Genomic DNA, 101,934 nt, shown 5'->3' on the forward strand with positions numbered 1-101,934 from the left:
GAGGATAGCGCCCTGTTGCCGCTCTCCTCGCGGCTGGCAAAACGCTTGCTGATGCACGCGCATAATTACGGACAGACCGATGACGAGGGCGGCAGGCCGTGCGTGCAGCTATCCCAGGAATCACTCGGCCTGATGCTCAATAGTTCGCGACAAAGCATCAATAAGCTGCTCAAGCGCCTGGAAAGCCTGGGGTGGCTGCAGATTCAGTACGGGCAGATATTGATCATCGATGAAGATCGCCTGACACAGCTGGCCAGCGGCGCTCCGCTGCCCGACATCAACTGATCACGCCTGTAGCGCGCCAACGAACTGCTGCAGCCAAGGCTCTGCATCGGTTTCCGGCGTGACCGTTTCGCTGGCATCCAGACGGAGCATCGGGATGGCTTCGCGGGCCTGCAATTCCAGCAGCAACTCACGAAACTCCTCGCCGGCCTGACAAAAGGTGTCGCCATAAGCCGCATCACCCAGCGCAATCACACCGAATGGCGTGGCGGTCAGCAACGGAAAGCGGTCACGCATTTCATGGAACAGCGGCACCAACGGTTCGGGCAGCTCGCCCATACCGGTCGTTGATGTGCATAACAGCAACGCCTCTGGCTGCAGCGCCAGCAAGGCATCCAAGTTGAACGTCCTGAGCCGACTGACCCTTAGCCCGGCTGATTCGCAGAAAGTCTGCGCCTCGTCCGCCACCAGGTCTGCAGTGCCAAATACGGTACCGCTGACAATCACCAGATGCATTACTCACCTCTTTTTACCGCCAAGATCGGCAGACCATTATGCCGCAAAGCCGCGCACTGGTCGCGGCGCAACTGGACAGCTCGATACACTCCTATAGAATGCCGAAAAACAACGAGGAGTCAGCGCACACCATGATCAATGCCAAACTACTGCAACTGGTGGTCAATGCTTCCAATGACGGTATCGTGGTTGCCGAACAGGAAGGCGATGACAATATCCTGATCTACGTGAACCCGGCATTCGAAGCGCTGACCGGTTACAGCGCGGACGAGATTCTCTACCAGGACTGCCGTTTTCTCCAAAAGGATGATGCCGACCAGGAAGGCTTGCAGATCATCCGCGACGGCATCAAAGCCGGCCGCCCTTGTCGTGCCACCATTCGCAACTACCGCAAGGATGGCAGCCTGTTCTGGAACGAGCTGTCTATCACGCCGGTTTTCAATGAAGCGGACAAGTTGACCTACTTCATTGGTATCCAAAAAGATGTCACCGCCGAGGTCGATGCGAAAGAGAAGGCCGCCGCACTGGAGAAAGAGCTGCGTGCGCTGCAATCACCGCCAAACGCGGGGCAGTAACGTCAGCGCTCGCTCCGATTGATATTGACTTGGATAAGAGCTTTCAGATCAATGCTATGGCTGGCCGTGCGCACGCGCAGATCGGAAAGGAAGTCCTCGCTTCTATTGGCCGCCAGATTCACCCCCCCGTTGCTGAATCGGCTGCTATTGCGCACCTCGAATGATCGCCACTTTGAGCAGCAGACCGTGCTGCAATAAAACCTTCAGCAGTGAGCTGTCTCGGCTTACTGAGAATGTCCTGATCACCCCGCCTCTTACCAACATCACGCAACATGCCGCGGAACGCTAGCAGCGCATTGTGCTTGCGCGCCAATCCCCCCACTGGAGGACTGGCGCCATGGCCAAGGCGCCGGCATTCAGCTACTCGGCGGTCTACTTGTCACGGTGCTTGATGCGCCTCAGCCGTCAAAGCGCCCGGCGAGCAATTGTCGGACACTGTCGGTCAGGCTGCGTTGCGCCAAGCCCAGGCAACTCACGTTAGCCCGATGCAACTCTTCGGCCTGCAGCTCACAACAGGCACCGACCACGGCAACGGGGCACTCAAGCTGGTGATTAAGCCGCGGAAGCTGGCGTGTCAGCAGTGTCGCCTCAATCGCTCTGTCGCTGAACAGCAGCAGAGCCTGGTGGTGGCCGCCCGCACACATCAGCAACAGATCTTCGGCGGCGGGCAGACAGGACAGATAAGCGATATTGACATCGGCTTCCACCAGAAACAGCGCAGCAAGCAATACTTCAACTTCATCTTCACGCGGTTGCAGGCTGACCAGCAGCACGCTGCTGCGGGCGGGTTGCAAAAAGGAGGTACGCTGGAGCAAACGAGCCCGCAGGAAACCATCCAGCAACGCCCAAGGAGCAAGCGAACCGCCCTGCTTGGCCTGCACCCGGTATTGCCGCCAGACCGGCAGCAGAATGTCGTTGCACAGGTGCGTCAGCGACCAGCGTGCAAATAGCTGACCGTAGACTCGCTCCAGCCCCAGCAGATCGGCACTATCGACTGCGCCCATCAGTTGCGCACGGGCGGCTTGCAGCGGGTCATCGGACTGAGTATCTGCCTGCTCTAGCGCCGCAACACTCGCCGCGGGTAGAGCCTGGCGATCGATAATGGAGGCAACCTTGCTGACCGGCACACCGCGCGCTATCCAGCTGACAATCGCTTTGACCCGCTCAATATCATGCATGGAGTAGAGCCGGTGACCACTTTCCGTACGCTGCGGTACGAGAAGACCATAGCGACGCTCCCAGGCACGCAGAGTGACAGAGTTCACGCCAGACAAGCGCGACACTTCACGTATGGGATACAGGGTTTCGGCGGCCAATGAAAGGCCAGGAGCGGGATTGGTCATGATAGGGTCATCGACAAGCCAAGGTATTGCCGCAGGTACGGGGTAGTTGTACGACCATTGTACATAATCTTCCCCCTCTTGCGGCGCCCGGCCTGGCCGACGGCCGCTCTGCGCGTGCTACCATAGGCAGCTGACACCTGCCTTGACTGATTTCGCCTGCTTTTTGCCACCCGCTCAATCAACTGCAGGCATAACCGTTATCGATTCAAGTGAGCCATGAGTAACCATCCAAGCATCCTTGTCACTGGCGGCGCTCAACGTATCGGCCTGCACTGCGCGCAGCGCCTGATCGAAGACGGCCATCATGTGATTATCAGCTGCCGCGCACTGGATGCCGAGCGCGCCGCAGCCATCCCCGCCGGAGCAGAGGTACTGCTCGCTGACTTCTCCACGACCGCCGGCATTCAGGGTTTGATAGACCAGTTGCATGAGCGCAACGTCAGCTTGCGCGCCATCATTCACAACGCTTCGGTATGGCTGGACGACCAGCAAGGCCCTGATGCGCTGCAACAGATGTTCATGGTGCACATGCAGGCGCCGTACATGATCAACAGCCAGTGTGCGGCGCTGTTTCGCGGCGAACAGGTGGGCGACATTATTCACCTGGGCGATGATGTTACTCGCAAGGGTAGCGCCAAACACATTGCCTACTGCGCGACCAAGGCCGGCCTTGAGGGCCTTTCGCGCTCCTTCGCCGCGCAACTGGCACCGCGAATCAAGGTCAACTGCATCAACCCTGCGCTGATCATGTTCAACGAAAGTGACGACGCGGCCTACCGCAGCAAGGCCCTGGCCAAGTCAGCCATGGGCCTGGAGCCAGGCCCCGAGGTGGTCTATCAGTCAATCCGCTTTCTGTTGGACAATCCTTACATTACCGGAAGCAGCCTGCCTCTGAACGGCGGCAGGCACCTCAAATGAGCCGACGAGACGACACCATGAGCCTGGAAAAACTGTCACAGAATTATCTCGAGATCCTGACCAACCTGGGTGAAAAACCCGAACGGGACGGGCTCAAGGGCACCCCGGAACGAGCCGCCAAAGCGATGCAGTTTCTCTGCCGCGGTTACGCCCAGTCACTGGAAGAGATCGTCAACGGCGCACTATTCGACTCCGACAACGATGAGATGGTGATCGTCAAGGACATCGAGCTGTACTCCCTGTGTGAGCATCACATGCTGCCGTTCATCGGCAAAGCACACGTGGCCTACATCCCCACCGGCAAGGTTATCGGCCTGTCCAAGGTGGCGCGGATCGTCGATATGTTTGCCCGTCGCCTGCAGATCCAGGAAAACCTCACCCGCCAGATTGCCGAAGCGTTGCAGCAAGTCACCAACGCCGCAGGCGTAGCGGTGGTGATTGAAGCCAAACACATGTGCATGATGATGCGCGGCGTGGAAAAGCAGAACTCATCAATGCATAGCTCGGTGATGCTGGGCGCCTTCCGCGACTCCTTCAACACGCGGCAGGAATTCCTGCAACTGATCGCCCGGAGCTGACATGAGTATGCTTTCACCCGGTCTGGCCCGTATCCGTATCAAGGACCTGCGTTTGCGCACCTACATCGGCATCAACGATGACGAGATTCGCAACCAGCAGGACATTCTCATCAACGCCACCATTCTCTACCCCGCCGCCGATGCCGTGGCGGTCAATGAGATAGACAAGGCGCTGAATTATCGCACCATCACCAAGGCGTTGATTGCGCACGTTGAAGGCAATCGCTTTGCACTGCTTGAGCGCCTGACCCAGGAGCTGCTCGACATCGTCATGCAGTATTCACAGGTGCACTACGCCGAGGTGGAAGTAGACAAGCCACACGCTCTGCGTTTTGCCGAATCGGTCTCCATCACACTCAGCGCAGAGCGACCACAGCGCCTTTGATTGACTTTGACTGATGGCGTTTTATGCTTGGCGAAAATGCCTTACCCGGCGCGCTACCAGCGCCCCAGGCAGCATCCAAAACCGCAGTAACGGGAGTTAGCAATGACCAAACAGGAACGCCTTGAACTGGAAGCCGCCGCCTTCCGCAATCTGGTCAGCCATCTGCGCAGCCGCAAGGATGTACAGAACATCGACCTGATGACCCTGGCCGGCTTCTGCCGCAACTGCCTGTCCAAGTGGTACAAGAGTGCTGCTGATGACATGGATATTGAACTGAGCATGGACGAGGCCCGCGAGGCCATTTATGGCATGCCCTACGCCGACTGGAAAGCCAAATACCAGACCGAGGCCAGCCCGGCCCAGCAAGCCGCCTTCGACAAGGGACAGAAACAGGACAAAGCATGACCCCAGAGCAATTCACCGCCCACTTGGGCAACCCGGAGCACACCTTCGCTGATACCCTGGCCTTTATCGAACAGCATTATCGTTACCAGCCCAGCGCCTTCAAAAACGGTGCAGTGCTTAATAGTGCCGAGCAGAACCAGGGCTCGTGCAAGGTACTGGCAATGGCGCAGGATCTGGACTTGAACACCCAGCAGACCCTGCACTGTTTCGCCGAGCATTACCAAGCGGTGCTGCAAAACCCCGATGGCAGCGACCATGCCAACATCCGCGCGCTGATGGAAAGCGGCCTCAGCGCAGTTTCCTTTGCCAGCCCACCCTTGACCCGACGCTGATCCCGCGCGCCAACCAGGAGTTCACATGGCAGTCAAACTGCTGAAACCAACCGGAGACTTTCCGGCTTGCGGCCTGATACGCAGATTGGCTGCTGCGGGCTACGACCTGTTGCTGTTGCTGGCCGTGCTGATGGTGGCGACCTTTGGCTATCTGGGTATCTATATTGGCCTCTACGGCGAAGCCGTAGCGCACCAGCAAGCCGAGGCTGGCAGCTTTGTCGGTGATCATGTGCTCAGCCTGATTGTGCTACTCGTCACCATCGCGTTCTATCTCACCTTTTGGACCATCAAGGGGCAAACGCTCGGCATGCAGGCCTGGCGCATACGCCTGCAGCAAGTCAGCGGCCAATCGATCACCCGCAAACAGGCGTTGATCCGGCTGCTGGTCAGCCAGGCATCCTGGCTCTGCGGTGGGCTGGGCTTCTTCTGGCAGCTGTGGGACAAGCAGTCACGCAGCTGGCATGACATCGCCTCGGGCACCCAAATCGTGGTATTGCCCAAAGGTGTCTTCAAGGACTGAGCACCGCCCGTCCGCCGTGGTACCCAATTCTGGGTAGTCATCGTTGCACTACCCAGAGAGGGGTACGCCCACCCTCAACAGCCAGTACGGCGCAGTCGAGATGCAAGCCAGCGGCGAAAGCCAGCAAATGGATATCGAGGTTTACACCACCGAGCTGACCTTTGACCAGGCTACCAAGGTGAGCTATTGCGAGAAGCATCGCCGCGAACTGGGCGTAAACCTCAGCAATTTGGACAGCAGCGTAGCGGTGCGGCACTTCGACAGCTGTACGGAAGGTGCCGATGACAACCCGCTGGTAAGCGAGCGTCTGATCATTCCGGGTTAAGACGCGCAGACATATGGCGGCTGTGACGCTGCTATGCTGGGCGTGATGGTCGGGGTCTGTAGCAACTGCGACCAGTAAGCTTACCGACAATATTCGAGGCGTGCCTGGCAGGCCGTCGATGCTAGTTGATCAGCCCCATGCGGATGGCTTCCTGCACCGCCTGCGCACGACTGCTGATGCCCAGCTTGGCGTAGATATTTTTGATGTGTTTGGCGGCGGTGTGATAGCTCACGCCCAGCATGTCGGCGGCTTCAGCGGTTTTGTAGCCATTGCCAATCACCAGCAGAAACTCCCGCTCGCGTTCGCTCAGGCCCGCATCATCCTCGTTGCACGCCGCCTCCGGCCGCCAGCGGTGCACGACAGAGCCGTCCTGCTGGAAATAGCTCAACATACGTTGCGCTATCTGTGGCGAGAGCGGCGGTACACCGCGAACCACTCCCTCAAGCGCCAATGCAATCTGGGTTTGACTATCGTCCTTAAGCAGATACCCCTTGGCACCCGCCTGCAATGCCGGAAACAGGTGCATATCGTCATCGTACATGGTGGCAACCACCAGAAAGGTATCGGGATAGCGTTGCGCGCACTCGCGGATAAAATCAATTCCAGAGCCATCCGGCAACTGCAGGTCCACCAGGCAGAGGTCTGGTGGACCAAGATCCAATGCCGTCAGCGCGTGCCCCACACGTTCGTAGAGGGTCAGTCGGGCCTGGGGCCACGCCATTAGCACAGCCTCCGACAGCCAGACTTGCGCGTCTTTCAGATCCTCCAGAATCAGGACGTTATTCATTACGTCAATTCGCCTTTACCGGTATTTCACAGCGCATTGCCAGGCCGCCATCCAGAGGAGTCCACCAACAGACCTCTCCACCCAGCTCCCGACAGCGCTCCTGGATGCCCAATACGCCAAGCCCTGCGGCTTGCCCTGCAGCAGACGCCAGCATCCCGGCGCCATTATCTTGATATCGCAGTACCAGCAGATTGTGCTCTACCTTGAACTCGACGGCAATCACATCGGCCCGCGCGTGTTTGAAGGTATTGGTCAAACATTCGCGCAAAATACGCGACAGGTTGCGCTCCTGGCGAGGACTCAGCCGTTCGTCGGCCAGCGCCTCTTCCAACCGCATATCAAGGCTCAGACCAAACAGGCGGCAGCGCTCACGCGCCTCTGACTGCCACCTCGAAAAGCTCTGCCGGACCAGTACCACGTCCTTCTGCAGGCCCTGGATAACCTCGCGCAACTCGCGCAGGCAATCACGCGCCAGGCCTTGCAGCTCTTCGTCGCTCCGCGCGCGGTAGACCACGGAGAGCAGCCGTGCGCCAACATCATCGTGCAAATCACGGGCTACCCGCTTGCGCTCACTGATTACGCCACTCTGATAAGACTGATGATACTCACGGGCATACAGAAACAGCGCCAGCGCTTGCCCGCAGAAATCGGCGTCCTGGCGATCAAACAGACGCGCGCCCCCACCGGCATAGCTCAACAAGAACCCCTGCCCTGGTTGCATCCCGGGCACCGCCAGGCGCAGACCGTTTTCGCGCAGCGTCGGGACATCCAGCGGCTCAGGTAACGGCGCGATGGTCAGCGGGTTGAACACCGCCTGCAAAGCGCGACTCCATTGATCATCCACTGAACGCTCATGCCGGAAAGCCTGCTGCAGAATGTCCGGCAGGCGCTTGTGCAGCACGCCACGACCGTCTTTGGGCATCAGCCAGGTGAGAAAGGCCTGCCGGATCGGCAGATAGGCCCACCCCACTACCGCCAGCGACACCAGTAAGCCCATGCTGGTTTCCAGGTTCAAGGTCATCACCAGCATCGCATCAATGACGATGAAGAGCACACCAAAGGCAAACCAGAACCACACCAGCAAAATCCAGCGATCCAGATCGAACAGGCGGTATCGGACGATGCCCAGCGCTATACCAAGGTAGGAGATAACAAAAAAACACCAGGCATATTTTTGCTGCGCTATTGCTCCCAGGCCCATTACCTGCGGCGTCACCACCATACCCAGGTAGCCAAAGGCACCGGCAAACCAGGCAAAGATCAGCCACTTCAGCCGTGCACGTTCCACCGGCTCACGCCGGGTACAACGCCACTGCTGAATGGCAAAGGCAATATCCACCGCAAACCACGCCAGCAAGGGATAACGCGCGGCCGCATCCAGGCTGGGGATCAGTTGCAACCAATTGACCGTCAGCGTCAGTGCAACAATCACCAGCATCACCCGCGCGAGCGGGAAACGCCCAAGTTGAGTGGGGTAATACCAGAACAATGCGGTACCAGTACCGGCAAACAGCATGGCGCCAAACTGATTGATCCGAGACAAGGTGAGAAACCACTCCGGCGGCAAGCTGAGTTCGCGGGTGGTATAGATAGCACTGGCGACGATGGCAATGGCGATGGCCAGACCGGCGAGCGCGTAGAGCCTGGGGCCGCGCTCGCTTTGCACAAAAGCCCAGGCGGAAACCCCCATCAACAGAATCGCCAGACCACAGCCAACCTGGTACCAGAACAGCCAGGGCAAATGGTTGATACCGCGCAGTGCCAGCGGCTGCAGCCGCATCCATGACGGGGCAGCGCCGCCTGCACTCAACACCTGCAGCTCCAGTTGCTCGCCACTCAGGATTGCCCATATCTGTCGATGGCGCTCAAAAAAACGGTTGTAGGTAACAAAGAGCGCCGCATCATCCGGTTCTGCTACCGCATCCCAGGGCTCCAGCTGCAGCGAGCCGACGCTACTGCGCAATGCCAACACCTCGTCCCCCGCGCGCAGCAACTGCGCCGCTGGGCCATCTGTCGCGACCTCCGAGACCCGCACACCCTGCTTACCCTGCTCAACGGAAAAACCCAGCCGTAAGGGGCTGGAGGCAATATACACGGAGGTAAAGAACAGCAGCATGGCGATCGCCAGGCCGGCCGAGAGCACACGTGAAGGTGGTATTTCCTTGAGCATCGTAGGCGGTTCTTTTTATCAAAATCGCTATTTTTATCGCCCGTCGCCGCAGGGCCGATCAGCGGCGAAAACACCTGTCGGATCTTGCCGCAGGTTGTGTAATCACACGCTTAGCCCGCACGGCGCAACAAAAACACTCCCACGACAAACAACAGGGCGATCGGCAACAGCACCGCGATCAGCGGCGAAAAGCCGAAAACCAGACTGGAAGGCCCCAACAGATCCTGCACTATCTGGAAACCAAAACCGACCAGAACACCGGTAAACAGCCGCTGCCCCATGGTCACCGACCTAAGCGGCCCGAAGATAAATGATATGGCGACAAACACCAGCGCCGCCGTCGCCAATGGCTGAAACAGCTTCTTCCAGAAAGCCAACCAGTAGGGCTTGTTGTTCAACCCCTGGTCAGACAGGTAAGCCTGATACTGCCAGATGCCCTTGAGTGGCAACACATCAGGATCCAGCAAGACCACGCGCAGCAACTCGGGTGACAGGTGAATATCCCAGAGATCCTGGAAGGTACTCAATACCTCGCTCTGACCGTCCTCGGCAAAGCGCGTGGTTCGCACATCCTCCATCAACCAGTCATTTTCCTGCACAGTCGCGCGCCGAGCAAAACTGGCTTCTAGCAGATGACGCTCGCCATCAAAGCGATAGCGCGTCACCCCGTGCAGCACACCATTGGGCTGCACCGCATTGATGTGAATAAAATCATCGCCTTCGCGGTGCCACAAACCCTTGGATTTGACCGCCTCGTTGCTGCCTTCAGCAATCGCCCGGCGACTTTCCGCCAGGTTCTCGGTGTAGGGCGCCAGGTATTCACCTATCAGCACACCCACCACCATGAGCACCAGCAACGGCTTCATCACGGCGCCAACGATACGTGCGATGGACACCCCCGCAGCGCGCATGATCGTCAACTCCGAGTTGCTGGCCAGTGTCCCGAGGCCAACCAGGCAGCCAACCAGCGCCGCCAGCGGAAGTAGGTCGTGCAGGCGCCGTGGCACCGTCAAGAAGACGTATCCCAGAGCCTGCAAGGGGCCATAGCCACCCTCCAGGTCGTCCAGTTCGTTGATGTAGGCAAACAGCAGATCCAGGCCGGCGATAATCGCCAACACCACCAGAATGCTCAGCAGCACCGAGCTGCCGATATGACGATCAAGCTTGCGCATGGGCACCTCCAGCGGCACGGCTGGGCGCCGTCAGCGCCTTGCGATTGAGTATCAGGCCGATCGCCAGGAACAGCCCATGAACCCACCATAGGCCCAGCGCAGCAGGTGTCTTGCCTGACTCCATCCAGCCGCGGGCGCTGATCAGCAGCGCCAGATAGGCCATATACAGCAGGATCGCCGGCAACAACTTGAGAAAACGCCCCTGACGCGGATTAACCCGTGCCAGCGGCACGGCAAAGAAGGCGACAATCGGTACCAATAGCGGGATTGCAATGCGCCACTGCAGCTCCGCCCGTTCGTCCAGTCCCTCCTCGCTCAGCAGCTGCGGCGTAGACATAGCCTCGCGGTCGGTCACCTCGGTCTGCACCTCCGGCTTGGGCAGCAACACCCCATAGGTGTCGTATTCGATGGTACGAAAATCCGCTTCACCGGGCTGACCCTCATAACGGAAGCCCTTGTTCAACACCAAGTAGCGGCTGCCATCGGCGTTCAGCTCCTGAGTGCCGGTAGCGGCCACCAGCACGCCCAGCTTGGCATCTTCGCCTTCACCGCGGCGCTCGGTAATGAAAATATCCTCAAGCTGCGTACGGTCGTCCGACAGGCCACCGGCGTAGGTGACCCGTTGACCGCTACCCAGCGCCTGAAAGCGGCCGGCGGCCAGGGTATCGAATTCAGTCAGGGCATCCTGCTGGTTGAACAGCTGCTGGGTTTTGAGCACACCGGCCGGAGCGATCCAGAAACTCAGCAACGCGACAGTCAGCATCACCAGCAGCGCCGGCCCCTGGGTATAGCCAATAATCTTGCGATCACTGATCCCGGTGGCCGACAACACCGTCATCTCGCTGTCGAGATAAAGCCGTCCGTACGCCAGCAAAATACCCAGAAACATGCCCAGCGGCAGAATCAGCACCATAAAACCCGGTAGTCGGTAGGCCATGATCAGAAACAACACACCGGAGTCGAGCTGGCCTGCCGCCGCTTGCGCCAGGTACTTGATAAAGCGCCCACTCATGATGATCAGCAGCAGCACACCGCTCACCGCCGCCAGCGTCTGCAACACCTCACGGCTCAGATAGCGAAAAACAATCACAGTAACTTCCTTGGCTCCGGGTCTTTAAGGGCTGGCGCTAATAGGCCAGAATGCAGAGCAGACACCTCTGACAGCGCTACGCTGAGCAGATACCCACGGGATCGAGCCCGTATTATCAGTCAATCAACACGATTTGTCTTGGGGAGCACCATGGAGTTCAACGTAAAGCACGGCGCACTGGAAACTATCAAATGCGGCTGTCTGGTTGTCGCTGTCAGTGAAGGCAAAACCCTGAGTGGGCCTGCGGCCGACCTCGACAACGTCTGCGGCGGGCAAATCAGCGCCGCCTTGAAGAGCGGCGACCTGAGTGGCAAGGCCGGCCAGACTCTGATGCTGTTCGCCCTGCCGGGTATCGCCGCCCAGCGCGTACTGCTGATTGGCAGCGGCAAGGATGAGCCCCTCAACGACCGCGCCTGGCGCCGCCTCGCGCAAAAAGCGCTGGCCACGCTCAAGCATGGCGCTGCCAGCGACGCGGTATTTGCCTTCACAGGTCTGCCGGTCAAGGATCGCGACCTTTACGCGCAAACGCGCCTGCTGGTCGAAACCTGCCATGACGGTCTTTACCAATTCGACCAGTTCAAGAGCAAAAAGGCTGACAAGCCAACGCTGAAGAAAATTGCCCTATGGACCGCCGACAAGGCCGACGGCCCGCTGCTGAAACGCGCTGTCAGCCAGGGCTCTGCCATTGGCGAAGGCATGCGCCTGACCCGTGACCTGGGCAACCTGCCGGGCAACGTCTGCACGCCGACCTACCTGGCCAAGGAAGCCAAGGCGCTGGCCAAGCTGCACAAAGAACTTGAGGTCGAAGTACTGGAAGAGAAAGACATGAAGGCGCTCGGCATGGGCGCCCTGCTTTCGGTCAGCGCCGGCAGCGTCGAGCCAGCCAAACTGATTCGCATCAGCTACAACGGCGGCAAGACCAAGGAACAGCCGCATGTACTGGTCGGCAAGGGCATCACCTTCGACACCGGCGGCATCAGCATCAAGCCCGCTGCCACCATGGACGAAATGAAGTACGACATGTGCGGCGCCGCGACCGTGTTCGGCGTGATCAAGGCCGTGGTGGCCATGCAGCTGCCGATCAACCTGGTGGGCCTGATTGCCTCGGCCGAGAACATGCCCAGTGGCACCGCCACCAAGCCGGGTGACATCGTCACCACCATGTCCGGCCAGACCGTCGAGATTCTCAACACCGACGCGGAGGGCCGCCTGGTGCTGTGCGACACCCTGACCTACGCCGAACGCTTCAAGCCGGCCAGCGTAGTCGACATCGCCACCCTCACCGGCGCCTGTATCGTCGCCCTCGGTGGCAACACCTCGGGCCTGATGGGCAACAACGACGAACTGGTGCAGCAACTGCTGACTGCCGGCACCCAGGCCAGCGACCGCGCGTGGCAATTGCCGCTGTTCGAGGAATATCAGGAACAGCTCGACAGCCCCTTTGCCGACATGGCCAATATTGGCGGCCCCAAGGCCGGCACCATCACGGCTGGCTGCTTCCTCTCGCGCTACGCCAAGGCCTATCGTTGGGCGCACCTGGATATCGCCGGTACCGCCTGGGTCAGTGGCGGCAAGGATAAAGGCGCCACCGGTCGCCCGGTGCCGCTATTGACCCAGTACCTGCTGGACCAGGTCAAGGCCTGAACCAGCAGCTGCAAGCTGCCGACAGGAAGCCGCAGGGCAATGCCACGGTTTCTTGCTGGCCGCTTGCCATTTGAAGCTTGAGGCTGCATTTATGACCCGTATTGATTTCTACCTGCTCAGCAGCGACCAGCCAGCTATCCGTTTGCAATACGCCTGCCGGTTGGCCCACAAGGCCTGGCAAAAGGGTCACCATGTATACCTGCACTGCCCGGATGAAGCCTCGGCAGAGCAGCTTGACGAGCTGCTCTGGTCGTTCCGCGAAGAAGCCTTTGTGCCCCATGCGCTGCAGGCCGATCACACCGAGGAGCCTGTGGTCTGCGGCTACGGCAACGACCCTGGCGCCGCACAGGATCTACTGATCAACCTGAGTGACAGCGCGCCCGAGTTTTTCAGCCGCTTCGCCCGACTGGCAGAAATCGTCGTCGAGCAGGATGCAGTCCGCGTGCCAGCACGCGAGCGCTTCCGTTTCTACCGGGAACGGGGCTATCCTCTACAGTCTCATCAGATACGGACAGCAGGATGACCCATGACGCAGCGCGACCCTTCGGAGCCCTCACGACTGCTGGAAGACCTGGAGTCGATTCGCACCCTGCTGGATGAGCAGAACGAGCCGCACCAGCCCTCCGCCGATGACCAGTTCGATATACCGCTGTTGCAGGACATCATCCACGAGCCGCTGTCGCCGGCCGCCTCCGGCAGCCAGGCCGCCCCGCCGTATAGCCTGCCACCCCGTCCGGCCGACAAGGCACACAATCCCTTTTTACCCTACGCCTCGTTAGCCAAACTGGCCGAAGAGCGCATGCAGCTCGATCAACTGCTCGCCGGCCAGATGCCACCACCGCCGACGCTATCGCCCACCGCCGGGGCCCGTGAAGTGCGCATGGAAGCCCGCCTGCAGGCCGAAGCACAGCTGATCCTGCAGGGCGTGATAGACGACCTGATTCCCACTATCGAGGACGAGCTACGCAAGCGCATGCAGAACAAACTGCAGCAGATCGTCCGTGAACAGCTGAAATAACCCCTGCGGGCTGGGCCATCCCCCCTCCGGGCCGCTATAATGGCGGTTTTCTCTGCGCCACTTCGTCAGCGGCCAATCGAGCCGCGCGACTGCGCTGATCGCCCATCGTCAACCGGATAGCCAGCACACCCATGGACAAGACTTACCAGCCGCACGCCATCGAAACCTCCTGGTACCAGACCTGGGAGCAGAACAACTACTTTGCTCCACAAGGCTCAGGCGAGTCCTACACCATTGCCCTGCCACCGCCGAACGTGACCGGCAGCCTGCACATGGGCCATGGCTTCAACAACTCGATCATGGATGCGCTGATCCGCTTTCGCCGCATGCAGGGCCGCAATACCCTGTGGCAGCCGGGTACTGACCACGCCGGTATAGCCACTCAGATGGTGGTCGAGCGCCAGCTCGGTGCCCAAGGCGTCAGCCGTCACGACCTCGGCCGCGAGCAGTTTCTCGACAAGGTCTGGGAGTGGAAAGAAGAATCCGGCGGCAATATCACCCGTCAGATTCGCCGCCTCGGCAGCTCGGTCGACTGGAGCCGCGAGCGCTTCACCATGGACGACGGCCTGTCCGAGGCCGTCAAAGAAGCCTTCGTGCGCCTGCATGAAGACGGCCTGATTTACCGCGGCAAGCGGCTGGTCAACTGGGACCCGAAACTGCATACCGCGATTTCCGACCTGGAAGTGGAAAACCACGACGAACAGGGTTCGCTGTGGAACCTGCGCTACCCGCTGGCCGATGGCGCCACCACCGCCGACGGCAAGAGCTACCTGATTGTGGCCACCACCCGCCCGGAAACCATGCTGGGTGACAGCGCTGTAGCAGTGAACCCTACTGATGAGCGCTATCAGGCGCTGATCGGCAAGTTCGTCGAGCTGCCACTGGTTGGCCGCCGCATCCCGATCATTGCCGATGACTACTGCGACCCCGAGTTTGGCACCGGCTGCGTGAAAATGACCCCGGCGCATGACTTCAACGACTACGAAGTCGGCAAGCGACACAGCCTGCCGCTGATCAACATCCTCGACCAGAATGCCGCTGTACTGGCCCGCGCGCAGGTGTTCAATATCGATGGCAGCGTCAACGACAACGTCGACGCCACCCTACCCGACGCTTACGCGGGGCTCGACCGTTTTGAAGCACGCAAGAAGATCGTCGCCGACTTCGACGCGCTGGGCCTGCTCGAAAAAATCGAACCCCACGCCCTGAAGGTACCCAAGGGCGACCGCTCCGGCGTGGTCATCGAGCCCTGGCTGACTGACCAATGGTACGTTTCCACCAAGCCGCTGGCCGAGCCCGCCATTGCCGCCGTGGAAGACGGCCGCATCGAATTTGTGCCCAAGCAGTACGAGAACATGTACTTCAGCTGGATGCGCGACATCCAGGACTGGTGTATCTCGCGCCAGTTGTGGTGGGGCCACCGCATCCCGGCCTGGTATGACGCCGCCGGCAAGGTCTACGTTGGTCGCGACGAAGAAGAAGCCTACCGCAAGGCGCTGGAAGCCAACGGCCACGACGCCGAAGCGGAGCTGCCAACCCTGGAGGAGCTTAAGCAAGCCGCTGTCGATGGCGGCCTGGGTGTGCTCCGCCAGGATGAAGACGTACTCGACACCTGGTTCAGCTCCGGCCTGTGGACCTTCTCAACTCTCGGCTGGCCCGAGCAGACCGAGGCGCTGAAGACCTTCCATCCGACCAACGTACTAGTGACCGGCTTCGACATCATCTTCTTCTGGGTGGCCCGCATGATCATGCTGACCATGCATCTGATGAAGCACGACGATGGCAGCGCGCAGATTCCATTCAAGACGGTCTATGTACACGGCCTGGTGCGCGACGGCCAGGGACAGAAAATGTCCAAGTCCAAGGGCAACGTACTGGACCCGCTGGACATCATCGACGGCATCGACCTCGAATCACTGGTGAAGAAGCGTACCAGTGGCATGATGCAGCCAAAACTGGCCGAAAAGATCGAGAAACAGACCCGCGCCGAATTTCCCGACGGTATCGCCGCCTACGGCACCGACGCGCTGCGCTTCACCAACTGCTCGCTGGCCTCTACCGGCCGCGACATCAAGTTCGACATGGGCCGCGTCGAGGGCTACCGCAACTTCTGCAACAAGATCTGGAACGCCGCGCGTTACGTCATGATGCAGTGCGAAGACAAGGACTGCGGCGCGGATGGGTCCGAGGTCGAGCTGACCCTGGCAGACCGCTGGATCATCTCCCAGCTGCAGCGCACTGAAGCCGAAGTGACCCGTCAGCTGGACCAGTTCCGCTTCGATCTGGCCGCACAGGCGCTGTACGAGTTCATCTGGAACCAGTACTGCGACTGGTACCTGGAGCTCTCCAAGCCGGTTCTCTGGGACGAGAACGCCCCGGCCGAGCGCCAGCGCGGCACCCGTCGCACGCTGGTGCGCGTACTGGAAACCGCACTGCGCCTGGCGCACCCGTTCATGCCCTTCATCACCGAAGAAATCTGGCAGCGCATCGCGCCTCTGGCCGGCCGCAAACAGGCCGACGAGACTGCCACCATCATGCTGCAAGCCTGGCCAGTGGCCGCTGAGGACCGTATCGATAGCGCCGCCGAAGGCGATATCGAGTGGCTCAAGGCGCTGATTCTGGGCGTACGCAACATTCGCGGTGAAATGAACGTGGCTCCTGGCAAAGAGCTCGAACTGCTATTGCGCAAGGCCGGCAGCGAAGACCAGCGCCGCTTGAACGACAACCTGACCTTCCTGAAGAAACTGGCCAAGCTGTCCAGCGTCACGGTATTGGCCGAAGGCGACGAAGCACCGCTGTCTGCCACTGCACTGGTGGGTGAACTGGAAGTGCTGGTACCCATGGCCGGGCTGATCGACAAGACCGCCGAACTGGCGCGTCTGGACAAGGAAATAGGTCGCCTTGAGGGCGAGGTCAAACGTATCGGCGGCAAGCTGTCCAACGCAGGTTTTGTCGACAAGGCGCCCCCCGCAGTCATCGACAAGGAGCGCGCCAAGCTGGCCGATGCCGAGCAGGCACTGGCCCAACTGAGCGAGCAGCGCGCGCACATCGCCAGCCTGTAACGTCGCCCTGCGCCGGCCCCGTGCCGGCGCAGACTCAAGCACGCTTTCGCCGGATACCTCACCATGCCGATCGACAACAGCATCGTTCATCAGATTCACAAGAAGCCGGACGGCCAACCCGCCAGCCTGACCCTGCGCGAGGCCGAGCTTGCCAGCTCGCAGGCGCTAGAGCAATTGCTCGCCGGCCTGATCGAGGCGTACAACAGCAAGCCGAACAAAGCCTGGGGCTACTTTCATGAGGAAAGCGGCGCCTACCCCTTCAGCGGCTGGCTGCAGCAGCTGATCGACCAGGAACTCGACTTTGTCACGTTCTCCAGCAAGGCCAGCGAACAGCTGAAAACCCTGATGGAAGGCTCCAACCTGGCGCTGGGCGGCCACGTGCTGTTCATCCGCTACCGTCAGGGCATGACCGCCTTCATGGTGATCGCCCTGCTGCACCACACTGAAGGGGTCACCGTTACCGAGGATCTTAACGTGGCCGCAGCGCGCCATCTGGACCTGTCCAGCCTGAACATGGCTGCGCGCATCAACCTCACCGAGTGGAAGCAGAACAGCAGCTCGAAGAATTACATCTCTTTCATCCGTGGGCGCAGTGGCAAGCGGGTCTCCGACTACTTCCGTGATTTTATCGGTTGTGTCGAGGGTGCCAACCCGGAAGAGGAAACCACAACCTTGCTGCAGGCGTTCAGCGATTACGTCGGTGAAGCATCGATGGAGCCGCAATTGGTCAAGGACAAGACCAAGGCCATGAGCGGCTATGTCAGCGGTCAGGCGAAAGCCGGCGAGCAAGTGGCGCTTGAGGAGCTGTCCGGGGTACTGGATGAAGAGCAGCCACGCGCTTTCTACGACTATATTCGCAACAAGGATTACGGACTAAACCCGGAGATTCCGGCCGACAAACGCACGCTGAACAACTTCATGCGTTTCTATGGCAAGGCGGATGGTCTATCGATCAGCTTTGAGTCGCATCTGCTCGGCGAGCGGGTGGAGTACAACGAAGGCGATGACGCGTTGGTGATCAAGCACCCACCCAAGGGGCTGGTGCAGCAGCTGCGCAACAAGAAGCGCTGAGTCAGAGCGACCGAAAAGGCCAGGCATACGCCTGGCCTTTTTCTTAGTGCTCCAGCATGAAGGTATCGTATTCCAGGCTATTGAGCGCCGATGACAGCTGCAGCAGCCCCAGGATTACGCACACCACCAGTGACATGGTGAAACCATAACCAAAGAAGCTCGGACCAAGGTACAGACTGAACAGCGTGAACAACGCGTTGAGGACCACGAACAACACGCATAGCTGCAACACTACTGCACGCTTGTCGAGATAGAAGAACACGTTCAGCAGCGCCATGAACACGACCTGTACGCTTACCCCGATGAGGTCGATATAAAACAGCGGCAAATAGTACGGCGACATGCCAATCAGTTCGAACAGGCGCGGGGCAAACAGAAACAGCAGCAGCACCGTCAGCCCCTGCACCTTGCAGATTTCCTTCAGGCCCTGGCGGATTGACAGGGTCATCTCGTTTTTCAACAAGCGGATATGCTGCAGCGTTTCGCCATCACGTACCGCTGCAAACAAACGCGCATACCATTCGGCAAAATCGGTTTCGATCCGCACCAGAAACACCGCCATGCCTGGAATGATCGCCAGATAGGCCAGAAAGATCGGCAAATCGTAGAGCATCGACGCCCGTAGCGGACCAATGATGTGCTCAGACGTACCGGGGTTGAACCAAAATATGAACTTGTCGACCCAGATACCCAGGTTGTAGCAGAAGCCGGTAATCAGCAGGCTGAGAAAAACATTGCGGCGATTGAGAAAGTCGAAAGCTACCAGCTTCTCGGAATGGTACTCGCGCACGATGTCGAACAGGAATACGAAAAGCAGCGTTGCGTGACCTATCAATAGCGCCAATAACAGACCTTCCATGCCCAGATTGCGCATGAAAAAGGCGCTGAGAATCATGCAGCTGTAGCCCAACAACATGATCAGCAAAATGCGGTTGTACGCTTTCATGCCGGACAAAAAGATGACGACCAGCCAGAGATTGCACAACGTCACAAAATTGGCCAGCACCAGCAGACGGTAGAGGAACGACTGCTCCGGAAACAGCAGTAGCAGCACCACTATGCCGAGAATTCCGGCTCCCAATGTCACCAGCAGCAGCACACCCAGCAGGTTCGGTGTAATCAACTCACGACGCTGCTCGAACAGACGATCAGATACAAAGCGGGTGAAAAACAGCTGCAGGCCGCCGGTACAGATCAGCGAACTGGCCATCAGATAGGTTACGGTGACCAGAAACTGCCGCACCAGGGCGTCCGGCACGACATAGCCGATACTCATCAAGCCGATCAGCATCACGCTGACGATGGACAGCACCCAGGGGCCAGAACTGATCAGCCCAGCGTAAACATAGGCCCGCATGGTGGAGCTGTAGGTATCCTTGGAAAGGATCCTGCGTAACTCAAAACCGATACCCGCCATTCAGGACACCTCCAATGCTGCACGATAGAGTTGACGATAACGCTCAAACATCAGCTCATCGCTGTAATAACGCTCGACCCTGGCCAGTCCAGCCGCCTGCGCCTGCTGCCAGAGCTCGGGTGAGCCCAGCAAACGCATGATGGCGCCGGCGGTGGCCTGCGGATCGGCGATGGAAACCACCTCGCCGGCCTGGCCCAGCGCGCGATCTTCCTCATTGGCGCCTTCGATCATTTCACGGCAGGAACCCACATCGCTGCTGACTACCGGCGTACCGGCGCTCCAGGCTTCGAGAATCACCAGTGGCTGCGCCTCGCTGATTGAGGTCAGCACCAGCACGCCTAGCCTGGGCATGATTTCCTGAATATTCTGAAAGCCGAGGAAGCGCACGTTGTCAGCCAGGCCAAGACTGCTTACCAGGCTCTGACATTCACGCGCGTACTCGGGATCTTCGGCGCCGGGGCCAATGATCCAGCCCTCGGCATTGGGCATGGCGTTAACCACCGTACGCATGCTGCGGATAAAGGTTTTTACGTCCTTGATTGGCACTATGCGACCGATCAGCCCGGCTACAGGCGCGATGCCGCTCGGCCGTTGCTCACGCACCGCTGTCCAGCGCTGCAGCGCGATGCCATTGGGTATGACACGTGTGCGTTGCGGCTCAGCGCCATCTCGTATCTGTCGCTGGCGGTTGCCTTCGTACAACGAAACCACCGGTTCGGCAGCCTCATAGACCAGTTGGCCGATGCGCTCAAAGAAACGGATCCACAACGTACGGATATAACCAGCCGAGGGATCGAGACTACCGCTGAGGGCCTCATCGGGGTTTTCTGCCACCCAACCCGCCTGCGCCAGATCGATCTTGCGCTCCTTGGTGTAAATACCGTGCTCGCTCAGGATGAAACGACACCCCCAGTGTTGCTTGAGCATGGCGCCAAGCAAGCCGGCATACCCGGTAGAGATGGCATGCACCGCACGTGCCTTTGGCAAGCGGCGCGCCAGTTCGGCCAGCATGATTACCGGCGGCTGAATGGTTCGCAGCGTCCAGAAGTAATTGATGAACGACGGATCAGTACAGTGCTGGACATAGCCGTCGCTAAGTACGTTCCAACTGGCGCGACTGCGCAGCACTTGGTCAACTGTCAGGCCGCCAGTTACCAGCGTGCGAAGCAATGCGGGCCCCTCGCCAGCGGCGGGCGTTTCAGGGTGGTGAAAGAAGCGATAAAGCTGCGCCATCCGCTCCTCATCTGCCGCCGGGACCTTGGCGTTCTGCACCGGACCCGCCTGCCAGGATTCGGCGATGAAGACTTCATCGTAATGCACCACGTTATCCGGCATCTGGTAATGCATGTGCTCGTAATTGCTGCGCTCACCGCCAATAAACAGGATGGAAAATCGCAGTTCTGGCAGGCCCAGCAGCATCTGATGGATCCAACTCGACACGCCACCACGGACATACGGCCAGGTCCCTTCCAGCAGCAGGCATACGTCGGCGGGGTGATCCTGGGCGCTAAGCCTGTTCATATCCAGTACCTCGCCGCTTCAGCGAAGGGCGGCCTTTTACGCATACTTTGCGGTAACCGCTCAAGTTGCTGTCCAACGACCGCATAGTCACGACGCAGAAACGCCAGCTCGGCCAGATAGGGAACCAGCTTCTCACTGCCCATACCCAGGGTTTGCGCCCGCGTGAAGTGTTGCTGAGCAAGGTCCAACTGGTCGCGCTCCATATCAATACGTCCGGCAAGTAGCTCCAGGTCAGCGGTGGGCTGCAGGGTGAGTGCCGACTGCGCGTGCTGTGCGGCTTGGCCTAGTACGTGCTCCAGAACACCGCCCTGAGCCAAGCCCAGATATGCGAGCTCCCAATACCACCGCGCCAGCCCGGCGTGTAGCGGCTGCCGCTCGGCCTTCTCGGCCACCCGCAGACTGTCGAGTAAATGCTCGATGCGCTGGTTGATGCGGGTTTCCTGCTGGTCGAGCATGGAATAGGCCAGCAGCCGTACGTCGTCCTCAGGATCACGCAGGGCAACCTTGAGAATGGGGGCAGATTCGTTCACCGGCATACGTCGGGTCGCCATGAGCGCGGCGAGTCGTTGCTCAGGGTCAGATGCCAGCTGCAACACGTCCTGCAAACCGCCATCGTGAAACAGCGGCGACTGCCAGCGCTCCATGGGCTTGTAAGGTAAGGGGGGCACGCCCGTAGCCTGCCAACCCGCCTCATCTTCGCTACGCTGCAGATAGAGCCCGGCGAACAGGCCACAGAGCAAGCCCACGGCGCCCACGACGGGAATGAAGAACGCCAGGCTGAACATCAGCAACGGCGGCCAGGGCAGCGGTCGCTTGAAACGTGAGGGCAGCAACAACCACAACGCCGCGCTCAGCAGGCCGCAGGCGAGCGCATGTGGCAGCACGTAAAGGAGCATGCCTTGCCCCAGCGTCGGATTGAGGGTCAGGCTGGCCCAGCTGCCAAGCTCGAAGGCCAGGGCGCCGCTAAATAGCCATTTGCTGATCATTCAACCCACACTCTATATACAAGAAGTCATGCAGTCCGGCGGACCGCCCCGTGGGATCGAGCTCGTGGTAGTGCACCCGCGCCTGCAAGCTCTGCAAATCCACCCCTTGGCCAAAACGTTCGCCAAGCAGGTACTGCAAACGTTTTTCGTAACCGCGCACGCCCTGCGCATCGGTTAACGGCAAGAGCACCATCACGCCGATATGGCCACGGTTATTATGCAGTTGCAGCTGCAAATCCAGCCCGCGCTGGCTGTCCTGCAACGCCTTCAGCAGCGGTTCATTGTCATCTGTCAGTTCGATGAACATCAGGCTGCCTGGCAGTTCGTGCCGCTCGGCATCGAGCCGTGCGCGTTTGAGATGCTGAGAAAAATGCTGCGCATCCAGACTTTCGAGCTGCAGCGCCTGCTGATCGCTCTGCAGCAGGTCGGCCACGTGGCCACCAAGCAGGGCAAGCAGACTGAAAGTCCTTTCGTTAAAGGCAAAAAACGGCATGCTCTTGATTGCCACTACCGCCAGCAGGTTATCGTCGGCGTCAATCAAGGGCACACAGGCCTGCAAGCTGGACAGGCTGGCGTCCTTACCCTGCTCGATCAAGGCTTCACGCACACTCACCACATCGCCTTTTTCCAGGCAAAGCTGAACCAGCAAATCGCTGCTGTCCAGCTTGCCCATCTCACCAAGCACTGCCAGCGGCTTGTTCTGCAGCTGCCCAGTGCCGTCCACCGCATAGAGGGCCGCGGCATTGAACGAGCCATATTGTGCGAGCACCGCCAGAATCGACTCGGCCATGGGCGCCAGTAAGGCACCCTTCTCGCTCAGTTGCTGGGCGCGCTTGCGCAATAGCAGCAACGAGCTGCGCAGACTCTGCTCACTGGCCGCCACACGCTGCTCCAGGCGATCGTGCGAAATACGCAGTACCTGATAGGCCCGAGTGAACTCATCCAGCCGGTACTGCCGATATTCGTTGGCCATCTGCAGGCGTTGCAGCCGCCGATCCCACAAGTCACGAAACTCCCCCACCACCATACTGCTGACCAGCATGCCGATGATGTAGGACGCCGGCAGTTCGCCGTAACCCGATAGGCCGCTGCTGCGCAGTACAAACACCGCGCCGATGATGATTGCCGAACTGATCAGCGCCTGAAAGAACCCGTAGCGCACTCCCAGCATCAGCGGCGCGAGGATCGGCCAGGGGAAACCGGTGAGAAACAGGGGATCCTCGGGCGCGGCCCAAAAGCACAACGCCAGCAGCAACCCCGTTATCAGCGGCGTCTCCAGCCAGGCCAGCGAACTCCTGACCGGCCGCGCCAGCACGTAATCCTTGTGTGGGGAGTGGCTAAACATTATTCGATCCGCAGGTCGTCGAGCATGGTGGCCAATACCTTCTGAGCCGAACCGGCCAGGCTTTCACGGGACCAGCCAGCACGCGCGCCGCTGTTGCTCCAGAGCACCTGCCCGGTGGTCGGATTCAGCACCTTGAGGCTGATACCCACCGCCGGCTCACCGTCCAGGCCGTTCTTGTACTGCCATTCTTCGATGCTGCCGGTCACCACGTAATCCAGCGACTGGCCCTTGGCCCATTCCAGCGCGGCTTCATAGCGCTTGCGATCATCCAGCAGGATCAGGTCCTGGTTTTCCACATAGGGATACACCAGCGGCTGGACGCCCTGCTCAGTCAGCACACTGAGCAGAATTTGCTCGGTGCGCTCGCCCGCCTGCGGCGTCTGCGAGTAGTTCACCACCGGCAGCATGCCCCACTTGGCCTGGGCCGGGAAGGACGGGCTCTGATTACCGGAAAAGGTGCTGCAGCCAGCAAATGCGAGCGTCGCAGCCAGGGTCACACAACGGAAAATACGCATTTTGTTGCTCCTCATGATGTCATCAGCGCCCAAACCGGGAACTGTAGGAAATATTGATATTGCCGCCGGACTCGCCATCGCCGCCCAGCGGCGCCGATTGGTAACCGGTGGTAAAGGAAAGCTCGTCATCGCCCAAGACTTCTATGCCCACCCCGGCGTTCACTGAATAAGTCATACCCTGCTCTACCCAATCCCAGCCTGCAGCGGTATCCAGCAGCCAGGTGTACTGCCCACGCGTACGGTTCAGGGCACCAGGGAAACCGCGACGCAACTGGCTACCTACGTAGAAACGGCCCACGCGCTCTGGCAACAGCTCCTCCGTGGTCAGGTCGCCTTGGTTGACCACCCCTCCATTGCTGGTCAACAGCGAGGAGAGATTGGTGGAATCGAGTCGGTTGTTCTGCACTTCCAACCCGCTGCGCAGAATCCAGGTCGGGCCGCTGAAGAACTGCACCTGACTAAACTCAACGCTGGCCACCTCGCCCGCGCCGATGCTCAAGCCTGAGCGCGATTCATACTGACGATGCTCGAGCGCCCAGTTGAGTTGATCACGCGCGCTGAAACTCTGGCTCACGTTCAGCCAAACAGCGTCCTGCTGCCCGACCGCACGCATCAGCCCCGTTTCCCGGCTTTCACGCTGCCAGTCGAGTCCGGCGACCACCTGATCGCGGCCCAGCAGCCATTGGCGCGCAATGCCAAAGCCGTTACGGTCATCATCCTGACGCTGACTACCGTCCAGTGTGAGCGCCAGATAACCGTTGGCGAAGTTGCGCTCAACACGCAAGGCCGCGCTGGTTTCTTCGCCCATCGCGCCGGTATCGAGCTGCGAAGAGCGGTAGCGCGCCTGCTGAGCATCCAGACGCCAGTACCAGTTATCGCCAAGATAGCGGGCGGCGCTCAAGCGCGGGCCCTCCAGCTCCAACCCACCAAAGTCGTCCTGCGCCCAGCCCAGTTGCACACCCTGTGGGTGCTGCTCGGTCATTTCCAGCGCCTGCCGCCAAAGTTGCTGACGCACTGCCAGCGGCTGCTCGTCACCCAGCTCGGATAGCGCGTCGCCGAGGGCACGTGACTCAGAGCCCAGACGGGCAAGGGTTTCGACGCGCTGCGCCGGATCGATTCGATCCTCCAGCAGCAGCTCTCCGAGCGTGTCTCGGTTATAGGTGCGCAACGCTTCCTGGATCTGGTCATAATTATCGATACGCAGGTCATGCGCCCGCCCCCAGGCCAACCAGGCGTCCTTCTGTGCCTCCTGATTGGTCATATCCAGGTGGTCGAGTAGCGCTTCAAACCAGAGCTGCAGCATGGACGAAGAGCCGTCCTGCCAAGCCAACGCCCGGTTTTTTGCCTGCAGGTGGCTACGTGCGGACATCATCAACCGCAACCAGGTCTGATAGCCCTGAGGCGTCGCGGCCACGGCAGCAAACTGCGGGTGTTTTATTACGTGGGCACGCAGGCGCTGCGCGGCCGCTGCGCGACCGGCACCTTCCAGCGCATCGGCGTATGCCGCCAGACCCAGCAGGTCGTCCGGCCGCGCCACGGTGTAGCGTTGATACCAGCGCAGCGCGCGCTCGTTACGCTCGAGCATCTGGTTAGCCGCTCCCAATGCCAGCCACAGCGATGGCACCCCAGCGGCAGACCGCTCCCAGGGAGCAACAAAGCGTTGCAGCTGTTTCAAGTTACGGCCATCAACGTACAACCACAAAAGGCGTTCGCGCAGCACCAGATCACCCGGGTTGTTCGCCAGCGCCTGCAGGTAGATGTGTTCTGCCTTGTCAGCCTCGCCATCGCGTTCGGCAAGCAAGCCCTTGGCCAGCAGCACCGGCAGTTGCGCACCCATACCGGCCGCTTCAGCCTCGCTGACCATAGCGGCGAGCTGGTCCCAGTCCTGCAGGAACTCGGCAAGCTGAATCGCATCAACCAGCCGCCGAGCGTCACCCGAGCGCTGCCAGCTGGCATAGGCTAGCGCCATCGCCCGTTGCGGATCGCTCTGGCGATAAAGCTCGATCAATTGTCCCTCTTCGCTCAGCGTCAGCTGTACACCTCTGTGCTGCATCGTCTGATAAATCGACGCCAGCTCTGCGTCACGCTCCAGCTCCCAGGCCAGCGCAGCGCGCAGTCGCCAGTAATCCGGGTTGAGCTCATCGGGTATGCCGATATCCAACACTTGCCAGGCGCGCTCGGGCTGGTAGATGTCCCAGAGCACCTCGGCCCAGCTAACCCGTTCGGCAACGCTTAGCCGGTGCCCGCTGGCGAAGTTGTCCCACGTCTGCGCTGCGGCCTGTGGCTGCAGGGTGTGTTCCAGCACCTGCAACAGCTTGACCCAGGCCAGTCGCTGCTGCCCGGCATCGCGCAGGTAATCACGCAACCAGCGTTCGGCCAGCTCCGGCGTGCCGCGCGACTCCTGTGCGTAGATCAACAGGTCCAGCTCTTCGTCGGTAAGCCTGCGGGTAGCCGCTGTGCCAGCGAGCAGCTCGATGCCCTTATCGTAGTCGAACAGCTGTAGCGCCAGACGCCAGGCCGCCTCACGTACCGCCGGGTCTTCTTCCTGTGCCAGATAACTCGACCAGTAATGCAGCGCCGCCTCTGGCTCGCCCTGCCACTGAGCCAAGAGTGCCATCTGCCTGAGCATGGGGCCTGAAGCCGGTTCGTGGGCGAGCAGCACCTGCCCGCTTTGCCAAGCCCCGGCGGTGTCCCCTCGGGTCAACTGCAGATTGAAGTCTGCGCGCAGAGCCACAAGGTTATCGGGCTCACGGGCCAACCAATACGCCACCAATTGCTCGGCCAGGTCGTAGCGCATCGCACCAACGGCATAGCCCACGGCCTGCTGCAGCCAACTATCGCTGGGCTCTACATCCGGGTATTCAGCCAACGCTTGCAGGGCGTAGGTTGCGGCTTGCCCAGGCTGTCCGGCGGCCAACCAGGCGTCATGCGCCTTGCGGATAAAGAACAGCTTTTCCCTTGGCGTCTGCACCTGCTCAACCAGGCTTTGATAAACCTGCGCGGCTTCTGCCGGCGCGTTGCCGGCGATACTCCAGCGCGCAGCGCGCATGAGCATGGGTTTGCGTTCCGCTGGCAGGCGCTGGGCCAGGCTATCAAACAGCCGCGCCGCAATCAGTGGCTCGCCCAACTCCAAGGCCAGTGTGGCCAGCGCACGCTGCTGCTTGACGCCTAGCGCGTTGTAATCCAACGCCTCTAGCTGTTGTCGAGCCTGCGCCATGTCAGCTTGATCCTGACGCACGATGGCAACATTGCCGTCCAGCAGCAGGTTGTAATATTGCTTGGTCAACGGATCACCGCCTTCCCAAGTCTTGAGGTAGGTCAGCGCGTCATAGAAACGACCCAGATTGATCAGCATCTCCACCAGTTCGGCGCGCAGCTCGGCGTTGCCGGGATCGGCGGCCAGCAGCAACTCGGCGTAGTTGACCGACACCGCATCCGGTTTTTTGCCGTGCGGTAAAAACGCGTCCTTGTGCTGATAACTCAGCGCCAAGATCAGCGCTACCACCGCGCAGCTCAGGCCGAAGGCCCAAGGTCGCAGTAGCGGGATAGACTCAGTTGCAGGCGAGGATGGCATCGCTTACCTCGTGTTGCGCAAGGCGGAATTCAAGCAGATCGCCGCGGCGCTGCGGCTTGAACTCCTTACCTTGGTAATTGATTTGGCAGTGACCTGCGTAACGAATGGCGAGCGCCAGGGGGAACTCACCACGAAAAGAAAACTGCACGCGCTTATCCGACTGGTAATGCCATGCCGTCAACGGCAGGTTGGCCTGCTCCAGTGCGGGCGCCGGATCCCGGGTCGTGCGGGTGACCAGCATGGCGTGGTCGCCGCTCAGATGCACGTAACGCCCTTGAGGCAGGTCGCGTACTCCGGCAACCCCTTGGGAGCGCTGCAAGTCCGGCCAGCCGAGCGCGGGATCCAGCCGCAGAGTGCGCATGCCCTGGAGCGCTCGCAGCTGCCAGCGACCATCGAGGGTTCGCGCGGTGCTGCCTTCATACAGGCCGCGCACACGACGCAGATAGTCGCCCATCCACAGGGATATGGGTTGCTGCTCATCCATGTAACGGTAGATGTCGTTCATGGCGCGGATAGACGCGAGCTTGGTCCCGGAATAGAAGTGATAGTAAAGATTCAACGCACGCAGGCGGCGCGGCGAGTCTGTCAACTCAAAGGTATCTATCACCCGCGAAAAACCATAAAACGGCCCTTGCCAAAGGTTCGTATACAGGTTCTCGTTGATGATCGGCGCATAAATCTGCAAGCCACCCTTAGTGGGCCGCAACAGGGGATAAACACCGGTGAGCGAAGGGTCGGCTTTGGTCAGGAAAGTCTCTGCGCCATTGACGTTCGCCATGCCGCCTTCATAAGCCATGGCAATCGCCTCTGCGCCAGGCAAAGCCCCGCCGCTCCAGAAAATTAGCCTTACTTTCTTGCCGGGCGGCAGCAGGCGGCTTTCGATGTAATCACGCGAGCCGATGATTTCACGCCGCAGATCCATTTTTGGATAGTTCGGCAGTTTCAGATTGAGCCCATAATCAGCCTGAAAACCTTCCCGCCGCTGGGCCTTTTCAGGCTCCCAGTAAAAAGGGTGGCTGAAGGTATGAGTGGCGGGCTCGACCTTGGGATCAGCAAAAATGCGCCGTGCCAAAGGCTCCAGGGTAGTGGTAAGCCAGGGGTACATGCCCTTGGCGCCAACCTCGCCCTCGATGACCGAGACCGACGTCAGATAATTGTTGGGCTGAATAAAGGCTTCAAGCACGACCTTGGGCGAAAGTGGGGTGCCGCTTATTTCTGCGCGCGAGGCGAAACCATCGCCATCAATGTGTACCGTCGCGATGCGCCGCCCGTTTTCCGTGGTGGCGTCCAGACGAGGCATTGCTGGTAACCGTAACGATCGCTGCAAGAACGCCAGCGGCTGCAATATCCAGCGGCGATGCGAGGCGCCCTCTTCAAGCAGATAGGGCGACAGCGCATAACCACCCCAGGGCATGATGGCAGCCGGTGTGAGCTGGCGCTGCAGATTGTCAGTCAGCGTCAGCAGGGCGGTGCCACTGTCATCCAGCCGCTGAATGGCCTGCAGGCCACGAGTCTTGGCGCTGAGCTTGCCCTCGAAGGCGCCGAGAAAAGCGGCGTCGTGATGGCTGATCTGTACTGATTCAATCTGCTGCTGGCCATTACGCAGCTGCAGGCGAGCTAGCAGGTGGTCTTCTATCGGCATGCCGCCAAAAAAGGCCAAAGGCACAGCTTCATCCAGGCGCTTGGCAACAAATCGGTTGAATTGGTTGCTCGCCGGCGGAGCGCCGCTGGTCATCCAGAACACCACACCTGCGTACAACTCATCAAAACGCGTCAGCGGCAACGTATCGTCTGCCGGCAGATAGTCCACGCGGTAACCGAGGTATTCGAGCAGCCCACCCAGATAGACGTGCCCAGGATTAGTCGGCAGCTCGCCCTCGCGCGGATCGTAAACCAGCGCTATGCGACGTGGCTGAACCTCAATACTACCCACCCCGATCGAGTCCAGCCCCGGTGTAGACACAAAAGGTATGTAGCCATGGGCAGTGGCCTGGCGCGCAATTCGGCGCATGGCTTCGCGCTGTGCGGGTTCCGCATACTCGATGGCAACGATTGGAATTCCACGCTCACGCAGTGGCGTTACCTGCTGCTCCAGCCACAAACGATCCTCGGTGGGCACCTGACGATAGGACTCACTGGCCTGATCCCAGCCAGCATAGAAGGACTCCACCGCGACCGCATCGGCCAGGTCGTACAGCTCGGGCAAGACTTCAAAGCCCCGGTTGAAGAAGAGCTTCAGCGCCGGATACTCACTGTGAATGCGCTTGATCACGCTGGTCAGGGCCGACGCTTGCTCAGCGTGACGTGCCTCGTCGAGCAGTGTGTAGCTGTCCAGCGTATCGAGGAAAAGACCAGCATAGCCCGCCGCCTGATACTCGCCCGCGCGGCGCAAAAGGTAGCTTTGCCAGTCGGCACTGGACAGGTCCGTCAGCTCGCTTTGCCAGGCCTGATTACGCGCTCCAACGCGCGCAGCCGGGCTTACTGCCTTGGCGGTCACGTCACTCTGGTCAATTTCACCCACCGAAAGGTAGGCAAACGGCAGACTGCCCTGAGCGCGCAAAAAGTCGATATCTGCCTGATCGGCATTGGCGGGCTCCAGCACCACCCAGTCGTACTGCGAAAGCTCCGGTGTTGGTGGATTCTGCGCATACCAGAAGCCCACGCTGGCAGGTACTGCTGCAGCGTAGCTACTCAAACTGAAAAGTAGAACCTGGACAAGTGCAAGAAAAAACAGCCGATTGTTGTCAAACATCCTGTACATCAACGCTCCCGGGGCAGAGCCAGTGTCGTGGAAGGCGAGAATTCGTCTCACACTGGCGCAATAGCCTTCAGACAGGTCGCTCCCGCCGATAATGGCGAGACAATATCACAGTCAATAAAACATACAACCTGTTAATACCGGCAGCATACTCGCCAAAATACCGGCACAAGGCAATCTGAGCGACACCCGAGAGGGGTATAAAGTAATCGTAAAGCCATTAAAGTGACCATGTGGTCACTTTAATGGCTCAAATAGTCATCCGTAGAAATGTGCCAAAAGGCGGCCGTTCAAGGCTTGAGTTTGTAACCCGTACGAAATATCCACCAGACCAGCGCCAGGCAAATCGTCAAAAAAACCAGCGTCATGCCCAGGCTCACACCTATGTGCACGTCCGCAGCCCCGTAAAAGCTCCAGCGAAAACCGCTGATCAGGTAGACCACCGGGTTGAACAAAGTCACTGTCTGCCAGAACGGTGAAAGCATGCTGATGGAGTAAAAGCTGCCACCCAGAAAGGCCAGCGGCGTCACTATCATCAACGGAATGATCTGCAGCTTTTCAAAGCCATCGGCCCATACACCGATCACAAAGCCGAACAGGCTGAACGTCACCGCCGTCAGCAGCAGAAAACCCAGCATCCACACCGGGTGCTGAATTTCGTAGTCCACAAACAGCCGCGCCGTAAGCAAAACCAGCAGCCCAAGCAAGACCGATTTGGTGGCCGCCGCGCCAACGTAACCCACCACGATTTCCAACGGCGACACCGGCGCTGACAGCACCTCGTAGATAGTGCCGGTGAACTTGGGCATATAGATGCCGAAAGAAGCGTTGGAGATGCTTTCATTCAACAGCATCAGCATGATCAGGCCGGGAATGATGAAGGCGCCATAACTGACCCCATCCACCTCAGTCATGCGACTGCCGATGGCGGCGCCGAAGACAATGAAATACAGCGAGGTGGAAATGACCGGCGAGGCAATGCTCTGCAAGGTCGTGCGCAGCATGCGCGCCATTTCCGCCTGATAGATGGCACGAACGCCATAAAGGTTCATGGGTTTACTCCTGCACGCTGTTCATCGCGGCGCTTGTGCACCAGCCCAACGAAAATATCCTCCAGTGAGCTTTGGCTCGAGTGCAGGTCCTTCAGCTCAATACCCGCCTGGTCCAGGCGCTTGAGTAGTTCGGCAATACCGGTTTGCTCGCATTGGGCGTCGAAGGTATAGACCAGGCTGTAGCCATCGTCCGCCAGCACCAGGGCGTCGCTGCGCAGGGTCTCCGGCAAGTGCTCCAGCGGCGACTGCAATTGAATGCTCAACTGCTTGGTACCCAACTGTTGCATCAGTTTGTCCTTGTCCTCGATCAGAATCAGCTCGCCCTGATTGATCACACCGATACGGTCGGCCATCTCCTCGGCTTCTTCGATGTAATGCGTGGTCAGAATGATGGTCACGCCGCGCTGCTGCAACCTGCGCACCATGTTCCACATATCGCGACGCAGCTCAACGTCGACGCCGGCGGTCGGCTCGTCGAGAAACAGCACCTCGGGTTCATGCGACAGCGCCTTGGCGATCAACACCCGCCGCTTCATGCCGCCCGATAGGTCCATGATGCGGTCATGGCGTTTGTCCCACAGCGAAAGCTCACGCAGTATCTGCTCCAGCAAGGCGTCGTTGCGCGGCTTGCCGAACAGGCCGCGACTCAGCTTCAGCGTCGACCAGACGCTATCGAACATGTTATTGGTCAACTCCTGCGGCACCAGACCTATCTTGCTGCGCGCCTTGCGGTAATCGCGCACGTTGTCGTGGCCGTCTACCAGCACCTTGCCGCCGCTGGCATTGACCAGACCGCAGACAATACTGATAAGTGTGGTTTTGCCGGCGCCGTTGGGGCCCAGCAGGGCAAATATTTCGCCGCGTCGAATACTCAGGCTAACGCCTTTCAGGGCCTGGAAGCCCGACTCATAGATCTTGGTCAGCTCGCTGATCTGGATAATGTCTTGCACTGGTTCCTCGCTTACCGGTGAGGCCGAGTCGGTAGCCGCGCGGCGTGACGACGTCAGGGTGAGCAACAGCATACGCCGAACCGCCAATCGATTCAGCCCTGTTCAGCGCAGGGATACTCGGCAACGCAGCAGATAGCCGTTGACCTTCAGCGGCCGCTGGGTTAAACCTGAATTGCAACCGTCCAGAGAGACGGCGCGAGCCTCACAATAACAACAACAAAGACAGGATCACGATCATGTGGATGAATCTACTGCTGACGCTTCTGGTTATTCCCCTCGCTTTGGTCAATCTGATCGGTCCGCTGCTGGTTCTGCGTACGCAGAAAATACCGGCACGAGTACGTTTCAGCTCGGTAGACAATACGCGTTTCATGGCTGAGCGCGACACCAGGTTCAAACAGCTCGATCAAGAGGTACGCGAGCTGGACTTTGACCATCTTGGCTCCTCCGCACTGCAAAACAACCAGACCACCAGCTACTTCTCGCTGTACGCACATCCGAGTGAGCAGGCGGCAGCCATGCTGGTTACCATGGCCTCCGGCAGCAAAAAGGTGACCTACGCCGAGTTTGCTCAACTGTACGCCGACGGCACGCTGCTGGACGTCAACAATGCGCCGGTGTTGCCCAGCTACCCGCGCATGGACTGCAAACGCGGCGTTCGCCTGCCGGCAGTGAATGAACTCAAGGTACTGCTCAATACCCTGCAGGCCCTGCGCGGACTACTGCCCAATAGCGCACCGGCAATTCCCTACCCAAGCGACCAGGGCTTCAAACCGATCGAGGACTTTATCGCCCGCGAATCGGATGAGCTGGCTCGGTTGGGTTACTGCCATGCCGAGATCGACGACAACGGCCGACGCGCACTGACCCTGAAAGGCGCCTTGCTGCTGACCTGGAAGAACGCCATACCCGGCAAGCTCATCTTGGCCCTCATGGAACAGCGCTCGACACGCAGTCTGCTGACTGGCTCTCACCCCTGAGGTCTATATTTCTACCGGACGCTATTCGCTGTAGGGAATTTCTGCGCAGAATGCAGGGTCACAAGATCCAGCAGCAGGGAGTCCTTTTACATGTCCAACCAACCGCAATTGCATTACGCCGGCTTCTGGCGGCGCACTCTCGCCAGCCTCATCGACACCCTGTGGATGATGCTGGTGATCACCCCGCTGCTGGTGTACTTCTACGGCTGGGAGTACTTTGACCCCTATCAGTCGCCGCCGCTCGATGGCGTCGCTGATCTCCTGCTCACCTGGGTAGCACCAGCGATTGCGGTGATCCTATTCTGGCGCGCTAAACAGGCCACCCCCGGCAAGATGGCGGTACATGCCCGAGTAGTAGATGCGCGCAGCCTGCAAACGCCCGGCACTGGTCAATTGATCATTCGTTATCTGGGCTATTTCATCGCCACGCTACCGCTGTGCCTTGGTTTGCTCTGGGTCGCCTTTGATTCACGCAAGCAGGGCTGGCACGACAAGCTCGCTGGCACCCTGGTGATCTGCAATCCGGTCATCATGCCCGCGGCCAAACAACCTTCCGTAGCGGCATATAAGGCATGAAACTGTACGGCGATTTGATGTCGGGCAACTGCTACAAGCTGAAACTGCTGTGCGATCTGCTGCAATTGGAACACCAGTGGGTTCACGTTGACATTTTGCGGGAAGAAACTCGCACCCCAGACTTTTTGCGCCTCAACCCCAACGCCAAGGTACCCCTGCTGGAGCTTGATGACGGCCGCACACTGAGTGAATCCAACGCCATACTCAACTACCTGGCCAGCGGCTCGGCGCTGCTGCCGCAGGATGCCTTCAGCCTGGCCAAGGTTCTGCAATGGCAGTTTTTTGAACAGTACAGCCACGAGCCATACATCGCCGTCGCGCGCTTCATCGGCCGTTATCTGGGACTACCTGAGGAGCGGCGCGCGGAATATCACGCCAAGCAGCCCGGCGGACACCGCGCACTAAGGGTGATGGAGCAGCAACTGCAAAACACCGACTACCTGGTAGACAACCGCTTCAGCGTGGCCGACATCAGCCTGTATGCCTATACCCATGTCGCCCACGAAGGTGGATTCGAGCTGACGGACTACCCTGCAATCCGTGACTGGCTGGCGCGGATTGCCGCCCTCCCGGGCTATCAACCCATGCCTGAACACTGAACACTGCCAAGGAGCCGACCATGAATTTCCGCGCCCACCACCTGAGTCAGCCACTTAGCGTGCTCTGCCTGCTGTTGAGCAGCACCATGACTGCCGGCGAGCGTCTGCTGGTAACGCCTAGCTATCAGTTGAAGATGGACTCGCGTTGTGCCGAGGGCGAGGTCAGCTGCGCCCATTACACCCTGCAGGGGCGCGAACGGCATAGCGGCGAGCCGTTGATGCTGCAAGGGCGCAGCATGCATACCACCTGCGCCGACGGCGAAACGCCCTGCCGCTTTCTGGGCTATCGCTTCGACGAGCCCGAGCGCAGCTTTCTGATTACCGAAGATGGCCTGCTCAACATCTATCACGGCGACAACCTGATACTGCACGAGCAGGGGCGCTGGGAGGACGACGCCGTGCTAGAGCGCGAGGGGGACCAGTGACAACACCAGCAGCGACGCCATTACGCCATTGAACAGGCGCAAGTTGCGCGGACGTTGCAGAAATCCACGCAACTGCGCACCACAGAAAGCCCAGAGCGACACGCAAGGCAGGTTGATCAGGGCAATCACCAGCGCAATCAGAAAAACCGCCAGCAGACCACCGCCAGGCACAAGATAGAGACTAAAGGCACTCACCGCCATAACCCAGGCCTTGGGATTAATCCACTGGAAGGCGACTGCGCCCCAAAAACCCATCACCCTCTGCGCCCCCAGCGCCGCCTCTGTCGGCGTGGGCGCCGCAGCCGTCGCCACGCGCCAGGCCAAGTACAGAAGATAAGCGGCCCCGCACCACTTGAGCCATTCATACAGTGCTGGCCAACGCTGAAATACCTCGCCCAGACCGCTTCCAACTGCCAGTAGCATGACGAAGAAACCAATCCAGACACCGGCAAGGTGCGGCAAAGTACGCTGAAACCCGACATTAACACCGGATGTCAGCAGCATCAGGTTGTTGGGGCCAGGGGTAATGGAGGCGACAGTAGAGAACAGGACCAGCGCGAGCAAGAGTTCGGTATTCATGGGGCACCCGCGAATGACAAGGTGTCCAGCTTAGGCAGGCCGCGCTATGCGCACAACGTACAGCTAGGGAGTAACAGTTTGTGAGCGCAGTTCTGCCTCGGGCTGACAAACCGCGTAGCGATGCAGAAAAACGCCATTCACGGTGCGCAGCAGCCCAGGGGTAATGGTCTGGAAATGCTCCAGCGCACTGCGCCGCTCGTTATGTGTCACCAGTCGCTGGCTACCAATCTGTTGTTGCATCTGGCTGAACAAGGGCACGAAAGGCTGCAGATCCGCCAGCCCCCGTTGACACTGCGAGCCGGGCGGCAACTCGGCAAAATCCCGCTGCAATTCCGTCAGCTGCTGCTCCACCACCCGCTGACAACGCTGCAGCAACTGCAGCATCTGAGCACGCAGGGGCGGCAGCTGCCTTTCCAGGTTGACCGCCCCCTTGATTTCCGACTGAAAGGCGCGCAGCGGCGCCGCACAGGTCGTCTCCGCGTTCAGCTCGGGCTCAGCCGCCGCACCCAGGCTCCAGCCCAGGCAGAACAGCAGCAAACCCGTTGCAGTGAGCCTTTCCAGCCAGTAGATCACAGTACGCTCCCTCTCCTATCCAAGGCGGCGATTCTAACCAAGCTGAACTGATATGTACCGAGATTCAGCACACAATTCCATGCCTTCTCAGTCAAAAAAAGGTCGGCAGATGCGAATCTGCCGACCTTTTGACACAGCCGTTGACGTTCAGACTACGGTCAGGCGGTACCCGTAGCGAGGGAAGTGCACGTGTACGAGACCGGCACGGTCATCTTCGCGGGCGATAACGATTTCTTCTGCGCCTTCAAACACCAGGGTGCCTGCAACCTCATCGGCGCCGTAGTCCACGGCGCTGACCGTCACTGCCTGACCGCCGGCAAAACCACCAGGGCTGGTAATCGCCTCGGCGGGCAACGCCGCAGGCTCGTTATCTCTGGCGATGCTAATAGCGTCTTGCGCCGACAATTCACTGGCCACACCATGGCCAATATCCGCCATCCGCTGCATCCAGCGCTGCACGGCCGGATAGCCGTCCAGCGCATTCGCTACTGCCGCGTTGCTGCCCACGAACCACAGGGGATGGTAATGGGCAAAATCGGCGATGCAAGGGTAATCACCCAAAAGAAATTCGCCATCGCGCTGCAGTTGAGTTTCCAGGCGACTCAACAACGCAGGCCATTGGGACAGCGCTACGGCCCCGTCCAGCCGCGTAGCCGTGCCCTTGGCAAACAGCGCCGTGCGGTCCGCCATGAAACCCTTGATCACCTGGTCCGGCAGACCGGCAAAGCGCTCGGCCAGCCCCTTGGGCTGAAAGTTGATCGCCACGCCGTGCTGGAACAGTACCGAATCGGCAAACTGGGCCAGCCCCATTGCAGCGGCTTCCCGACCTTCCGGGAACAGCTGCGGGGTCGCCTTTTCCTGCTCCAGGCGCCGCGCGATCATCGCGGTATCACAGTAGATATCAGCCCCCACCTGCATTACCGGGGTACGCCGGTAACCACCGGTCAGCGCGGTCAGATCCGGCTTGGGCATGACCGAGGGGATCATCACCGAGCGCCAGGACAGCCCCTTGAAGCCCAGCATCAAGCGCGCCTTCTCGGCAAAGGGGGATTGCGGGTAGTGGTGCAGAATCAAATCACTCATGCTCTGTCTCCGATTGGTTTGCGCCCAGCTTAGACGCTGAGTCCGTCGCTGCACAGAGCTTCGCGCCAGCAAATTGGTGATCATCGAACTGACTTATAAGTCGCTCCTTGGCCCGCTTGGTCAGCGCCTTGATCTGAAGTTCCTGCCGCAGGGCATCGCCATGCCCTGCGCAGCGCTGCCACCAGACCAGGGCGCTGGCCGGGCTACGGTTGAAAAAGCGCGCGCCCTTGCCACTCAAGTGTTCCCGGAAGCGGCGCTCAGGGTCTATGCTGATCCCCGTATACAGATGGCCGTTCTCCGCGCGCACCATGTACACCCACCAGATACGCACTGCCAGCTCCGGCGGCGACGCAGGAGGGGCAACGGTGATAGCGGTATCGGTAGGCATAGCAGACAGTCATTTCAGGAATTGAAGGATCATGTTCGTACAGATATTCAGTACCGGCGGCACGCTGGACAAGCTCTATTTCGACGCGCTCAGTGAATACCAGATCGGTGAGCCTATCGCCGGTGAATTGCTGCAGCAGGCACGGGTCGGCTTCGACTATAACATCGAATCCCTGACCCGAAAGGACAGCCTGGAGCTGGACGACCATGACCGACAACTGATCCACGACAAGGTGAGCGCCTGCCCGCACGAGCACATTCTGATCACCCACGGCACCGATACCATGACGGTGACCGGCGCCGGGTTGGCCGATATCAGCGGCAAGGTCATCGTGCTGACCGGTGCGATGCAACCAGCGCGCTTTCGCGACTCCGACGCGCTGTTCAACCTGGGCCTGGCAGTCGGCGCACTGAACTGCATGCCGCACGGCGTTTACGTCGCCATGAGTGGGCGGATTTTCCCGGTGGATCAGGTGCGCAAGAATCGGCTCGCCGGGCGGTTTGAAGAGCGCTAGACAAGCCGGCGGAAAAACCGCGCGGGAGTGGCTTAGCCGGTGCCGCCCACGGTGATTTGATCAATCTTCAGCGTCGGCTGCCCTACCCCTACCGGCACCGACTGGCCGTCCTTGCCACAGACGCCCACACCGGTATCCAGCTGCAGGTCAGTCCCGACCATGGACACACGGTTCATGACTTCGGGACCGTTGCCGATCAGGGTGGCACCCTTGACCGGGGCAGTAATCTTGCCGTCTTCGATCAGGTAAGCCTCGCTGGTGGAGAACACGAACTTACCGCTGGTTATATCCACCTGGCCGCCGCCCAGGTTGGCGCAGTAAATGCCTTTCTTCACTGACGCGATGATCTCTTCAGGGTCGCTCTCACCGGCCAGCATGTAGGTGTTGGTCATGCGCGGCATGGGCAGGTGTGCGTAGGATTCGCGGCGGCCGTTCCCGGTCGCCGCCACGCCCATCAGCCGCGCGTTCAACTTGTCCTGCATGTAGCCCTTGAGAATGCCGTTCTCGATCAGGGTGGTGCAGTTGGTCGGCAGCCCTTCATCGTCCAACGTCAGGGAGCCGCGGCGGCCCGGCAGGGTGCCGTCGTCCACAATGGTACAGAGGCTGGAGGCCACCTTCTCGCCGACCCGGCCGCTGTAGGCTGAACTGCCCTTGCGATTGAAGTCGCCTTCCAGACCATGACCAACCGCCTCGTGCAGCAACACGCCGGACCAGCCCGGTCCCATGACCACCGGCATGCTGCCGGCCGGCGCCGCCACCGCCTGCAGATTGACTGTCGCCTGCCGCACCGCTTCACGGGCATAACCCAGCGCGCGCTCTTCTGTCTCGAAATACTGGTAATCGGTGCGCCCGCCACCACCGGAACTGCCGCGCTCGCGGCGGCCATTGTGCTCGATGATGACGCTGACATTGAGCCGCACCAGCGGACGGATATCGCCCGCCCAGGTGCCATCACTGGCGGCAATCATCACGGTATCGTGCACACCACTCATGCTCACACTGACCTGGGTAATGCGCGGATCAAGGCTGCGGGTATAGGCATCAATACGCTGCAGGAAGGACACCTTGTCGGCCTGCGCCATGACGTCCAACGGGTTGTCCGCCACATACAGCGGCGTGCAGGCCGGCCGCTGCCAGGCCTGCACACTGCCGGCCTGGCCGGCGCGGGCAATCGAACGCGCAGCACCCGCTGCCTGACTAAGGGCGGCCAGACGAATATCGTTACTGTAGGCAAAGCCGGTTTTCTCACCCGACAGGGCACGCACACCAACGCCCTGGTCTACATGAAAGCTGCCGTCCTTGACGATGCCGTCTTCCAGCACCCATGACTCGCTGATCTGATGCTGAAAATAAAGGTCGGCAGCATCCACGCCGGGTGCTGCGACCAGGGTGCCGAGCACGCTGGCCACGGCATCCGGTGTTAGGTCGGCGGGGCGCAACAGGGCGCTTTCGGCTTGGCTGATTAGATCACTCATTCTGACTCGACTCCTTGGCTACCGGCTGCGGAGCGGCAGGCGGTGCAAAACGGCGGTGTGCGGTGATGGGCATGCGCTGGCGAACGTCGCGCAGAAAATCGCGATCCAGTTCACCAGCAACAATGCCCGACCCCTCCGGCAGCTCGGCAATCACCTCGCCCCAGGGGTCAACAAGACAACTGTGTCCGAACGTCTGGCGACCGCCGGCGTGGGTGCCGGCCTGGTTGGCTGCCAGCACATAACATTGGCTTTCAATCGCCCTGGCGCGCAGCAGAACTGTCCAATGTGCGGCGCCCGTGACGGCAGTAAAGGCTGCGGGCACCACTATCAGCTCTGCGCCGGCCAGACGCAACGCCTGATACAGCTCGGGAAAGCGCACATCGTAACAAATACTCAGCCCCAGCTTTCCGACCGGTGAGTCCAGGCACACCAGTTGATCTCCGTAGGCGTAGTCATTCGACTCGCGGTAGGTACTGTGGCTATCGCTGACATCCACATCAAACAGATGCAGTTTGTCGTAGCGCGCCACCTCGCGGCCCTGCTCGTCCAGCACCAATTGGGTTGCCATGGGTTTGCCGCCTGGCTTCCGCGGGAGCGGCAAGCTGCCACCGACCAGCCAGATGCGATGTGCGCGAGCCTGTTCGGCGAGAAACCGGCGAATAGGTCGTTCAGGAGCAAACTCGGCGGCAGCAATACCTGCCAGCGAACGATTCCCCAGGGCAGCAAAACACTCTGGCAGCAGCACCAGTTCGGCCCCCTGCTCCGCCGCCTGTGCTATCAGCTCTGCAGCCTGCCGCAGATTTTCCTGCACCTCTGGCTGGCTGGTCATCTGGATTGCAGCAACACGTGACATAGCATCCCCCTTCGGCGAGCGGTTCATTTCTGCAGCGACCCGGTCGCTGCGTCGTCATTCACCCTCAAGCGCGGCCTTGTCATCAAAGGCACGGTCAAACTCGACGTCCGGCTGTTTCCAGTCGCCGCTGACCTTGTACTTGACCGAAGCAAAGCGCGCGACCTTGTCGCCGAGAATCTTGTCGGCGAGAAACAGCACGCCGCCGATCTGCGGCGCACCGGCAATCAGGGCGGCCAAGGGCAGGTTGTTGGTAACCGGCAGGGTAACCAGCACCCCCAAATCTACCGTGTCGCTGCGCATATCGAGATTGCCCTCGAACTGCATCTTTACGCCAGGGCCTTCAAGGACCACCGGCTCCTCGCTATGCAGCACACCGTTGTCCACGTAGAGTGCGCCGTCCAGCGTGTCGTAGGCGGTGCCCTTGCTGAACAGATCGGAGAAATCCAGGCGCAAACGGCGGGTTAGCGAGTTGAAGTTCAGCAACCCGAAAACACGCAACGCCTGCGTGCTGTTATCCCCACTCTGCAGCATGCCGTCGCGGGCGGCAACGTTCAGACTACCGGAGGAGCGGCGCAGGCTAAACATCGCCGGCGAGCCGGGCCAGTTCAGTCTGGCTGCGGTGGTAAATTCCTTGCTGGTGATGGTCGGCGCATATTGCCAAGCCGTCAGCACCTCGCCGATGTCGCCAGCCGATACGGTGCCCTCGAATACCGTATGCGCCGGCTCTTCACGCCAATCCATGTTGCCTTCAACTTTGAGGCCACGCAAATCCAGTGAGAGCGACGGAATGCGCGCACCTGTGGCATCCGGACGCAAGGTGAAGGCCACCGAGCCCATCGGTCCGCTGGCCAATGACAGCTGCTCGATCGTCACGTCCAGCGGCGGCAAGCTGGATGGGCGGATGTTCTCCAACGGATCTGCCGGGTCGGTTGCCGGGGCACCGCCGTCAGGCTGCATGGCTGGCAGTAATTCAGCGGCCTGGCGATCGGTAGCAGCCAGCTTGAGCCGTTGCAATGCGATATTGATCGGCTTTGCACTATCGTCAGGCAGCACAACGCGACCGGCCACGTCGGCCTGGGTCAGGTCCAGCAGCCAGCGTGCATCCTGCCGCTGAACACCCACCTGCAGATCGTTCAGCTTCAGGCCAAAGCCGGTAAAGCGTTCCGCCGTGATATCGGCACGGCGCAGCAGTTGCGCAGAAGGCGCAGCGCCACCGGGGCCGGTGGTGGCCGAGAGGGTATTCTTCCACTGTTGCCAGGCATCCCAGTCCAAGGTTGGCAGCTGCGCGGTGATCGCCATACCCGGTGCAACGGGTGCCAACGCCTCGCCACTGCGAAAGCGCAGATCACCAGACCATTGCTCGGCCTGCCGCAGCAAGCGAGCATCCAGGCCGTTGGCTGCTGTCACATGCCAGCGCTGGGTGCCGCCAGCGGTCATTTGCAATGCCAGACTGGTGTCCAGCGCCGTGCCGGCATCCTTGCCCAAAGGGGCCGGCAGGGTGAGCGCAACGCCCGTTAGATCGCTGGTGAGCAGAATCTGTTGTTGCTGCGAGGCAATATCGACTTCTGCCTGCCAGTTGAAGCTGCCCTCCGCCAGCCCGGCCGGAACGGAACTGGCCAGCGACCAGCTGCGCAATTGTTCAACACTGTGCCGGCCGGCGAGGGCCAAGTGCTGTTTGCCCTGCTCTTGGCTCAACTCGGCCTTGACCGTCGCGCCAAGAAACCTGCCGGCCAGATCGTCGGAGCGCAGCCCCTGCTCCCGGCTGTAGGTAAGACTTCCTTGCAGCTGATTCAGCGGCGCCTGCAACTGGGGTATCCACAGCCGGTCGGCCGTCAGCTGCCAGCTGACGTCTGCCTGGGTTTGCGCCTCCCTGTTGCCGCCATCCAGCGGAATACGCAAGGCCAGATGACCGTCCACCTCACCCGAGCCCACCGTCCAGCCAGCCAGCGGGTCCTTGGTCAAATCGCCAAGCGGGGTTTCCTGCATCACTTTCAGCGCATCGCCGGCCGGCCCGACAAAGTCAGACTCGATATTCAGCGTTAGCGGCCCTGTGCGGTTAAGCAGTTGCGCCGTGACCTTAGTGTTGCTGGCCTGGGTCTGCCAGAGGCCCGCGCGCTGCCCGCGAATATCGAGTTTCCCGCCCTGCAAACGCAGATCGGCGTCCACCGCGGTCAGTAGCGGCCACCCATTCTGGAACAGCATCTCACCGTCGCGCAGTTCGGCATAAAGACCAATCTCACGCTCATCGGCGCTAGCCGCCTTCAGCAGCGAGCCCTGGTAAGTGAATATCGCCAGCGGCACCTCACCCTTCAGCCCGCTAGCAGCCAGCCAGGTCGCCAGCGCCGGACTGAAAGCGGGCGCCCTCAGCGGCAGGTAACGGCGGTGATACATCGCTTTGGAGTCGCGCAGGGCAACCCGCAGGTCCATGGTCGGCGTCTGCCCACTGGGCGGTAGCCGCAGGTCGAGTAACGCAGCGCCCCGGCCCTCGTCTCCGGCGACCGTCATGCCATTGGTGTGCAGCCGCAAACCGTCGTCCTGCGACCAACTCCAGCTCAGGGCCCCTTGAGCGCTGTCGTACTGCCAGACCTCCGGAAACAGGTTCGGCAGCTGCATGCTCCACTGCCGGTTATTCACCCGCAGTTCGCCGCCGTGCACTGAGCCCGCAATGCTGCCCGTGACGCCCTGCAGCATAGGCGCGTTGTGGTAGGCCTCAATACCCACCTGATCCAGCAAAGCACTGAAACGCAGCGCCTCGATATCGGTCGGCGTACCGCTGCCCGCCAAGTGCAGGTTGCGTATCTGTCCCTGTGGCGCCAACGTGGTAATGAGTTCGGCCATCGGTGGATGATCGACAAAGCGCGGCACCCAGTCGCGCAGCCGATCCAGCGACAGTCGGTCCACTGCCAGCGACCAGTCACCCGCTGCACTGCGCTCAGCCTGTGCGCGCATCATCGGCCACACCTGCTCGTCTATGCGCAGGCTGACATCCTGCACCTGCAGGCGCTCGCCGGCCGCGGTATTGCGATAGGCAAAGCGGATGAAAACATCCTGCAATGGCGGCGACTCAGCAGTATCAAAGCGCACTTGCGGCGCGACCAGCGTACCCTGCAACTGCTGCAGCCGCTGGTCTTGCCAGCTGCCCCAAAAACGTCCACCGGCGGTCAACTGATGCAGATGGCTGCGCTGTAGCCAGTCATGCGGCAGCCAGCGACTCCAGTCACTGGCCGGCAGTTCGAGAAAGAAGCCCATGGAGAGGTCGGCCAGGTTGTCGCTGTCGAGCAGACCGCTGGCCTGCCAGCGCACCAGTTCACCGTCCGGCAGGCGCAGCCGACCATCCAGCCGCTGCCAACCAGCGCCGTTGATGAGGGTCAACTCACCGCGCTCAAACTGCCAGCGCGGCTCATCGTAGGGGCTGACCGAGATCTCGGTGTTCAGCAGGGTAATGCGGTGCTGTTCGCGCAGTATTTTTACCGCCTGCTCCAGGCCACCCAGCGACTGCGCCTGCTGACCCAGGCCGCGCAGATGCCATTGGCCCTCGGCGTCTTCGCTGACTGAGAGCGACAATCCTTCAATCTGCAGCGCGTCCATGACCAGGCGTTGATGCCAGAGACTTTGCCAGAGATTCAAGCGCGCGGTGACGTTATCCAGGGCAAACAGGGTCGGACTGTAGGATTCTGCATCAGCATGCACCTGCAACCCACGCAGGCGAAAAACCGGCTGGGCGCCTTGCATTTCAGCCTCCAGCCCATCCAGCTGAATATGCCGGCCGGTCAGGCTTTGCGCCTTGGCGACCAGTTCTGACTGATAGTTGGCCAGCGCCGGCACGAACTGACGCCCCAAGCTGACATAGGCAGCCGCCAGCAACAGCCAGGCGACCAGCAGCAGAATCAGGCCGGTAAGCCCCTGTTTAAGCCAGCGTTGCCATTGCACCCGGATTACCAGCTCATCACATCAGCACCACGTCGTACTGTTCCTGGGTGTACATAGTTTCCACCTGGAACTTGATCGGGCGCTCGATAAACAGCTCCAGATCCGCGACATTACCCGACTCCTCGTCCAGCAGCCGATCAATCACCGCCTGCGAACCCAGCACCATATAGGCGCCAGCCTGATAGGCACGCGCCTCGCGCAGAATTTCACGGAAGATTTCATAGCAGATGGTTTCCGGCGTTTTCTGGATGCCGCGCCCGTTACAGCAGGGGCAGGGTTCGCAAAGTACTTGCTCCAGGCTTTCCCGCGTACGCTTGCGGGTCATCTGGATCAGCCCCAGCTCAGTGATGCCGATGATATTGGTCTTGGCGTGGTCGCGCTCCAGTTGCTTCTCCAACGTGCGCTGCACCTGCCGCTGGTGCTCTTCATCTTCCATGTCGATGAAGTCGATGATGATGATGCCGCCAAGATTACGCAGCCGCAGTTGCCGGGCAATGGCGGTCGCCGCTTCGAGATTGGTCTTGAAAATGGTTTCTTCCAGATTGCGGTGACCGACAAAAGCGCCCGTATTCACGTCGATCGTGGTCATGGCTTCGGTCTGATCGATAACCAGGTGGCCGCCGGATTTGAGCATCACGCGACGATCCATCGCCTTCTGGATTTCATCCTCAACGCTGTACAGGTCAAAAATCGGCCGCTCGCCAGGATAATGCTCCAGCAACTCCTCGACCCCGGGCATCAGTTCCTGCACAAATTGCTCGACCTTCTGGAAGGTTTCACGCGAGTCGATGCGCACCTTTTCCAGCCGCGGGTTGGCCAGGTCTCGCAGGGTACGTAACGCCAGTGGCAAGTCTTCGTAGATAACCGAGGGGGCAGGCGCCGAGCCCATTTGCTGGGTAATCTGCAGCCACAGGCGGCGCACGTAGCGAATATCCACAAGAATATCTTCGGCCCGCGCACTTTCTGCCGCCGTGCGCAGAATAAAGCCTCCGGACTCTTCGATACTCTCCTGCTCGACGCAGTCAGCCACTATCTGCTTGAGCCGTTCGCGCTCGGCTTCGTCCTCGATTTTCAGCGAGATGCCCACGTGCGGTGTGCGCGGCATGTATACCAAGTAGCGCGAAGGGATCGACAGATGGGTAGTCAGGCGCGCGCCCTTGGTACCGATAGGATCCTTGGTCACCTGCACCACCAGCGCCTTGCCCTCATGCACTAGCGCGCTGATCGGTTCTACCGCCGCCCCCTCGCGCTCGGAAATCTCGGAGGCATGGATAAAGGCAGCACGTTCCAGCCCGATATCCACAAAAGCCGCCTGCATACCGGGCAGTACGCGAACGACCTTACCCTTGTAGATATTGCCGACGATGCCGCGGCGCAACGTTCGCTCGATATGCACTTCCTGCAGCACGCCGTTCTCGACCAGGGCTACACGGGTTTCCATCGGAGTGATATTGATCAGGATTTCTTCGCTCATGGGCTCTTCCATTCGTGTCTTGGCACCAGAGTACCGGTGTTGCCGATCCCATAACAGCCGCGTTAGCAGGGTTGCCAGCAGGAAATGCCAAATCCTTCGAGGATGGCCGCCGTTTCTTGCAAGGGTAGCCCGACCACCGCACTGTAACTGCCGCTGATATGGGCCACAAACACCGCGCCCAACCCCTGAATACCGTATGCGCCGGCCTTGTCTTCCGGTTCACCACTGGCCCAGTAGACATCGATCTCGGCCGCGCTCAGGCCACGAAAGCGCACCTGGGTAGTGACCAGCCGTAGTTCGACCTGCTCGCCACGGGCGACCGCCACTGCCGTCATCACCTCGTGCTCGCGACCGGATAGCCGCAAAAGCATTTGCTTGGCGTGCTCGCGGTCGCGCGGCTTGCCCAGTATCTGCTCATCGAGTACCACTACGGTATCGGCCGCCAGCACCACCGCGCCGGCTGGCGCTGCAGCTACCCCCGCCATGACTTTGTCACGGGCTACGCGCTCGACGTAAGCGGCCGGCAACTCACCGGGCATGACCTGCTCGTCAACCTCACAGTGCACCCGCCGCGTCGGCACGCCGATCTGCTCCAGCAGCTCGCGGCGCCGAGGCGAGGCAGACGCCAGCAGCAAGCGTGGTTCAGATAACATGGAAACGCCGCTTTACGCCCTGCAGCAGCGTATAAACCCAGGGCCACAGGATGGCGCTGACCAGCGCGGGCAGCAGAAACAGCAGGGTCGGTGGGCGATTGCCGCTTAGACTGTTGATCCACAGCAGCACCATTTGCGCAATACCAAATACCGGCAGCATGACCAGGCTCTGCTGCCAAAGCGGAAAACGGCGAATACGCTGATGCAGCAACAACAGCTGCCAGACCACCAGGGCCATCACCAGCGCGTGCTGGCCAAACAGCTGACCAAAGAGTACATCGGTTGCCAGTCCGGCCAGCCAGGCGGTCAATAGCCCCACACGGTGCGGCAGGGCCATCACCCAATAGGCAAGCACCAATGCCAGCCACATGGGCCGCCCAAGGTTGAAAGGCTCAGGCATGGGCATCACGCTCAGCAGCAACGCGACCACCAGGGTGAAAATGATGACCAGACTACTGCGCATCGTCTGCCTCCTCTGCGGTCGCCTCTGCCGCGCTGTCGCTGGCCGCCGCGTCTGCGGCCGCAGCGGGTTCAGCTGCGGGCTCGGCTTCAGGCGCTGGTGCCTCCGGGGTCAGATCCAGCGCCGGCAGTACGTCGCCGTACCCGCTTTCCGGGCTAAATACCAGCAGTAGGTAGCGGCTGCGGTTGAGCTGCGCCGAGGGCGCTACACGCACTTCGGCAAAAGACTGACTGGGATGGCGCACCACCGACTGCACACGCCCGACCGGATAGCCGGCCGGAAAACGCTGCCCAAGACCCGAGCTGACGACAATGTCGCCCTCGCGGATGTCAGCGGTATCGCCTACGTAGCGCAGTTCCAGCCACTCATTGCGTCCGGTACCGCTGGCGATCGCGCGCAGTCCGTTGCGATTGACCTGCACCGGCAGGCTGTGTGAAGCATCGGTAATCATCAGCACGCGGGCGGAATAAGGCAGCACCTCCACCACCTGCCCCATCAACCCAGTGGCATCCAGCACCGGCTGCCCCAGAAACACGCCGTCGTTCTCGCCCTTGTCGATCAGGATGCGTTGGGTAAAGGGGTTGGGGTCAACACCAATGAGTTCAGCCACCAGCACCCGCTCATCCACCAGCGATGAGGAGTTGAGCAGTTCGCGCAGACGCACGTTCTGCTCGGTCAGGGTGGCGAGTTTCTGCAGCTTGCGCTGCGTCAGCAGTGCCTCGGCACGCAGGCGCTCGTTGTCGGCGATCAGTTGGGCACGACTGGAAGTCAGTTCGGTGACTGTATCCCAGCCACGTACCGGCAGTTCAGCGGCGTAATACAGAGGAGAAACAAAAAGGCCAAGCTGCGAGCGCAGGGGCTTGAGAGCGTCAAAACGGGCGTCCACCACCATTAAGGCAATGGACAGCACCGTCAGTACGATCAGACGCACGCCCAGCGACGGGCCCTTGATAAATAGCGGTTTGATGGCAAGCTCCTCGCAGCCACGGGCTTGATGCGATCAGCGGCAAGCCGGACCATACCGGAAAGCCCGGCACGCTGAGCCCGCCCGCCGCCTGCGACTCACTCGGTCGACAGCAGATCCATGGTGTGCTGATCCATCATTTCCAGCGCCTTGCCGCCGCCACGGGCCACACAGGTCAGCGGCTCTTCGGCAACGATGACCGGCAGACCGGTTTCCTGCGCCAGCAGCTTGTCCAGATCACGCAGCAATGCACCACCGCCGGTGAGGATAAGACCGCGCTCGGCAATATCGGACGCCAACTCTGGCGGCGACTGCTCCAGCGCGCTCTTGACTGCCTGCACTATGGTCGCCAGCGACTCCTGCAGCGCCTCCAGCACTTCATTGGAGTTCAGCGTGAAGGCACGTGGCACGCCCTCGGCCAGGTTGCGGCCGCGCACATCCACTTCCAGCGTTTCGCCACCCGGGAAGGCCACGCCAATTTCCTGCTTGATGCGCTCCGCAGTGGACTCACCGATCAGGCTGCCGTAGTTGCGGCGTACATAAGTCACGATGGCCTCATCAAAGCGGTCACCACCGACACGAACCGATTCGGCATAGACCACGCCGTTGAGCGAGATCAGCGCGATTTCAGTGGTACCACCACCGATATCGACGACCATCGAGCCACGCGCCTCCTCTACCGGCAGGCCGGCACCGATAGCCGCTGCCATCGGCTCTTCGATCAGATAGACCTCACGGGCGCCAGCACCCAGTGCCGACTCACGAATGGCGCGGCGCTCAACCTGGGTCGACTTGCAAGGTACGCAGATGAGAACGCGGGGGCTGGGCTGAATAAAGCTGTTCTCATGCACTTTGTTGATGAAGTACTGCAGCATCTTTTCGCAGACGCTGAAATCGGCGATCACACCATCCTTCATCGGGCGGATAGCCTGGATGTTGCCAGGCGTACGACCGAGCATGCGCTTGGCGTCGGTACCGACGGCGACAACACTTTTCTGATTACCGGCGGTGGTACGAATCGCCACAACGGAGGGTTCGTCCAGTACAATACCGCGGTCCCGAACGTAGATAAGCGTGTTGGCAGTGCCCAGGTCGATGGACAAATCACTGGAAAACATGCCACGAATTTTTTTGAACATGCGTTGAATATACCCCGAGGACGCGTGGGTTAAGTTATGGGAAGCACTGATAAGTTGCCTGCCGCGGCACCGCTGAAACACCAATAGCGGCAAAAGGCCTTGATGGATGGCCCATCAAACCGGGTCAAACAGGGAACTGATCGCTACTTCTGAAAGTGTCGCAACTCTAACAACGGCGGGGTTTTTGGGCAAGGCACGACTGTGGTAAATTCGCGCCTTTGTCCGGAATTCCGACTGGGGGCTATTCCCGCATCACCAGCCCCGGCCTACCCTCCGACTCAACACCGGCTTAATGGAGCTCTACACGATGTCCTTTGACCGCACAGATGTGGAAAAGATCGCTCATCTGGCTCGTATCGCCCTCAATGATGAGGAAATACCGGCCACCACAGCCAAGCTGTCGGGCATTCTCGGCCTGATCGCTCAAATGCAGGCTGTCGATACCAGCGGCGTCACCCCGCTGGCTCACCCGCTGGAAACCACCCAGCGCTTGCGTGCCGATGCGGTCACCGAAAGCAATCAGCGCGATGCCTATCAGGCCATAGCGCCGGCGACCGAGTCCGGCCTGTATCTGGTTCCCAAGGTCATCGAATAATTCGCCGCGCCCAGACAAGAGATCACCCCATGCACGAGAAAACCCTGGCCGAACTGTCCCAGGCCCTGCAGAGCAAGACCCTGTCCAGCGTCGAGCTGACCCAACATTACCTTAAGCGCATCGACCAGTTTGATGGCCAGTTGAACAGCTATATCACGGTTTCCCCCGAGGTGGCACTGGCCCAGGCCAAAAATGCCGATGCGCGCATTGCTGCTGGCAACGCCGGCCCGCTGACCGGCATCCCGCTGGCGCATAAGGACCTGTTCTGCACCCAGGGTCTGCGCACCAGTTGCGGCTCAAAGATGCTCGACAACTTCGTAGCACCCTACGAATCCACCGTTACCCAGCGCTTCATCGACGCGGGCGCCATCAGCCTCGGCAAGACCAACCTGGACGAGTTCGCCATGGGCTCCTCTACCGAATCCAGCTTTTACGGTCCAACGCGCAACCCCTGGGATACCGAGCGCGTGCCCGGCGGGTCCTCCGGCGGTTCAGCTGCCGCTGTAGCCGCGCGCTTGTGCGCCGGCGCCACCGGCACCGATACCGGCGGCTCGATCCGCCAACCGGCCGGCTTCACCGCGCTGACCGGGCTCAAGCCGACCTACGGGCGCGTCTCGCGCTGGGGCATGATCGCCTACGCGTCCAGTCTCGACCAGGGCGGCCCGATGGCCCGCACCGCCGAGGACTGCGCGCTGATGCTGCAGGTCATGGCCGGGTTTGACGACAAGGATTCGACCAGCGTCGATCAGCCGGTCGACAATTACAGCGCCAGCCTGAACGACTCGCTCCAGGGGCTGCGCATCGGCCTGCCGAAGGAATACTTTGCTGGCGGCCTGGATGCTGCTACCGCCGATGCCATTGATGCCGCCGTAAAGCAGTTCCAGGCGCTGGGTGCCGAGATCAAGGAAATCAGCCTGCCGAACGCCGAGCTGGCGATCCCGGCCTACTACGTTATCGCCCCGGCTGAAGCTTCCTCTAACTTGTCACGCTTTGATGGCGTGCGCTTCGGTTACCGCTGCGACAACCCGGCCGACCTGACCGACCTGTACAAGCGCTCACGTGGCGAAGGCTTTGGCGCCGAGGTCAAGCGCCGCATCATGGTTGGCGCCTACGCCCTGTCCGCCGGTTACTACGACGCCTACTATCTGCAGGCGCAGAAGATTCGGCGGCTGATCAAGAATGACTTCATGGCCGCCTATGAGCAGGTTGACGTGATCCTCTGTCCGACTTCGCCGACCCCGGCGTTCAAGATCGGCGAGAAGATCGACGATCCGGTCAGTCTCTACCTGACCGACATTTACACCATTACCGCCAACCTCGCCGGCGTACCGGGCGTTGCCCTGCCCGCCGGGTTTGCCAATGGTCTGCCGCTGGGCATGCAGCTGCTGGGGCCCTACTTCAGCGAAGCCCGCCTGCTCAACATCGCGCATCAGTACCAACAGGTTACTGATTGGCATCAACGCGCTCCGGCCGGCTACTGAGAGGATTGACAGTTATGCAATGGGAAATCGTCATCGGGCTGGAAATTCACGCCCAGCTCACCACCGCCTCAAAAATCTTCTCCGGCAGTGCCACTACCTTTGGCGCCGAGCCCAACACCCAGGCCAGCCTGATCGATCTGGGCATGCCCGGCACCCTGCCGGTGCTCAACGCCGAAGCCGTGCGCAAGGCCGTCAAATTCGGCTTGGCGATCGATGCCGAGATCGGCATGACCAACGTCTTTGCGCGCAAGAATTACTTCTACCCCGACCTGCCCAAGGGCTACCAGACCAGCCAGATGGATCATCCGGTGGTCGGCAAGGGGTATCTCGACATCACTCTGGAGGACGGCACGGTCAAGCGCGTGGGCGTCACCCGCGCGCACCTGGAAGAAGACGCCGGCAAGAGCCTGCACGAAGACTTTCAGGGCATGAGCGGCATTGATCTGAACCGCGCCGGTACTCCGCTGCTGGAGATCGTCTCCGAGCCCGACATGCGCAGCGCCAAGGAGGCAGTCGCCTACGCCAAGACCATCCACTCGCTGGTGCGCTATCTGGGCATCTGTGACGGCAACATGGCCGAAGGCTCGCTGCGCTGCGATTGCAACGTCTCGGTGCGGCCCAAGGGCCAGGCCGAGTTCGGTACCCGCTGTGAGATCAAGAACGTCAACTCCTTCCGCTTTATCGAGAAGGCGATCAACACCGAAGTACAGCGCCAGATCGACTTGATCGAAGACGGCGGCAAGGTCATCCAGGAAACCCGCCTGTACGACCCGAACAAAGACGAAACCCGCTCCATGCGCAGCAAGGAAGAAGCCAACGACTACCGTTACTTCCCCTGCCCCGACCTGCTGCCTGTCGTCATTGAGCCCGCGTTCATCGAAGAAATACGTGGCGAACTGCCGGAACTGCCGCAGCAAAAACGCGAGCGCTTTGAAAGCCAGTTCGGCCTTTCCACCTACGACGCCAGCGTACTCTCTGCCAGCCGCGAACTGGCCGACTACTTTGAAGAGGTGCAGTCGGTGTGCGGCGACGCCAAACTGGCCGCCAACTGGGTGATGGGCGAGCTGTCCAGCCTGCTGAACAAGGCCGACCTGGACATCGAGCAGTCTCCGGTGAGCGCGGCGCAACTGGGCGGCTTGATCCAGCGCATCAAGGACAACACCATCTCCGGCAAAATCGCCAAGATGGTGTTTGAAGCCCTGGCCAACGGCGAAGGCGATAGCGCGGATGCAGTGATTGAAAGTAAGGGCCTCAAACAGGTGACTGACAGCGGCGCTATTGAAGCTATGCTGGATGAGGTTCTGGCGGCCAATGCCGAACAGGTTGAGCAGTACCGTGCAGCAGACGAGGCCAAACGCGGCAAGATGTTCGGCTTCTTCGTCGGCCAGGCAATGAAAGCCTCAAAAGGCAAGGCCAACCCGCAGCAAGTGAACGAATTGCTGCGCAAGAAGCTCGAGAGCTGAACCGACCGACGGGAGTAGGGTCTCAAACGCTCCATTCCCGTCGCCAACCGAGGAACCAGCCATGCGTCATGCAGCGCTTTGCATCGCCACACTGCTGTTACTGTCGCTGAACGGTGGACCAGCCTTCGCTTACGCCGATCACCTGCAAAGCCAGGATGGCGAGCAATGGACCCAAGTCGGCAAGGCGTCCTACTACTCCTCACGGTTGCATGGCCGGCGCACCGCCAGCGGCGAGCCCTATGATGAGACAGCGCTGACCGCCGCCCATCCGACACTGCCCTTCGGCACACTGGTGAAAGTCACCAACCTTTACAACGATCGCAGCGTGGTACTGCGTATCAACGATCGTGGCCCCTTTGTTGGTCATCGCATCATCGATGTATCGCAAGTGGCGGCGCAGCAGCTCGGCATGATCCGCGCAGGCAGCGTGCGCGTGCGCGTTGAGCACTTCGAAGAAGAGTCCGACGCCGACAACTGACCGTCGCCAAGCTGACACAAGCAGCTTGTGCCAGCCCTCCCCCGAGCCCCTGCACTGGGCAACCGCAGCACCCGAGGCACTCGCTAAACCGTCGGCCAGCAGCGATAACCGACCGTTATCGAGTAAAACGGCCATCCCCGTTGTCTCAAATCTGGCGAAACTCAGCCCATCACTATACTGAAAGCAACACCGGCACCAGCCGACTCGGCCGCCAAAGGCATACAGGCGGCCTGAACCCCACAACAAGGAGCTATTCATGACAGAAGCCAAAACCGGTTGGAGAGCCACCATTCTCGTCCCGGTCTTCGCCCCTGCCGTCATCGTCACTCTGCTACTGGTTATCGGCACCATCAGCAGTCCAGAGCTCGCTGGCGACGTCTTCTCCACTACCCTGGCCTATATCACCGAGACCTTCGGCTGGTTCTACATGCTGGCGGTCGCCAGCTTTCTAGTATTCATCGTCATCGTCGCCTGCAGCAGTTGGGGCAACATCAAGCTGGGGCCGGATCACGCTGCACCGCAATACAGCTTCCCGGCCTGGTTTGCCATGCTGTTCTCAGCCGGTTACGGCATCGCCCTGCTGTTCTTCGGCGTAGCCGAGCCGGTGACCCACTTTGCCAGCCCACCTGCAGGCACGCCGGAGACCCTTGACGCCGCCAAGCAGGCCATGCAGATCGCGTTTTTCCACTGGGGCTTTCATATCTGGGCCATCTACGGCCTGGTTGGTCTGGTCCTGGCTTACTTCTCCTTCCGCCATGGCCTGCCGCTGTCGATGCGCTCGGCGCTTTACCCGCTGATCGGTGAAAAGATCCACGGCCCGATCGGCCATACGGTCGATGTGGTGGCCATTCTTGGCACCCTGTTCGGCATCGCCACCACGCTGGGCCTCTCGGTAGCGCAGATCAACGCGGGGCTTAACTACCTCTGGCCGAGCATCCCGGTAAGCAGCACCGTGCAGGTGATCGCGATTGCAGTCGTCACCAGTCTGGCACTGATCTCGGTGGTCGCCGGACTTGATAAAGGGGTCAAGAACCTGTCGATCGTGAACATGGTACTGGCCGTGGCACTGATGCTGTTCGTCTTCCTGGTTGGCCCTTCGATTTTCATTCTTGAGGCCTTCCTGCAGAACACCGGCAGCTACCTGAACAACATCGTTGAGCGCACCTTCAATCTGCAGGCTTACACGCACAGCGACTGGATCGGCAACTGGACCCTGTTCATCTTTGGCTGGACCATCGCCTGGGCGCCCTTCGTTGGCCTGTTTATCGCCAAGATCAGCCGCGGCCGCACCATTCGCCAGTTCGTGTTCGGTGTGATGCTGGTACCGACGATTTTCACCTTTTTATGGTTTTCCATCTTCGGTGACACGGCGCTGCACCTGATCATGAACGAGGGTTATAGCGCGTTGATTACCGAGGTACAGGCAGACAAGGCGATTGCGCTGTTCAAGCTGTTCGAGCACTTGCCGTTAACCAGCATCGTGTCGTTCGTCACGGTGGTGCTGATTGTCACCTTCTTCGTCACCTCGTCGGACTCGGGCTCGCTGGTAATCGACTCCCTTGCCTCAGGCGGGCTGATGGCCACACCGGCCTGGCAACGTGCGTTCTGGGCAATTCTGGAAGGCGTGGTGGCCGCGGTCCTGCTTATCGCCGGCGGGCTCAGCGCGCTGCAAACCATGACCATCGTCACCGCGCTGCCATTCGCCATCATCATGATCATCGCCATGCTTGGCATGTGGCGCGCACTGGTGATCGAAGGCCACCGCGATGTGAGCCTGTTGCACCACATGCAGGTAAGCCGCTACAGCGAAGACAGCTTGGCCGCCAACTGGAAAAAACGTTTGGCCGGCATCGTGAACTTCCCTGATCGTGCGGATGTGGAAGGCTTCATCAACAAGACAGTCCTGCCCGGCATGCAGCGTCTTAGCCAGAACCTGATCGAACAGGGCTGGCCGGCCGAGGCGAAACTGGATACCGAGCACGGGCGTGCCTATCTGGAAATCGTCAAGCCCGAGCAACTGGACTTTATCTACGAAGTACGCCTGCGCGAATATACCCGCCCCAGCTTCGCCTACGCACAGATGCAACACGAGGATGATGAAGAGCAGCACTATTATCGTGCCGAAGTCTTCCTGCGCCGCGGCGGCCAAACCTACGATGTGTACGGCTATGACGAGCAGGAGATCATTGGCGATATTCTCGATCACTTCGAGAAGTACCTGCACTTCCTGCATATTTCACCCGGCGTGCTGCCTTGGAACATGGCCGAGCACGACGAAATGCTGCAGGGCGAACCGCCCACGCCAGCCAGCTAAGCAATACTAGGCAAAAAAAACCAGCCGCTTGGCTGGTTTTTTTGTGCTCGGCTAATGCCTCACTGCTGCAGAATCTGCAGTAACTGCTGATCCTGAAAGACGCGGGTCAGCGCATCGCTCATTACCTCGGTGACCATTTTGGTATTGGTCGCCTGGTTGGGCGCGTAGCCAAACCGCTGCTGCAGGGAGGAACCATAACGGCCCTGATAATTCCTGTTCATATTACGCGCCTCGGCCGTGAAGGTGGCGCTGATATCCGCCTGGGTCACATAACTGGTGCCTTTCGGCGAGGTGTAGGTCAAGTCACTGAGCCCCACGGTCAGACGATTGGCGTTCGGCGTGCCCTCAGGCACGACGTTAAAGCCCAGCTGACGCACGCCCTGCTCCACCTGCTGACGCACCGCATTGATGCTGTCTTCGCTGATGGTAATGTTGCTGGAGTCAGGATAGATACCGCCGCGAGTGCCCAGAATCTTGGACTGGCGCACATCCTGCACGGTAACCACTACCGGCTGTTGCCGCGCCACCGGGTTAAGCGGCTTGTTGATCTGCGGCTGCACATTGAGTTGTTGCGGGCTGTGGGCACAGCCCACCAGACCAACGGCCACCAGGGCCAACATGAAAAGACCTGCACGCTTGAGCATAACGCCTGACTCCTGCCGTTTATTCAATAAAGTAGGGGTGGAAAAGACACTTGCAACCTTCGACAGGCGCAGCATACGCCGGTTCCGCATGCCGCGACAGCGACGAAAAGGCTGTCATCAAGCTGCAACAGCGCAGCCCTAGACTGCCCGCATAACCCCCCTGCGGAGGATCGCGCCATGTTTGCGCTGGATCTGTTTAAACGCCGTCAACGCCAATGCTTTGCCCAACTCGACCTGCGTGGCCACTGTGTGGCCCTGTGGGAGCTGGACCAACCGCCGGCAAGCGGTAACTGGGTGCGGGTGCATGAACTGGAGCCGCGCTGGATTGGCGGACCGCTGCCGGCCCACGCCCTGGTAGCGCAACAGGCCCGCAAACAGCAGGGCTGGCGCCTGCAGCACGCCTGAACCTCAGCGCGCGCCGGCGGCTTCCAGAACGGCCACGTAGTCGTTACCCTGCGCGTGCGTCTTTACGGTCTGCAAAAAGGTATTGCCCTGAGCATCGGTCGCATTGAGGTCGAACCCTGCCGCCTTGAACATCACTACAAAGCGCTCGAAATCCTCAACCCGAAGACCGCGATAGGCGCGAGTCAGGACATGCAGATCAGGTGACTCGTCTGCATAGGGGCGGGCCTGCAAAAATACCGCGACCTGCTCGTCGGTCATCGGCTCGCCAATCACCTTTTCTTTGTCTTTACGCATGAATAATCCTCATCGGCAGGCTGAAAAGCCGGCATTGTAACCAGCCACGCGGAAGCCCACCAGCGCTGCTGCTTCAGCGCGGCGGCGTCCGCGGTGCAGAATGAATGTCACCCCAGATCAGACCGTTGCCATAAAAGCGCGCCTGGACGTACTCCGCGCCCGGACTGCTCAACTGCTGCAACAGCATCGGCAACATGCTCTCGGGGTACACCAGCATCAGGGTTTGCCGGCGCGCATCCAGCCGCGTCGGCGGCAAGGCAGCGCCGCTGGCAACAAAGCGCACTTCGGCGCGTTGCACCGGGCTGCCGGGTAACAGCGTACGGCCCTGCAGTAGCAAAAAGCTGTTTGCCTGCGTGCTGCTGGCAGCAGTGCCCGGCCGCTGCTCGGACGCGAATACCACGCGGTACTCCTGTACCTCGAACAGCACCTGTTCAGGCTTATCCTGTCGTTGGTTGTACAGGTCGGCCGGCATGGCATCATCGTGCGGCAAGGTCACTGGCGCAGCCAGTGCCGACAGACTGGCTAACAGCAGGCTGAGCGCCAGCACTGGCGACAATCCCAGTCGCATCGGTTCAATGCCCCTTGAGCGCGAAGATACCGGCAGCGTTGCGCCAGTAACCCTTGTAATCCAGACCATAGCCGAAGATATAACGGTCTTCGACGTCCAGCCCGGTAAAGTCGGCGCGCATGCCGGCGTAGGCCTTGCGGTCGTGCTGCTTGTCGAGCAGAACGGCGGTGTAAACCTTCTCGGCGCCGGCATCGCGACAGTACTCGACGATGGCGGCCAGGGTGTGGCCCTCATCCAGAATATCGTCAACGATCAACACCGTGCGCCCCACCAGCGAATGCTCCGCGCGCGCCTTCCAGAACAGCTCGCCGCCAGACAGCTTGTTGCGGTAACGGGTGGCGTGCAGATAGCTCACTTCCATCGGAAAAGGCAGCTTGGGCAGCAGCTTGCCGGTGATGATCAGGCCGCCGTTCATGACGCTGTAAACGATCGGATTACTGTCTGCCAGCTCGGTACAGATAGCGGCCGCCATACTGTCCAGCGCCGTCTCGACTTCCGCCTCGCTGAACAGGCAATCTGCCTCGGCCATGACCTGTTTGATGTGTTGCAGATCTGCCGACATGCAGAACCTCCGGGAATAAATGAATACTGAATAACAGTGGGATGAAATTGAAGGGGGCGCAAAATACTGCTGTTGTGCCTGATGCGCAAGTATAACGGAGGTTTCCGGAAGATGACCGCCTGATCACATTGGTTTAGGCTATAGCAGTATTTTTCCGCGCCCGCCTGCACGAGAGAGCCAGCAATGAATGTCAAAGAGATCCGCCACCCCCTGATTCGCCACAAACTCGGCCTGATGCGCCGCGACGATATCAGCACCAAGAACTTTCGTGAACTGGCGCAGGAAGTTGCTGCGCTATTGACCTACGAGGCCACACAGGACATGCCGGTCGAGGCCCATACCATTCAGGGTTGGTGTGGCGATGTGGAGGTGGAAAAGCTGAGTGGCAAGAAAGTCACCGTGGTGCCTATCCTGCGTGCCGGCCTGGGCATGCTCGACGGGGTGCTCAGCTTGATTCCCAGCGCCAAGGTCAGCGTGATCGGTCTGGCGCGCAACGAGGAAACCTTGGAAGCCGACACCTATCTGGAAAAACTGGTGGGCGAGCTGAACCAACGTACCGCACTGATCATTGACCCCATGCTGGCCACCGGCGGCTCCATGGTCGCTACCATCGACATGTTGAAAAAAGCTGGCGCCCGCGAGATTCGGGCACTGGTCCTAGTCGCCGCACCCGAAGGGATCGCCCGCGTCAATGCAGCACACCCCGAGGTAGCCATTTACACCGCCTCGGTCGACCAGCGCCTCAACGAGCACGGCTATATCATTCCTGGTCTGGGCGACGCCGGAGACAAGATCTTTGGCACCAAGCAGAAGGATATCGTCTGATGGAAGGTGTTCAGACCCACGGCTGGCGTACCGCGCTGGCCGGATCGCAGATGCTGTTTGTCGCCTTTGGCGCCCTGGTGCTGATGCCACTGATTACTGGTATGGACCCGAGCGTCGCGCTCTTCACGGCGGGCATCGGCACCTTGCTGTTCCAGTTCACTACCCGCCGCCAGATTCCGATCTTCCTGGCTTCCAGCTTTGCCTTTATCGCCCCCATTCTTTACAGCAATCAGACCTGGGGCCTGCCTGCAACGCTTGGCGGCCTGCTGGCTGCCGGCCTGGTGTACATCCTGCTGAGCCTGGTGATTCGTTGGCGTGGGCCCGGCTTTATCCAGCGCCTGTTGCCACCGGTGGTCGTTGGCCCGGTCATCATGGTGATTGGTCTCGGGTTGGCTTCGGTGGCTGTCAACATGGCGATGGGCAAGGCCGGTGACGGCAGCGCACAACTGGTCGACAGCAACCTGGCCCTGATTATTTCCATGTCGGCGCTGGCGACCACCATAGTGGTGGCGGTGTTTGCCAAGGGTATCTTCCGTCTGGTGCCGATTCTGGCCGGGGTACTGGTGGGCTACAGCCTGTCATGGCTGCTCGGCGTGGTCAGCTTTGACACCGTAGGTGCAGCGCCCTGGCTCGCGGTACCGCAGTTTGTTACCCCCGAGTTCCAGCTGGCTGCAGTGCTGTTCATGATCCCAGTGGCCATTGCGCCAGCGATTGAACACATTGGCGACGTGTTGGCAATTGGTGGCGTGACCGGCAAGGATTACCTGAAGAAACCCGGCCTGCAGAACACCCTGCTGGGTGACGGCATTGCCACCTCGGCGGCAGCGCTATTTGGCGGCCCGCCCAACACCACCTACTCAGAGGTGACTGGCGCGGTCATGCTGACCCGCAACTTCAACCCCAATGTCATGATCTGGGCGGCAGTCTTTGCCATTGCGCTGGCCTTTGTCGACAAGTTTGGCGCGGTACTGCTAGGTATGCCGGTACCGGTGATGGGTGGCATTCTCTGCCTGCTGTTCGGCTCCATCGCGGTCGTCGGCATGAATACGCTGATTCGCCACCAGATTGACCTGTCGCAGGCGCGCAACCTGTGCATCGTTTCGGTCACCCTGGTGTTCGGCATTGGCGGCATGGTCATCGGCAATGACAGCTTCAGCCTGCAGGGCATCAGCCTGTGCGGTGTCGTTGCCATCGCCCTGAACCTGCTATTGCCGCAAGCCAGAGACGAAGCTGGCCTGGCAGAGTAATCCCTTTCAGCGGCGCCAGCAGCGACTGTCTGCTGGCGTGCGCTGTCCTACTTGGTTGAGGCTGTAACTGGCACAGGCATCCTCCACCATCGGACCGCCCGCTACCGCATCCGCACGCAACTCGTAGACCTCTCGGTCGCGCGTCAGACTAAGCCGATAGACCGCCCTGCCATTGGCTGGACTCTGCTGCTGCAAGCCTTCCACCGTACCCACCGCGTAGTTGCCCTGACGGGCAAAGTGGCGTTCCAGCCGATGGGCGTTCTGCAACAGCAAACCGGTCACCTCGGCGCGATGCGCCTTGCGTACATGTTCCAGATAGGACGGGTACGCCACCGCCGATAGCAGACCGACGATCACAACCGCTACCAGCAGCTCGATCAGGGTGAAGCCACGTTGTCCGCTCACAGCAGCTGCCGCCAGAGAATACGCCGGAACTGGCAGTGCGCCTGCCCCTGAACGGCGGTTGGTCCCGCTGAACCCTGTACCAGATACACCTCGGGATTGCAGTCGGTCTGCGCTTCACTTGCCTGCTCTGCAGGCAGATCAAGCACGCTCAGCTCGCCCGGCAGACCGATATCCAACCGCAGCCCGGCGGCGGGCTGGTCCTGATCGCCGACCTGCCCGTCAGCATTGGTGTCCATGGTCGCAATCGGCAGCATGGCACCGGTATCCAGCGCCAACGACATCAACCAACCTCCGCTACGGGTGACGCAGGGGTCAGCAGCACCGTCCTGCAAAAAACCGGTACTGAACAACACCCGCGAATCCTTGATGCGCGCCGCCCGGTGCGCCTTCTCACCTGGCCCCGGCAGCGTCAAACGCCAACCGTAGTGCCGTGTCCAATCCACCAATTCGGCGCTGGAACGACGCATGGCAGGCGCGCCGTCTTCTCCGGCGGCTTCCTCCAGTATCCGCTGCTCCTGCAGCTGCGCCGGAGTCAGCCCGCCGCTCGGCACCTGCGGTGCGTCCAACACGGCGTAGAACGCCTGGCTGCGGGTATCGGTCAAATCCGCAGGCTGCAGAAACTGGCCGGTACCAAACAACAACAGGTCGGCGCCGGCCTGAGCACTGGTGTGTAATACCGGCGCCACACTGATCGGCTGCCCGCCTGCAGCGGTGAACAACGGGGTGCCAGCATGGGCGATGGTCCAGTGATGATAGTCGGCATCACTCAGATCGAACTTCCACAACTGCCCGTGCTGATCGCCGGCGAAGCCCGCCATCAGGACGCCCTGCTCATCACGTTGCAGGGTCAGTCCAGCCAGACCGTTGAGCTCCGTCGCGTCGGCACGGTCACTCACCTCAATGCGGTGCAGCAACTGCCCGGTAAAAGCATCCACCACCAACAGCGCCGCCTTGCCACTGGTACTGCCATAACCGTTACCGGTCAGCAACAACGCCTGACCGGCCACGGTCACTAGCTGCGGCTCGGCATATACATAACCCAGCGCTCCCCAGCCGGGCTGATCGGCATTCACCTCCCAAAGCAGCTCCGGTTCAGCGTAGGACGCGCCGGGCCGCAGCAACTGCAGCGCAAACAGAGCCTTGCCACCAGCGCCAAGCCCACCGGCCGCCAGAGTAGACCAACCCGCAGGCAGCTCGACATCAGCCACACCAATTCGCCCATCGACACCACTCAGGTGGCGCGTGCCTCGCCCATACTCAGGCCTTGCCCATGCGCCCAGACGAGAGTGCAAGGTAGCGGGCAGATAGGCATACAGCTGCTTGCCCTGATCATTAAAAGCCCGCACAAAACCATCGTTGGCACCCAACAGGATAAGTTCGGGCAGCGCTTGGCGCCTGACCAGATAGGACGTATAGCGGTCGCTTTGATTGATCGCGGCAGCAGTGGCCGACAGCAGCACCGGCCCGGCATTGAGCACATCGCCCAGCAGCTGACGACGTTGTCTCAGGTCGGCCACACGCTGGCCGCGCGCCCAGTCGAGCAGCTGTTGACCGGCGCTCGCCCCATTCAGCCCTGCCTCCTCAGCGGCGGCGCTTAACGCGGATTGCTGCTTACTCGACAGTTGGTTGAAGGTACCGCCATTGAGCGTTGTCGCCTGCCCTCCAACCCCCTCGTCAGCCCAGCGCCAGGTCTGCTGACGGCCAAGGCTCTGCCCCGGATTAAGCGTGTTGTCAGTGCTCCATAGCTCCCGCGCCGGCAGCGCCTGGGCGTTGAGCACGTGGGCACTCAAGCTGCCACTCCAGCCGGCGGGATCGTAGCGGGTCTGATAATAACGACTGCTGCCGGCTTGCAGCTGCGTGTCAGCAACGGCCGCGCCACCGCCCGAGCCCGGCGTAGTGGCGACATCCACCAGAGCATCATTCATGGCCCGGCGCAGGGTCACGGCATCGGTAACCGACGCGTAGTGGCCGCCGCCGGCCAGTGCCGCCGCTCGCAGGCGAGGATCATCCAGTTCGAAGCCGACGATAAAGGTCTGCAGCCGCTGCCGTACAAAGGCGGGATCATCCCAACTCTGCCCAGCTGCGTCATGACCCGCAGCGGCCGTCCGCAGATCGATCTGATAGCCGAAAGCCGCCATGTCGTCCAGATAAAAGCTGCTGCCCTCGGCCATGGCGTGACCACCATCCAGGTCGTTGGCCGGATCCCGATCCCAGTCGGGCAAGTGAAAGCCACCGATCTCGTCGCGGCGCCGTCCATCCGGCTCCTGTGCCAGGCTGGTTGGAAACTCGCGATCGTAGGTAGGCAAACCATCCGTCAGCAGCAGGGCGGCATTGCGCTGGCAGCGATACTCAAGCGGACTGTTGAAGACGGTGCGTTCCAGCTCACCCCGCGACTGCGGATAGAAGGCGCGCATGCCGCGCAGATAACGAGTCACCTCATAGTAGGTTTCGGCGAGTGGCGTCCAGGTCCAGGCATCGCGGTCGTCGCCCGCAGCCGGGGTCAAAGCGTCCATCGCGCTTTCCAGGCGTGCCAGGTGCCGCTGACCCGAGGGCGTGTCTGCGGCGATGCTATCGACCGCGACCAACAGTTCGCCGCCAGGCGCATCCCTACCGAGATCGCCACGCCCCTCGCTAGGGCGGAAGGCGAACAGACCAAAGCGCAGATGCCGATGCTCCGCCATAACCTCGCGCGCCGTGCGCCGCGCCACCTCCAGCCGCGTTTCATCACCGACCTGATTCATCACCATACTGGAGGAGTTGTCCAGCACCAGTACCACGTTGGCTGGCGCCGTCGCGGCGGCAGAAACAGGACCACTCAATGGTGTAAAGGCCTGCGCGTTCGCCACCAGGGACAAGCCCAGCACGAACATCAACAGCGTTGTCAGGGGGTGATCAGAGCCGCGTATGCGCATAGGTCGCCTCCACTACCGTGCGGCTGTTGCCGCTTTGGCTGAGGACCGACACACGATACAAGGTGCTCGGCGAGCTGACTTCGACACGAACCGGAATGGCGCTACTGCCTATGCGTTCCAGGCGATACCAGAGCTGTATGTCGCCGGCCTGCAAACCCAGACTCTCACGCGCAGCGGCGGGCAAGCTCTGCCAGCTGGCAGCAAAGGCTTCGGCCTCCTGCGCGGACACACTGCCCTCACCGCAAGGCGCATGCCCACAGCGGCTGGCCGGAAGGTGCATGGCATGCTGCCGCAACTGCCGCTCCACCCAGCGCACACCAGCTTCAGCAGCCTGGAAGCTGAGAGTACGCTGGTGCAGATTGGCCACCATACGCTCCTGACTGGTTGCCGAGCGCACCCCGGCCAACGCCGCCAGCGACAGCAATAATAAAAATACCAGACTGACCATCAACGCCGCGCCGCGTTGATTACACACGCTCTCCATGTCAAACCTCCCTGTTTCAATCGAGCCTGTTACGCACCGAAACGACCTGTACATAGCGTTGCCGCTGCACGCCTTCCTGCGTCTTGGCACCGGGTTTGTCGCTGAGCAGCAAAGCCACCCGGACACTACGAATGCGGGCTGCCTGCGCAGCACCGATAACATCCTGGTAGGTGCCAACCATGGCGGCGGATTGCGGCTCGGCGGCCACGCCAAAGCTCAGCGTAAAATCCGCCACGCCTTCAATCAGCGTTTCAAAGTTACCCTTTCCATTAGTGCGCACCTGGATACGCTGGTCCTTCTGACGGTATTCCAGCAACCGCAGCGGGATCAGCAGGTCGCCGGGTTGCGGTGCCACGGGTACATCGCCCTCGCCCACCGCCAGCCGATCAAGACAATTGCTCACCAGCAACCAACGCGCACCGTACTCCTCGGCACTGACCTCTCCCACTGGCGGCGTGGCCGCGACGGGCAGGGCAGTAATCAGGCGCAATACCGTCTGTTCATAGGTAATGGGGCTGTTCAGCTCTGCCGGCACGGTTTCCCGCTCCGCCCGCGGCAAACGCTGCAGGTCGAGACAGCCGAACTGACCCGCCAAACGGATATCCTGTGCCAGACGCCCGAGCAGAAAACGCGCGTTTTCCTGCATTGCCGCCGAGCGCTGCTGCATGGCAAAGCTATCCTTGCTGACGAGGAACACCTGCAGCACACCCAGCGTCAGCATCAGTCCCAGCACCATAGCAATCAGCAGTTCAACCAGGCTGAAGCCGTCCAAGCGCCGCGCGCTCATGGCTGCGCCCTGATCAATGCGCTGACGTGCAACTCGGCGTCCAGCGCACCAGCAAACTGCCGGGCTTCAGACCACCGCAGCTGCACGCTTGCCAACCCTTCATGCAAGGATAGGCGGGCACGGCCCGACGGCAGCTCACAGGTTACCGCGCGGGTGAAGTCGAGTTTGTCCTGTGTCAGTACGCTGTCGGCGGTGACGGCCAGCCGGTGGGCTATCGCCTGCTCGCAGTCACCCTCGACCGTCATACCGTAGAGAGCCAGTTGCTCCGGGTTAGCGCGCAAACGTTCCAGCATGTCCTGCGCCAGCAAGCTGGCATGGGTCGCGTGCAGAGAGCCGCTTTGATAACGCAGTGCGCTGAGTTGCAAGGAGGCGGCGCCGAGGATGCCGAGCGCCAGCACCAGCACGGCAACCAGCACTTCAAGCAGCGAAAAGCCGCGCGCAGCGGCTATTTGAGGAGGTAAAAAAGACGACATGTTCAGCTATTCCGGCTCCGGGAAACAGGCCGGGACAGCTGAACCTCGGCAGTGGTCATCCATTGACTGCCACTACCCTAGCGGCGGAGGCCAGGACACTCATCACCCATTTGGGTTAGGGCCGCGCACAGCATGCGCAACCCTCGACATTCGTCTTGCCACTGCCGCGGCGCACTGAACCTCAGTTCACGCGACGCAGCACCTGCCCTTGCATAAATGCGTGCAGATTGTCCGCCAGTTGTCCAACGATCCGCTGACGCGCCTCACGACTGCCCCAAGCGCTGTGCGGCGTGATAACCAAATTGGGGATTTGCGGCTCGAGCAGCGGGTTGCCGTCGCGCGGCGGCTCGGTCGTCAGCACATCGCACGCAGCGCCACCCAGGTGGCCTGCGCGTAGGCTGTCAGCGAGGGCCTGCTCATTGACCAGCCCACCGCGTCCGGCGTTGATCAACAGGCTGCCCTTGCGCATGCTTGCCAATTGCGCGGCACCAATCAGATCACGCGTATGCTCGGTCAGCGGGCAGTGCAGGCTGAGCACATCAATCTGTTCCAGCAGAGCCGTCAGGCCAGGCCGGTCTTCACGTTCGCGGCCCGGCAGTGCGCCCACCAGCACGCGCATGCCAAAGGCCTCCGCCAGCCGCGCCACCGCCTGACCCAGCTCACCATAGCCGAGGATGCCCAAAGTGCGCCCCGCCAGCTCACCGATAGGGTAGTCCAGCAGGCAGAATTGCTCGCTGCGTTGCCAAGCTCCGGCGCGTACGGCCTCGCGGTAGGATTCAAAGCGGGTGATCAGCACCAGCATGCACATCAGCGTGTGCTGTGCGACGGCCGGCGTACCGTAGCCCTGGCAGTTGCAGACCACGACGCCCCGTTCCGCCGCTGCCTTCAGATCCACGTTGTTGGTACCAGTGGCACTCAGCAGGATCAGTTTGAGCTGTGGGCAGGCGTCCATCACCGCAGCGTCGATCACTACCTTGTTGGTGACCACTACCTCAAACCCCTGCATGCGCTCGATGCGCTGTTCCTTGGTCGTCACCGCATGACTGGCGTATTGCGAAGCCTGTTCGCTCAGCGGCTGCATATCCAGGTCGCCCTGGTCCAGGGTGGATTGATCAAGAAAAACAATGGCTGGGCTGTTCTGCATGCTGGCTGTACCTATCAGTGTGCTGGTGTCGCGGCTAAAATGCCGGCTTACACAGGAGACCTGTAATGTATTGGAATGAATTCATGCTGGTGGCGCTGGTCCACCTGCTGGCGGTGATCAGCCCCGGACCGGACTTTGCCGTGGTGATTCGCAACAGCGTCAGCAGCGGAACCCGCGCTGGGCTGTTGACGGCGGTCGGGGTGGGCGGCGGCATTTTCGTGCACGTGGCCTACTCGCTGCTGGGCATTGGTCTGATTGTGTCGCAGTCGGTCTGGCTGTTCAATCTGATGAAGCTGCTGGCCGCGGCCTACCTGTTGTACATCGGCATACGGGCGCTGCAGGCCAAACCGCAATCGGCCACCCCAGCCGAACAGGAGGCCACGGCAAAACAGATGACCGCGCGCCAGGCACTGCTGCAAGGGTTCATCACCAACGGTCTGAACCCCAAAGCGACGCTGTTTTTTCTCTCACTGTTTACCGTCGTGATCAGCCACGACACGCCGCTGCCGATCCAGGCGGCCTATGGCATCTATCTGGCGGTAGCCACTGGGGCCTGGTTTTGCCTGGTCGCGCTGCTATTCAGCCGTCCAAGCGTGCGCCGCGGCTTCAACCGCATGGGGCACTGGTTTGATCGTTTGATGGGTACAGTGCTGATCGGACTGGGCCTGCACTTGGCACTGTCACAATGGTTCAAGCGCGGCTAAGCCGCGCCGCACCCGGCTTGCTCAGGCCAGCGCTGGCGTCTCTTCACTCCAGCGCTGCAGCACCTCTACCCAGTGGGCATCGTCATTCAGACAAGGCACCAACACCAACTCTTCACCACCGGCGGCAATGAACTGTTCGCGCGCCCGGTCGCCGATCTCCTCCAGCGTCTCGATGCAATCGGTCACAAAGGCCGGACACACCACCAGCAGGCGCTTCACACCCTGAGCTGCCAACTCGTCCAGCCGCGCCTCGGTATAGGGTTCAATCCACTTGTCACGCCCCAGTCGCGACTGAAACGATTGCGACCACTGATCGTCACGCAGACCCAAGCGTTGCGCCAGCGCCTTGCTTACGTAGGTACACTGCGCGCGATAACAGGTGGCATGTGCCGGCGAGGGGCGACTGCAGCAATCGGGCGATGAAAGACAATGGCCGCCGGTTGGATCGGCTTTGCGCAGATGCCTCTCCGGCAGACCGTGGTAACTCATCAGCAGGAAGTCAAAACCCTGCTCCAAATGCGGCCGCGTGGTTTGCGCCAGGGCATCCAGGTAGTCGCTACGGTCATAAAAAGGCGGCAGCACGTTCAGCTTGATCTGCAGCCCATGCGCGGCAATCACGCGCTTGGCCTCAACGATCGAAGTGGTGATAGTGCTGTCGGCAAACTGCGGGTACTGCGGCATGAACAGGACTTCACGCAGCCCTGGTTCGGCCGCCAGCTTGAGCAGGCCCTGCTCGATAGAGGGCTGGCCGTAGCGCATGGCCATTTCGACCGGCATCTTCAGCCGCGCCTGCAAGGCCTGCTGCACTCGCCGGGTAATCACCACCAGGGGCGAACCCTGCTCCCACCAGATGGACGCATAGGCGTGCGCTGAGGCCTTGGGCCTGGTCAGCAGAATCAGCCCCACCAGCAAGCGGCGCAACGGCCAAGGCAGATCCACCACATAAGGGTCCATCAGAAACTGATTCAGATAGCGGCGTACGTCGCTCACCTCAGTACTGCTGGGCGAACCCAGATTGACCAGTAACACACCCCGCTCCGACATCGAACACTCCCACGCTGCAATGATTCAGTTTGCTTTTGTCGCTGCCGCCAACGCTGTCTCCAGGCGCTGATAGCCGAAGTTGAAGCCTTGGTCCTGAGCCTTGGCCGGCAAGGCGCGCTGCCCGGTTAGCAGCAGGCGAGACATCTCGCCCAACGTCAACTTGAGCACAAAACCCGGCACTGGCAGTACCGCAGGGCGCCCCAATGCACGCCCCAACTCTTTCACAAACTCACGGTTGGTAACCGGGTGAGGCGCGCTGGCGTTGTAGGCACCGCGGCACTCAGGGTTCTGTAGCAGCCACACAATCAGCGCTACCACATCATCCAGATGCACCCACGGCATGTACTGTTCACCGCTGCCAATCGGGCCGCCAAGCCCCAATTTGAACGGCGGCTTGAGCCGCGCCAGAAAGCCACCTTCAGCGGCAACAACCAATCCGGTGCGCATGATACACAAACGCACGCCATAGGCAGTGACGCGTTTTGCCGCGGCTTCCCAGGCGTCGCAAAGGGTGTGGGTGTACTCCTTGTTGGCTGGACTCTGCTCGGTAATCGGCTCGCTACCGCCGTCGCCATACCAGCCTACGGCAGAGCCGCTGACCATGACCTGCGGTTTACGCGCCTGCTCACCGAGCCACTGCACCAGCCGCTCGGTCAACGACACCCGGCTGGCCCAGAGCACGGCCTTGCGTTTGGCCGTCCACGGTCGGTCCGCTACCGGCGCACCGGCCAGGTTCACCACCGCATCAAAGTGCTCACCGTCGAGCTGACTCAGTTCGGACACTCCGCGAACCTGAGCGCCGCACAGCGCAGGGACTTCTGCCGGGCGGCGACTCCACACGCTCACGCTGTGCCCCTCGGCCAGCAGCCGCCGACACAACGCGCGACCAATTAAACCCGTGCCGCCGGTAAGCAGTATGTTCATAAATACCCCCTGTCTCTGATTGAGCCAATAAAGCACCTATGCGCTTGTCTATCAAGCCGGCATCAAGCGCTATGCATAGTTGCCGAATCAGACTTTGCTGCTTGCAATTGACAGGGTATCTTATACAAAAAAAATTTTATGTATAATTTTTCCACTACTCATCACCTGCCCGTGATCAAGGATAACCATGAGCCAACCCCCCAGCGTCGCCATTATCGGCGCCGGCATGTCCGGACTCAGCGCCGCCACTCGGCTGCGCCAAGCCGACCTGCAGGTGACCTTGTTCGACAAGAGTCGAGGCAGCGGTGGCCGCATGAGCAGCAAACGAACTGAGCTGGGTACCTTTGACATGGGGACCCAATACTTCACTGCCCGCGATCCGGCTTTCGCCGCGGCAGTTGCCCAATGGCGCTCGGCAGGCTGGGTTGCCGAGTGGCAGCCGCGACTGTTTCGCTATGACGAGAATGGCCTGGCGCCATCTTCCGATCAGCAACAGCGTTTTGTCGGTAGCCCGCGCATGACGGCCCTCAGTCGCGGCCTGCTGGGCGATCTGCCGCTGCACAGCAATACACGCATCGAGCAGCTGCAACGTAGCGATCAGCAATGGTCGCTGCTCGACAGCGAGGGCAAGCGCTACGGCCCATTCGACTACGTGATAGTGGCGATCCCGCCAGCCCAGGCATTGCCGTTGATACGCGATGCAGCAGCATTGGCGGCACCCGCCGCACAAACTGAGATGGAACCGGGTTGGGCCGTAGCGCTGGCTTTCAGCGCCTCATTGAACCTGCCGTTCGACGCCGTATTCGTACGCAGTGGCCCGCTCGATTGGGTAGCGCGGGAGGCCAGCAAACCCGGGCGCGTGGAGGCGGAAACCTGGGTATTGCAATCGTCCCCGCGTTGGGCACACGCGCACCTCGACAGCGAACCACAAGCCGTTATCGGGGAGCTGCTGGGCGCCCTGCAAACCATGCTCGATGCGCCGCTACCCGCGCCGACGTTTCAGCACGCGCACCGCTGGCTGTATGCTCGCCCAGCCGCAATCAGTGACTGGGGCGCGCTCGCAGCACCAGCACAAGGCTTGTACACCTGCGGTGACTGGTGCCTTGGCGGCCGCCTGGAAGCGGCGTGGCTAAGCGGACAACACGCCGCCAAGGCGCTACTGGACGCCACATGAGCGCGCGCAACCCGTTTAACCCGCGCAAACTCCTGCACTCCAAATGGACGGCGGTACAACCGCAGCAGCGAGAAAAGCACTTCATGGTGACCGCCTGCCACTGGAGCGAAGACCAGAGCACCCTGTTGGGTATAGAGCTGCAGGCGGTACTCACCGGCACCTGTCGCCAACTCGACTGGCAGGCCCTGCGCGATAGCAGCCAATGGAAACAGGGCTGGAAATAAAAACCGCCAACACACTTGTACAAACACGCTACTGCTGTACACTTATTCTTGTACAAAAATAAGGCGGCGTACAACCAGCGTACCCCGCCCTCGGCTCAGGCAGAGGTGCAGCATGCAGGCAGAACCACAAACCCGCATCCCCGTCGGCATCAGTGAATGCCTGATTGGCTCGCCTGTGCGCTTCAACGCCAGCCACAAACATTCCCGCCTGTGCACCGAGCAACTCGGCCGCCTGTTTGAGCTAACGCCCTTCTGCCCCGAGGTCGCCATTGGCCTGAGCACCCCTCGCCAGCCCATCCGCCTGGTTGGCGAGCCCGAGGCCCCGAGAGTTATCGGCACCCGCAATCCGAGCCTCGATGTCACCGTACCGCTGCAGCATTACGCCGAACAGGTCAGCCAAGCCAATCCGCAACTTTGCGGGTTTATTCTCATGCAGAAGTCCCCGAGCTGCGGCATGGAGCGCGTAAAGGTCTACCGCGATAACGGCCACCCTGCGGATGCGCCCGGCAGCGGCGCCTTTGCCGCCCGCCTGATGGCACGCAATCCGCTGCTGCCGGTAGAAGAGGAAGGCCGGCTGCACGACCCGGTGCTGTGCGAAAATTTTGTTACGCGCGTCATCGTCTACGCCCAGTGGCAGGCGCTGCAAAGCGATGGCATATCCGCAGCCTCTTTGCTGCGCTTCCACGCGCGGCACAAGTATCTAGCGATGGCGCATCATCAGGGCCGGTACAGGGAATTGGGGGCGATGCTCGCCAATCTTCGCCAGCAAGACTTGCGCACCACCGCCACCGCATACTTCGCCCGCTTGATGCACTGCCTGAAAACACCGGCGCAGCGCGGCGGCCACTGCAACGCGTTGCAACACTTGGCCGGCCACTTCAAGCACGTGCTCAAGCCGCAGGAAAAACAGGAACTGCGCACACTGATCGACGACTATCGGCGCGGCACCATTCCGCTGGTCGTCCCCATTACGCTGCTCAAGCACCATCTGCTCAACCACCCGGACGGTTATCTGGTGGATCAAGCCTATCTGCAACCCCACCCGGCTGAGCTCAGCCTGCGCAACGCTATATAGGCCCGCCATGCAAACCCACGAGAGCAACATGCTACCCATTCGCGAAGCCGCCCGCGCTACCGGGGTCAACCCGGTAACCCTGCGCGCCTGGGAGCGCCGCTATGGCCTGGTCAAACCCCATCGCACGCCCAAGGGGCATCGTTTATATGCGCCAGAGCAGGTGCAACAGATACAACAGATTCTGACTTGGCTGGAACGCGGCGTGGCTATCAGCCAGGTTGCGGCGCTGGTGGGCAATCAGGCGCCGCCGGCGCCCAGCCTGGATCGCACCTCGTTATGGCAGCACCAGCGCGATGCCCTGCTATTCAGTCTGGCGCGGTTCGACTCCCCACAGCTAAGCGCTCAATACCGCGATCTGATGGGGTTATACCCGGCGCCCTTGGTTTGCGCGCAACTGCTAGAGCCCGTGCTGACCGATCTCGAGCAGCGCCCGACCAACCAATACGGCAGTCAGTTGGAGAAGCAATTCCTGCACTCCTGGTTACACAGCCAGCTGGCTGGCCGCCTGATTCCCCAGCAGGAACAGGCACAAGGCCCGCGCCTACTGCTGGCCAACCTGGCGAGCAACAGTCATGAACCGCGGCTCGATCTGCTTTCACTGCTACTGAGTGATGCAGGTTTTCGACTGCTGCGTCTGGAGACCTGCGCTCTGGCCAGCGAACTGACTCTGCTGCACGAACGCCGTCCGCTCGACGCTATGCTGCTGGTGGCCAGCCAGCGCCTCGACCCAGCCACACTGGAGCGCGAACTGCCGCGCCTTGCCAACCAGGTTGACTGCCCGTTGTTCGCTACCGGCCCGATGGTACAACTGCATGCGAGCGAATTGAGCGACAGCGGCATAACCCTGCTCAGCACTAGCCCTTCTGTGAGCTTCGAGCAGTTGCAGCAGCTTCTTGCCGGAGACGCGTCATGAGCCAAGCACCGCTCTCACTATGGTGGCTGCGCGCCGACCTGCGACTGCAAGACAATCATGCGCTCTACCACGCCAGCCAGCGCGGACCAGTGGTGGCGGTATTTATCGCCACGCCGGCGGTGTGGCGCGCGCACGATGACGCGGCCATCAAGGTCGACTTCTGGCGTCGCAACCTGCAATCACTGGCCGCTGCGCTGCAGGAAAAAGGTATTGCCCTGCGCATACTCGAGGCAGACAGCTGGGAGCAGTGTCCACAACGTCTGCTCGAGTGTGCCGACGAGCTTGGCGCAGACGCACTTTACTTCAACGATGAGTATGGCTTGCATGAGCAAGCCCGCGATGACGCGGTGGTCGATGCCTGGCAGGCGCGCGGGCTGCTTTGCCAGCGCTATACCGACCAGCTGCTGTTCCCGCCGGGCGGTCTGCAGACACAGGCAGGCACCATGTTCAAGGTGTACAGCCAATTCCGCCGCCGCGCCTACGAGGCACTGCACGGAAGCTTGCCAAGCTGCCTGCCCGCACCGGAAGCACAAACAGCGAGCGCAATTGCCAGTAGCTCTGTACCCGACAATTTCAGCGGCTTCAGCGCCGCGAGCGAGGCACAACAGGCGCTCTGGCCCGCCGGCGAAGAGGCTGCGCAAGAACGCCTGCAACACTTTACCCAGCACCTGCTGGAAGATTATCAGGAAGACCGCGACCGCCCAGACCTGGACGGTACAAGCCGCCTCTCGGCCTATCTCGCCGCCGGCGTGATTTCGCCGCGCCAATGCCTGCACGCCGCTCTGCAACTCAACCACGGCGAGTTCGGCAGCGGTAATCCCGGTGCTGTCAGCTGGATCAACGAGTTGCTGTGGCGCGAGTTCTACAAGCACATTCTGGTCTGCTATCCACGCGTCTCACGGCACCGTGCGTTTCGCCCGGACACCGAGGCCGTGGCGTGGCGCGATGATCCTGAAGGCCTGCACGCATGGCAACAGGGTGAAACCGGCATTCCCATCGTGGATGCCGCCATGCAGCAGTTGCTGCAGACCGGCTGGATGCACAACCGCCTGCGCATGATCAGTGCCATGTTTCTGAGCAAGAACCTGTTGATCGATTGGCGCGAAGGCGAGCGCTGGTTCATGCAGCACCTGATCGACGGCGACCTGGCCGCCAACAATGGCGGTTGGCAGTGGAGCGCCTCCACCGGGACCGACTCAGCGCCCTACTTTCGGGTATTTAACCCCCTCAGCCAATCGCAAAAATGCGACCCGGATGGCACCTTTATCCGCCAATGGCTTCCGGCGCTGGCACATCTGTCCCCACGAGAGGTCCATAACCCACCAGCGGGTGACTTGCTCAACGCCGTAGATTATCCGGCGCCCATTGTCGATCTCAAAAGCAGCCGCCAGCGCGCCATAGAGGCGTTCCGCAGCTTGGGAGCCGAAGCATGAACAGTACCGAATTTGCCCGCCAGTTCGCCGACGGCTTTGCCGCCCTGGACAAGCACAACCTTGATCGACTGGCCGAACTCTATCATCAGCAAATTCACTTCACCGACCCCCTGCACGATCTGCAAGGGCTGCCAGCGCTGCAGGCTTACTGCGAAAACCTCTACGCCAACGTCGACACCCTGGAATTCGAGTTTCTGCAGTGCAGCGGCCTTGACGAGCATCAGGCGATGCTGCGCTGGGTGATGCGTTTTCGCCACCCCCGGCTGGCAGGCGGCGAGCTCATAAGCGTACCGGGCTGCACCCTGATCCACTGGCGCGAAGGCAAGGTTGACCGGCACATCGATTATTACGATGCCGGTGCATTACTTTACGAACACCTACCACTGCTAGGGCGTGTCATTGCCTGGCTCAAAGGAAGATTGGCATGAGCATACAAAAGCGTATCTGGCTGACCGGCGCCTCCAGCGGTATCGGGCTGGCACTGGCCGAACAATTGGCAGCCCAAGGACACAAGCTGGCCCTGACCGCACGCAGCGCTCCCCCACTGCTGGCATTGGCAGAGCGTTTTCCCGGGCAGGTTCTGGTGATTACCGCCGACCTCACCGATCCCCATGCGGTACGCGAAGTTGGCGATCGCATCAGCGCGGCCTGGGGCGCACTGGACCTGGCGATTCTTAACGCCGGTACCTGTGAATATATGGACCTGCCGACCTTCGATGCGGCCCTGTTTGGCCGGGTCATGCAAGTCAACGTGCAGGGCACCGCCCAGTGTATTGAAACCGCTCTGCCGCTGCTGCGGGCAGGGCAACAACCGCGCCTGGTCGGAGTCGGCAGCAGCGTCACCTTCGTGCCGCTACCGCGCGCCGAAGCCTACGGCGCCTCCAAAGCCGCGGTGCGCTATCTGTTCCAGTCACTGGAACTGGACTTGGCGCAGGACGGCATCAAGGTCAGCCTGGTCAGTCCCGGCTTTGTCGAAACCCCGCTCACCGCGGCCAACGACTTTCCCATGCCCATGCAGATCAGCAGCGAAAAGGCGGCAAAGGCAATTATTCGAGGTATTGAACGCGGCAAGCGCGAGATCAGCTTTCCTGGCCCCTTTATCTCGCTGTTATGTCTGGTCGGCCATTTGCCAGCGGCACTGCGCGTCATGCTCACCCGGCGCCTCGCCCGCCCGGCTACCACCACAGGAGGTTGCTGATGCGCGTTGCCATCATTGGCTCAGGTATTTCCGGGCTGGTCTGCGCCCGCCTGCTGTCGCGTCGCCACGACGTGACCGTGTTTGAGGCCTCCGACTGGGTCGGTGGTCATACGCATACAGTCGACGTGACAGTGGACGGCAAAGCGTATGCCATCGACACCGGCTTTATCGTGTTCAACGACTGGACCTACCCCAACTTCCTCGAGTTGCTGAAGCAACTGGGCGTCGCCTCGCAACCAACCGAAATGAGCTTTTCCGTCAGCGATCCAAGCAGCGGCATGGAGTACAACGGCAATACGCTTAAAACCCTGTTCGCTCGGCGGCGGAACCTGGTTTCACCTGGTTTTCTGCTGATGCTGCGCGACATTCTACGCTTCAACCGCGAAGCGCAAGAGGACCTGCGCGATGGCACTCTGGACGCCGACACCACGCTGGGCAGCTATCTTGACTCACGCGGCTACGGCAAACGCTTCAGAGACCACTACATCGTGCCCATGGGAGCGGCGATCTGGTCAATGCCGCTGGAACAGATGCTGGCCTTCCCGCTGGCGTTTTTCGTGCGTTTCTTCCGCAATCACGGCCTGCTTGGTATCAAGGATCGCCCACAGTGGCGGGTGGTCTGTGGTGGCTCGCGCAACTACGTAGCACCGCTGATAGAACCCTTCAGGAACAACATACGCTTGGCCTGCCCGGTGCATCGAGTGGAACGCAACGGAGCCGATGTGGCCGTCCACAGCAGCGCCGGCGAAGAGCGGTTCGACAAGGTAGTGTTCGCGTGTCACAGCGATCAGGCGCTGGCCATGCTCGATACCCCCAGCAGTGCCGAGGAAGAGATTCTGGGCGCTATTCAATATGCCAGCAACGAGGTCGTACTGCACACCGACACACGTCTGCTGCCGCAGCGCAAATTGGCCTGGGCCAGCTGGAATTACCGGTTGGGCGGCCCCAGCGAAAAGCCAGCCGCCGTCACCTACAACATGAACATCCTGCAGGGCATTGATGCGCCGCAGACTTTTTGCGTCAGCCTGAACCAGACGGAGCAGATTGCTCCGGAGAAAATCTTGCAGCGCTTTTCCTACGCTCACCCGCAATACAGCCTGGCGGCAGTCAAGGCGCAGGCCCGCTGGGAAGAACTGCTGGGCAAGCAGCACAGTTTCTACTGCGGGGCCTATTGGGCCAACGGCTTTCATGAAGACGGCGTGGTCAGTGCGTTGCGCGTGGCCGCGGCCTTTGGGGAGTCGTTGTAATGACGCTCACCAGCGCGCTCTACCGGGGTGAAGTACGGCATCGCCGCCACGCCCCGCGTCAGCACGCATTCACCTATAGCACCAGTCTGCTGCTGCTGGACTTGGATGAACAGCAAGCGGTGTTTGGGCTCAGCTGGTTATGGTCAGGGCGCTGGTATTCGCCCATGCGTTTTCGCGAACAGGATTATCTGCGCGATCAGCGGACTTCTGACGAAACCCTGAAAGCCTGCGCGCAGCGGCTGGTGCAGCAGCAACTTGGCGTCTGCGCCGACGGCGCCATTCAATTGCTGACTCAGGTACGCAGCTTTGGCATGGTGTTCAATCCAGTGTCGTTTTTTTATTGCCATGATCAGGCAGGAAAACTGCAGGCCATCATCGCGGAGGTGACCAATACCCCGTGGCGTGAACGCTTTTGCTACCTGATCAAGGCCGACCCCGACCACACCGAGCAGCGGGTCGAAACACGCAAGGCCTTTCATGTCTCGCCCTTCCTGCCTGCTGACCTGGATTACCGCATGCGCTTCAGCTCGCCTGCCCAGCGCCTGCGCGTGCACATGGAAGACTGGCAAGGAGAGCAACGTCTGTTCGATGCCACGCTAAGCCTTGAGCGCACACCGCTGAGCGGTGCTTTGCTGCGCAGCGAAACCTGGTCCTTTCCCTTCATGGTCCTGAAAACGGTGAGCGCCATCTACTGGCAGGCCTTGCGCCTGCTGCTCAAACGCGCACCGGTATTCGATCACCAGCAAGCCGACCAAGGCCTGCAAACGTCCTCAGCCGCTATCGTCAAGGAGCAGCCCGATGAAACCCAGCAGTCCAGATGATGCGCTCGCCAACCGCCCGAAGACACCGCCGCGTAATGCCCCGGCGCTGCGCGATGGCGGCCCAGCCAAACAGCAGAACGGCTGGCTGACCAAGCTCAGCCGCCGTGCGGTAATGCGCCAACTGGGCGCTATCACACGCGGTACCCTGACAGTGCACGACGGCGGACAAACCCTGCACTTCGGTCAGCCCGACGACGATGGACTGCACGCCGAAATCAGTGTCAACGATGCAGCCGCCTACGGCATGATCGCCAGCAACGGCAGCGTCGGCTCAGGCGAGGCCTATATTCAGGGCTACTGGTCAACACCGGACCTCACCGCCGTGACACGGCTGTTCGTGCGCAACCTGGAGGTGCTGGACGCCATGGAGACCGGCCTCGCCCGGCTCGGCGCACCAGCGTTGAAATGGCTACACTGGCTCAACCGCAACACTCTCAGTGGCTCCAGACGCAACATTCAGGCGCACTATGATCTGGGCAATGCGTTGTTCGAGAACTTCCTCGACCCCAGCATGATGTACTCCGCCGCCATTTTCCCACCCAGCGAAGACAACCTGGAGCAGGCGCAGTGGAACAAGCTCAAGCGCATATGCTGCAAACTGGAGCTGTGTGCAGATGACCACCTGCTGGAGATCGGCACCGGCTGGGGCAGCATGGCCATCTACGCCGCCACTCATTACGGTTGCCGGGTCACCACCACGACTCTGTCTGACGAGCAATATGCCTTCACCGCGCAGCGCATTCGCGAGCTGGGCCTGGAAGACCGCATCACCCTGTTGCTCAAGGACTACCGCGAGCTGGAGGGCCAGTACGACAAACTGGTGTCCATCGAGATGGTTGAAGCCGTAGGGCATGAGTTTTTTCGCAACTACTTTGAAACCTGCGCCGCACGCCTGAAGCCGCACGGCCTGATGCTGCTGCAAGCGATCACCATTCGCGACCAGCGTTACGAACAGGCACGGCGCAGCGTCGATTTCATCCAGCGCTACATCTTTCCCGGCGGCTCGCTACCCTCTATCAGCCTGATTGCCGAGCTTACCCGCGAGCACACCGACCTGGCGATGCTGCACCTGGAAGACATTGGCAGCCACTACGCCCGCACCCTGCGCCACTGGCATCAGAACCTGCGTGACGCCCGTGGCGAACTGGCACACCTCGGGTATGATGACGCCTTTTTTCGGCTATGGGAGTTCTACCTGTGCTACTGCGAGGGCGGTTTTATCGAGCGTTCAATCGGCACCGCGCAGGTGTTGCTGAGCAAGCCCGAGGCCAGACCCAAACTGGATCTTTACGCTCTGGGGGAGTGATATGCCCACTCGACTGATCGCCAACGCGCTGCTGTTTCAAGCCGGCTGGTTCGCCTGCGTAATGGGCGGGACCAGCTGGTGGCTACTCATTCCACTGGCCGCGCTGGTAGTGCATTTTTGCTGGATCAGTTCCTGGGCTGCCGAGGGCAAGCTCGTGGTCAGCGTGGCGCTGGCCGGTGCCGCCCTGGATTCCTTTCTGCTGCAACTGGGGGTGTTTGATTTTGCCACCACAGATACCCTGGCCCCGCTCTGGCTGGTCCTGCTGTGGGCCCTGCTGGGCACCACGCTGAACCATTCACTGGCCTGGAGTGCCAAGCCGATCTGGCTGGCCGCCGTGCTGGGCGCCATCGGCGGACCGTTAGCCTATTTTGCTGGCAGTGCCCTGGCCAGTGTCAGCCTGCCCTTGGGCCAGCAAGCCACCCTCTGGATTCTGGCGCCGATCTGGGCATTGGTATTTCCGTTACTACACGGATTTGCCCACTTATACCGCGAGCAATTTCGCCTGCTCAAGCTGTCCCGGCGGCGCTAGTCGGCCGCCAGGTGCACACTGCCGAGAGCTAGATATTGAAGCGATAGTACAAAGCGGCCTTGTTGATGCCCTGATTGGGCTGTTCGATACCAGCGTTGGAGTAATGGTAATAGCGCACACCAAGCTCGGAACCGGATGCAAAGCGCAGGCCTGCCCCAACGCGATCTTCAAACTGGAAATTCGACCCCAGGTCCCGGCGGTCATCCAGATTGCTTTCACTGAACAGCGCAGCACCGATACCCGCCTCAACAAAAGGCGTTACGCCGCCATTTTCGGGGCCAAACTGCAAGCGGAACATGGGAGTGAGCGAAACACTTTGCGTATCCAGATCATTCCAGTAGGTATAACCCGCATCCCAGTAACCGTTTAAGGCCACTGCGCCACCGTCGCTACGCCAAAGCGTGCTGGCAAACTCAAACTGCGCTGCCAGACGATAAGCATCAGTAGACTCGTTAGTGTGTCCCGCTTCAAGGGTGAGGCCGTCAAGCGCAAAGACCGGGGAACTGAACGCCATGACCGACAACAAACTACCCAGCATCAAGCCCTTACTTTTCATGCTTTATATCCTTAGCATTTCGTTAAAAAGACACTAAATAGACAGTACTTCGCCAAAAAGTTCTCAAATGGCCAGATTTTCTACCGGTGCTTCCATTCCCAGCAGGATCGGCAACACGCGTTGCATCAGCTGCACATCACCACTGCTCCAGAACAGACTGGCGTTCGGCCCCTGGGTACTCAATAACTGACTCTCAACCAACTTGACCTGCAGCTGCCGCGCCACTGCGGCACCGGTATCGACAATCTGCACTTGCGGCGGCAACAGACTCTGCAAGGCCGGACGTAGAAAAGGGTAGTGAGTACAACCAAGAATCAGCGTATCGCAGCCGGCGGCCAACAGCGGCGCGGTATAGCGCTGCAGCAGTGCTTCCACCGCCGGGCCGCTCAACTCGCCGCGCTCCACACACTCGACCAGCCCCGGACAGGGCTGGGTAATCACCTTGACCGAACGGGCGAAGCGGTCCAGCAACGCGGCGAACTTGGCGCTTTGCAGGGTGCCGGTAGTGGCCAGCACGCCTACCACACCGTTACGGGTGGCCAAGGCTGCCGGTTTGACGGCCGGCTCCATGCCGATGATCGGCAGGTCAAACTCACCTCGCAGCTCGTTGATCGCGGCGGCCGTGGCGGTATTGCACGCCAGAACCAAGGCCTTGGCACCGCGTTCAATCAGAAAACGCGCGATCTTGCGGCTACGCTCGCGAATCTGTTCCGGCGGCTTTTCACCGTAAGGTACGTAACCGCTGTCGGCGACGTACAGCAGCGATTCGGCCGGCAACAGCTGGCGAATCTCGCGCAGCACCGAGAGACCTCCCACGCCGGAGTCAAATACCCCGATCGGCGCGCTCAAGGCGCAGACCTGTCGGCGCAGCAGGCGCAGGCAGGGTCGCGCCGCACGCGCATTTCACGGAAACGGCTGTCGAGCGCATCGATCAGTAGCAGGCGCGCCACCAACGGTGTGCCAAAACCGGCCAGCATTTTGAGCGCCTCCAGCGCCTGCAGACTACCAACCAGCCCAACCAACGGCCCCAGCACGCCTGCCTCACTGCAACTCAGCGCCACCTCATCACCCTCACCTGCCCCATACAGACACTGATAACAGGGGCTTTCAGCGTCGCGCGGATCAAACACGCTGAGCTGGCCTTCCAGACGAATGGCCGCACCGGAGACCAGGGGCTTACCCAGCGCGAAGCAGGCGGCGTTGACCGCCTGGCGGGTAGCAAAATTGTCAGAGCAATCGAGCACCAGATCCACCTCGGCCACCGCCGCGTGCAGACTGTCTTCGGCCAGCGCCGAGGGCAAACGCCGCACCTGCACCTGCGGGTTGAGCGCCTGCAATCGCTCGGCAGCAGAATCGACCTTGAGCTGTCCAAGGCTACCGCTGTGATGAATGATCTGCCGCTGCAGATTAGTGAGGTCTACCCGGTCATGATCAGCCAGCAGCAGGGTGCCAACCCCGGCTGCGGCAAGATACAGCGCCGCCGGCGCACCCAGACCGCCAAGACCGACGATCAGCACCCGGCTGTCCAGCAGCCGCTGCTGGCCCGCAATGTCGATCTGCGGCAGCAATATCTGTCGGCTGTAGCGCAGCAGGCTATCGTCATCCATGCCAGCGCCCTCCCGTTACCCGTAGATTACCGCCCAGATCGCGCCAGCTTTCGACCTGTTCATAACCGCGAACACGCAGCAGCTCGGCCACCGCCTCGGCCTGCTGCCAGCCGTGCTCCAGCAGCAGCCAGCCACCGGTTTGCAGATGCGCCGGCGCGGTGCTGACCAAGTGACGAATATCCTCCAGCCCATCAGCGCCGCTGACCAGCGCACTGCGCGGTTCAAAGCGCACATCGCCCTGCCCCAGATGCGGATCATCGGCGGCAATATAAGGCGGATTGGAAATGATCAATGCAAACCGCTGGCCCTGCAGTTCGGCAAACCAGTGGCTGAGCACAAACTGCACATTCGTCAGGCTCAGCCTGGCGGCGTTGGATTGCGCCAGCGCTACAGCCTCGGCAACTCGGTCGCTGCCGGTCAGCTGCCAATCCGGCCGCTCCGCTGCCAGCGCCAGCGCAATAGCGCCGCTACCGGTTCCCAGGTCAAGGACGGCGGCCGGTTCCTGCGGGCCGAGTTCAAGCCCGAGTTCGACCAGACGTTCGGTATCCGGGCGAGGAATCAGCGTGGCCGGACTGACCTGCAGGTCAAGCGTCCAGAAGCCCCGCTCACCCAGTAGATAAGCCACCGGCTCGCCGGCTCGCCGACGCGCCAGCAATGCATGAAAAGCGGCTGCCTGCTCAGCACCGGGTTGCGCGTCAGGCCAACTGCGCAGATAGCTGCGGCCTTTACCCAGCACATGACACAGCAACAGCTCCGCATCCAGCGCTGGGCTTGCTGAATCCGGCAGATCAGCCTGCGCCAGCAACTCGGCGACACTCAGGCTCATGCGTTTTCCAGAGCCGCCAGCTGATCCGCCTGATACTCGCGCAGCAAGGGTTCCACGACCGCGTCGAGTCCGCCCTGAATCACTTCATCGAGGCTGTACAGGGTCAGATTGATGCGGTGATCGGTAACCCGGCCCTGGGGAAAGTTGTAGGTCCGGATGCGTTCTGAACGGTCGCCAGAACCGACCAGCGAGCGGCGGGTATCGGAGATTTCCTTTTCCTGCGCCTCGCGCTGCTGGTTGACCAGCTTCGCCTGCAACAGGCTCATGGCGCGGGCACGGTTTTTATGCTGCGAGCGCTCATCCTGACACTCCACGACGATACCGGTGGGCAAGTGAGTCAGGCGAATCGCCGAGTCGGTCTTGTTGACGTGCTGACCACCGGCGCCAGAGGCGCGGTAGGTGTCCACCCTCAGGTCGTTGGTATTGATCTCGATTTCGGCTTGCGCGTCCATTTCCGGCAGAACAGCGACGGTGCAGGCCGAGGTGTGAATGCGGCCTTGAGACTCGGTCTCCGGTACCCGCTGCACGCGGTGTGCCCCTGACTCAAACTTCAATTTGGCATAAACGCTCTGACCTTCAACCCGCGCAATGACCTCTTTGTAGCCGCCGTGCTCGCCGGCATTCTCGGAGAGAATCTCAATACGCCAGCCTTGGCGTTCGGCATAGCGACTGTACATGCGGAACAGATCACCGGCGAAGATCGCGGCTTCATCACCGCCGGTGCCAGCGCGAACTTCAAGAAAGACGTTACGCTCGTCATTGGGGTCCTTTGGCAGCAGCAGTCGGTTCAGTTCTTCTTCCAACTCGTCCAACTGTGCCTCACTGGCGGCGGCGTCTTCCTCGGCCATTTCCCGCAGATCGGGATCGCTGTCCTTGAGCAGGCTGCGCGCTTCTTCCAGATCGCCCTGAACGCTGCGCCAGCTTTCATAACACTTCACCGTCGCTTCCAGCTCGGCGTACTCCTTGGAATAGGCACGAAAACGGTTTTGATCGCTGATCACCTCGGCATCACTGAGCAGCGCCGACAGCTCCTCAAAGCGCTCGCTCAAGGTATCCAGACGGTTCAACAGGGATGCTTTCATTATTTGCCTTGTAGGATTGGATGCACGGTGCCGGTGGGGCTTTTATCCATCGCCGCATCGGGTAAGGAGGTTGGCTGCGGCGCGTTACTCGCCGTGGTGCCCAGCGCAAACAGCTCCTGCGCCAGCGCCAGCGCCTCCACACGGCCTTGAGCGCTCATTTGCTTGAGCTGCACACTGGGATCATGCAGCAACTTGTTGGTCAGTCCTCGCGCCATCTCGGCCAGCACCAGCGCAGGATCTACGCCGCGCTCCAGTTTTTGTTGCGCCTTGAGCAGCTCCTGATCACGCAGTTGTTCGGCCTTGTTGCGGTAGTCACGCAGCACGTCGACCGCCGCCAGGGCGCGCAGGCGCTGCATGAAGTCATCGGTGCCGGCCTCAATCAAACGCTCGGCAGCGTTAGCCGCGCCTTGCCGTGAACGCAGGTTCTCTTCGATCACCTGGTGTAGATCGTCCACGCTGTACAGATACACGTCGGCCAGATCCCCCACCTCTGGCTCAATATCACGAGGCACGGCAATATCGACCATGAACATGGGCTTGTGCTTGCGCTGCTTGAGCGCCCGCTCTACCGCACCCTTGCCCAAGATGGGCAGCGGGCTGGCGGTCGAGCTGATGATCACGTCGCACTGCGCCAGCACATCGGGAATCTGATTGAGCACAATCGACTCAGCCCCCAGAGGCTCGCCAAGTACCGCAGCGCGCTCCAGCGTGCGGTTGGCAACAATAATCTTGCCTACGCCCTGATCGTAGAGATGCCGCGCTACCAGGCCGATGGTTTCACCGGCACCGATCAGCAGCGCGGTGCTGCGACGCAGATCCGAAAAGATCTGCTTGGCCAGACTGACAGCGGCGAAGGCGACCGAGACCGGGTTTTCGCCGATGCGAGTATCGGTACGTACCTGTTTGGCCATGCTGAAAGTGCTCTGGAACAGCCGATCCAGATGGGGCCCAAGGGTGCCGGCGGTGCGCGCCGCCTGCCAGGCATCTTTCATCTGCCCGAGAATCTGCGGCTCCCCCAATACCATGGAGTCCAGACCGGCGGCCACACGCATCATGTGGTTGACCGCGCCGGCTTCCTGATGCAGATAGCTGCAACGGCGTACCTCTTCGGCGGTCATGCCATGAAAAGCCGCGACCCAGGTAACCAGGCTATCGGCATCCAGCTGATCCTGCGCGCAATAAAGCTCGGTGCGGTTGCAGGTCGAGAGGATGGCCACTTCCTGGGTGCCAGTCTCGTCGCGCAAACGTTGCAGCGCATCCGGCAGCTGCTCAGGCGCAAACGACAGGCGCTCGCGCACCTCCACGCCTGCGGTCTTGTGATTGATGCCCAATGCGATAAAGCCCATGGTGCCTCATGATGCCGGAACGAAACGACTGCCAAAGGGACTAATTGTCCTATGTTACCCCGCGCCAATCAATTGCCGCTTGGCAACCGACGCTCAACGGTGGGGCGGCAATTCGCCGCGGCCACCACACTTTTGGCCCGCACACCCTGCCGAGTATGGGTTTGCGTCACATCCTGTGTCATGATGAAAACCACTTGGCGGTCAGTTCGCGAGCACCGTTGCAGCCCATCACCACGGCGGCAGCCAAGGTTCCGACGACTTGTTCAGCAGCCCCCCAATCGCAGCGTATGAGAGTGTCTATGAAGGCTTCGTTTACCCCGTCCCCCTTAGTGCTGCTGATGGGCGGGTTACTGCTCGGTGGCTGCACCGCCCTGTCCAAACCAGCACCAACGCCGCAACCACCAGCACAGGTGATCGAAACACCGGCCGAACCGATTGAATACGGCCAGTTTCGCCAGGACACGCTCTTCGACCTGCTGACCGCCGAAATAGCAGGCCAGCGCAACCGCTTTGACATTGCGCTCGACAACTACCTGCATCAGGCCCGCGAAACTCGCGACCCCGGCGTTACCGAGCGAGCGATGCGGGTAGCGGAGTTTCTTGGCGCCGAGGAGCCGGCGCTCGACATGGCACAACTCTGGGTCGAACTGGACGACAGCAACCCCGAAGCCTTGCGCTCCGCAGCCATACATCTGGCTCGCACCGGCCAGCATGAGCAGGCCATGGAGATGATGCAGCGCGCGCTCGACCTGCACGGCGAAACACATTTCGACTTCCTCGCCCTAGCTGCTGCCGAGAGCGACGCCCCCACCCGCGAAGCACTGCTAGAAAGCCTGACGCAGATGCTTGAACGCCACCCTGAAAACACCCAGCTGGTGTTCGCCAAGGCGTTGCTGCTGCAACAAGCTGGACGCGAGGAGGAAGCGCTGTCGCTACTGGAAAGCCACCCAGGTACCAATGAGGCGCCCTCAGCCATATTGCTTCACAGCCGCCTGGTCGTCGCGCAAGACCCCAAGCGCGCCGAACAGATACTCTACACTGGGCTGGAATCCTTCCCGGCTGACACTCGTATGCGCCTGTTGCTGGCCCGCATGCTGGTTACCGGCGGCGACTACCGCGCCGCCAGCACCCAATACGCCAAGCTGGTGCAAGATAACCCTCAGGACCCGGATCTGCGCCTGTCACTGGGCCTGATCTATCTGGAACTGGATCAGCCCACAGAGGCCGTCGACCAGTTGCAACAAGTGCTGCAGATCAGCCCCAACAACAATACTGCGCGCTACCACCTGGGCAACGCACAACTCGCGGCGGGCCAGCCCGAGGCCGCCCTGACCACTTGGCAGCAGATCGATAGCGGCAACGAACTGCTGACCTCCCGCCTGCGGATCAGCCAACTACTGGTATCCCAAGGCAAACTTGATGAGCTTGGCAACCTGCTGCAGCAGGACCGGGAAGACTATCCGCAACACGCCCTGACCTTCTATCAGATCGAAATCGAAGCCCTCAGCGGCCAGCCCGAAAAAGCCATGCAGCGCACCAACACTGCCTTGCAGGCGTACCCGCTGGAAAGCAGCCTGCTGTATACCCGCGCCATGTTGCATGACCAACTGAGTAATCCGGCCGGAACAGAACAGGATCTGCGCAGTATTTTGGAGCGCGAGCCCGACAACGCCATGGCACTTAACGCCCTGGGCTATACGCTGGCCGACCGCAATGAGCGCTTGCATGAGGCCCTGAGCATGCTGCAACGCGCTGCCGAACTCGAGCCCGACGACCCGGCCGTGCGCGACAGCCTGGGCTGGGTGTACTACCGGCTGGGAGACCTGGAACGTGCCGAACAGCTACTGCGCGGCGCCTTCGCCGAGTTCCCGGATCAGGAGGTCGCAGCGCACCTAGGCGAAGTGCTTTGGCGCCAGGGGAACAAAAAAGAAGCCCGCAAAGTCTGGAAACAGGGACTGGAGCAAAGCCCCGACAGCGAGCTGATTCCCGCCACCCGCAACCGTCTGGAAGCCGAGTAAACCATGTCCTTGTTACGCACACTGCCCATCCTGCTGCTGACCCTCACTCTAGGCGCCTGCAGCAGTCTGCATCAACGTGAAACCCTGGAGCTGGGCGGCGATCCTCAGGCTTGGAAGACGCACCGCCAGCAGGTCGAGCCCATCACCAGTTGGGAGTTGCAGGGCAAGCTGGGTGTACGCGCACCGGGCGAGTCCGGCAGCGGAACCCTGTTCTGGCTGCAGCGCAACGACTACTACGATATTCGCCTGTCCGGGCCACTCGGTCGCGGAGCAACCCGCATCCAGGGCGATGACCAACAGACCACACTGGAAGTGGCCGGACGCCAACCCATCAGCGCCGAATCGGCTGAAGCCCTGTTGGAGCAGCAAATTGGCTGGCGCCTGCCCGTCGAGCATTTACTCTGGTGGGTACGCGGACTGCCTGCGCCCAACACTGCCAGCCGCCTGCAACTGGACACGCACAGCCGCCTCGCACGCCTGAGCCAGAGTGGCTGGACCGTCGAGTACAGCCGCTACCAACAGATCGGCGAAGTGGAGTTGCCACAGCGCCTGCAAATTTCCGGTCATGACCTGCTGTTGACCTTGGTGGTCACCGACTGGAAACCGCGACTACCCGAATGAACCGCAGCGAATGAACACCACAGTAGATAGCGCCGAACTTAGCTTGCCGGCACCGGCAAAACTCAATCTGTTTCTGCACATCACCGGTCGCCGACCGGATGGTTATCACAATTTGCAGACACTGTTTCAGTTTGTCGATCATGGCGACACCCTGCATTTCACTGCGCGCACCGACGGAAAGATCCGTCTGCACGACACGCTGACCGGAGTTGCCACCGAGGACAACCTCATCGTGCGCGCCGCTCACCTGCTGCAGCAGGCCGCCGGATCGAGCCTGGGCGCTGATATTCGTCTCGATAAACGGCTGCCCATGGGCGGCGGTCTGGGCGGCGGCAGTTCCGATGCGGCAACCACACTGGTGGGCCTCAATCACCTATGGGGGGCAGGCCTGAGCGAAGACCAGCTGGCAGCCATCGGCATCAAACTAGGCGCCGACGTCCCGGTATTTGTACGCGGCCACGCCGCGTGGGCCGAAGGCGTGGGGGAGCAACTGACCCCTGTTGAGCTGGCCGAGCCCTGGTACATGGTCGTCATCCCCAACTGCTCAGTCAGTACCGCAGAGATTTTTTCAGATCAGAGGTTGACGCGCGACACCCCGCCCATTACATTAGCGGCCTTCCGTGAGCACGGTGGTCGGAATGACTGCTTGCCGGTTGTTGCAGCGCGTTACTCTGAAATTCGTAACACGTTGATCTTGCTAAACAATTATTGTGAGGCTAAGATGACCGGGACTGGCAGTTGCTTATTTGGGGCCTTCCCAAATGAACGCGAAGCTGATAAAGTTCGCGCCCGGTTGCCAGCCACACTGCGAAGCTTTGTTGCCAAGGGCTGTAACGTTTCACCGTTACATCAATTGATCAACAAGTGAGCACAAGGATGCAGCCGTGCATCCGGACAGTTACAGGGGCGTAGCCAAGCGGTAAGGCAGCAGGTTTTGATCCTGCCATGCGTTGGTTCGAATCCAGCCGCCCCTGCCATTTTCTCTCCGGCAGCAATCAAGACAGCGTGATCCGCGTCTGACTGGTTGATGCTTTCGGCACTCCAGACGTGAATCCACAATCGCAAAGACCACTACCCAAAAAAGGTAATGCTGCGTGTCCAAGATGATGGTATTCACGGGGAACGCCAACCCCGATCTGGCACGACGCGTCGTGCGTCAATTGCACATTCCCCTCGGCGATGCCACGGTTGGCCGCTTCAGTGACGGCGAAGTCAATGTCGAACTGAATGAGAATGTGCGCGGCAAGGACGTCTTCATCCTGCAGCCCACCTGCGCACCGACCAACGACAACCTGATGGAACTGGTCGTGATGGCCGACGCCCTGCGTCGCTCCTCCGCCTCTCGCATCACCGCCGTTGTGCCTTATTTCGGTTATGCCCGCCAGGATCGTCGTCCGCGTTCTGCCCGCGTTGCCATCAGCGCCAAGGTAGTGGCCGACATGCTCGACACCGTGGGCGTTGACCGCCTGCTGACTGTCGACTTGCATGCCGACCAGATTCAGGGCTTCTTTGATATTCCGGTCGACAACATCTACGGCTCACCGGTTCTCATCGACGACATCCAGGATCAGCGTTTCGACAATCTGATGATTGTCTCCCCCGATATCGGTGGCGTGGTCCGCGCCCGTGCCGTGGCCAAGAGCCTGGGGGTTGACCTGGCGATCATCGACAAGCGTCGCCCCAAGGCGAATCAGTCCGAAGTCATGCACATCATCGGTGACATCGAAGGTCGCAACTGCGTACTGGTCGACGATATGGTCGATACCGCCGGCACCCTGTGCCATGCAGCCAAAGCACTGAAAGATCACGGCGCGGCGCAAGTGTTTGCCTATTGCACGCACCCGATCCTGTCTGGCAAGGCCATCGAGAACATCAGCAATTCCGTGCTGGACCAGCTGGTAGTGACCAACACTATTCCGCTCTCCCCCGCCGCCGCTGCCTGTGACCGTATTCGCCAGCTCGATATGGCACCCGTTGTGGCTGAGGCCATGCGCCGCATCAGCAACGAAGAATCCATCAGCGCGATGTTCCGTTAAGGGCAGCACGCTGATTCAACGACCCGGCCATCAACCGCCGGGTTTTCATCAATCATCCGACGCGCTGGTCGCAAGTGCCCGGATGTTTTTGCAAGGAGACTACACATGGTCGACTTCTCTCTGAATGCGAATACCCGTGACGACCTGGGGAAAGGTGCGAGCCGCCGCCTGCGTCGTAACGACGGTCTGGTGCCTGCTATCGTTTACGGTGGCAACAAAGAGCCGCAGAGCATTTCCATCGCTGCGCGCGAACTGAACAAGGCCCTGGAAAACGAAGCTTTCTACTCACACGTCATCAAGCTGTCTGTCGACGGCAAGAAAGAAGACGTGCTGCTGAAAGCACTGCAGCGTCACCCCGCCAAGCCGCGCATCATGCATGCCGACTTCCTGCGCGTGGTTGCAGGTCACGAAGTGACCGTTCACGTACCCCTGCACTTCATCAACGAAGACACCTGTGTCGGCGTCAAGAAGAGCGGTGGCGTGATCTCTCACACCATGACCGACGTTGAAGTAACCTGCCTGCCGAAAGACCTGCCTGAGTTCATCGAAGTGGACATGGCCGGTGTTGACCTGGGCGACATCGTTCACCTGTCCAACCTGAAGCTACCGAAGGGCGTTACCGTGCCTACGCTGGCTCAGGGCGCTGACCACGATCTGCCGGTTGCCAACGTACACGCTGCTCGCGTAGCCGTTGAATCCGAAGACGCTCCGGCGGCTGACGAAGGTGAGGAGTCTGCGGAGTAATCTCCCGCCTGACTCGAGAGGGGCGCCCGTTGTGACGCAGGGAATCAAGTTAATCGTAGGGCTGGGGAATCCTGGCCCGGAATATGACCTGACCCGCCACAACGCTGGCGCCCTTTTTATTGAGCGTCTGGCCGACAAGCACAACGTCAGCCTGCGCGCGGAAAGCAAGTTTTTTGGCCTTACTGGCCGCCTGACCCTCAATGGTCAGGATATTCGCCTGTTGATCCCCACCACCTACATGAACCGCAGCGGACAGGCTGTTGCCGCGCTGGCCAGCTTCTATCGCATTGCGCCGGAAGAAATCCTGGTAGCCCACGATGAGCTCGACCTGCCCCCTGGCGTGGTCAAGTGCAAAAAGGGCGGCGGACACGGTGGTCACAACGGCCTACGCGACATCATTGCCCAACTGGGCAATCAGAATACCTTTCATCGCCTGCGCCTGGGCATCGGCCATCCCGGCCACAGCTCGCAGGTGACCGGCTTTGTACTGGGCCGCGCGCCAAAAGCCGAACAGGAAGCCCTGGACGCCTGCATTGACGAAGCCATCCGCGAGCTGCCTGGCATCAGCCAAGGCCAGTGGTCTGCCGTCATGCAACGCCTGCACAGTTTCAAAGCCTGAATCAATTAGCGCCGCCACACACGGCAGAGGACATCACTATGGGTTTCAATTGCGGTATTGTCGGACTGCCCAACGTTGGCAAATCCACCCTGTTCAATGCGCTGACCAAATCCGGCATCGCAGCAGAGAACTTCCCTTTCTGCACCATCGAGCCCAATAGCGGCATCGTACCCATGCCTGATCCACGCCTGGATGCCCTCGCCGACATCGTCAAGCCGCAGAAAGTACTACCGACCACCATGGAGTTCGTCGACATCGCCGGCCTGGTGGAAGGTGCCTCCAAGGGTGAAGGCCTGGGCAACAAGTTTCTCGCCAACATCCGCGAAACCGACGCGATTGCCCACGTTGTGCGCTGCTTTGAAGACGACAATGTGATCCACGTCGCCAATAGCGTAGACCCCAAGCGTGACATCGAGATCATCGATCTGGAATTGATCTTTGCCGACCTCGACAGCTGCGAGAAACAGCTTTACCGCGTCAGCCGCAACGCCAAGGGTGGCGATAAGGAAGCCATCGCACAAAAGGCGCTGCTGGAAAAGCTGATCCCGCATTTCAGTGAAGGCAAACCTGCGCGCACTCTGCTGAAGACCTTCAGCCCGGAAGAACGCGCCACTGTGCGCCAATTCCACCTGCTGACCGTCAAACCGGTGATGTACATCGCCAACGTGTCGGAAGAAGGCTTTGAAAACAACCCGCTGCTGGATGTGGTCAACGCCATCGCCGCCGAAGAAGGCGCGGTCGTCGTACCGGTCTGTAACAAGATCGAGGCCGAGATCGCCGAACTGGATGACGACGAAGAAAAGCAGATGTTCCTGGAAACCATGGGCATGGACGAGCCCGGTCTGAACCGGGTGATTCGCGCCGGTTATGAGCTGCTCGGACTGCAGACCTACTTCACCGCCGGGGTAAAGGAAGTTCGCGCCTGGACCGTGAAGATTGGCGCCACCGCGCCGCAGGCTGCGGGGGTAATCCATACCGACTTCGAGAAAGGCTTTATCCGTGCCGAAGTCACCGCTTATGACGACTTCATCAAGTACAACGGTGAAAGCGGTGCCAAGGAAGCCGGCAAATGGCGCCTGGAAGGCAAGGAGTACATCGTCAAGGATGGCGACGTGGTGCACTTCCGCTTCAACGTCTAATAACTCAGCGCTACCCAAGCCCCGTCACCCATGGTGACGGGGCTTTTTCGTTATAAGATCAGACAGGCAAGCACCCCTCTGTTTGCCCGACTATTCGCGTCGTCGCAACTCCCCCGATAGAACACCCTGGCCGGCGCCGCTCACTGAGGCCGCAGAATCCCTATTCGCGTGCCATAATTCCCTTTACCTTCCGGAATTAGGTAGCGACCGATCCATGCGCATACGCAAGAAAACCGTCCTGGTCACCTGCCTGGTCATCAGCTTTGCCTATACCATCATTGGCTTTCTGATTCTGCCCGGCGTAGCACTGCATGTGATCAATCAGCAACTGGACAAGTATGCCAATGTGCTCGCGCACCTGAGTCGCGTCGAATTCAATCCCTTCAGTATGGAAGCCACCCTTTGGGACCTGCACATCGGCGACCCCGGAGCCAAACAATTGGCCTTTCACCGTCTTTACGTCAACGCCGAACTCGACAGCCTCTGGAGTGGCGCGCTGCACCTGAAGGATGTGGAAGTGGAGCGGGCGCATGGTGAAATAAACTTCGCGGAAAACGGCACCCTTAACCTTACCCAGCTCTTCACCCTACCACCGCGTCAAGCGGAAACCGAACCGGCAGATCAAGCTGTGTTCCCGGTGCGCCTGGACCGTCTGGAGCTGATCAAAAACAGCCTCCATTTCATGGACAGACGCCCCAGCGAACCCGTCGAATTCGGCTACGATGCATTATCGCTGGAGCTCAGAAACCTCAGCACCTTGCCCGACGACCGCGCACGCATGACTCTTGTTGCCAGCGGCCCCTTCGGTGCCAGGCTGGACTGGCAGGGAGAGGCCACGCTGGTCCCTCTCACTTCTAGGGGCTCATTGCGGATTCAGGATGTGCGCCTTGAGACCTTCTGGCCTTATGTGAGTGACCAGTTCGCCCTGGCCTTGACCGATGGGCTGCTCAACGCCAGCACAGACTACCAGCTCGACCTGTCCGAACGCACCGACCTGCAACTGAGCAAGGCGCAGCTAACCCTGTCGGACTTCGGCATTGACGCCCGGGACCAGCCGCGCCTTCGCCTCCCCTCGCTGGAGGTCCGCGATGCTTCACTGGATCTGGTGCAGCAACGAGCCAACATTAGCCTTGTAAAGAGCAAGCAGCTGGAACTGTGGGCAGCGCGCGAAGCCGACGGCCAGATAGACCTGCTTGCCCTGCTGGAGCGGAAAAACGCTGTATCTGAAAGCCCAGAGCACCAGGGCACGCCAGATAACCAGTCGCAACCTACGCGGCAAACCCGAGCTAGGGAGAAACCGCAAGAGCTGCCCAGTGAGCCAGCCGCTCCACAAGGCAGCGACGGCGAACCAGCAACAGCCGACGCCAGCCCAGCGGCCGAGCCCTGGCGGCTGGTTATCAAACAGGTAGAGCTGCAAGATTACCAGCTGCACCTGAGCGACCAAGTCCCGGAACCGGATGTCGCGCTAGAACTGGGGCCTCTGAATCTCAGCATCAGCGATTTTGACAGCTTCGGTGAAACACCCTTCACACTCAGCCTGGACACCGGCCTGAACAATGGCGGACAACTCGCCGCCAACGGCCAAGTCGGCCTTCAGCCGCTCAGCGCCAACCTGCAGGTAACCACCAGCAACATCGATCTGCGCCTGGCTCGCCCGTATGTCGAGCCACTGGTGCGCATCCAGTTACGCAGCGGCCAGGCTCACAGTGACCTCAACCTGATCCTGAGCAACATTAGCCCTTTACAGCTGGCCGTCAGCGGCGACGCCCAAGTCAGTCAGCTGCATGTGGTCGATGCACAACGCAAGCGCGATCTGGTCAAATGGCAACAGCTGCAGCTCAGCGGCATCAAGTACGTCGGCAACAACCTGAGCATTGAACAGGTCGACCTGCAACAGCCCTATGCCCGCTTCATCATCAATGAAGACCTCAGCACCAACTTCAGCGGCCTTATGGTCGAGCAACCTGGCAAGCCAAGCAGCAGTGCAGGCGCTGGCGCCCCCATGGGCATTCGCATTGGCGGCATCAGTTTGCGCGACGGCTCCGCCAATTTCGCCGACTTCAGTCTGCGGCCCAACTTCGCCACCGCTATCGGACAACTCAATGGCAGTATCGGCACACTGGACAACCAAAGCACTCGATCTGCCAGCGTCGACGTGACCGGCAAGGTCGACCGCTACGCCCCGGTCAGCATCAAGGGCAAACTCACCCCCTTCGACCCGCTCAACAGCCTCGATATCGCTACCCGCTTCCGCAACGTCGAACTCACCACACTGACCCCCTACTCCGGCAAGTTTGCCGGTTACCGCATCCGCAAGGGGCGCCTCAACCTCGACCTGCATTACCAAATCGAACAGGGCCAATTGAACGCCGAGAACAAGGTGTTGCTGGAGGGCCTGCAGCTGGGTGAAAAAGTTGATAGCCCTGACGCTGTAGACCTGCCCATACGCCTGGCCGTAGCCCTGCTAAAGGACATCAAAGGCAATATCGACATCGAGCTACCCGTCTCCGGCAACCTGGAGGACCCTCAGTTCAGCGTCATGCCGATAGTCTGGCAAACCCTGCGCAACCTGGTGGTGCGCGCGGTACAAGCCCCCTTCAAGTTCATCGCAGGGCTGGTGGGTGGCAGCGATCAGGACCTCAGCGAAGTCGCCTTCGCTGCCGGCAGCAACAGCCTGGATTCGGCCGCGCAAAGCAATCTGAACACACTGGCCAGCGCCCTGAAGGAACGCCCGGTGCTGACACTGGAAATCGAAGGCATGAGCTCAGCCGAGGCCGACGGCCCAACGCTCGCAGCCGAACGCCTGAAAAGCGAATACCAGGAAATACAATTCAAATCCTTGCAGGCGATGGGCGAGGAGGTTCCCGCTTCACCCGATCTGCTGGACATAGATGAGGACGACAAACCCGCCCTGCTCGAAGGCATCTACCGCGCACGCCTGAAACAGCAACCACCTGCAGGCTGGGCGGAGCTCGACCGTGAAGAGCGCGCCGCAAGAATGGAACAGGCCGTGTTAACCCTGTGGAGCCGGAGCGAACTGCTGTTACGTAGACTCGCGCAAAGCCGGGCTGCTGAAATCAAGTCCTACTTGGTCGACAGCGCTGGCATAGACCCGCAGCGCATCTACCTCATCGATGTCAGCAGCACCGACCCGACAGCAGACGCCAGGGTAGCTACATCGCTGCACCTGGGCAGCCAGTAAGCCCCGCGGACCGGCACGATGCCGCCCGGCTGCAGCAAAAAAGTTAACCGGTTGAAATGACAGTTAAAAAATACGCAGGCAGGCTTGACAAGCCAAGCGCGGAAATGAATAATGCGCAGCCTCGGATGGCTACATAGCTCAGCTGGTTAGAGCACAGCATTCATAATGCTGGGGTCCCTGGTTCAAGTCCAGGTGTAGCCACCAACGATTTCAAAGGCTTAGCTTCGGCTAGGCCTTTTTTTATTCCTGCCTTTTCATTTCTGCGACAGCTCAAGACGTGCCAACACACCCTCTGCCACTCGCTCTGTCGTTTGAGTACCCAGATCTGAGCCCTGTGTGTCGTTAAGAAAGCCTTCCACTGCATTTTCCAGACATGTCGCAGCCTCCGGCAACGCCCAATGGTAGCGCAATAACAATGCGGCGCTGAGCAGCGCTGCGATTGGATTGGCTCGGCCGCTACCGGCGATGTCCGGAGCACTGCCGTGAACCGGTTCCGCCAGTGCAATGCCGTCACCCCAATTAAGTGAAGGCGCGGTAGCCAGACCGCCCGACCAATAACTAGCAAGATCAGACAGGATATCGCCGAACAAATTGGTGGTGACTAGTACATCAAACCGCTGCGGTTGCTCGACCAACTGTAGCGCCGCCACATCAACCAGCCGCTCATCGACCAAGCCATCCAGACCTTCCGTCGCTAACACCGCGCGGCAGGTATCACGAAACAGGCCGCAGGTCAGCGGCAACACATTGGCCTTGTGCACCAGCGTTATACGTCTTGCTCCGCGCTGCCGAACTACTTGGGCTGCGCGCTGCGCCAATATTGCACAGGCTTGCCGTGTGATTTGCCGCTGAGCGACGGCCTTGTCGGCCGACGCCATATGCTCTTGACCGATGTACAGACATTCGCTGTTCTCACGCAACAGCATGAGATCGATACCGGGTCTGGGTGAGATGCCCGGCCAACTGCGTACCGGCCGCAAGTTGACCGAGAGCCCAAGCTGTTGCCGCAGGGTGAGAATGGCGCTGCGATACCCCGGCACCGCGCGCGCGGGCGACTGTACCGCACCAAATAGACCCGCGCCGCACTCGCGCATGAGCTCGAGCGTACGCTCAGGCACCGCATTGCCTTGCTGTTCAAAATAGCCCCAGCCTGCTGACGCTTCCACAACCTGAAGGTCGGGCAACAACCTCCGCAATGCGCGCACCGCAACAGGCGTCACCTCCGTACCGATGCCGTCGCCCGGTATGACGCAGAGCTTTCTCATGTCCGCTCACGCGCAGGCCGGGTGGCGAGTACCAGCCCGCTGAAAGTCAAAGCCCCGCCGAGCAGGTGATACCAGTGCAGCTGCTCGCCCAATAGCAGCACGCTGAGCAAGGCGGCAAATACTGGCATCAGGTAACTGAACAGAGAAGCAGTTGCAGGGCCCAGCACCCGTACACCGTTATTCCAGGCCAGGTAGGCCACCAGCGAGGCCATTACCGCGGTGTAACTGACGGCGCCGAGCGTAACCAGCGTCATCGGCATGGCGCCGGTATGGCTGTATTCCCAGAGATAAAATGGCAGCAGCAATGGCACGCCGAACAACAGCATCGCAGCGAGCAGGGTGAGCCCGGGCACGGGTACCATCCATCGCCGCAAAAGAACCGAGTACAGGCCCCACGTGAGCACTGCCAACAACATGATCAAGTCACCAGGGTTGAACGACAGCTGAGCGAGCCGGTCCAGGTTGCCAGTACTGAGAATCACCATCAGGCCGCTGAACGACAACAGCGTCCCGCCCAGCGTCTGCGGCGTGGGCCACTGGCGCAGCAAAATAATCGACCAGATAAAGGCCGCCACCGGCAAGCCGGTATTGACCAGCGTAATGTTGATCGCCGTAGTGGTTTGCGCTGCCATATACAACAGCGTGTTATAGGAAGAAATACTTAACGCAGCCAAGGCAGCGATCTGCTTCCAGTGCTGACTTAGCAGCGCCCGCCGTTGCCACAGGCTGCGTGAGGTAAAGGGCAGCAGCAACAACAATGCAGTACACCAACGCCAGAACGACAGGCCGATGGGCGGAAGCTGGCCCGCTGTTGCACGCGCCACCAGCGCGTTGCCAGCCCAAGCCAAGGTACAGACGATGAGACCCGTGATCGCCCAGCCTCGCGCCGACAACCTCAAACCAAAACTCCAAACCTGTTCAACATACTGCAACACCTTGCGTAGAGAAAATCCGTCTGCCGGCCTGAAAATCCGCCGCGCCGTCAGGCGTGCTCGATTACTCGATCAGTGAGTAAGCCATCACTAACGCGTCTTCGCGACCACCGACAGCGGGATAATAGTTGCGGCGCCGGCCGATCTCGTTGAACCCGAAGCGCTCGTACAGCGAGGCTGCACTGCGGTTGGACTCGCGCACTTCCAGAAAGGTAACTTCAGCATCGCGTGCTCTGGCACGGCCCATCAGGTGTTCAAGCAGGGCGAGACCATAACCGTTGCCCTGGCTTTCCGGCTTTATGGTGATATTGAGCAGGTGCGACTCTCCGGCGGCGGCAGACACTACGCCGTGGCCAACCTGCTGCAGCCCGCTGAATACCAGCCAGCACTCATGACCGGACTTGATGCAATCGAGGAAAATGCCGCGGGTCCAAGGGTGACTGAAGGCCGCGAACTCGACTGCCAACACCGCATCCAAGTCAGACTCCTGCATCGCACGAAACGATAGCCCCGTCATACCTGCCCCTGCCAACGTGACTTGACTCGGCGAAGCTGTGCCCAAAGCGCCGCCTTGCGCGCTGGAGACCGCAGCAGCACCTCAAGATCAGGCGCAAACCACGCCGCCGGCAGATTATCCAGCGCGACCTCACGGCCGGACAGTTGACCTACCGCACTGAGGTCGCTTTCGACGAGGAGCCCGGTGGCCGGACCAAAACAGCCCAGAGATACACACTCATGCTCTTCCAGACGCCCCTGCATAAAAGCGAGCAAGCCGCGATGTGCTGCAGCGGCGCTACGATCCAGCTGCGGGTTGCGGCTCAGCGGCCAGCGGAAATCGACCAGTAACCGAGGCCGCGACGGCAGCCCTGCTGCACATAGTATGTCCTGCAATAAAAGAAACGCGGGTGTGGCGCTTTCCATGCCCGGCTCTGGCGCTTCAGTGAGCAGCGCGCAGGGGCCAGAAAGCCAGAGCTGCAAATAGAACGGTTCGATCGCAGGGCCGTTTGGCGTCACCACCTCTGCGGCTTGCGGCTGCGCAACCGGCGCAGGGACATCGGGCATCTTGCCGGCACGTAATTGCTGCACAACAGCCGCTGCCCGAGCCACAGCGGGCGCGGGTGGGGCAATATCAGGTAACGCCGAATGCGCCGCCGGCACCGTCCTCGGCGTCGCTTCAACAGGGGCGGCGGTCTGCTCTGCCACAACGGGAAGACTGTAGGGCTGTCGCGATGGCACACCTGACAGCGCCTGTCGCGGCACCCAGTTGGTAACACCCATGGCCTCTAGGTAGGCCAGCCTTGCTTGCTCCTGCATCAAACGTCTGCCGCCTGTGGATGCGCGCGATAGGCCCCTTCACGCATGAGATTGAGGGCATTGATATAGGCCTTGGCAGACGCCACGACAATATCGGTATCGGCGCCGTTGCCGTTGACGATACGCCCGCTTTTCTCCAGTCGTACCGTGACCTCGCCCTGCGAGTCGGTACCCTGGGTGATCGCGTTGACCGAGTAAAGCTGCAAGCTGGCATTGGAATTCATGATTTGCTCAATTGCCTTGAAGGTCGCGTCCACTGGACCGGAGCCTTCTGCACGCGCCTCCTGCTCTACACCGTCGATGCTCAACTGCACCGTTGCATGCGGCACCTCACCCATGCAGGAGGCCACTTCAAGGTGTATCAGCCGAATATGCTCGACCACCTCGGTGAGCGTATCGGTTACCAGTGCCTGCAGGTCCTCATCGAATATCTCGTGCTTGCGATCAGCCAATTGCTTGAAACGGGCAAAGGCGGCGTTCAGCGCTTCACCGCTCAACTCCATGCCAAGTTCTTCAAGGCGTGAGCGAAAAGCATTACGGCCCGACAGCTTACCCAAGGACAGCTTGTTGGTGTGCCAGCCGACCGACTGCGCACTCATGATTTCGTAGGTCTCGCGATGTTTGAGTACGCCGTCCTGATGAATACCCGATTCATGCGCAAACGCATTGGCGCCAACAATGGCCTTGTTTGGCTGCACCGGAAAGCCGGTAATACCCGAGACCAGCCTTGATGCCGGTAGTATGTTCTCGGTGACTATGCCCGTATATACACCCAGCAGGTCCTGACGGGTCTTGATCGCCATGACGATCTCTTCCAGCGCAGCGTTGCCCGCGCGCTCACCGAGTCCATTGATGGTGCACTCTACCTGACGCGCGCCGGCCGTCACCGCGGCAAGCGAGTTGGCCACGGCCAATCCCAGGTCATTATGGCAATGCACGGAGAACACGGCTTTGTCCGCGTTGGGTACCCTACTGATTATCTGGCCGATCGTATCGGCAAACTGGTGGGGTATGGCGTAGCCAACGGTATCAGGAATATTGATGGTGCGTGCACCGGCATCGATCGCCGCTTCAATGATGCGACAAAGGAAGTCGATTTCCGAGCGCCCGGCATCTTCACAGGAGAACTCGACATCGGCACACAGATTGCGCGCGCGCTTTACCGCCCGCACAGCCTGCTCCACCACCTGCTCCGGCGGCAGGCGCAGTTTGTGCTCCATATGAATCGGGCTGGTCGCGATAAAGGTATGAATGCGGCCAGCGTTTGCGCCGGCAAGCGCTTCAGCCGCGCGATCAATGTCGACATCCACAGCACGTGAAAGACTGCAAACGATACTGTCCTGGATGCTGTCGGCAATCGCCTTGACCGCGTCGAAATCGCCGGGGCTGGCGATCGCAAAGCCGGCTTCGATTACGTCCACCTTCAGCTTTTCCAGCGCCCGAGCGATACGCAGCTTTTCGTCCTTGGTCATGGACGCACCTGGACTCTGCTCGCCGTCACGCAGCGTTGTATCAAAGATAAACACCCGGTCCTGACTCATCTGTAGGCTCCTCTTGCAAAAAACGCTATTGGCGACGACTGGCTATCAGCGCGTGGGCGCTAGGATCAGCTGGTTACTATACCTTATCAACGCTCAACCCTGTGACAACTCGGCCTCCCGCACTCACCGCCGTTTATGGCGTAACAACAGCACAACAAAAGTATCCTTCCTTAGTCTCTTCGTGAGACTTATTCTGTCGCCTCGCTCTAATAACAGTGCCGTCCTGCTGAAGCCGCGCAGAGAACGGTTCGTCTGATTTGCATAACAAGCAGGAGACTGGATGTATGTTTGACCGTCACTTCCCCGTGTGGCCCGATCAAGTACCCAAGCAGCTTGAACTCCCCGCCACCAACCTGTTCCACAACATCACCGTCTCCGCGCTGCGCTACCCAGACCACCCCGCCATTCATTACTACGGCAGCGATATCAGCTACAGCGAGCTGCAAAGCCAAGCCGAACGCCTTGCCGGTTATCTGCAGCAAGCCGGCGTGCAAGCGGGTGATAGGGTGCTGCTCTATATGCAGAATAGCCCACAGTACATCATCGGTTACTTTGCGATTCTTCGCGCCAACGCGGTGGTTGTGCCGGTTAACCCGATGAACCGAACGGCCGAGCTGGCCTACCTGATTGAAGACACCCAGGCGCCGGTTGCCCTGTGCGCACAGGAACTCAGCGAATTTGTCGCGCCGCACGTGGGCAATGGCGTACTTAAGGAAGTGATCGTCACTGCGTACAGCGAGTACGTAGTTGAACCTACCGATCTGACACTACCCGACGCCGTTGCCGCGCCGGCAAAACCACTCGATCAAGCCGGCCTGAGCTCTTGGCAGGGCGCACTGCAAGCCAACATACAACCAGGCCCTTTGACCGCCGGCCCAAAGGATCTGTGCGTCATCCCCTACAGTTCCGGCACCACGGGCAACCCCAAGGGCTGCGTACACACGCATCACAGCGTAATGGCCACAACCGTCTATGGCGCCGCCTGGGTCAACACCCAACACAGCTGTATCCACCTGGTGTCTGTCCCGATGTTCCATGTGACCGGCATGCAGTCGTGCATGAACTCAACCCTGTACGCTGGCGGCACGCTGGTGGTCATGACCCGCTGGGACCGCAAGGTCGCCGCTACGCTGATCCAAAGCTTGAAGATCAACACCTGGCGCAACATTTCCACCATGGTGGTCGACATGCTCTCCGACCCCGATATCGACCAATACGATATCAGTTCACTGACCGGCATCGGCGGTGGCGGAGCAGCCATGCCGGCTGCTGTGGCAGCCAAGCTGCAGCAGAAGACCGGGTTGATCTATATGGAAGGTTACGGACTCTCCGAAACTATCGCCGCTACCCACGTCAATCCTCCGCACGCCTGCAAGGCACAATGTCTGGGCATCCCATTTATTGGGGTTGATTCGCGAGTTATCGACGTGGAGACCCTGAAAGAGGTGGAACCAGGCGTAACCGGGGAGATCATTATGCGCGGTGAGCAGATCTTCCAAGGCTATTGGAATCGCCCTGATGCGACCGAAGAAGCCTTTGTTGAGGTCGACGGCGAACGCTTTTTCCGCTCCGGCGATCTCGGCTACTACGACGAAGAGGGTTACTTCTTCCTCGTGGACCGCGTCAAGCGAATGATCAATGCGTCCGGTTTCAAGGTGTGGCCTGCGGAGGTTGAATCACTGATGTACGCCCATCCAGCCATTCAGGAAGTCTGCATCATTTCAGTACCTCACGAACGCCGCGGCGAGACAGTCAAAGCCGTGGTCGTGCTGAGCGCAGGGCAGAACGGCACCACCGAACAAGACATCATCAACTGGTGCCAGGACAATATGGCCGCCTACAAATGTCCGCAGATCGTTGAATTCGCTGACAGCATCCCCAAGTCTCCCACCGGCAAGATCATGTGGCGGCACTTGCAGGACATAGAGTGGGGCCGCGCCGAGGCCTGATGCCGTTATGGAGTACAAAAAGAGCGCTCAAGGGCGCTCTTTTTATTGCTCGCGTGTAACTGCGGCAAATACGTGTCCGACACATACCGCTTTTTAGCGTCGGGCCAACAGGAAACAAGTGCTGAAACTCACTACTCCTGAGCAAGGCTTTAGGTGGGCCGAAAACATCGCATCAGACCAACATATCCGAAATCCTCAAGCGACCTGAACGCAAAACTGTTGAAACCTAAGCTTTAAAACCTTCTGGACGGATAGGATGCTCTGGATAGCAAGTGCCCAACACTCAGAAAGGCACGAGGCTAGCTGACGACCCAGGGCCACTGTGAGTGGCCCACTACACTCGCAGCGGCAAACAGCAGCCCCCACAGCGTTTATTGTCCGAGTTAACCGTAAGGAGAGCCGACCACTAGCCTACTGTCAGCGCAGGGGTAGTTCATCGCGCGCTGGTTTTGCAGCGCACAAAGTAAAACCCCCGACCTGTTACCAGATCGGGGGTTTCGGTATAAGCGCTTGACGATGACCTACTCTCACATGGGGAGACCCCACAC

The 101,934-nt window shown here is 60.4% G+C and carries 98 protein-coding genes and 2 tRNA genes (1 of these 100 cut by a window edge); 50 read left to right on the plus strand and 50 right to left on the minus strand.

What is annotated here, in order from left to right:
• A protein-coding gene (locus V7747_RS16465; RefSeq protein ID WP_335617104.1) for a Crp/Fnr family transcriptional regulator crosses the window boundary here: on the plus strand, positions 1 to 285 show its 3' portion. It extends 432 nt beyond the left edge of the window; the window shows 285 of its 717 coding nt (coding positions 433–717); the start codon falls outside the window, past its left edge; it ends in the stop codon at positions 283 to 285.
• Here V7747_RS16465 and V7747_RS16470 read toward each other — a convergent pair whose 3' ends face one another.
• Positions 286 to 738: a flavodoxin domain-containing protein gene (locus V7747_RS16470; protein ID WP_335617105.1), complete on the minus strand. Its 453-nt coding sequence runs from the start codon at positions 736 to 738 to the stop codon at positions 286 to 288.
• A gap of 131 nt (positions 739 to 869) precedes the next feature.
• On the opposite strand from V7747_RS16470, the gene V7747_RS16475 reads away from it, so the two are divergent.
• A complete protein-coding gene (locus tag V7747_RS16475; protein WP_335617106.1) occupies positions 870 to 1,313 on the plus strand; it encodes a PAS domain-containing protein in 444 nt (147 codons plus the stop codon).
• 398 nt (positions 1,314 to 1,711) lie between these two features.
• Here V7747_RS16475 and V7747_RS16480 read toward each other — a convergent pair whose 3' ends face one another.
• Complete coding sequence (locus V7747_RS16480) at positions 1,712 to 2,656, minus strand: MerR family transcriptional regulator (RefSeq protein WP_335617107.1); 945 nt, start codon at positions 2,654 to 2,656, stop codon at positions 1,712 to 1,714.
• Between the two features lie 216 nt (positions 2,657 to 2,872).
• Here V7747_RS16480 and folM point away from each other — a divergent pair, with 216 nt between their 5' ends.
• From folM to V7747_RS16515, 7 genes are all read left to right on the plus strand, one after another.
• A complete protein-coding gene (gene folM / locus V7747_RS16485) occupies positions 2,873 to 3,574 on the plus strand; it encodes a dihydromonapterin reductase (RefSeq protein WP_335617108.1) in 702 nt (233 codons plus the stop codon).
• Between the two features lie 17 nt (positions 3,575 to 3,591).
• Positions 3,592 to 4,152: a GTP cyclohydrolase I FolE gene (gene folE / locus V7747_RS16490; protein ID WP_335617196.1), complete on the plus strand. Its 561-nt coding sequence runs from the start codon at positions 3,592 to 3,594 to the stop codon at positions 4,150 to 4,152.
• A gap of 1 nt (position 4,153) precedes the next feature.
• On the plus strand, positions 4,154 to 4,537 hold the full coding sequence (gene folX / locus V7747_RS16495) for a dihydroneopterin triphosphate 2'-epimerase (RefSeq protein ID WP_335617109.1): 384 nt from the start codon (positions 4,154 to 4,156) through the stop codon (positions 4,535 to 4,537).
• Between the two features lie 102 nt (positions 4,538 to 4,639).
• A complete protein-coding gene (locus V7747_RS16500) occupies positions 4,640 to 4,942 on the plus strand; it encodes a DUF1244 domain-containing protein (RefSeq protein WP_335617110.1) in 303 nt (100 codons plus the stop codon).
• A complete protein-coding gene (locus tag V7747_RS16505) occupies positions 4,939 to 5,274 on the plus strand; it encodes a HopJ type III effector protein (RefSeq protein WP_335617111.1) in 336 nt (111 codons plus the stop codon). The genes V7747_RS16500 and V7747_RS16505 overlap by 4 nt, the downstream gene beginning before the upstream one ends.
• Before the next feature lie 25 nt (positions 5,275 to 5,299).
• Positions 5,300 to 5,794 (plus strand): RDD family protein, encoded by a 495-nt coding sequence (locus tag V7747_RS16510; RefSeq protein WP_335617112.1) that lies wholly within the window; start codon positions 5,300 to 5,302, stop codon positions 5,792 to 5,794.
• 43 nt (positions 5,795 to 5,837) lie between these two features.
• Positions 5,838 to 6,119: a hypothetical protein gene (locus V7747_RS16515; protein WP_335617113.1), complete on the plus strand. Its 282-nt coding sequence runs from the start codon at positions 5,838 to 5,840 to the stop codon at positions 6,117 to 6,119.
• Between the two features lie 121 nt (positions 6,120 to 6,240).
• On the opposite strand, the gene V7747_RS16520 is transcribed toward V7747_RS16515, so the two are convergent.
• The 4 genes from V7747_RS16520 to lptF all read right to left on the minus strand — a co-directional run bounded on the left by V7747_RS16520 (position 6,241) and on the right by lptF (position 11,338).
• Positions 6,241 to 6,906 carry a response regulator transcription factor gene (locus tag V7747_RS16520; protein WP_335617114.1) on the minus strand — a complete coding sequence of 222 codons (666 nt, stop codon included), beginning with the start codon at positions 6,904 to 6,906 and terminating at the stop codon, positions 6,241 to 6,243.
• Positions 6,907 to 6,910: 4 nt separating this feature from the next.
• A complete protein-coding gene (locus tag V7747_RS16525; protein ID WP_335617115.1) occupies positions 6,911 to 9,076 on the minus strand; it encodes a hypothetical protein in 2,166 nt (721 codons plus the stop codon).
• A 110-nt stretch (positions 9,077 to 9,186) separates the two neighbouring features.
• Positions 9,187 to 10,248, minus strand: a complete 1,062-nt coding sequence (lptG, locus tag V7747_RS16530) for an LPS export ABC transporter permease LptG (RefSeq protein ID WP_335617116.1) — start codon at positions 10,246 to 10,248, stop codon at positions 9,187 to 9,189.
• A complete protein-coding gene (gene lptF / locus V7747_RS16535) occupies positions 10,235 to 11,338 on the minus strand; it encodes an LPS export ABC transporter permease LptF (RefSeq protein WP_335617117.1) in 1,104 nt (367 codons plus the stop codon). Before lptF ends, lptG begins: the two co-directional genes overlap by 14 nt.
• A 150-nt stretch (positions 11,339 to 11,488) precedes the next feature.
• Here lptF and V7747_RS16540 point away from each other — a divergent pair, with 150 nt between their 5' ends.
• From V7747_RS16540 to yejK, 5 genes are all read left to right on the plus strand, one after another.
• A complete protein-coding gene (locus tag V7747_RS16540; RefSeq protein WP_335617118.1) occupies positions 11,489 to 12,982 on the plus strand; it encodes a leucyl aminopeptidase in 1,494 nt (497 codons plus the stop codon).
• Between the two features lie 91 nt (positions 12,983 to 13,073).
• Entirely contained in the window at positions 13,074 to 13,505 is a 432-nt protein-coding gene (locus V7747_RS16545) for a DNA polymerase III subunit chi (RefSeq protein ID WP_335617119.1), read from the plus strand.
• 3 nt (positions 13,506 to 13,508) lie between these two features.
• A complete protein-coding gene (locus V7747_RS16550) occupies positions 13,509 to 14,000 on the plus strand; it encodes a hypothetical protein (protein WP_335617120.1) in 492 nt (163 codons plus the stop codon).
• Between the two features lie 131 nt (positions 14,001 to 14,131).
• On the plus strand, positions 14,132 to 17,062 hold the full coding sequence (locus tag V7747_RS16555; RefSeq protein WP_335617121.1) for a valine--tRNA ligase: 2,931 nt from the start codon (positions 14,132 to 14,134) through the stop codon (positions 17,060 to 17,062).
• A 63-nt stretch (positions 17,063 to 17,125) separates the two neighbouring features.
• The gene (yejK, locus tag V7747_RS16560; protein WP_335617122.1) at positions 17,126 to 18,133 is read left to right on the plus strand and encodes a nucleoid-associated protein YejK; all 1,008 of its coding nucleotides are present in this window, start codon (positions 17,126 to 17,128) and stop codon (positions 18,131 to 18,133) included.
• Positions 18,134 to 18,176: 43 nt separating this feature from the next.
• On the opposite strand, the gene pelG is transcribed toward yejK, so the two are convergent.
• The 9 genes from pelG to V7747_RS16605 form a co-directional block, all read right to left on the minus strand.
• Positions 18,177 to 19,550 (minus strand): exopolysaccharide Pel transporter PelG, encoded by a 1,374-nt coding sequence (gene pelG, locus V7747_RS16565; RefSeq protein ID WP_335617123.1) that lies wholly within the window; start codon positions 19,548 to 19,550, stop codon positions 18,177 to 18,179.
• Positions 19,551 to 21,071 (minus strand): GT4 family glycosyltransferase PelF, encoded by a 1,521-nt coding sequence (gene pelF, locus V7747_RS16570; RefSeq protein WP_335617124.1) that lies wholly within the window; start codon positions 21,069 to 21,071, stop codon positions 19,551 to 19,553.
• Entirely contained in the window at positions 21,068 to 22,057 is a 990-nt protein-coding gene (locus tag V7747_RS16575) for a HEAT repeat domain-containing protein (RefSeq protein ID WP_335617125.1), read from the minus strand. The genes pelF and V7747_RS16575 overlap by 4 nt, the downstream gene beginning before the upstream one ends.
• Positions 22,035 to 23,402 carry a PelD GGDEF domain-containing protein gene (locus V7747_RS16580; protein WP_335617126.1) on the minus strand — a complete coding sequence of 456 codons (1,368 nt, stop codon included), beginning with the start codon at positions 23,400 to 23,402 and terminating at the stop codon, positions 22,035 to 22,037. Before V7747_RS16580 ends, V7747_RS16575 begins: the two co-directional genes overlap by 23 nt.
• Positions 23,402 to 23,917: a penicillin-binding protein activator LpoB gene (locus tag V7747_RS16585; protein ID WP_335617127.1), complete on the minus strand. Its 516-nt coding sequence runs from the start codon at positions 23,915 to 23,917 to the stop codon at positions 23,402 to 23,404. Before V7747_RS16585 ends, V7747_RS16580 begins: the two co-directional genes overlap by 1 nt.
• A gap of 22 nt (positions 23,918 to 23,939) precedes the next feature.
• The gene (locus V7747_RS16590; protein WP_335617128.1) at positions 23,940 to 27,491 is read right to left on the minus strand and encodes a tetratricopeptide repeat protein; all 3,552 of its coding nucleotides are present in this window, start codon (positions 27,489 to 27,491) and stop codon (positions 23,940 to 23,942) included.
• A complete protein-coding gene (locus V7747_RS16595) occupies positions 27,469 to 30,186 on the minus strand; it encodes a bifunctional glycoside hydrolase 114/ polysaccharide deacetylase family protein (protein ID WP_335617129.1) in 2,718 nt (905 codons plus the stop codon). Before V7747_RS16595 ends, V7747_RS16590 begins: the two co-directional genes overlap by 23 nt.
• Positions 30,187 to 30,539: 353 nt before the next feature.
• The gene (locus V7747_RS16600; protein ID WP_335617130.1) at positions 30,540 to 31,301 is read right to left on the minus strand and encodes an ABC transporter permease; all 762 of its coding nucleotides are present in this window, start codon (positions 31,299 to 31,301) and stop codon (positions 30,540 to 30,542) included.
• Complete coding sequence (locus V7747_RS16605; protein ID WP_335617197.1) at positions 31,298 to 32,251, minus strand: ABC transporter ATP-binding protein; 954 nt, start codon at positions 32,249 to 32,251, stop codon at positions 31,298 to 31,300. Before V7747_RS16605 ends, V7747_RS16600 begins: the two co-directional genes overlap by 4 nt.
• 236 nt (positions 32,252 to 32,487) lie before the next feature.
• Between V7747_RS16605 and V7747_RS16610 the strand changes: the two genes are divergently transcribed.
• The 4 genes from V7747_RS16610 to V7747_RS16625 all read left to right on the plus strand — a co-directional run bounded on the left by V7747_RS16610 (position 32,488) and on the right by V7747_RS16625 (position 34,831).
• Positions 32,488 to 33,231: a hypothetical protein gene (locus tag V7747_RS16610; RefSeq protein ID WP_335617131.1), complete on the plus strand. Its 744-nt coding sequence runs from the start codon at positions 32,488 to 32,490 to the stop codon at positions 33,229 to 33,231.
• A gap of 90 nt (positions 33,232 to 33,321) precedes the next feature.
• A complete protein-coding gene (locus tag V7747_RS16615) occupies positions 33,322 to 33,807 on the plus strand; it encodes an RDD family protein (protein ID WP_335617132.1) in 486 nt (161 codons plus the stop codon).
• Positions 33,804 to 34,406, plus strand: coding sequence for a glutathione S-transferase family protein (locus tag V7747_RS16620; RefSeq protein WP_335617133.1), 603 nt, complete (start codon positions 33,804 to 33,806; stop codon positions 34,404 to 34,406). Before V7747_RS16615 ends, V7747_RS16620 begins: the two co-directional genes overlap by 4 nt.
• A gap of 20 nt (positions 34,407 to 34,426) precedes the next feature.
• On the plus strand, positions 34,427 to 34,831 hold the full coding sequence (locus tag V7747_RS16625) for a hypothetical protein (protein ID WP_335617134.1): 405 nt from the start codon (positions 34,427 to 34,429) through the stop codon (positions 34,829 to 34,831).
• Here the strand turns inward: V7747_RS16625 and V7747_RS16630 are convergent.
• The 4 genes from V7747_RS16630 to V7747_RS16645 form a co-directional block, all read right to left on the minus strand.
• Positions 34,808 to 35,410, minus strand: coding sequence for a LysE family translocator (locus V7747_RS16630; RefSeq protein ID WP_335617135.1), 603 nt, complete (start codon positions 35,408 to 35,410; stop codon positions 34,808 to 34,810). The genes V7747_RS16625 and V7747_RS16630 overlap by 24 nt on opposite strands.
• 63 nt (positions 35,411 to 35,473) lie before the next feature.
• Complete coding sequence (locus tag V7747_RS16635; protein WP_335617136.1) at positions 35,474 to 35,983, minus strand: hypothetical protein; 510 nt, start codon at positions 35,981 to 35,983, stop codon at positions 35,474 to 35,476.
• 147 nt (positions 35,984 to 36,130) lie between these two features.
• Positions 36,131 to 37,066 carry a glutathione S-transferase family protein gene (locus V7747_RS16640; RefSeq protein WP_335617137.1) on the minus strand — a complete coding sequence of 312 codons (936 nt, stop codon included), beginning with the start codon at positions 37,064 to 37,066 and terminating at the stop codon, positions 36,131 to 36,133.
• Positions 37,059 to 37,376, minus strand: a complete 318-nt coding sequence (locus V7747_RS16645) for a GIY-YIG nuclease family protein (protein ID WP_442909289.1) — start codon at positions 37,374 to 37,376, stop codon at positions 37,059 to 37,061. The genes V7747_RS16640 and V7747_RS16645 overlap by 8 nt, the downstream gene beginning before the upstream one ends.
• A 109-nt stretch (positions 37,377 to 37,485) precedes the next feature.
• Here V7747_RS16645 and V7747_RS16650 point away from each other — a divergent pair, with 109 nt between their 5' ends.
• Positions 37,486 to 37,968: an asparaginase domain-containing protein gene (locus V7747_RS16650; protein WP_335617139.1), complete on the plus strand. Its 483-nt coding sequence runs from the start codon at positions 37,486 to 37,488 to the stop codon at positions 37,966 to 37,968.
• Between the two features lie 32 nt (positions 37,969 to 38,000).
• Here the strand turns inward: V7747_RS16650 and tldD are convergent, their stop codons facing one another.
• From tldD to mreB, 8 genes are all read right to left on the minus strand, one after another.
• A complete protein-coding gene (gene tldD / locus V7747_RS16655) occupies positions 38,001 to 39,443 on the minus strand; it encodes a metalloprotease TldD (protein WP_335617140.1) in 1,443 nt (480 codons plus the stop codon).
• The gene (locus V7747_RS16660; protein ID WP_335617141.1) at positions 39,436 to 40,296 is read right to left on the minus strand and encodes a carbon-nitrogen hydrolase family protein; all 861 of its coding nucleotides are present in this window, start codon (positions 40,294 to 40,296) and stop codon (positions 39,436 to 39,438) included. Before V7747_RS16660 ends, tldD begins: the two co-directional genes overlap by 8 nt.
• A 54-nt stretch (positions 40,297 to 40,350) precedes the next feature.
• Positions 40,351 to 44,226 (minus strand): YhdP family protein, encoded by a 3,876-nt coding sequence (locus V7747_RS16665; RefSeq protein ID WP_335617142.1) that lies wholly within the window; start codon positions 44,224 to 44,226, stop codon positions 40,351 to 40,353.
• A 16-nt stretch (positions 44,227 to 44,242) separates the two neighbouring features.
• Positions 44,243 to 45,700 carry a ribonuclease G gene (gene rng, locus V7747_RS16670; RefSeq protein WP_335617143.1) on the minus strand — a complete coding sequence of 486 codons (1,458 nt, stop codon included), beginning with the start codon at positions 45,698 to 45,700 and terminating at the stop codon, positions 44,243 to 44,245.
• A gap of 62 nt (positions 45,701 to 45,762) precedes the next feature.
• Complete coding sequence (locus V7747_RS16675) at positions 45,763 to 46,353, minus strand: Maf family protein (RefSeq protein WP_335617144.1); 591 nt, start codon at positions 46,351 to 46,353, stop codon at positions 45,763 to 45,765.
• Complete coding sequence (gene mreD / locus V7747_RS16680) at positions 46,343 to 46,816, minus strand: rod shape-determining protein MreD (protein WP_335617145.1); 474 nt, start codon at positions 46,814 to 46,816, stop codon at positions 46,343 to 46,345. Before mreD ends, V7747_RS16675 begins: the two co-directional genes overlap by 11 nt.
• Positions 46,806 to 47,765 (minus strand): rod shape-determining protein MreC, encoded by a 960-nt coding sequence (gene mreC, locus V7747_RS16685; RefSeq protein ID WP_335617198.1) that lies wholly within the window; start codon positions 47,763 to 47,765, stop codon positions 46,806 to 46,808. Before mreC ends, mreD begins: the two co-directional genes overlap by 11 nt.
• A 110-nt stretch (positions 47,766 to 47,875) precedes the next feature.
• Entirely contained in the window at positions 47,876 to 48,916 is a 1,041-nt protein-coding gene (mreB, locus tag V7747_RS16690; RefSeq protein WP_092287813.1) for a rod shape-determining protein MreB, read from the minus strand.
• Between the two features lie 307 nt (positions 48,917 to 49,223).
• On the opposite strand from mreB, the gene gatC reads away from it, so the two are divergent.
• From gatC to V7747_RS16715, 5 genes are all read left to right on the plus strand, one after another.
• Positions 49,224 to 49,511: an Asp-tRNA(Asn)/Glu-tRNA(Gln) amidotransferase subunit GatC gene (gene gatC, locus V7747_RS16695; RefSeq protein ID WP_335617146.1), complete on the plus strand. Its 288-nt coding sequence runs from the start codon at positions 49,224 to 49,226 to the stop codon at positions 49,509 to 49,511.
• 29 nt (positions 49,512 to 49,540) lie between these two features.
• The gene (gene gatA / locus V7747_RS16700; RefSeq protein WP_335617147.1) at positions 49,541 to 50,992 is read left to right on the plus strand and encodes an Asp-tRNA(Asn)/Glu-tRNA(Gln) amidotransferase subunit GatA; all 1,452 of its coding nucleotides are present in this window, start codon (positions 49,541 to 49,543) and stop codon (positions 50,990 to 50,992) included.
• 14 nt (positions 50,993 to 51,006) lie between these two features.
• Complete coding sequence (gene gatB / locus V7747_RS16705; RefSeq protein ID WP_335617148.1) at positions 51,007 to 52,455, plus strand: Asp-tRNA(Asn)/Glu-tRNA(Gln) amidotransferase subunit GatB; 1,449 nt, start codon at positions 51,007 to 51,009, stop codon at positions 52,453 to 52,455.
• A gap of 61 nt (positions 52,456 to 52,516) precedes the next feature.
• Positions 52,517 to 52,933 carry a septal ring lytic transglycosylase RlpA family protein gene (locus tag V7747_RS16710; protein ID WP_335617149.1) on the plus strand — a complete coding sequence of 139 codons (417 nt, stop codon included), beginning with the start codon at positions 52,517 to 52,519 and terminating at the stop codon, positions 52,931 to 52,933.
• 256 nt (positions 52,934 to 53,189) lie between these two features.
• Complete coding sequence (locus V7747_RS16715) at positions 53,190 to 55,247, plus strand: BCCT family transporter (RefSeq protein WP_335617150.1); 2,058 nt, start codon at positions 53,190 to 53,192, stop codon at positions 55,245 to 55,247.
• Positions 55,248 to 55,306: 59 nt separating this feature from the next.
• Here V7747_RS16715 and V7747_RS16720 read toward each other — a convergent pair whose 3' ends face one another.
• Positions 55,307 to 55,891 (minus strand): YajG family lipoprotein, encoded by a 585-nt coding sequence (locus tag V7747_RS16720; RefSeq protein ID WP_335617151.1) that lies wholly within the window; start codon positions 55,889 to 55,891, stop codon positions 55,307 to 55,309.
• Positions 55,892 to 56,068: 177 nt separating this feature from the next.
• Between V7747_RS16720 and V7747_RS16725 the strand changes: the two genes are divergently transcribed.
• Positions 56,069 to 56,296, plus strand: a complete 228-nt coding sequence (locus tag V7747_RS16725) for a hypothetical protein (protein WP_335617152.1) — start codon at positions 56,069 to 56,071, stop codon at positions 56,294 to 56,296.
• A gap of 3 nt (positions 56,297 to 56,299) precedes the next feature.
• On the opposite strand, the gene V7747_RS16730 is transcribed toward V7747_RS16725, so the two are convergent.
• From V7747_RS16730 to V7747_RS16740, 3 genes are all read right to left on the minus strand, one after another.
• On the minus strand, positions 56,300 to 56,590 hold the full coding sequence (locus tag V7747_RS16730) for a PA4642 family protein (protein WP_335617153.1): 291 nt from the start codon (positions 56,588 to 56,590) through the stop codon (positions 56,300 to 56,302).
• 73 nt (positions 56,591 to 56,663) lie between these two features.
• A complete protein-coding gene (locus V7747_RS16735) occupies positions 56,664 to 57,158 on the minus strand; it encodes a hypothetical protein (RefSeq protein WP_335617154.1) in 495 nt (164 codons plus the stop codon).
• A gap of 4 nt (positions 57,159 to 57,162) precedes the next feature.
• Entirely contained in the window at positions 57,163 to 57,720 is a 558-nt protein-coding gene (locus tag V7747_RS16740) for a hypoxanthine-guanine phosphoribosyltransferase (RefSeq protein ID WP_335617155.1), read from the minus strand.
• Between the two features lie 183 nt (positions 57,721 to 57,903).
• Here V7747_RS16740 and upp point away from each other — a divergent pair, with 183 nt between their 5' ends.
• Entirely contained in the window at positions 57,904 to 58,545 is a 642-nt protein-coding gene (upp, locus tag V7747_RS16745; protein WP_335617156.1) for a uracil phosphoribosyltransferase, read from the plus strand.
• Positions 58,545 to 59,792, plus strand: a complete 1,248-nt coding sequence (locus V7747_RS16750) for a uracil-xanthine permease family protein (RefSeq protein ID WP_335617157.1) — start codon at positions 58,545 to 58,547, stop codon at positions 59,790 to 59,792. Before upp ends, V7747_RS16750 begins: the two co-directional genes overlap by 1 nt.
• 6 nt (positions 59,793 to 59,798) lie before the next feature.
• Here the strand turns inward: V7747_RS16750 and V7747_RS16755 are convergent, their stop codons facing one another.
• The 6 genes from V7747_RS16755 to V7747_RS16780 form a co-directional block, all read right to left on the minus strand.
• Positions 59,799 to 60,197, minus strand: coding sequence for a type IV pilin protein (locus V7747_RS16755; protein ID WP_335617158.1), 399 nt, complete (start codon positions 60,195 to 60,197; stop codon positions 59,799 to 59,801).
• Positions 60,194 to 63,109: a PilC/PilY family type IV pilus protein gene (locus tag V7747_RS16760; RefSeq protein ID WP_335617159.1), complete on the minus strand. Its 2,916-nt coding sequence runs from the start codon at positions 63,107 to 63,109 to the stop codon at positions 60,194 to 60,196. Before V7747_RS16760 ends, V7747_RS16755 begins: the two co-directional genes overlap by 4 nt.
• A complete protein-coding gene (locus tag V7747_RS16765; protein ID WP_335617160.1) occupies positions 63,090 to 63,593 on the minus strand; it encodes a pilus assembly PilX family protein in 504 nt (167 codons plus the stop codon). The genes V7747_RS16760 and V7747_RS16765 overlap by 20 nt, the downstream gene beginning before the upstream one ends.
• Positions 63,594 to 63,609: 16 nt before the next feature.
• Positions 63,610 to 64,380, minus strand: a complete 771-nt coding sequence (locus V7747_RS16770) for a PilW family protein (protein ID WP_335617161.1) — start codon at positions 64,378 to 64,380, stop codon at positions 63,610 to 63,612.
• Entirely contained in the window at positions 64,377 to 64,853 is a 477-nt protein-coding gene (pilV, locus tag V7747_RS16775; RefSeq protein ID WP_335617162.1) for a type IV pilus modification protein PilV, read from the minus strand. Before pilV ends, V7747_RS16770 begins: the two co-directional genes overlap by 4 nt.
• A gap of 181 nt (positions 64,854 to 65,034) precedes the next feature.
• Positions 65,035 to 65,997: a 2-hydroxyacid dehydrogenase gene (locus V7747_RS16780; RefSeq protein WP_335617163.1), complete on the minus strand. Its 963-nt coding sequence runs from the start codon at positions 65,995 to 65,997 to the stop codon at positions 65,035 to 65,037.
• A 65-nt stretch (positions 65,998 to 66,062) separates the two neighbouring features.
• Here V7747_RS16780 and V7747_RS16785 point away from each other — a divergent pair, with 65 nt between their 5' ends.
• Positions 66,063 to 66,701 carry a LysE family transporter gene (locus tag V7747_RS16785; RefSeq protein ID WP_335617164.1) on the plus strand — a complete coding sequence of 213 codons (639 nt, stop codon included), beginning with the start codon at positions 66,063 to 66,065 and terminating at the stop codon, positions 66,699 to 66,701.
• Between the two features lie 21 nt (positions 66,702 to 66,722).
• On the opposite strand, the gene hemH is transcribed toward V7747_RS16785, so the two are convergent.
• The gene (gene hemH / locus V7747_RS16790; protein ID WP_335617165.1) at positions 66,723 to 67,745 is read right to left on the minus strand and encodes a ferrochelatase; all 1,023 of its coding nucleotides are present in this window, start codon (positions 67,743 to 67,745) and stop codon (positions 66,723 to 66,725) included.
• A gap of 24 nt (positions 67,746 to 67,769) precedes the next feature.
• Positions 67,770 to 68,669, minus strand: coding sequence for a TIGR01777 family oxidoreductase (locus V7747_RS16795; protein ID WP_335617166.1), 900 nt, complete (start codon positions 68,667 to 68,669; stop codon positions 67,770 to 67,772).
• 187 nt (positions 68,670 to 68,856) lie between these two features.
• Between V7747_RS16795 and V7747_RS16800 the strand changes: the two genes are divergently transcribed.
• The 11 genes from V7747_RS16800 to V7747_RS16850 all read left to right on the plus strand — a co-directional run bounded on the left by V7747_RS16800 (position 68,857) and on the right by V7747_RS16850 (position 78,589).
• Positions 68,857 to 69,843, plus strand: a complete 987-nt coding sequence (locus tag V7747_RS16800; protein ID WP_335617167.1) for an NAD(P)/FAD-dependent oxidoreductase — start codon at positions 68,857 to 68,859, stop codon at positions 69,841 to 69,843.
• Complete coding sequence (locus V7747_RS16805) at positions 69,840 to 70,067, plus strand: TIGR02450 family Trp-rich protein (RefSeq protein WP_335617168.1); 228 nt, start codon at positions 69,840 to 69,842, stop codon at positions 70,065 to 70,067. Before V7747_RS16800 ends, V7747_RS16805 begins: the two co-directional genes overlap by 4 nt.
• Before the next feature lie 112 nt (positions 70,068 to 70,179).
• Positions 70,180 to 71,142, plus strand: a complete 963-nt coding sequence (locus tag V7747_RS16810) for a YbgA family protein (RefSeq protein ID WP_335617169.1) — start codon at positions 70,180 to 70,182, stop codon at positions 71,140 to 71,142.
• Positions 71,143 to 71,149: 7 nt separating this feature from the next.
• The gene (locus V7747_RS16815) at positions 71,150 to 72,055 is read left to right on the plus strand and encodes a MerR family transcriptional regulator (protein WP_335617170.1); all 906 of its coding nucleotides are present in this window, start codon (positions 71,150 to 71,152) and stop codon (positions 72,053 to 72,055) included.
• Positions 72,052 to 73,488, plus strand: coding sequence for a deoxyribodipyrimidine photo-lyase (gene phrB / locus V7747_RS16820; protein WP_335617171.1), 1,437 nt, complete (start codon positions 72,052 to 72,054; stop codon positions 73,486 to 73,488). The genes V7747_RS16815 and phrB overlap by 4 nt, the downstream gene beginning before the upstream one ends.
• Complete coding sequence (locus V7747_RS16825; RefSeq protein ID WP_335617172.1) at positions 73,485 to 73,916, plus strand: nuclear transport factor 2 family protein; 432 nt, start codon at positions 73,485 to 73,487, stop codon at positions 73,914 to 73,916. The genes phrB and V7747_RS16825 overlap by 4 nt, the downstream gene beginning before the upstream one ends.
• The gene (locus V7747_RS16830) at positions 73,913 to 74,686 is read left to right on the plus strand and encodes an SDR family NAD(P)-dependent oxidoreductase (protein WP_335617173.1); all 774 of its coding nucleotides are present in this window, start codon (positions 73,913 to 73,915) and stop codon (positions 74,684 to 74,686) included. Before V7747_RS16825 ends, V7747_RS16830 begins: the two co-directional genes overlap by 4 nt.
• Entirely contained in the window at positions 74,686 to 75,933 is a 1,248-nt protein-coding gene (locus tag V7747_RS16835) for an NAD(P)/FAD-dependent oxidoreductase (RefSeq protein WP_335617174.1), read from the plus strand. The genes V7747_RS16830 and V7747_RS16835 overlap by 1 nt, the downstream gene beginning before the upstream one ends.
• Positions 75,933 to 76,754: a DUF1365 domain-containing protein gene (locus V7747_RS16840; protein ID WP_335617175.1), complete on the plus strand. Its 822-nt coding sequence runs from the start codon at positions 75,933 to 75,935 to the stop codon at positions 76,752 to 76,754. The genes V7747_RS16835 and V7747_RS16840 overlap by 1 nt, the downstream gene beginning before the upstream one ends.
• Before the next feature lie 112 nt (positions 76,755 to 76,866).
• Entirely contained in the window at positions 76,867 to 78,060 is a 1,194-nt protein-coding gene (locus tag V7747_RS16845; RefSeq protein WP_335617199.1) for a cyclopropane-fatty-acyl-phospholipid synthase family protein, read from the plus strand.
• 1 nt (position 78,061) lies between these two features.
• A complete protein-coding gene (locus V7747_RS16850) occupies positions 78,062 to 78,589 on the plus strand; it encodes a DUF2878 domain-containing protein (RefSeq protein ID WP_335617176.1) in 528 nt (175 codons plus the stop codon).
• A gap of 28 nt (positions 78,590 to 78,617) precedes the next feature.
• Here the strand turns inward: V7747_RS16850 and V7747_RS16855 are convergent, their stop codons facing one another.
• From V7747_RS16855 to hemA, 6 genes are all read right to left on the minus strand, one after another.
• Positions 78,618 to 79,145: an acyloxyacyl hydrolase gene (locus tag V7747_RS16855; protein ID WP_335617177.1), complete on the minus strand. Its 528-nt coding sequence runs from the start codon at positions 79,143 to 79,145 to the stop codon at positions 78,618 to 78,620.
• Between the two features lie 63 nt (positions 79,146 to 79,208).
• Complete coding sequence (gene murI / locus V7747_RS16860) at positions 79,209 to 79,994, minus strand: glutamate racemase (RefSeq protein WP_335617178.1); 786 nt, start codon at positions 79,992 to 79,994, stop codon at positions 79,209 to 79,211.
• Positions 79,991 to 80,752: a molybdopterin-synthase adenylyltransferase MoeB gene (moeB, locus tag V7747_RS16865; protein ID WP_335617179.1), complete on the minus strand. Its 762-nt coding sequence runs from the start codon at positions 80,750 to 80,752 to the stop codon at positions 79,991 to 79,993. Before moeB ends, murI begins: the two co-directional genes overlap by 4 nt.
• On the minus strand, positions 80,745 to 81,578 hold the full coding sequence (prmC, locus tag V7747_RS16870; protein ID WP_335617180.1) for a peptide chain release factor N(5)-glutamine methyltransferase: 834 nt from the start codon (positions 81,576 to 81,578) through the stop codon (positions 80,745 to 80,747). The genes moeB and prmC overlap by 8 nt, the downstream gene beginning before the upstream one ends.
• Positions 81,575 to 82,660, minus strand: a complete 1,086-nt coding sequence (prfA, locus tag V7747_RS16875) for a peptide chain release factor 1 (protein ID WP_335617181.1) — start codon at positions 82,658 to 82,660, stop codon at positions 81,575 to 81,577. Before prfA ends, prmC begins: the two co-directional genes overlap by 4 nt.
• Positions 82,660 to 84,006, minus strand: a complete 1,347-nt coding sequence (hemA, locus tag V7747_RS16880) for a glutamyl-tRNA reductase (RefSeq protein ID WP_442909288.1) — start codon at positions 84,004 to 84,006, stop codon at positions 82,660 to 82,662. The genes prfA and hemA overlap by 1 nt, the downstream gene beginning before the upstream one ends.
• Before the next feature lie 299 nt (positions 84,007 to 84,305).
• On the opposite strand from hemA, the gene V7747_RS16885 reads away from it, so the two are divergent.
• The 10 genes from V7747_RS16885 (at position 84,306) to V7747_RS16930 (ending at position 94,589) form a co-directional block, all read left to right on the plus strand.
• Positions 84,306 to 86,024 carry a tetratricopeptide repeat protein gene (locus V7747_RS16885; protein ID WP_335617182.1) on the plus strand — a complete coding sequence of 573 codons (1,719 nt, stop codon included), beginning with the start codon at positions 84,306 to 84,308 and terminating at the stop codon, positions 86,022 to 86,024.
• A 3-nt stretch (positions 86,025 to 86,027) separates the two neighbouring features.
• Positions 86,028 to 86,645 (plus strand): lipoprotein insertase outer membrane protein LolB, encoded by a 618-nt coding sequence (lolB, locus tag V7747_RS16890; protein ID WP_335617183.1) that lies wholly within the window; start codon positions 86,028 to 86,030, stop codon positions 86,643 to 86,645.
• Positions 86,646 to 86,655: 10 nt separating this feature from the next.
• Entirely contained in the window at positions 86,656 to 87,513 is an 858-nt protein-coding gene (gene ispE / locus V7747_RS16895; RefSeq protein WP_335617184.1) for a 4-(cytidine 5'-diphospho)-2-C-methyl-D-erythritol kinase, read from the plus strand.
• A gap of 34 nt (positions 87,514 to 87,547) precedes the next feature.
• Positions 87,548 to 87,622, plus strand: a tRNA-Gln gene (locus tag V7747_RS16900).
• A gap of 117 nt (positions 87,623 to 87,739) precedes the next feature.
• On the plus strand, positions 87,740 to 88,681 hold the full coding sequence (locus V7747_RS16905; RefSeq protein WP_092287775.1) for a ribose-phosphate pyrophosphokinase: 942 nt from the start codon (positions 87,740 to 87,742) through the stop codon (positions 88,679 to 88,681).
• A gap of 105 nt (positions 88,682 to 88,786) precedes the next feature.
• Positions 88,787 to 89,425 (plus strand): 50S ribosomal protein L25/general stress protein Ctc, encoded by a 639-nt coding sequence (locus V7747_RS16910; RefSeq protein WP_335617185.1) that lies wholly within the window; start codon positions 88,787 to 88,789, stop codon positions 89,423 to 89,425.
• A 31-nt stretch (positions 89,426 to 89,456) separates the two neighbouring features.
• On the plus strand, positions 89,457 to 90,044 hold the full coding sequence (gene pth / locus V7747_RS16915; protein WP_335617186.1) for an aminoacyl-tRNA hydrolase: 588 nt from the start codon (positions 89,457 to 89,459) through the stop codon (positions 90,042 to 90,044).
• A gap of 38 nt (positions 90,045 to 90,082) precedes the next feature.
• Entirely contained in the window at positions 90,083 to 91,183 is a 1,101-nt protein-coding gene (gene ychF, locus V7747_RS16920) for a redox-regulated ATPase YchF (protein ID WP_335617187.1), read from the plus strand.
• Between the two features lie 214 nt (positions 91,184 to 91,397).
• Positions 91,398 to 94,385, plus strand: a complete 2,988-nt coding sequence (locus V7747_RS16925) for a DUF748 domain-containing protein (RefSeq protein ID WP_335617188.1) — start codon at positions 91,398 to 91,400, stop codon at positions 94,383 to 94,385.
• 127 nt (positions 94,386 to 94,512) lie between these two features.
• Positions 94,513 to 94,589, plus strand: a tRNA-Met gene (locus tag V7747_RS16930).
• Between the two features lie 50 nt (positions 94,590 to 94,639).
• On the opposite strand, the gene V7747_RS16935 is transcribed toward V7747_RS16930, so the two are convergent.
• From V7747_RS16935 to V7747_RS16955, 5 genes are all read right to left on the minus strand, one after another.
• Positions 94,640 to 95,650 (minus strand): isocitrate/isopropylmalate family dehydrogenase, encoded by a 1,011-nt coding sequence (locus V7747_RS16935; RefSeq protein WP_335617189.1) that lies wholly within the window; start codon positions 95,648 to 95,650, stop codon positions 94,640 to 94,642.
• Positions 95,647 to 96,549 (minus strand): DMT family transporter, encoded by a 903-nt coding sequence (locus V7747_RS16940; protein WP_335617190.1) that lies wholly within the window; start codon positions 96,547 to 96,549, stop codon positions 95,647 to 95,649. Before V7747_RS16940 ends, V7747_RS16935 begins: the two co-directional genes overlap by 4 nt.
• A gap of 97 nt (positions 96,550 to 96,646) precedes the next feature.
• Complete coding sequence (rimI, locus tag V7747_RS16945) at positions 96,647 to 97,099, minus strand: ribosomal protein S18-alanine N-acetyltransferase (RefSeq protein ID WP_335617191.1); 453 nt, start codon at positions 97,097 to 97,099, stop codon at positions 96,647 to 96,649.
• Complete coding sequence (locus tag V7747_RS16950; RefSeq protein WP_335617192.1) at positions 97,096 to 97,896, minus strand: hypothetical protein; 801 nt, start codon at positions 97,894 to 97,896, stop codon at positions 97,096 to 97,098. Before V7747_RS16950 ends, rimI begins: the two co-directional genes overlap by 4 nt.
• A complete protein-coding gene (locus V7747_RS16955) occupies positions 97,896 to 99,437 on the minus strand; it encodes a 2-isopropylmalate synthase (protein WP_335617193.1) in 1,542 nt (513 codons plus the stop codon). The genes V7747_RS16950 and V7747_RS16955 overlap by 1 nt, the downstream gene beginning before the upstream one ends.
• A gap of 284 nt (positions 99,438 to 99,721) precedes the next feature.
• Here V7747_RS16955 and V7747_RS16960 point away from each other — a divergent pair, with 284 nt between their 5' ends.
• The gene (locus V7747_RS16960; protein WP_335617194.1) at positions 99,722 to 101,386 is read left to right on the plus strand and encodes a long-chain-fatty-acid--CoA ligase; all 1,665 of its coding nucleotides are present in this window, start codon (positions 99,722 to 99,724) and stop codon (positions 101,384 to 101,386) included.
• Positions 101,387 to 101,934 lie beyond the last annotated feature (548 nt).

Origin of the sequence: Halopseudomonas sp., assembly GCF_036960865.1 — a bacterium.
GTDB lineage: Bacteria > Pseudomonadota > Gammaproteobacteria > Pseudomonadales > Pseudomonadaceae > Halopseudomonas.

Coding starts and splice junctions, on each gene's coding strand:
- V7747_RS16470 (WP_335617105.1), bottom strand. CDS start 738: ATGCATCTGGTGATTGTCAGCGGTACCGTATTTGGCACTGCAGACCTG.
- V7747_RS16475 (WP_335617106.1), top strand. CDS start 870: ATGATCAATGCCAAACTACTGCAACTGGTGGTCAATGCTTCCAATGAC.
- V7747_RS16480 (WP_335617107.1), bottom strand. CDS start 2,656: ATGACCAATCCCGCTCCTGGCCTTTCATTGGCCGCCGAAACCCTGTAT.
- folM (WP_335617108.1), top strand. CDS start 2,873: ATGAGTAACCATCCAAGCATCCTTGTCACTGGCGGCGCTCAACGTATC.
- folE (WP_335617196.1), top strand. CDS start 3,592: ATGAGCCTGGAAAAACTGTCACAGAATTATCTCGAGATCCTGACCAAC.
- folX (WP_335617109.1), top strand. CDS start 4,154: ATGAGTATGCTTTCACCCGGTCTGGCCCGTATCCGTATCAAGGACCTG.
- V7747_RS16500 (WP_335617110.1), top strand. CDS start 4,640: ATGACCAAACAGGAACGCCTTGAACTGGAAGCCGCCGCCTTCCGCAAT.
- V7747_RS16505 (WP_335617111.1), top strand. CDS start 4,939: ATGACCCCAGAGCAATTCACCGCCCACTTGGGCAACCCGGAGCACACC.
- V7747_RS16510 (WP_335617112.1), top strand. CDS start 5,300: ATGGCAGTCAAACTGCTGAAACCAACCGGAGACTTTCCGGCTTGCGGC.
- V7747_RS16520 (WP_335617114.1), bottom strand. CDS start 6,906: ATGAATAACGTCCTGATTCTGGAGGATCTGAAAGACGCGCAAGTCTGG.
- V7747_RS16525 (WP_335617115.1), bottom strand. CDS start 9,076: ATGCTCAAGGAAATACCACCTTCACGTGTGCTCTCGGCCGGCCTGGCG.
- lptG (WP_335617116.1), bottom strand. CDS start 10,248: ATGCGCAAGCTTGATCGTCATATCGGCAGCTCGGTGCTGCTGAGCATT.
- V7747_RS16540 (WP_335617118.1), top strand. CDS start 11,489: ATGGAGTTCAACGTAAAGCACGGCGCACTGGAAACTATCAAATGCGGC.
- V7747_RS16545 (WP_335617119.1), top strand. CDS start 13,074: ATGACCCGTATTGATTTCTACCTGCTCAGCAGCGACCAGCCAGCTATC.
- V7747_RS16550 (WP_335617120.1), top strand. CDS start 13,509: ATGACGCAGCGCGACCCTTCGGAGCCCTCACGACTGCTGGAAGACCTG.
- V7747_RS16555 (WP_335617121.1), top strand. CDS start 14,132: ATGGACAAGACTTACCAGCCGCACGCCATCGAAACCTCCTGGTACCAG.
- yejK (WP_335617122.1), top strand. CDS start 17,126: ATGCCGATCGACAACAGCATCGTTCATCAGATTCACAAGAAGCCGGAC.
- pelG (WP_335617123.1), bottom strand. CDS start 19,550: ATGGCGGGTATCGGTTTTGAGTTACGCAGGATCCTTTCCAAGGATACC.
- pelF (WP_335617124.1), bottom strand. CDS start 21,071: ATGAACAGGCTTAGCGCCCAGGATCACCCCGCCGACGTATGCCTGCTG.
- V7747_RS16575 (WP_335617125.1), bottom strand. CDS start 22,057: ATGATCAGCAAATGGCTATTTAGCGGCGCCCTGGCCTTCGAGCTTGGC.
- V7747_RS16580 (WP_335617126.1), bottom strand. CDS start 23,402: ATGTTTAGCCACTCCCCACACAAGGATTACGTGCTGGCGCGGCCGGTC.
- V7747_RS16585 (WP_335617127.1), bottom strand. CDS start 23,917: ATGCGTATTTTCCGTTGTGTGACCCTGGCTGCGACGCTCGCATTTGCT.
- V7747_RS16590 (WP_335617128.1), bottom strand. CDS start 27,491: ATGCCATCCTCGCCTGCAACTGAGTCTATCCCGCTACTGCGACCTTGG.
- V7747_RS16600 (WP_335617130.1), bottom strand. CDS start 31,301: ATGAACCTTTATGGCGTTCGTGCCATCTATCAGGCGGAAATGGCGCGC.
- V7747_RS16610 (WP_335617131.1), top strand. CDS start 32,488: ATGTGGATGAATCTACTGCTGACGCTTCTGGTTATTCCCCTCGCTTTG.
- V7747_RS16615 (WP_335617132.1), top strand. CDS start 33,322: ATGTCCAACCAACCGCAATTGCATTACGCCGGCTTCTGGCGGCGCACT.
- V7747_RS16620 (WP_335617133.1), top strand. CDS start 33,804: ATGAAACTGTACGGCGATTTGATGTCGGGCAACTGCTACAAGCTGAAA.
- V7747_RS16625 (WP_335617134.1), top strand. CDS start 34,427: ATGAATTTCCGCGCCCACCACCTGAGTCAGCCACTTAGCGTGCTCTGC.
- V7747_RS16630 (WP_335617135.1), bottom strand. CDS start 35,410: ATGAATACCGAACTCTTGCTCGCGCTGGTCCTGTTCTCTACTGTCGCC.
- V7747_RS16640 (WP_335617137.1), bottom strand. CDS start 37,066: ATGAGTGATTTGATTCTGCACCACTACCCGCAATCCCCCTTTGCCGAG.
- V7747_RS16645 (WP_442909289.1), bottom strand. CDS start 37,376: ATGGTGCGCGCGGAGAACGGCCATCTGTATACGGGGATCAGCATAGAC.
- V7747_RS16650 (WP_335617139.1), top strand. CDS start 37,486: ATGTTCGTACAGATATTCAGTACCGGCGGCACGCTGGACAAGCTCTAT.
- tldD (WP_335617140.1), bottom strand. CDS start 39,443: ATGAGTGATCTAATCAGCCAAGCCGAAAGCGCCCTGTTGCGCCCCGCC.
- V7747_RS16660 (WP_335617141.1), bottom strand. CDS start 40,296: ATGTCACGTGTTGCTGCAATCCAGATGACCAGCCAGCCAGAGGTGCAG.
- rng (WP_335617143.1), bottom strand. CDS start 45,700: ATGAGCGAAGAAATCCTGATCAATATCACTCCGATGGAAACCCGTGTA.
- V7747_RS16675 (WP_335617144.1), bottom strand. CDS start 46,353: ATGTTATCTGAACCACGCTTGCTGCTGGCGTCTGCCTCGCCTCGGCGC.
- mreD (WP_335617145.1), bottom strand. CDS start 46,816: ATGCGCAGTAGTCTGGTCATCATTTTCACCCTGGTGGTCGCGTTGCTG.
- mreB (WP_092287813.1), bottom strand. CDS start 48,916: ATGTTCAAAAAAATTCGTGGCATGTTTTCCAGTGATTTGTCCATCGAC.
- gatC (WP_335617146.1), top strand. CDS start 49,224: ATGTCCTTTGACCGCACAGATGTGGAAAAGATCGCTCATCTGGCTCGT.
- gatA (WP_335617147.1), top strand. CDS start 49,541: ATGCACGAGAAAACCCTGGCCGAACTGTCCCAGGCCCTGCAGAGCAAG.
- gatB (WP_335617148.1), top strand. CDS start 51,007: ATGCAATGGGAAATCGTCATCGGGCTGGAAATTCACGCCCAGCTCACC.
- V7747_RS16710 (WP_335617149.1), top strand. CDS start 52,517: ATGCGTCATGCAGCGCTTTGCATCGCCACACTGCTGTTACTGTCGCTG.
- V7747_RS16715 (WP_335617150.1), top strand. CDS start 53,190: ATGACAGAAGCCAAAACCGGTTGGAGAGCCACCATTCTCGTCCCGGTC.
- V7747_RS16720 (WP_335617151.1), bottom strand. CDS start 55,891: ATGCTCAAGCGTGCAGGTCTTTTCATGTTGGCCCTGGTGGCCGTTGGT.
- V7747_RS16725 (WP_335617152.1), top strand. CDS start 56,069: ATGTTTGCGCTGGATCTGTTTAAACGCCGTCAACGCCAATGCTTTGCC.
- V7747_RS16730 (WP_335617153.1), bottom strand. CDS start 56,590: ATGCGTAAAGACAAAGAAAAGGTGATTGGCGAGCCGATGACCGACGAG.
- V7747_RS16735 (WP_335617154.1), bottom strand. CDS start 57,158: ATGCGACTGGGATTGTCGCCAGTGCTGGCGCTCAGCCTGCTGTTAGCC.
- V7747_RS16740 (WP_335617155.1), bottom strand. CDS start 57,720: ATGTCGGCAGATCTGCAACACATCAAACAGGTCATGGCCGAGGCAGAT.
- upp (WP_335617156.1), top strand. CDS start 57,904: ATGAATGTCAAAGAGATCCGCCACCCCCTGATTCGCCACAAACTCGGC.
- V7747_RS16750 (WP_335617157.1), top strand. CDS start 58,545: ATGGAAGGTGTTCAGACCCACGGCTGGCGTACCGCGCTGGCCGGATCG.
- V7747_RS16760 (WP_335617159.1), bottom strand. CDS start 63,109: ATGCGCATACGCGGCTCTGATCACCCCCTGACAACGCTGTTGATGTTC.
- V7747_RS16765 (WP_335617160.1), bottom strand. CDS start 63,593: ATGGAGAGCGTGTGTAATCAACGCGGCGCGGCGTTGATGGTCAGTCTG.
- V7747_RS16770 (WP_335617161.1), bottom strand. CDS start 64,380: ATGAGCGCGCGGCGCTTGGACGGCTTCAGCCTGGTTGAACTGCTGATT.
- pilV (WP_335617162.1), bottom strand. CDS start 64,853: ATGTCGTCTTTTTTACCTCCTCAAATAGCCGCTGCGCGCGGCTTTTCG.
- V7747_RS16780 (WP_335617163.1), bottom strand. CDS start 65,997: ATGCAGAACAGCCCAGCCATTGTTTTTCTTGATCAATCCACCCTGGAC.
- V7747_RS16785 (WP_335617164.1), top strand. CDS start 66,063: ATGTATTGGAATGAATTCATGCTGGTGGCGCTGGTCCACCTGCTGGCG.
- hemH (WP_335617165.1), bottom strand. CDS start 67,745: ATGTCGGAGCGGGGTGTGTTACTGGTCAATCTGGGTTCGCCCAGCAGT.
- V7747_RS16795 (WP_335617166.1), bottom strand. CDS start 68,669: ATGAACATACTGCTTACCGGCGGCACGGGTTTAATTGGTCGCGCGTTG.
- V7747_RS16800 (WP_335617167.1), top strand. CDS start 68,857: ATGAGCCAACCCCCCAGCGTCGCCATTATCGGCGCCGGCATGTCCGGA.
- V7747_RS16805 (WP_335617168.1), top strand. CDS start 69,840: ATGAGCGCGCGCAACCCGTTTAACCCGCGCAAACTCCTGCACTCCAAA.
- V7747_RS16810 (WP_335617169.1), top strand. CDS start 70,180: ATGCAGGCAGAACCACAAACCCGCATCCCCGTCGGCATCAGTGAATGC.
- V7747_RS16815 (WP_335617170.1), top strand. CDS start 71,150: ATGCAAACCCACGAGAGCAACATGCTACCCATTCGCGAAGCCGCCCGC.
- phrB (WP_335617171.1), top strand. CDS start 72,052: ATGAGCCAAGCACCGCTCTCACTATGGTGGCTGCGCGCCGACCTGCGA.
- V7747_RS16825 (WP_335617172.1), top strand. CDS start 73,485: ATGAACAGTACCGAATTTGCCCGCCAGTTCGCCGACGGCTTTGCCGCC.
- V7747_RS16830 (WP_335617173.1), top strand. CDS start 73,913: ATGAGCATACAAAAGCGTATCTGGCTGACCGGCGCCTCCAGCGGTATC.
- V7747_RS16835 (WP_335617174.1), top strand. CDS start 74,686: ATGCGCGTTGCCATCATTGGCTCAGGTATTTCCGGGCTGGTCTGCGCC.
- V7747_RS16840 (WP_335617175.1), top strand. CDS start 75,933: ATGACGCTCACCAGCGCGCTCTACCGGGGTGAAGTACGGCATCGCCGC.
- V7747_RS16845 (WP_335617199.1), top strand. CDS start 76,867: ATGCGCCAACTGGGCGCTATCACACGCGGTACCCTGACAGTGCACGAC.
- V7747_RS16850 (WP_335617176.1), top strand. CDS start 78,062: ATGCCCACTCGACTGATCGCCAACGCGCTGCTGTTTCAAGCCGGCTGG.
- V7747_RS16855 (WP_335617177.1), bottom strand. CDS start 79,145: ATGAAAAGTAAGGGCTTGATGCTGGGTAGTTTGTTGTCGGTCATGGCG.
- moeB (WP_335617179.1), bottom strand. CDS start 80,752: ATGGATGACGATAGCCTGCTGCGCTACAGCCGACAGATATTGCTGCCG.
- prmC (WP_335617180.1), bottom strand. CDS start 81,578: ATGAGCCTGAGTGTCGCCGAGTTGCTGGCGCAGGCTGATCTGCCGGAT.
- prfA (WP_335617181.1), bottom strand. CDS start 82,660: ATGAAAGCATCCCTGTTGAACCGTCTGGATACCTTGAGCGAGCGCTTT.
- hemA (WP_442909288.1), bottom strand. CDS start 84,006: ATGGGCTTTATCGCATTGGGCATCAATCACAAGACCGCAGGCGTGGAG.
- V7747_RS16885 (WP_335617182.1), top strand. CDS start 84,306: ATGAAGGCTTCGTTTACCCCGTCCCCCTTAGTGCTGCTGATGGGCGGG.
- lolB (WP_335617183.1), top strand. CDS start 86,028: ATGTCCTTGTTACGCACACTGCCCATCCTGCTGCTGACCCTCACTCTA.
- ispE (WP_335617184.1), top strand. CDS start 86,656: ATGAACACCACAGTAGATAGCGCCGAACTTAGCTTGCCGGCACCGGCA.
- V7747_RS16910 (WP_335617185.1), top strand. CDS start 88,787: ATGGTCGACTTCTCTCTGAATGCGAATACCCGTGACGACCTGGGGAAA.
- ychF (WP_335617187.1), top strand. CDS start 90,083: ATGGGTTTCAATTGCGGTATTGTCGGACTGCCCAACGTTGGCAAATCC.
- V7747_RS16925 (WP_335617188.1), top strand. CDS start 91,398: ATGCGCATACGCAAGAAAACCGTCCTGGTCACCTGCCTGGTCATCAGC.
- V7747_RS16935 (WP_335617189.1), bottom strand. CDS start 95,650: ATGAGAAAGCTCTGCGTCATACCGGGCGACGGCATCGGTACGGAGGTG.
- rimI (WP_335617191.1), bottom strand. CDS start 97,099: ATGACGGGGCTATCGTTTCGTGCGATGCAGGAGTCTGACTTGGATGCG.
- V7747_RS16950 (WP_335617192.1), bottom strand. CDS start 97,896: ATGCAGGAGCAAGCAAGGCTGGCCTACCTAGAGGCCATGGGTGTTACC.
- V7747_RS16955 (WP_335617193.1), bottom strand. CDS start 99,437: ATGAGTCAGGACCGGGTGTTTATCTTTGATACAACGCTGCGTGACGGC.
- V7747_RS16960 (WP_335617194.1), top strand. CDS start 99,722: ATGTTTGACCGTCACTTCCCCGTGTGGCCCGATCAAGTACCCAAGCAG.